This window comes from Pseudomonas sp. 9.2(2024), from assembly GCF_039695385.1.
GTDB lineage: Bacteria > Pseudomonadota > Gammaproteobacteria > Pseudomonadales > Pseudomonadaceae > Aquipseudomonas > Aquipseudomonas paraglycinae.
Genome location: NZ_CP155585.1, coordinates 2170542 through 2285884, shown reverse-complemented (window position 1 = coordinate 2285884; position 115343 = coordinate 2170542). Strand labels below are relative to the sequence as shown.

Here is a 115343-nt window from a genome sequence, read left to right as displayed (position 1 = left end):
CGATCCAGTCGTTCGCGCAGGCTGTCGCGCTGGGCCAGCAGCAATTCGCGCTGCTCGGTGTCGAGGGCCATGGCGTCGAGGGCGTCCTGCAACTGGATCCGCGCTTCGCCGATGTTTTCGTGTTCCAGCTCGCGCTGCTCGGCGAGCTCGACCAGTTCTTCGTCGAGGCGGGTGCGACGCAGGTTCAACTGCTCGGCCTTGGCTTTGCCGGCGGACAGCTGAGCTTTCAACTCGCCTTGCTGACGGGCTTCGTCTTGCAGCAAGCGACGTAGGTGTTCGCGACCGTTTTCCTGCTGACGCTGTTGCGCGCGCAGGGTTTGCAGACGGGTTTCCATGGCCTCGACCGTGGCTTCACGCTCTTCGCGTTCGGCATGCAGCGATTCGATTTCCTGGCCGCGCGCGAGCATGCCGCTTTCGGCTTCGCTGGCGCGGCGCACCCGCAGGAAATGCCGGCCAACCCAGTAACCGTCGCGGCTGATCAGGCTTTGCCCGGCAGCCAGTTGGCCACGCATAGCCAGCGCCTGTTCAAGGCTATCGACCGGTTTGACCTGAGCGAGCCAGGGCGACAAATCGACCTGCGCCTCGACCTTGTCCAGCAGGCTGCCGGCCACGCGCACGCCGTCATTGCCGGGGCTGAGCAAACGCAGATCGCCCTGGGCAAAACCAGACAGATCGAAGCCGTCGAAATCATCCACCAGCACCGCTTGCAGGTCGGCGCCGAGCACGGTTTCCACCGCCAGCTCCCAACCGGCCTCGACCTTCAGGCCTTCGGCCAGACGCGGGCGCTCGGCGAGGTTGTGTTCCTTCAGCCATTCGGCAGTGCCGGTGCCCGGATCGAGCGCGGCCTGCTGCAAGGCTTCCAGCGATGCAAGGCGACCATTGAGGCGCTGCAAATCGCCCTGCGCCTGTTGCTGCGCGGTCAGCGCTTGCTGCAATTCCTGGCGCAGTTGCTCGAGTTTTTCGACCTGGGCTTCTTCGCTGGTCTGCAAATCTTCAAGGGTGGCTTCGGACTCGGCGAGCTGTTCGCTGAGTTCCATGATCGCCGCGTCTTCCGGATCGGCCGACAGCAGCGCGCGCTCTTCGCCCAGACGCTTTTGCCGATCGGCCAGGCGCTCCATGCTGGTTTCCAGCTGCTGGATGCGCGACTGCTGCACTTCGGCCTGACGACGGGGTTCGGCGGCGGTCAGATTGAAGGCGTCCCACTGCTCCTGCCAGCCGTGCATGACGGCTTCGGAATCTTCCAGCGCAGCGGCAGCTTCTTCGGCCGCGGCGTTGGTGATTTCCTGCTCGGGGGTCAGTTGATCGAGCTCTTCGCCGAGGGTCAGCAGCAAGGTGCGGTCGTGGCCCAGGTGCGATTCGGTTTCGAGGCGTGCGCGCTCGGCTTCTTTCAAATCGTCCTGCAATTGGCGCAAGCGCTGCTGGCCGTGCTGGATGCTCTGCTCGACCCGGGCGATGTCGCCGCCGACCGAATAGAAGCGCCCCTGCACCAGATTGAAGCGCTCGGACAGGTCATGGTGCCCGTCGCGCAGGCGTTCAATCGCCGCGTCGGCGTTGCGCTGTTCGGCGACCAGCGCTTCAAAGCTGATTTCCTGGTTGCCGATGATCGATTCGCGCTGACCGACCTGATCGTTCAGATCCTGCCAGCGCAGGGCCGACAGTTGCGCCTTGAGCTGGCGTTCTTCAGCCTTGTATTCCTGATACTTCTTGGCGGCCTCGGCCTGCCGGTGCAGGCGTTCGAGCTGGCGCTCGAGTTCTTCGCGCAGGTCAGTCAGACGGGCAAGGTTTTCGTGAGTGCGGCGGATGCGGTTTTCAGTCTCGCGCCGACGCTCCTTGTACTTGGAGATGCCGGCGGCTTCTTCGATGAAGTTACGCAGGTCTTCCGGCTTGGACTCGATCAGCTTGGAGATCATCCCCTGCTCGATGATCGAGTAGCTGCGCGGGCCGAGGCCGGTGCCGAGGAAAATGTCGGTGATGTCGCGACGACGGCATTTGGCGCCGTTGAGGTAATAAGTCGTCTGGCTGTCGCGGGTCACTTTGCGGCGAATCGAGATTTCCGCATACGCCGCCCACTCGCCCAGCAGCGTGCCGTCGGAGTTGTCGAACACCAGTTCGATGCTCGCCTGGCTCACCGGTTTGCGGCTGGTCGAGCCGTTGAAGATGACGTCGGTCATCGACTCGCCACGCAGGTTCTTGGCCGAGCTTTCGCCCATCACCCAGCGCACGGCGTCGATGATGTTCGACTTGCCGCAACCGTTCGGCCCGACGACCGCCGCCATGTTACTGGGGAAGTTCACCGTGGTCGGATCGACGAAGGATTTGAACCCCGCCAGCTTGATGCACTTGAGCCGCAAGGTCAGGCAACCGTCAGGGCGGACACCACCAGATCGCAGCTGCGCTGGGCGTAAGCCGTCAGCACGATGCGGATCTGCGGCAGGTCACGGGCGAGGACGGCGGCGAGCAGGCGTTCGAACAGTTCGAGGAACTCGCTCATCTCGGCCTTGCGCTGTTCCAGCGCTAGGAAGTACGCACGGCTCATGGCCGGTTGCAGGTTTTCCACCGTTTCCTGCAAGTACGGGTTGTTGGCGAACGGGTACGCCGCGCGCATCACGTTGAAGCTGTCGTCGACGAAGGTGCGGATGTCCTGACGCTCGTAGCTGGCGGTCAGGCGCTGCTGGATCTGCACGAACGGCGCCATGTCGGACTGGACTTGCCAGCCATTGGCCACTGCGTTGCCGAGCAGGATGTACAACTCGCTCATCAGCGTGCACAGGCTCTGCACCTTGTGCGCCGTCAGCTCAGTGACGTGGGCGCCACGGCGCGGCAGGATCGCGATCAGGTGACGGCGCTCGAGGATCAGCAAGGCTTCGCGGACCGAGCCGCGGCTGACGTTCAGCGCCAGCGTGACCTTCTGTTCCTGGATACGCTCTCCCGGCTTCATTTCGCCGCGAATGATCCGTTCGGCGAGGTGGTGAGCGATTTGCTCGGCGAGGCTGTCCGGCGCCTTGAACGTCATGGTTGTCCTTCAAACTCTTCGATCTGCACAAGCGGCGCAGTGTAGCGCAATGCGCGGTCATGGCGGAGTGCCCGCACAGCGGTTTTTGGCACGATTCCCGCAAAAAAGCGCTTGATCCAATGAGGGTCAATACTGAAGAGACACGTGGTTGAGCGACAAAACGGTTTTTCCTGACCTTTAAGTCAGAAAACCATTGACCGAAAAGTCAGACCTGCTAAATTCGGCTCAAGTCGCTCAACAACAATAATGAGTCTGCGAGGCCTTCCGTGATCCAGTTTTTACTTAACCAGGAACTCCGTAGCGAGCACGCCCTGGACCCGAACCTGACTGTGCTCAACTACCTGCGCGAACACGTGGGTAAATCCGGCACCAAAGAAGGCTGCGCCAGCGGTGACTGCGGCGCCTGTACGGTGGTGGTCGGCGAGTTGCAGACGGATGACGATGGCCGCGAGCACATTCGCTATCGCAGCCTCAACTCGTGCCTGACGTTCGTTTCGTCGCTGCACGGCAAGCAATTGATCAGCGTCGAAGACCTCAAGCACAAAGGCGAACTGCACAGCGTGCAGAAAGCCATGGTCGAGTGCCACGGTTCGCAGTGCGGTTTCTGCACCCCCGGATTCGTGATGTCGCTGTTCGCCCTGCAAAAGAACAGCGATGCACCGGATCAGGCCAAGGCCCACGAAGCGCTGGCGGGCAACCTCTGCCGCTGCACCGGCTACCGGCCGATCCTGGCCGCCGCCGAACAATCCTGCTGCGCCAAGCAACCGGATCAGTTCGACGCCCGTGAAGCCGAAACCATCTCCCGCCTCAAAGCCATTGCCCCGACGTCGATCGGCGAACTCAACAGCGGCGACAAACGCTGCCTGGTGCCGCTGACCGTGGCCGATCTGGCCGATCTCTACGACGCTTATCCACAGGCCCGCCTGCTGGCTGGCGGCACCGATCTGGCGCTGGAAGTCACTCAGTTCCACCGCACGTTGCCGGTGATGATCTACGTCGGCAACGTCGCCGAAATGAAGCGCATCGAGCACTTCGAGGATCGCATCGAAATCGGCGCCGCCACCGCCCTCTCCGACTGCTACGAAGCGCTGAACGCCGAGTACCCGGACTTCGGCGAACTGCTGCACCGCTTCGCCTCGCTGCAGATCCGCAACCAGGGCACCCTCGGCGGCAACATCGGCAACGCCTCGCCGATCGGTGACTCGCCACCGCTGCTGATTGCCCTCGGCGCGCAGATCGTGCTGTGCAAGGGCGAGACCCGCCGCACGCTGGCCCTCGAGGATTACTTCATCGATTACCGGGTTACCGCACGTCAGGAAAGCGAGTTCATCGAGAAGATCATCGTCCCACGCGCCACGGCCGAGCAGCGCTTCCGCGCCTACAAAGTCTCCAAGCGTCTGGACGACGACATCTCTGCCGTCTGCGCCGCGTTCAACCTGCGGGTCGAGAACGGCGTGATCACCGACGCCCGCGTCGCATTCGGTGGCATGGCCGCAATCCCGAAACGCGCCGCTCATTGCGAAGCCGTGCTGCTCGGTCAGCCGTTCAACAACGCTGTGGTCGAACGCGCCTGCACCGCGCTGGGCGAGGATTTCACCCCGCTCTCGGACTTCCGCGCCAGCAAGGAATACCGCCTGCTCAGCGCGCAGAACCTGCTGCGCAAATACTTCATCGAACTGCAAACACCGCACATCGAGACTCGGGTGACCGCTTATGTCTAACCATCACGGCGTAGAGAAAACTCAAGCTGAACTGGCTGAATTGTTCGCCAAGGACCTGACCACCGGCGTCGGCCGCAGCGTCAAGCACGACAGCGCCGCCAAGCATGTGTCCGGTGAAGCGCAGTACATCGACGACCGCCTGGAATTCCCAAACCAGTTGCACGTTTACGCACGGCTGTCGGATCGCGCCCACGCGAAAATCATCAGCATCGACACCAAGCCCTGCTACGCCTTCGAAGGCGTGCGCATCGCCATTACCCACGAAGACGTACCGGGCCTGAAAGACATCGGCCCGCTGCTGCCGGGTGATCCGCTGCTGGCCATCGATGACGTGCAGTTCGTCGGTCAACCGGTGCTGGCCGTTGCCGCGAAAGACCTCGAAACCGCACGCAAGGCCGCCATGGCCGCGATCATCGAATACGAAGATCTGGAGCCGGTGCTGGACGTGGTCGAAGCCCTGCGCAAGCGCCACTTCGTGCTCGACAGCCACACCCATCAGCGCGGCGATTCGACCACGGCGCTGGCCACGGCCGAACATCGTATTCAGGGCACGCTGCACATCGGCGGCCAGGAACACTTCTATCTGGAAACCCAGATCTCCTCGGTAATGCCGACCGAAGATGGCGGCATGATCGTTTACTGCTCGACCCAGAACCCCACCGAAGTGCAGAAACTGGTGGCCGAAGTTCTCGACGTGTCGATGAATAAAATCGTGGTCGACATGCGCCGCATGGGCGGTGGTTTCGGCGGCAAGGAAACCCAGGCCGCCAGCCCGGCGTGCCTGTGCGCCGTGATTGCGCACCTCACCGGCCAGCCGACCAAGATGCGCCTGCCACGGGTCGAAGACATGCTGATGACCGGCAAGCGTCACCCGTTCTACGTCGAGTACGACGTCGGCTTCGACAGCACCGGGCGCCTGCACGGCATCGCCATGGACCTGGCCGGTAACTGCGGCTGCTCGCCTGACCTATCGGCCTCGATCGTTGACCGGGCGATGTTCCACTCGGACAACTCGTACTACCTGGGCGATGCGACCATCAACGGTCACCGCTGCAAGACCAACACCGCGTCGAACACTGCCTACCGTGGTTTCGGCGGCCCGCAAGGAATGGTCGCGATCGAGGAAGTGATGGACGCCATCGCCCGTCACCTGAACCTCGATCCGCTGGCCGTGCGCAAGGCCAACTACTACGGCAAGACCGAGCGCAACGTCACCCACTACTACCAGACCGTCGAGCACAACATGCTCGAGGAGATGACCGCTGAACTGGAAGAAAGCAGCCAGTACGCCGAGCGTCGCGAAGCGATCCGTCGCTACAACGCCAACAGCCCGATCCTGAAAAAAGGCCTGGCGCTGACCCCGGTGAAATTCGGCATTTCCTTCACTGCCAGCTTCCTCAATCAGGCCGGTGCGCTGGTGCACGTCTACACCGACGGCAGCATCCACCTGAACCACGGCGGCACGGAAATGGGCCAGGGTCTGAACACCAAAGTCGCGCAGGTCGTGGCCGAAGTGTTCCAGGTGGAAATGGACCGTGTGCAGATCACCGCGACCAACACCGACAAAGTGCCGAACACCTCGCCGACCGCGGCCTCCAGCGGCGCCGACCTCAACGGCAAAGCGGCGCAGAACGCTGCCGAGACAATCAAGCGGCGTCTGGTCGAATTCGCCGCGCGGCACTACAAGGTCAGCGAAGAAGACGTGGAATTCCACAACGGCCACGTACGGGTGCGTGACCACATCCTGACCTTCGAAGCGCTGATCCAGCTGGCGTATTTCAATCAGGTGTCGCTGTCGAGCACCGGGTTCTACAAGACTCCGAAAATCTACTACGACCGCAGCCAGGCCCGTGGTCGGCCGTTCTACTACTTCGCCTTCGGCGCGGCGTGCTGCGAAGTGATCGTCGACACCCTGACCGGCGAGTACAAAATGCTGCGTACCGACATCCTCCACGACGTCGGCGCCTCGCTGAACCCGGCCATCGACATCGGCCAGGTCGAGGGCGGTTTCGTTCAGGGCATGGGCTGGCTGACCATGGAAGAACTGGTGTGGAACAACAAGGGCAAGCTGATGACCAACGGCCCGGCCAGCTACAAGATCCCGGCCGTGGCGGACATGCCGCTGGACCTGAGGGTGAAACTGGTGGAAAACCGCAAGAACCCGGAAGACACGGTGTTCCACTCCAAGGCTGTGGGTGAGCCGCCTTTCATGCTCGGCATCGCCGCGTGGTGCGCGATCAAGGATGCGGTGGCCAGCCTCGGCGACTACAAGCATCAACCGAAGATCGACGCGCCGGCGACCCCGGAGCGGGTGTTGTGGGGTTGCGAGCAGATGCGCCAGCTCAAGGCGGTGAAAGCCGTCGAAGCTGAAACCGAGGTCGTTTGATGATCGTTCCCACGCTCTGCGTGGGAATGCAGCCGGCGACGCTCTGCGTCGCATCCTGAACAGCGGACGCGGAGCGTCCAGTGATGCATTCCCACGCGACGGTTCGACGTGGGAACGATCTGAGAGGTGAGATATGTACAACTGGATCGACGCCCTCGCCGACCTGCAGAACCAGGGCGAACCCTGTGTTCTGGTGACGATCATCGAAGAGCTCGGCTCGACGCCGCGCAATGCCGGCTCGAAAATGGTCGTCAGCGCCCGCCAGACCTTCGACACCATCGGTGGCGGGCACCTGGAATACAAAGCCATGCAGATCGCCCGCGACATGCTCGCCAGCGGCAAGCAGGACACCCATCTGGAGCGCTTCAGCCTCGGCGCCAGCCTCGGCCAGTGCTGCGGCGGCGCCACGGTGCTGCTGTTCGAACCGATGGGCCAGATGCAGGCGCAGATCGCCGTGTTCGGCGCCGGTCATGTCGGTCGCGCGCTGGTACCCTTGCTCGCCAGCCTGCCCTGCCGGGTGCGTTGGATCGATTCCCGGGAAGAGGAATTCCCCGAGCAGATTCCCCACGGCGTGCGCAAAATCGTCGCCGAGGAGCCTGTGGATGAAATCGACGACCTGCCCGCCGGCAGCTACTGCATCGTCATGACCCACAACCATCAGCTGGATCTGGAACTCACCGCCGCGATCCTCAAGCGCAACGACTTTACCTGGTTCGGCCTGATCGGTTCGAAAACCAAACGGGCCAAGTTCGAACATCGCCTGCGTGACCGTGGCTTCGACGCCAGCGTCGTGCAACGCATGCGCTGCCCGATGGGCATCGGCGAAGTCAAAGGCAAGTTGCCTGTGGAAATCGCCATCTCCATCGCCGGCGAAATCATCGCCACCTATAACGCCAATTTCGGCCAGCACACCGCCAGCGCCGAACCGATTGCCAAACTGCTGCCGGTTTCGCGCCGCAGTCAGGCCGCCACACTCAAAGCCTCAAACTGATTAGAGAACCCTCATGCCTCTGACTCGCAAAGCCTACCGCGCCGCCATCCTGCACAGCATCGCCGACCCTGCCGAGGTCGGCATCGAAGCCTCCTACGAGTATTTCGAGGACGGCCTGCTGGTGGTCGATGACGGCAAGATCAGCGCCCTCGGCCACGCCAGCGAACTGCTGCCGACCCTGCCGGCGGACATCGAGATCACGCATCACAAGGATGCGCTGATCACCCCGGGCTTCATCGACACCCACATCCACCTGCCGCAGACCGGCATGGTCGGCGCCTATGGCGAGCAACTGCTGGACTGGCTGAACACCTACACCTTCCCGTGCGAAAGCCAGTTCGCCGACAAGGCCCACGCCGATGAAGTGGCGGACATTTTCATCAAGGAACTGCTGCGCAACGGCACCACCACCGCGCTGGTGTTCGGCAGCGTGCATCCGCAATCGGTGAACTCGTTCTTCGAAGCGGCCGAGAAGCTGGATCTGCGGATGATCGCCGGCAAGGTGATGATGGACCGCAACGCGCCGGACTACCTGACCGACACCCCGGAATCGAGCTACGTCGACAGCAAGGCGCTGATCGAGCGCTGGCACGGCAAGGGTCGTCTGCACTATGCCGTCACCCCGCGTTTCGCCCCGACCAGCACCCCGGAACAGCTGACCCTCGCCGGCCAGTTGCTCAGCGAATACCCGGATCTGTACATGCAGACCCACATCAGCGAAAACCTCAAGGAAGTCGAGTGGGTCAAGGCGCTGTTCCCTGAGCGCAAGGGCTATCTGGACGTCTACGACCACTACCAATTGCTCGGCGAGCGCTCGGTGTTCGCCCACGGCGTGCACCTGTGCGACGACGAATGTGCGCGTCTGGCGGAGACCGGTTCGGCGGTTGCGTTCTGCCCGACCTCGAACTTCTTCCTCGGCAGCGGCCTGTTCAACCTGCCGATGGCCGAGAAGCACAAACTGAACGTCGGCCTCGGGACTGACGTCGGCGGCGGCACCAGTTTCTCGCTGCTGCAAACCCTGAACGAAGCCTACAAGGTGATGCAACTGCAAGGCGCACGCCTGAGCCCGTTCAAATCGCTATACCTCGCTACCCTCGGCGGCGCGCGGGCACTGCGTCTGGAAGACAGGATCGGCAACCTGCAACCAGGCTCCGACGCCGACTTCCTGGTGCTGGACTACAACGCCACGCCGCTGCTGAGCTACCGCTTGAAGCAGGCCAACAACATTGCCGAAACGCTGTTCGTGCTGATGACCCTGGGCGATGACCGCACTGTGGCTCAGACCTATGCGGCGGGCGCGCTGGTGCACCAGCGCTAACTGATCGCTTGATCGTTCCCACGCTCCGCGTGGGAATGCAGCCCGTGACGCTCCGCGTCACTGGACGCGGAGCGTCCCCAGAGGCATTCCCACGCAGAGCGTGGGAACGATCAGACGGACAAAAAAAATCCCCCGGTACTTTGCAGTCCGGGGGATTTTTATTGCCTGTCGATTCGCCTCAGAGCTTGACCGCCGGACGCCCTGGCTTCTTGGTCTGCAACAGGTGCGAGAACACTGCATGCAGATCGTCCGAAGCACTTTCCTCGTCGAGGTTGAGCTTGCTGTCGATGTGATCCATGTGATGCATCATCAGGTCCACCGCCAGCTCGCCATTGCGCGCTTCGATGGCATCGATCAACTGGGTGTGCTCGTCGTAGGAACAGTGCGAGCGGTTGCCGCTTTCATATTGGGCAATGATCAGCGACGTCTGCGAAACCAGGCTGCGCTGGAAGCTGATCAACGGCGCGTTCTTCGCCGCTTCGGCCAGTTTCAGGTGGAATTCACCCGAGAGACGGATGCCGGCACCGCGATCGCCACGGGAGAAGCTGTCGCGCTCGTCGTTGACCATCTGGCGCAGTTCGGCGATCTGCTCGGCGGTGGCGTGTTGCACCGCCAGCTCGGTGATCGCGCGTTCCACCAGACGTCGGGCGAGGAACACCTGACGCGCCTCTTCAACGCTCGGGCTGGCAACGACTGCGCCACGGTTCGGCCGCAAAAGCACCACGCCTTCATGGGCCAGACGCGAGAGCGCGCGGCGAATGATGGTGCGGCTGACCCCGAAAATTTCCCCCAGCGCTTCTTCGCTCAACTTTGTGCCGGGCGCCAGGCGCTGTTCGAGGATGGCCTCGAAGATATGCGCATAGACAATATCGTCCTGGGTTCCGCTGCGGCCGGCTTTGCCTGCTCGCGGTTGTTTCTTGAGGGGTTGCAACTGTTCGTTCATGGGCACTCGAGTCGGGAAGAACGGCGGCGAATTGACCGTGACTGTAATACGGCACAGTGGGTCGCTGGCAAGTATCGCGTAAAAAACAGCGCGATTGTACACAATGGAAGGTGGCAACACGACTGTACGGCTGTTTGTGGCTTCGGCTGTATTGCAACGCTCCGTTACGTTTGAGTTTAGGCTTAAACCCGAAATCCGTGGTTTGAACAAGGAACGCCGCTGTCATGAACGAAATTACCCACACCCGACTGCGCCCGCTGGCGGACACATCGCCCTCCGCCATCGTCGCCGGGTTCATCGCGATGATGACCGGCTACACCAGTTCGCTGGTGCTGATGTTCCAGGCAGGGCAAGCGGCGGGCCTGACCAGCGGGCAGATTTCGTCGTGGATCTGGGCGATCTCCATCGGCATGGCGGTGTGTTCGATCGGCCTGTCGCTGCGCTATCGCACGCCAATCACGATTGCCTGGTCGACGCCCGGCGCGGCGCTGCTGATCACCAGTCTTGGCGGCGTGAGCTACGGCGAAGCCATCGGTGCCTACATTACCTGCGCGGTGCTGGTGACGATTTGCGGCCTGACCGGCAGCTTCGAACGGCTGGTGAAAAAGATCCCGGCCTCCCTCGCCGCCGCGCTGCTGGCGGGGATTCTGTTCAAGATTGGCAGCGAAATCTTCGTCGCCGCGCAACACCGCACCGGTCTGGTGCTGGGGATGTTCTTCACTTATCTCATCGTCAAACGCCTGTCGCCACGCTATGCGGTGCTTGCCGCGCTGCTGATCGGCACCGCGCTGTCGGGTTTCATGGGTTTGCTGGACTTCAGCGGCTTTCATCTGGAAGTGGCGACACCGGTCTGGACCACGCCGCACTTTTCCCTGGCCGCGACCATCAGCATCGGCATTCCGCTGTTTGTCGTAGCGATGACCTCGCAAAACATGCCCGGCATCGCCGTGCTGCGGGCCGACGGCTACAACGTCCCGGCCTCGCCGCTGATCACCTCCACCGGCATCGCGTCCCTGCTGCTGGCGCCGTTTGGTTCCCACGGCATCAACCTCGCAGCGATCAGCGCGGCGATCTGCACCGGGCCGCATGCCCATGAGGATCGCAACAAACGTTACACCGCTGCGGTGTGGTGCGGGATTTTCTACGGGATTGCCGGGGTGTTCGGCGCCACGCTGGCGGCGCTGTTCGCCGCGCTGCCGAAGGAATTGGTGCTGTCGATTGCCGCACTGGCGCTTTTCGGCTCGATCATCAACGGCTTGAGCATCGCCATGACCGAGGTGAAGGAACGGGAAGCGGCGCTGATCACTTTCATGGTCACGGCGTCGGGGCTGACGCTGTTTTCCATCGGTTCGGCGTTCTGGGGGATTGTCGCGGGGGTGTTGACCTTGCTGATCCTCAACTGGCGCAAGGCTTGAGGCCTCGTTAAAAAGCAGGCATAAAAAAACGGCGACCCTCAGGTCGCCGTTTTTTTCAGTATCACTTAGCCGGGTTGATCGGCTTTTCCGGATACCAAACGTCCAGCAGCGGGCTGATTTCAGTAGAAGTCAGCTCGGAGCGGGTTTTCAGCCAGGCTTCAACAGCAGCGCGCTGCTCTTCGGAGACCGAACCACGCTTCTGCAGGCAAACCAGACCGAAGTCGTCGCCGCCGACATAGCCCAGACCGTTGGCTTCCATGGCTTCTTTGATGAATGCTTCGAGGAAAGCGTCAATGGCTTCTTCGGACAGGTCTTCTTTGAAGCCCAGGTTCAGTTCGAAACCCAGCTCTTGAAATTCATCGACGCACAGTTTTTTGCGCAGACGCTGGGAACGGTTAGTCGCCATTGGAACAATCCTCTTAAGTAATAACGGCCGGCACTTTACCAGTTTAAGCCGGCGATTGCCCGACTCTCTGGGACGTGCGTGCGACCGCCTGTAAAAAAATAACGAATTGGCGCCCTTGCGAAAGGCACAAGCTGTTACACCTTGGGGCATAATGCCGACACTTTCATGACCACTGAGGGCCTTTTCATCCATGTCCTCGTCTTTTTTCCCCTCGGCTGTAGGGTTTTATTTCATATGATCAAATCGTTGCGTCCTCTGCTCCTGGCCGGTCTTCTTCTGCCGCTGGCCCTGCCCGTCTCCGCTGCCACCATCAACACCGCCCTGACCCCCAACGTCGAAAAAGCCCTCAAGGCCAGCAAGCTGCAGCCCACCGCCCTGTCGCTGGTGATGGTGCCGCTGGACGGCCCGGGCACGCCGACCGTGTACAACGCCGACGTCTCGGTCAACCCGGCCTCGACCATGAAGCTGGTCACCACGTACGCGGCGCTGGAAATGCTCGGCCCCAACCATCAGTGGAAAACCGAGTTCTACACCGACGGCGACCTGAACGGCGGGATCCTCAACGGCAACCTCTACCTCAAGGGTGGCGGCGATCCGAAGCTGAACATGGAAAAACTCTGGCTGCTGATGCGCGACCTGCGTGCCAACGGCGTAACCCAGGTCACCGGTGATCTGGTATTGGATCGCAGCTTCTTCGTGCAGCCGCAACTGCCGGAATTCAACGATGACGGCAACGACGAGAACAAGCCGTTCCTGGTCAAGCCGGACTCACTGCTGGTCAACCTCAAGGCCCTGCGTTTCGTGGCCCGCAACGACAATGGTCGGGTGTTGATCTCGGTTGAACCGCCGATTGCCAGCATCAACATCGAAAACACCGTCAAAGCGCTCAACTCCAAACAATGCACCGGCGGCGTGCGCTACAACCCGGTGCCGCAAGCCGATGGCAGCGTGACCGTGACCGTGGCCGGCCAGTTGGGCGAAGGCTGCAGCTCGCAGACTTATCTGTCGCTGCTCGACCACGCGACCTACACCGCCGGCGCCGTGCGGGCGATCTGGAAGGAACTGGGCGGCAGCATCCAGGGCAAGGATCGTCTGGCCCCGACCCCGAGCAGCGCCAAAGTGCTGGCCCGCGCGTTTTCGCCGGATCTGGCGGAAATCATCCGCGACATCAACAAGTACAGTAACAACACCATGGCTCAGCAGCTGTTCCTGAGCCTGGGCCAGAAATTCCGCAACGACGCCGACGGCGATGACGCCAAGGCCGCGCAACGCGTGGTGCGTCAGTGGCTGGCGAAGAAAGGCATCACCGCGCCGCACCTGGTGATGGAGAACGGCTCCGGTCTGTCGCGCTCCGAGCGAGTCAGTGCCCGTGAAATGGCCAGCATGCTGCAAGCGGCCTGGCACAGCCCGTACGCCGCCGAGTACATCAGCTCGCTGCCGATTGCCGGCACCGACGGCACCATGCGCAAACGCCTGAAGACCACCGCGATGCGCGGCGAAGCCCACGTCAAGACCGGCACCCTGAACACCGTACGGGCGATTGCCGGCTTCAGCCGCGACGTCAACGGCAACACCTGGGCGGTGGTGGCGATCCTCAACGACAAGGCCCCGTTCGGCGCGTCGTCGGTGCTGGATCAGGTGCTGCTGGATCTCTACAAACAGCCGCGGACGCCGCAGACTGCTTCGGTTCTGTAATCCCCCGTACATGATTGTTCCCACGCTCTGCGTGCGAATACAGCCCGTGACGCTCTGCGTCACTGGACGCGGAGCGTCCCCGGAGGCATTCCCACGCAGAGCGTGGGAACGATCAGGTGGCAGAGGGGCTCAGTTCATCTGCCGCTCAACCCGATCCCGTCCGCCCTGCTTCGCCGCATAGACCCCGGAATCCGCCCGCAGCAACAGCGCGTCCGCGCCCTCTCCCGGTCGCCAGCTGGCAATCCCGAAACTGGCCGTCACCACCCCCACCACGTCGATCGGCGCACTGCGCAGGCTGTGCCATAACTCCTCGGCCAGCATGTGGGCGTGATCGCCGTCGATGTCCGGGCACAGCACCATGAACTCTTCGCCGCCCAACCGGCAGAACACGTCGGTACGCCGCAGACGATGGCCGATGCGCTCGCAGACCGCCTGCAATACGCGGTCGCCCACCGCGTGACCGTACTGATCGTTGATCCGCTTGAAGTGGTCGATGTCGAGCATGATCACCGACAACTCGCCGCCCCCACGCTCGACTCGGGCCATTTCGGTGGTCAAGCGCTCCTGGAAATAGCGCCGATTGTGAATGCCTGTCAGGGAATCGGTCACAGACAGTGCGCGCAGTTCTTCTTCGACGCGCTTCAGGTCGGAAATGTCGGAGATATAACCGTGCCACAGCACGCCGCCGCCCGGCAATTCCTCCGGGGTCGCCTCACCGCGAACCCAGCGCAGACCGCGCCCGGGTAACTGCACGCGGTATTCCTCGCGCCACGGGCTGAGGTTGTCCGCCGAGGCACGGATCGACTTGCGCACGCGGCTGACGTCCTGCGGGTGGATGCGGGTGAAGATCGCTTCGGCGTTGAGCAGCAGCACGTCCGGCTCCAGCTCGTAGATCTCACGGATGCCGTCGCTGGCGTAGATCACGCTGAAGCGACCGTCGAACTCCATTTTGAATTGATAGATCCCACCGGGCACGTGGGCGCTGAGTTTCTTCAACAGCACGTCCCGTGCGGCCAGCGCTTCGTGCACGCGCTTGCGCTCGGTGATGTCGATGCAGATCGCCAGATGGCCGACCCACAGCCCCTGCTCGTCCAGCACCGGCGTGGCCAGCATGTTCACTGGAATGTGGCTGCCGTCCTTGCGCACCAGCGTCCACTCGCGCGCCTCGTGCCCGCCCACTTCCCCGCCCTCCACCAGCATCGCCTGACAGGTCGGAATGGTCTTGCCATAACGGGCGCTGAGCTCCGCCGCGCGGGCCACCAGTTCCCGGGGAAAGTGCAGATTTTCCAGGGTCATGTGGCCGACCACTTCGCTGCTGAGATAACCGAGCATCTGCTCGGCGCCGGGGTTGAAGGTGTTGATCACCCCGCGCAGGTCAGTGGCGATGATTGCCACCTGGGTCGCCGCGTTGAGCACCCCGCGCAACTGACCGTGGGTGCCGCGCAGTTCCTGTTCGCGCTCATGCAGTTCCTGGGTGCGCAATTCGACCATGCGCAACGCGCGCTGGCGCTGACTGACCAGCACATAAAGCAGCGCGCTCAGCAGCAGACTGAGCAGTCCGCCCAGCACCACCACGCTGCCAACCGACGAATGGTTGGCCTGCATGAACGCTTCGCTCGGCAGGATATCCACCTGATAGTCGTGATCGGCCATGCGCACCAGCCGGGTAGCGGACAGATCGCTCGGCGCCGGTTCATTGGTCGATTCGAACAGCACTTCATGCTGATCGTTGGTAGACAGATCGAGAATGCGCACCGACAGATAGTCATGAAATGCATCCGGCAAGCCGTCTGCCAGCAGCTGACGCATGCTGATCACAGCCATCACATAGCCGTATGATCTGGGCTCGCCTTCGCGCAACACCGGTGCCACCAGCAATACGCCGCGGGCGTAAGCCGGCTCGATACCGACCAGATGCATCGGCTGCGACACTGCCAGACTGCGAAGCTGGTCGGCGCGCTCCAGTGTCGTGCGGCGCAACGGTTGTGCAAGCAGGTCGTACCCCAACGGTGAGCCGAGCCGGCTCTGGGTCTGGCTGTACAACACCACCACGTATTCATCGCGGGCGGAGGCCAGTTGCAGTTCGCCGCGCGCATTGAGTTCGCGCACGCTGAAGGTGCTCAGGCCCTCATCTCGCACGCGCTGCTCGAAGGCGGCACGTTCGGCACCGCTCACCCGCAAGGCAAACGAATAAGCCTGGGTGCGCAGCAATAGAGGATGGGTGTAACCGTCGAATTCGGCGCGAGACACCGATTCGGAGTTGGCGAAGAACCGGCGCAGGCCGTCGAGGCGTTGCTCCTGATCCTGAAAACGTTCTTCGATGCGGCTATAGCGTTCGTTGGCCAGCAGCTGAAAGCGTTGGCGCAACTGGCTGTGAAACTGATTGAGGGTGCCCCAGGCGAGCAGCCCCGTGAGAATTCCGCCGGCGAGCAATACCAGCACCCCGACCAGCCAGGCCGAGACGTCTTCGCTGATAAAACCCAATATCTTCGGGCGCACGGGGTGCAACGACATAAAAGCCACTCACTACGTCAGCATCTGCGGGAAAAACCCCATCGGCCGTGTGTGAGTTATAGCTATTAGCCACTAATTTGGCTAGCTCTGAACGGATCCAAGAGCCTTTAAAAATCAAGGCTCTGTGGATCCAATTTTGCAGAGCGTCAACGAGCCGTGATTTTCCAGGCGCGGTGGATCTTGCCGTTACGGGCGAAATCCGGGTCGATGGTGCTGGCGGTGATTTCCTCGACCGCGTAACGCTCGGCCAGGTTGTCTTCGAGCTGGAACTTGCGGAAGTTGTTGGAGAAGTACAACACCCCACCGCTCGCCAGTCGGGCCATGGCCAGGTCGATCAACTGCACCTGGTCACGCTGCACGTCGAAGATGCCTTCCATGCGCTTGGAGTTGGAGAACGTCGGCGGATCGATGAAGATCAGGTCGTATTCGTCGCGGGAATTCTCCAGCCACGCCATTACATCGCCCTGCTCCAGACGGTTCTTGTCGGAGAAACCGTTGAGCGACAGGTTGCGGCGCGCCCAGTCGAGGTAGGTTTTCGACAGGTCGACGCTGGTGGTGCTGCGCGCGCCGCCCTTGGCTGCGTGCACGCTGGCGGTTGCGGTGTAGCAGAACAGGTTGAGGAAGCGCTTGCCGGCGGCCTCTTTCTGGATCCGCATGCGCATTGGCCGGTGGTCGAGGAACAGCCCGGTGTCGAGGTAGTCGGTGAGGTTGACCAGCAACTTCACGCCGCCCTCGGTCACTTCATTGAACTTGCCCTGAGCCGCCTGACGCTCGTACTGCTTGGTGCCGCTCTGACGCTCGCGGCGTTTGACCACCACGCGGCTCTTGTCGATGTTCAGCGCCTGCGGGATGGCCGCCAGCGCATCGAACATGCGGATCGAGGCCTTTTCCGGGTCGATCGACTTCGGCGCGGCGTATTCCTGAACGTGCACCCAGTCGTGGTACAGGTCGATGGCCATGGCGTATTCCGGCATGTCCGCATCGTAGACGCGGTAGCAATCGATGCCTTCGCGCTTGACCCACTTGCTCATGGCCTTGAGGTTCTTTTGCAGGCGGTTGGCAAACATCTGCCCGCCTTCGCTCAGGCGCGGTTGCTCAATCACTGGCGCCGGGGCCGGCGTCGGTTTGATCGGGTTGCCGTTCTTGTTGAACTTGCGCTCTTGCGGCTCGTTCGGCGTCTGATCGTAAGCAGCCTGCTCGCGTTCGGCCTGACGCTGCTCCGGGGTACGACGCTCGCCAGTGACGAACTGATCCGGCAGGACTTTGATCAACAACAGCTTGCACGGCAGCGCGCCGTTCCAGAACGAATACTGTTTGTGGCTGCGGATGCCCATGCGCTTGCCCAGGTCCGGCGCGCCGGTGAACACCGCCGCTTCCCAGTTCAGGCAGGCCTGACGCAGACGCTCGCCAAGATTCTGGTAGAGGTACAACAGGCTGGCTTCATCACCCAGACGCTCGCCGTACGGCGGGTTGCAGATGACCAGGCCTTTCTGGTTCTGGTCCGGACGCGGCTCGAAGGTCGCCACTTCGCCCTGATAGATCTTGATCCACTCGCTCAGGCCGGCGCGTTCGACGTTGTTGCGGCCCGGCTGAATCAGGCGTGGGTCGGCTTCATAACCACGAATCCACAGCGGCGGCTTGGCCAGACCGGCAGCAGCACGCTCGACCGCTTCTTCATGCAGCTTTTTCCACAGCGCCGGCACGTGGCCGAGCCAGGCGGTGAAGCCCCACTGCTCGCGACGCAGGTTCGGCGCCATGTCCGCGGCGATCATGCCGGCTTCGACCAGGAACGTGCCGACACCGCACATCGGGTCAGCCAGCGCGCCACCTTCGGCGGCGATGCGCGGCCAGCCGGACCGGATCAGGATCGCGGCCGCGAGGTTTTCCTTCAGCGGCGCGGCGCCCTGCTGCAAGCGATAGCCGCGCTGGTGCAGGCTGTGGCCGGAAAGGTCGAGGGACAGAATCGCTTCGCCGCGATCCAGGCGCAGGTGAATGCGCAGATCCGGGTTGAGCTTGTCGATGCTTGGGCGGTCGCCCTGCGGGGTGCGCAGTTTGTCGACGATGGCGTCCTTGACCTTCAGGGCGCCGAAGTGGGTGTTGTCGATGCCCGAACCGTGGCCGCTGAATTCCACGGCCAGGGTGCCATCGGCCAGCATGTGATCCTGCCAGTCGACGTCGAGTACACCGTGGTACAGGTCTTCCGCGTTTTTCATCGGGAAACGCTTGAGCACCAGCAGCACCCGGTTGGCCAGACGCGACCAGAGGCACAGGCGATAAGCGGTTTCCATGGTCGCCATACCACGCACGGCGGAGGTGTGTTCGCGGGCCTCTTCAAGGCCAAGCCCGACGGCTTCCTCGATGAGCAGGCCTTCAAGGCCTTTGGGGCAAGTGAGGAAGAGTTCGAAACGGTCGGACATGGTTTTTCCAGAGCCTTTGGCTAATGAACCGGCAACGCATTGCCGATCCGGTTTTCAATCAGGCGCTTTTCTACAAGAGCGCCCGCGTGGCACGAAGGTGTGCCGTTCCATCCCCGCTGCTCGGGTTAAAAGAGCTTAGATGCCGGGACAGATAAAAAAGTTGAAGCAACAAAATGACTCAAAGCAACCCTTCGTCGAATAGTACCCCAGCGTAAACGTGGGTCATTCTCACTAAAGGATTAACCTCATCATCCAGCGCGGGGCCGATCATACCGGGGTTTGGCCAATAGACGCTGGATAAATACGCGGTTACTTATGGCCATAGCATCTTTTTCGTTACGTCCTTATGACAAAACGGTCATTCCATCGATGTGACTCATTGGTTAGAACTGGACACAGGTTGACGTCGCAACGGCGTCAACACCTTGGCTCGCCACGCCGGCAGCGAGCCGCCAACGGCAGAGTTTTTCTGCCAGACCTCAATTGAGGTCGACGCGACAAAAACAGTCAACAAGTGAGGGAAACACCCTATGAGAAGACTTAAGCGTGATCCGTTGGAAAGAGCATTTTTGCGCGGATATCAATATGGCGTTGGTGGCAAATCCCGTGAGCTTTGCCCATTTACTCTACCGTCGGTACGTCAAGCCTGGATCAACGGCTGGCGAGAAGGACGCGGCGACAACTGGGACGGTATGACCGGCACTGCGGGAATCCACAGACTCAACGAACTTCACGCCGTCGGCTGACACAGGGCACTTATTCCGACACGACAATCTGATTTCGTAACAACCTGATCACCATGCACGTCCTTCCCGGACGGCGGGCTACGGCCCAGGGGCTCCTTCGAGGAGCCCTTTTTTATGCCTGCCTTTTATTTCCGTCGATCAGCGCTTGGCGGCGATCGCGTCCACGGACTCGCGGATCAGCGCCGGGCCCTTATAGATGAAGCCGGAGTAGATCTGCACCAGGCTCGCGCCGGCAGCGATCTTCTCCGCCGCATGCTTGCCTTCGGTGATACCGCCCGCCGCGATGATCGGCAGCTTGCCGCCCAGCTCGGACGCCAGCACTTTCACGGTGTGAGTGCTCTTCTCACGCACCGGCGCGCCGGACAGACCGCCCGCCTCGTCACCATGTTCCATGCCTTCGACGCCCACGCGGCTGAGGGTGGTGTTGGTGGCAATCACCGCGTCCATCCCGGTTTCGATCAGTGCTTGCGCAACCTGCGCGGTTTCTTCGTCGGTCATGTCCGGCGCGATCTTGATCGCCAGCGGTACATGTTTGCCATGGCGCAGGGCCAGTTCAGCGCGGCGCGTGGCCAGATCCGCCAACAATTGCTTGAGTGAGTCGCCAAATTGCAGGCTGCGCAGGCCCGGGGTGTTCGGCGAACTGACGTTGACCGTGACGTAGCTGGCGTGGGCGTAGACCTTGTCCAGGCAGATCAGGTAGTCGTCTACCGCGCGCTCGACCGGGGTGTCGAAGTTCTTGCCGATGTTGATCCCCAGCACGCCCTTGTATTTGGCCGCCGCCACCCGCGCCAGCAGGTTATCCACACCGAGGTTGTTGAAACCCATGCGGTTGATGATCGCCTCGGCTTCCGGCAGACGGAAAATCCGTGGTTTCGGGTTGCCCGGCTGCGGGCGCGGGGTCACGGTGCCGATTTCGACAAAACCGAACCCCAGCTGCGCGAAGCCGTCGATGGCCGCGCCGTTCTTGTCCAGACCGGCCGCCAGACCGACAGGGTTCGGGAACTCCAGGCCCATGACGGTCACCGGCAGCGACGCCGGGGCCTTGCACAGCAAGCCGTTGATGCCCAAACGCCCGCCCGCGCCGATCAGATCCAGCGACAGATCGTGGGAGGTTTCCGGGGAAAGTTTGAACAACAGCTGACGGGCCAGGGTGTACATGGGCGGCTATGACTCGGGCGGCGAAAAGAGGCGGCGATTATAGCCGGGCATCGCCCCGCCGCGCGAGGCGCACGGGTAAATCCGTGCGCATGGCATATGCCTTGCACCTTCCTCGGCATCAGCCCGCAGGCCAATGGTGGCGTGCAGGCAAGGACAATGGCGTCGTCTCTCGGTTTTGCGCGGGCAAAGCCTGGGACGACGTTTTTTTTGAGGGTGGCTTTCATGACTCAAACCTCCGCCGGGCCGCTGGCCTGGGTCAACGGCAGCGATGCCCCGGAAAAAAGCGCGATCAACCTCGGCTTCATGGCCCTGAGCGACTGCGCCTCGCTGGTGGTCGCGGCTACTCAGGGCTTTGCCCAGCCTTACGGCCTGACCCTGAACCTCAAGCGCCAGAGTTCCTGGGCCAACCTGCGGGACAATCTGGTCAGTGGCGAACTCGATGCCGCCCACAGCCTTTACGGTCTGATCTACGCGGTGCACTTGGGCATCGGCGGTGTCGCGCCGACCGACATGGCGGTGCTGATGGGCCTGAACCAGAACGGTCAGAGCCTCAACCTGTCCCACGGTTTGCAGGGCCTGGGCGTGACCGGTCCTGAAGCGCTGCACCACCATGTGCACCAAACCCGCGCAAAACTGACCTTCGCCCAGACCTTTCCGACCGGCACCCATGCCATGTGGCTGTATTACTGGCTGGCGAGCCAGGGCATTCATCCGTTGCAGGATGTCGACAGCGTGGTGGTGCCGCCACCGCAAATGGTCGCGCACCTGCAGGCCGGGCGTATTGATGGCCTCTGCGTTGGCGAGCCGTGGGCGGCCAGCGCCGTGCAGCAGGATCTCGGTTTCACGCTGGCGACCAGCCAGACCATCTGGCCCGATCACCCGGAAAAAGTCCTCGGCTGCACCCGCGCCTTCGTCGAGCAATACCCCAACACCGCCCGCGCGCTGGTGATGGCGGTCCTCGAAGCCAGCCGTTTTATCGAAGAAAGCCCGGAAAACCGCCGCAGCACCGCGCAACTTCTCAGCGCCAGCGAGTACCTCGACGCCCCGGTGTCCTGCATCGAACCGCGCTTTTTCGGCAACTACGACGATGGCCTCGGCAATCGCTGGCAGGATCCGCACGCCCTGCGCTTTCACGGCGATGGCGCGGTGAATCTGCCGTACCTGTCGGATGGCATGTGGTTCATGACCCAGTTCCGCCGTTGGGGTTTGCTGCGCGATGACCCGGATTACCTCGCCGTCGCCCGTCAGGTGCAGCAACTGGAGATCTATCGCGACGCGGCGACTGCTGTGGGCGTCGCAGCCTGGGGCAAGGACATGCGCAGCAGCCAGTTGATCGACGGCAAAATCTGGGACGGCAGCGACCCGGCCGCCTACGCCCGAAGCTTCAAGCTCCACGCGCTGAGCGACAGCGCGCCCCTTTTCGCCCAACGCTGACAGGAGACCGCGAACATGCTGCGCATTCTGCTGATCAACGACACCGCGAAAAAAGTCGGACGCCTGAAAGCCGCGCTGACCGAGGCCGGTTTCGAGGTGATCGACGAGTCGGGTCTGACCATCGACCTGCCGGCGCGCGTCGAAACGGTGCGTCCGGACGTGATCCTGATCGATACCGAGTCACCGAGCCGCGATGTGATGGAGCAAGTGGTGCTGGTCAGCCGCGACCAGCCACGGCCGATCGTGATGTTCACCGACGAACATGACCCCGGCGTGATGCGTCAGGCGATCAAGTCCGGGGTCAGTGCCTACATCGTCGAAGGCATTCACGCACAACGCCTGCAGCCGATTCTCGACGTGGCCATGGCCCGCTTCGAGAGCGATCAGGCCTTGCGCGCCCAGCTTCAGGCCCGCGACCAGCAACTGGCCGAGCGCAAACGAATCGAACTGGCCAAGGGCCTGTTGATGGAAATGAAGGACTGCAACGAAGAAGAGGCCTACACCCTGATGCGCCGCCAGGCCATGAGCCGCCAGCAGAAACTGATTCAGGTGGCGGAGCAGATCATTGCCATGAGCGAGTTGCTCGGCTGAAAAGCCCCTCACCCTAACCCTCCCGAAACGTCGGACCGCCCGGAGGGAGAGGGAACCGACCGCAGTGTCTTGCGTCATACATCGACCTGAAAAACCCAGTCGATTATGGATTCAAAGCCGATCGTTCACGTCGGCGTATCTCTCGAATATCCCCCGATCAGTCCCCTCTCCCTCCGGGAGAGGGCTAGGGTGAGGGGCTTTTGATTTTGACTTGGCACAAATCTCGCTAAGCAATCCCTACAGGTAACCAACGGCGGTTGCCCCACCTACGACAAAGACGTCGCTCACCTTCTTCGCCCCTTTCGGCGATCCGGGTAGCGGCGTTTTTGCGTTTTGGCCCCACAGCCCGGGGCCGGTGGTGCGGCCGTGGCGGCGCTCCACTTGCTGGCTTGTGACTCCTTCTCGAGATTCTTAACAGCTGAGGTGCGCGATGAATAAAAGCTTCTGGAAATCCGGCCACACCCCGACCCTGTTCGCGGCCTTCTTGTATTTCGACCTGAGCTTCATGGTCTGGTACCTGCTCGGCCCGCTGGCGGTGCAGATTGCCGCCGACCTGCACCTGACCACCCAACAGCGCGGCCTCGTGGTGGCCACGCCGATTCTGGCCGGCGCGGTGCTGCGCTTTGCGATGGGCATGCTCGCCGATCGCCTGTCGCCGAAAACCGCCGGGCTGATCGGCCAGGTGATCGTGATCTGCGCACTGTTCGGCGCCTGGAAGCTTGGCATCCACAGTTACGAACAGGCCCTGCTGCTCGGTTTGTTCCTCGGCATGGCCGGCGCCTCGTTCGCCGTGGCCCTGCCGCTGGCCTCGCAGTGGTATCCGCCAGAGCATCAGGGCAAGGCGATGGGCATCGCCGGGGCCGGCAATTCCGGGACTGTGTTCGCGGCACTGATCGCCCCGGTGCTGGCGGCGGCGTTCGGCTGGAGCAATGTGTTCGGTTTCGCCCTGATTCCGCTGATCCTGACCCTGGTGCTGTTCGCCTGGCTGGCGAAAAACGCGCCGGAGCGGCCGAAAGCCAAGTCCATGGCCGACTACTTCAAGGCCCTGGGCGATCGCGACAGCTGGTGGTTCATGTTTTTCTACAGCGTCACCTTCGGCGGCTTCATCGGCCTGGCCAGCGCCCTGCCCGGCTACTTCAACGATCAATACGGTTTGAGCCCGGTGACCGCCGGTTACTACACCGCGGCCTGCGTGTTCGGTGGCAGCCTGATGCGTCCGCTGGGTGGCGCGCTGGCGGACCGGTTCGGCGGTATCCGCACCCTGCTGGCGATGTACACGGTAGCCGCCGTCTGCATCGCGGCGGTCGGCTTCAACCTGCCAAGTTCCTACGCGGCGCTGGCACTTTTCGTCTGCACCATGCTCGGTCTCGGCGCGGGTAATGGCGCGGTGTTCCAACTGGTACCGCAACGTTTCCGTCGCGAAATCGGCGTGATGACCGGGCTGATCGGCATGGCCGGCGGCATTGGCGGTTTTGCCCTGGCGGCAGGCATGGGCGCGATCAAACAGAGCACCGGCAGCTATCAGCTGGCGCTGTGGTTGTTCGCCAGCCTTGGCGTGCTGGCGTGGTTCGGCCTGCACGGGGTCAAACGTCGCTGGAGAACCACTTGGGGTTCGGCGGCCGTGACCGCTGCCCGGGTCTGAAGCCCGAATGGCTCTGCAACTGAGCTTTGCCGAAGCCAGCGCCACCGGCCCCCGCGCGGAAAATCAGGACGCTTTGCGCCTGGTGACCCCCGCCCCGGCGCTGGCTGCCAGCAAGGGTTTCCTGTTCGCCATCGCCGACGGCGTCAGCCAGTGCGCCGATGGCGGGCTGGCCGCGCGTTCGACCTTGCAGGCGCTGGCGCTGGACTACTACGCTACCCCGGAAACCTGGAGCGTGGCCCAGGCCCTCGATCGTCTGCTGCTCGCACAAAACCGCTGGTTGCAGGCCAACGGTGGCGGACAGCCGTTGCTCACCACGGTCAGTGCGCTGGTACTGCGCGGCCGGCGATTTACCTTGGCCCACGTAGGCGATTGCCGGGTCTATCGCTGGCACGCCGAGACCTTGCAGCGGATCAGCGAAGATCACGTCTGGGATCAACCGGGCATGCAGCATGTGCTCAAGCGGGCACTGGGACTGGATCAGCATCTGGTGCTGGATTTTCTCGATGGCGAACTGCGTGACGGCGAATGTTTCGTGCTGCTCAGTGATGGCGTGTGGGCGGCGCTCGGCGATACCGCCATCGCCGGAATCCTGCGCGATCAACCGGATCTGAACAGTGCCGCGCTAACGTTGGTCAACGCCGCGCATCTGGCCGGCAGTCAGGACAACGCCAGCGCGCTGTTGGTGCGAGTGGATGCCGTCGGCGAGGCCAGCCTCGGCGACGCGCTGATCCATTTGCAGCAGTGGCCGCTGCCCCCGCCGCTGAAACCGGGTCAGGACTTTGAAGGCTGGCGGGTTCAAGAGGTTATAAGCCGGAGCCAGCAATCGTTGCTGTATCGCGTGCTCGATGGTCAGGGCCAGGCGTGGCTGTTGAAGACGTTGCCTGCACAACTGGCAGACGATGCTCAGGCCGGTCAGGCCTTGCTGGCGGAGGAATGGTTTCTCAAACGCGTCGCCGGGCGGCACTTTCCTGAAGTCCATAGCGCCGGCCAGCGTCAGCATTTGTACTACGTGATGCGTGAATATTCAGGGACGACCCTGGCGCAGTTGTTCGCACAAAGCGGCCCGCTGCCACTGGCTCAGTGGCAGGATCTGGCCGAACGCCTGCTGCGGGCTGTCGGCCTGTTGCATCGACGGCAGATCCTGCACCGCGACATCAAACCGGAAAACCTGCACCTGGGGGACGACGGCGAGTTGCGCCTGCTGGATTTCGGTCTGGCGTATTGTCCCGGTCTGTCGCAGGACGCACCGTCGACCTTGCCCGGAACCCCGAGCTACATCGCACCGGAAGCCTTTCAAAGCGCAGTACCCAGCGCACAACAGGATCTGTATGCGGTGGGCGTGACCTTGTATTTCTTGCTCACCGGGCATTTTCCCTACGGCGAGATCGAAGCGTTCCAGCGCCCGCGTTTCGGGGTGCCGGTGAGTGCCGGGCGTTATCGCCCGGATCTGCCGGAGTGGCTGGCGCAGTGTCTGGAACACGGTGTGGCGGCCGATCCTTTGCAACGCTATGAAACCGCCGAGGAATGGCTGCTGATTCTGGAGCAAGGTGAGCGCCGCAGCCTGAGTGTGCGCCCTCGTCCCTTGCTGGAACGTGAGCCGTTGAAGGTCTGGCGGACACTGGCGTTACTGGCACTGCTGGGCAATCTGGTCCTGCTGTTCCTGTTGTTTCATGGCTGATGTGGCGCTCCATTAACGGGCGTGCCGCTTCCATTCAGTGCAAAAACCACATCGAACATCTGGCCATTTCCAGCATTACCCCAGTGAAATCGCGGCTCAGCGCAACTTGGCACAACCACTGCATTAACGTTTCCAACTGACATAAAGCCCGACCTTCAACGACGAAGGCCAGGCTTCCCGAGAGAACGGGACAAGGACAAAGGCGTCCTCGCTAGGTAACTGGCGGGACGCCTTTTTTGTTTGCGCCATTTTTGTCGAGCAAGGCCTGACTGCCCACAAGAGGCAAGCCCGATGCTCCCGGAGAACCTGATGAAAAAACTCAAACTGGTGATGATCGGCAATGGCATGGCCGGGGTCCGCACCCTGGAAGAACTGCTCAAGCTGAGCAACGAGCTGTACGACATCACGGTCTTCGGCGCCGAACCGCACACCAACTACAACCGCATCCTGTTGTCGCCGGTACTGGCCGGCGAACAAACCTTCGAAGAAATCGTGCTCAACGACCTCGACTGGTACCTGGAAAACAACATCAAACTGCTGCTCAACCGCAAAGTGGTGGAGATCGACCGGGTCAAACGCCGGGTGATCGCCGAGGACGGCACCGAGGCCGAGTACGACCGCTTGCTGATCGCCACCGGCTCGACCCCGTTCATCCTGCCGATCCCCGGCAACACCTTGCAGGGTGTGATCGGCTACCGCGACATCGCCGACACCCAGGCCATGATCGACACCGCAAAAACTCACAAGCACGCCGTGGTGATCGGCGGCGGCCTGCTCGGCCTCGAGGCCGCCAACGGCCTGATGCTGCGCGGCATGCACGTCACCGTGGTGCACCTCGGTGAGTGGCTGCTGGAGCGGCAACTGGACAAGACCAGCGGCCAACTCCTGCAAACCGCCCTCGAATCCCGTGGCCTGCACTTTCGCCTGTGCGAACAGACCCAGGCCCTGCATGACGCCGGCAATGGTCGCGTCGGCTCGGTGCAATTCAGGAACGGCGACATCATCCCCGCCGATCTGGTGGTCATGGCCGCCGGGATCCGCCCCAACACTGAACTGGCAGAAAAGGCCGGTATCCCGTGCAATCGCGGGATCCTGGTCAACGACACCCTGCAAACCTACGACCCGCGCATCTATGCCATCGGTGAGTGCGCCAGCCATCGTGGCATCGCCTACGGCCTGGTGGCGCCGCTGTTCGAACAGGCCAAGGTCTGCGCCAACCACCTGGCGCAACTGGGCTTCGCCCGTTATCAGGGCTCGGTGACGTCGACCAAATTGAAAGTCACCGGCATTGATCTGTTTTCCGCTGGCGACTTCATGGGCGGCGAAGGCACCGAAACCATCACCCTCTCCGACCCGATCGGCGGTGTGTACAAAAAACTGGTGATCAAGGATGACGTGCTGGTCGGCGCCTGTCTGTACGGCGATACGGCAGATGGCGGTTGGTATTTCCGGCAGATTCGTGAGAATCACGCCATCGGCGAGATCCGCGATCACCTGATGTTTGGAGAAAATGCACTTGGCGATGTAGGACATCAGGGCCAGGACAAAGCCATGAGCATGGCCGACAACGCCGAAGTCTGCGGCTGCAACGGCGTGTGCAAGGGCACCATCGTCAAGGCCATTCAGGAACATGGCCTGTTCAGCGTCGACGAAGTGAAGAAACACACCAAGGCTGCCAGCTCCTGCGGCTCCTGCGCCGGGCTGGTCGAGCAGATCCTGATCAACACCGTCGGCGGCGCGGCGGACGTCAAACCGAAAAGCGAAAAAGCCATCTGCGGTTGCAGCGACCTCAACCACGGCCAGATTCGCCAGGCGATTCGCGAACAGCATTTGCTGACCATCGCCGGCACCATGAGCTACCTCAACTGGCGCACCCCGAACGGCTGCGCTACCTGCCGCCCGGCCCTCAACTATTACCTGATTTCCACCTGGCCCGGCGAAGCCAAGGACGATCCGCAGTCGCGCCTGATCAACGAACGGGCCCACGCCAACATTCAGAAGGACGGCACTTATTCGGTGGTGCCACGGATGTGGGGCGGCGTGACCAACCCGTCGGAACTGCGGCGTATCGCCGACGTGGCGGACAAATATCAGGTGCCGATGGTCAAGGTCACCGGCGGCCAGCGCATCGACCTGCTGGGGATCAAGAAACAGGATCTGCCCGGTGTGTGGAAAGACCTCGACATGCCGTCCGGCCACGCCTACGGCAAATCGATCCGCACCGTGAAAACCTGCGTCGGCAGCGAGTTCTGCCGCTTCGGCACGCAGAATTCGACCCAGTTGGGCATCGACCTCGAGCACGATCTGTTCAACATGTGGTCGCCGCACAAAGTGAAACTGGCGGTCTCCGGATGCCCACGCAACTGTTCGGAAGCGGGGATCAAGGACGTAGGAATCATCGGCGTCGATTCCGGCTGGGAGATGTACATCGGCGGCAACGGCGGGATCAAGACCGAAGTCGCCGAGTTCTTCGTCAAGCTCAAGACCGCCGAGGAGGTGCGCGAGTACAACGGCGCGTTCCTGCAGTTGTACCGTGAGGAAGCCTTCTACCTCGAACGTACCGTGCACTACCTGCAACGGGTCGGCATGGAGCACATCAAAAAAGCCGTGCTGGAAGATCCCGAGCGCCGCAAGGCCCTGAACGAGCGCCTGCAATTCTCCCTGTCGTTCGAACAGGATCCGTGGAAAGAGCGCCTCGCCCAGCCACAACTGAAGAAAGAATTCGACGTGATCCCCGTTAAAAACCTGGAGGTGCCGGCATGAACTGGCTCGATATCTGTGCCCTGGAAGAGATCAATGCCCTCGGTTCGCGGATCATTGCCGGGCCCAAAGGTGACATTGCGATCTTTCGCACAAGCGACGACGAAGTTTTCGCACTCGATGACCGCTGCCCGCACAAGGGCGGCCCATTGTCCCAAGGCCTGATCTACGGCAAACGTGTCGCCTGCCCGCTGCACAACTGGCAGATCGACCTGCAATCCGGCGAAGCCCAGGCACCGGACGTCGGTTGCGCTCACCATCACCCGGCCCGGGTCGAGAACGGCCGTGTGCAACTGGCCCTGCGGGACGCCGTCTGATGAACCGCCAGACGACCGCCTCGACCTGCTGCTACTGCGGGGTCGGCTGCGGCGTGCTGATCGAGCATGACGGCGAGCGCATCCTCGGCGTCAGCGGCGATCCGGCGCATCCGGCCAACTTCGGCAAACTGTGCAGCAAAGGCTCGACCCTGCACCTGACTGGCGACCTGGCGGCCCGGGCGTTGTATCCGGAATTGCGCTTGGGCAAAGGCCTGGCGCGCAGTCGTTGCGACTGGGACACCGCGCTGGATCACGCCACCAACGTGTTCGCCGACACCATCGCCGAACACGGCCCGGACAGCGTGGCGTTCTACATCTCCGGGCAGTTGCTGACCGAGGATTACTACGCCTTCAACAAACTGGCACGGGCGCTGGTCGGCACCAACAACATCGACAGCAATTCGCGGCTGTGCATGTCTTCGGCGGTGGTCGGCTACAAACGCAGCCTCGGCGCCGACGCACCGCCGTGCAGCTACGAAGACCTGGAGTTGAGCGATTGCGTGGTGATCGTCGGCAGTAACATGGCCTACGCCCACCCGGTACTTTTTCGCCGCCTCGAAGAAGCCAAATCCCACCGCCCGCAGATGAAAGTCGTCGTTATTGATCCACGGCGCACCGACACCTGCGATCTGGCGGACCTGCATCTGGCGATTCTGCCGGGCACCGATGTCGCGTTGTTCCATGGGATTTTGCATCTGCTGTTGTGGGAAGACTGGATCGACCGCGACTTCATCAAGGCGCACACCGACGGGCTCGCCGAGCTGAAAAGCCTGGTACGCGATTACACGCCGGCCATGGTGTCGCAGTTGTGCGGAATCAGCGTCGAGCAGTTGCAGCAATGTGCGGAATGGATCGGCACCGCGCCGAGTTTTCTGTCGCTGTGGTGCATGGGCCTGAACCAGTCCACCGCTGGCAGCGCGAAGAACAGTGCGCTGATCAATCTGCACCTGGCCACCGGGCAAATCGGCCGGCCGGGTGCAGGACCTTTCTCTTTGACCGGTCAGCCAAATGCCATGGGCGGGCGCGAAACCGGCAGCCTTTCCAATCTGTTGCCCGGTCACCGTGAAGTCGCCAATCCAGAGCATCGCGCCGAAGTGGCGGCGTATTGGGGTGTGGATAAGCTGCCGGAGAATACCGGTCTCAGCGCCATCGAACTGTTTGAACAGGTGCGCAACGGCAAGATCAAGGCGTTGTGGATTGCCTGTACCAACCCCGCACAATCGATGCCGGATCAGAACGCCGTGCGCGCCGCGCTGGAGACTTGTCCGTTCGTGGTGTTGCAGGAGGCGTTTCGCACCACCGAAACCGCGGCGTTTGCCGATCTGCTGTTGCCGGCGGCCAGTTGGGGCGAGAAGGAAGGCTCGGTAACCAACTCCGAACGGCGGATTTCCCACGTCCGCCAGGCCATTGCCGCACCGGGTGAAGCACGACCGGACTGGGCGATCACCGTAGATTTCGCACAACGCCTGGAGAAACGTCTGCGCCCGCAGCAGTCTGGCCTGTTTGCCTTCGAGCAACCGACACAGTTGTTTGATGAGTACAAACAACTGACCCGGGGTCGCGATCTGGATTTGTCCGGGATCAGCCATGGGTTGATTGATGAACTGGGGCCACAGCAATGGCCCTTTCCCGCTGGCGCTCGCCAAGGTACAGCCCGGCTGTATGGCGACGGAATCTTTCCTACGCCGAACGGGCGCGCGCAGTTCGTTGCCGATCCCTATCGCGCCGCCAAGGAACAACGCGACGCGCGCTTTCCACTGACCCTGATCACCGGCCGCCTGCGTGATCAATGGCACGGTATGAGCCGCACCGGTACCGCAGCGCAGCTATTCGGTCATGTCAGCGAAGCAGTGTTGAGCCTGCACCCGGACGAGGTGCGCCGCCACCGCTTGCAGCCGGGGGATCTGGTGAATCTGAAAAGTCGTCGGGGCGCAGTGATTGTGGCGGTCGCCAGCGATGACAGCGTGCGTCCGGGCCAGGCGTTCCTGCCGATGCACTGGGGCGATCGTTTCCTCAAGGGCGGCGTGAATAGCTTGACCCTGCCCGCCTTCGATCCTTTGTCGAAACAGCCGGAACTCAAGCACAGCGGTGTACGGCTGGAACCGGTGAATTTGCCCTGGCAACTGTTCGCACTGATCGAGGGCGATGTTCAACGGCATTTCGAGGCGCTTCGACCGCTCTGTGAGGCGTTTTCCTACGCAAGTCTCAGCCTTGTCGGACGTGAACGGCCTGCGCTGCTGATACGCGCAGCCAGCGCCGTGGCGCCGGAGCCGCAATTGCTGCGTGAAATCGACCAGTGCCTGGCCCTGATCGACGGGCCGGTGCTGGCCTATGACGATCCTCGCCGCGCCATCGGCAAACGGGTACGGATTGAAAACGGACGAATCACCGCGATCCGTCTGGCCGGTGAAACCCTTGCCCAACACTGGTTGCAAGGCCTGTGGCTGGAGGGTCGTGCCGACGAACAACTGCGGCGCTGGCTGCTGGCACCGATGAGTGCGCCGCCGGGCAATACCGGCGCGCAGGTTGTGGCGGACAAAACCTTGTGCAACTGCAAGAACGTCAGCCACAGCGCGGTCTGCGCCGGTATCCGTGAAGGTCTGGATCTGCAGGGTTTGAAAAACAAGTTGGGGTGCGGGACGCAATGCGGCTCCTGCGTCCCGGAAATCAAGCGTTTGCTGGCCGCCGAAGTGCGTCCGGTCGCCGTCATCTGAAGAGGAAAACACCATGAACGCGAAAGTCTGGCTGGTGGGCGCGGGCCCCGGTGATCCTGAACTGCTGACGCTCAAAGCAGTGCGTGCCTTGCGCGAAGCCGAGGTGGTGCTGATCGACGATCTGGTCAATGAGGCGGTACTTGAGCACTGCCCTGCTGCGCGGATTATCGCGGTCGGCAAACGCGGCGGCTGCCGCTCGACGCCCCAGGCGTTCATCCATCGGCTGATGCTGCGTTATGCGCGTCAGGGCAAATGCGTAGTGCGGCTCAAGGGCGGCGATCCGTGCATTTTCGGGCGTGGGGGTGAGGAAGCTCAGTGGTTGCGCGAGCGCGGGGTCGATGTGGAGCTGGTCAATGGCATCACCGCCGGACTGGCCGGCGCGACCCAGTGTGATATTCCGCTGACGTTACGCGGCGTGGCCCGGGGCGTGACGCTGGTCACGGCTCATACCCAGGACGACAGTCAGTTGAACTGGCGGGCGCTGGCGCAAGGCGGGACGACGCTGGTGATTTACATGGGAGTGGCGAAGCTCGGCGAGATTCGCGAGCAACTGCTGGCGGGCGGTATGGCAGCGGATACGCCGGTGGCGATGATCGAGAATGCCTCGTTGCCAGAGCAGCGCGAATGTCGCAGCAAGCTGACAGCCATGGAAGACGATGCCCTTGGTTTCCAGCTCAAGAGTCCTGCGATTCTGGTCATAGGTGCCGTCGCCGCGGCTGTGACCCAGTTCGACTCGATTAGCTGGCCAGCTGATCGCCTGGCCTGACAATCCCGGTTTCACCAAATCGCAGGCAAAGAAAAGCCCGGCCTAAGCCGGGCTTTTCTCGGAGCGGCAGCTAATTACTTAGCTTGAGCTTCAACCTGCGCTTCTACGCGACGGTTAACAGCACGGCCAGCTTCAGTTTTGTTGTCAGCAACTGGACGGGTTTCGCCGTAGCCAACAGAGTCAACGCGGGACGATTCAACACCGTACTGGTTGGTCAGAACTTGCTTAACGGCGTTTGCACGACGCTCGGACAGTTTCTGGTTGTAAGCGTCAGGACCGACGGAGTCAGTGTGACCTTCAACAGTGGTGCGAGTCGATGGGTACTGCTTCATGAAGTCAGCCAGGTTTTTGATGTCGCCGTAGCTGTTTGGCTTAACAACCGACTTGTCGAAGTCAAACTTCACGTCCAGCTCAACACGAACAACTTCAGCAACTGCTGGGCAGCCATCAGCGTCAACAGTTACGTTGGCTGGGGTGTCCGGGCACTTGTCAACGTTGTCGCAAACGCCGTCGTTGTCGCTGTCGGAGCAGACTTCAGCCGGAGCTGGAACTGGAGCAGCAGCTGGCTTGGAGCCGCCACCGAAGTTCACACCGATACCGACGCTAGGAGCCCACTCGGTGTCGCCCTGGTCGATGTTGTATTGAGCTTCAACGCCAGCACGGGCGTAGAAGTTCTCGGTGAAGTACAGCTTGGCACCGCCGCCAACGTTGGCGAAGGTAGAGCGGTTACGACCGCCAGTGCCGTTCTGACCGATGCTCTGATCGGAGAAACCAGCCGAGACGTATGGACGCAGCATGTCGCCTGGGTTGTTGAAGTGGTACAGAGCATCCAGAGCGGTGTTGGCGCCCTTGATGTTACGACCGTCGTCGGAACGCACGTTGTGCACTTCGTCGTAGCCCAGACGCAGTTCAACGTCGTCGGTCAGGAAGTAACCGACCGAGCCGCCGAACAGGTTGCCGTTGTTCTTGAAGTTACGAGCGCTGTCGAATTGTTCTTTCTTTGCGAAGCCTTCGATTTCAACTGCGCCTTGGCCTTGTGCCAGAGCGCCGAAAGAAGTGGCGGCAATCAAAGAACCAATGGCCAAGCCCAAGGTGTTTTTCAGTTTCATCCGTTAAATCCCCATCTGGTGATTGTGAAGCAGTCCCGCAAACCGGGGGACAACTCGGCGGCAAGTCTATCAGAACTTGCCTACACGTAAGAGATATTTGCGCCGAACTAAGTTTCAGCAATGCCTGCAAATTTCTCACGCAATTTATCAAGAGCGCGTTTGTAACGCATTTTTGTCGCACTCAAACCCATGTGCATGATGTCTGCGATCTCCTGGAACTCCAGCTCTGCGACAAATCGTAGCACCAGAATTTCCCGGTCAATCGGGTTCACATACACCAGCCAGCGATCCAGTCCGCCCTTCTCCTCGGGTTTCGGCGCCTTTTCTTCGGACGCTTCCTCGAGGGGGTCAAGACTCAGTGCGTCCATCAAGCGACGCTTTCGCCGTTCCTTCCGATACTGTGTGATGCATTCGTTGTACGTGATGCTATATAGCCATGTCTTGAACTTCGATTTCCCCTCGAAGTTCTTCAGGCCGTACAGCACCTTCAACATCACCTCCTGACAGACATCGTCCGCGTCGCGATCGTTCCCGAGATATCGCGCACAAACGTTAAATAATGTCCGCTGGTAACGCCGCATCAATTCTTCATACGCGCGCGTCACGTGAAAAAGCTCGGTATGCGAGCGCGCGACCAACTCCTCATCAGAGAGCTCGCGGGGGTCGTAGCGCGTGGATAGCGTTTGGGCTTTATTCAAAACAAGTCGTGCCGACAGTCAGGTCAATGTCCACCGCAGCCAGCGACAGCTGGCATTTTGCGGCGGCATACATTAGCAGGGTTTGCCGGGTTAGCGGCTACTCACATGCTGCTCCAGCAGGATCCGATTGGAGAGAGAGACTAGCTCACCCTCATCGGTCAGCAATGTGGTCTTAACCGTGCCGATCTCTTCGATCTGGCCTTCGACCTCGCCAATACGCACTTGTTGCCCAACCTGATACAACTCACGCACATAGATTCCCGCAAGAATCTGACCGGCAATTTCCCGGCTTCCCAAACCCATGGCCAGCGCAACCGCCAGACCAACGGTAATCAATACGATAACGATCACATGGTTCAGCAGGTCGGTCTTGACCTCCAGCTGACTGATCGCGACCGAAATGCTGATGATGATCACCAGGCCCTGGGCAATTCGCCCAAGTCCTGAAGCGTAGTCCAGGCCTACGCCTTCTGCCGCCCCGCGAACCAGGCCATTGGCCAGTTGCGCAAGAAGGACACCCACCAGCAACACCAGCGCCGCGCCGAACACTTTTGGCAAATACAGCGCGAGCATGTCAAGCGTAGCTGAAACTCGCTCAAGTCCAAGGGATTCTGCTGCCGAAACAAGAAAAATCAGCAGAACGAACCAATACACGATTTTGCCGATCAACGTCGAGATCGGCACTTGCAGCCCCGCACGGGACATCAATTTGGTCAGGCCGGTGCCGCCCATCAGGCGATCGAGGCCCAGTTTGGCCAGCAATTTGGACAGCAAGGTGTCCAGCAGCTTGGCGACGACAAAACCCAACAGCAGCACAACCAGTGCGCCGAACAGGTTCGGAATGAAGTTAGCGACTTTGGTCCACAACGCAGTCATTGCAGTGACGAGGCTCTGAGTCCAGAGATCAAGTTCCATATTCAATCAGCCTTATCAGCAGTGCGAGCGGTAGGTTTACGGAGACGGGAGACCGGCGCGACATGGGCCGAGCCGTTATTCAGGGCGATCATCAGCGCGGGCAGCCAGCGGCCCAGCAGGCTGAACAGATCGCCGGCGCCAACCTGGCGGTTGGCGGTTTTGAGTACGCGGCCCAGGCAGGCATCGTCGTCGCGACCGGACGGCGAGGCGTTGAGCATGTCGCGCAAAGACTGTTCAAACGGATCGTGCATACGCACCTCTCGTGATGTCTGTGAAAGACGCGGGCAAATTTGGTCGGGTCACATGGCGCATCTTCATACCCAGCGCAAACGGCGAAACAACCACCATTGTCCGAACGCCAGGGCGAGCACCGTCAGACAGGCGATCAGGAAACCATAAGGGCTGCTCGAGAACGGAATGCCGCCGACATTGATGCCCAGCAGACCGGTAATAAAACTCATCGGCAAAAAGATGCAGGTGATGATCCCGAAGCGGTACATCGTGCGATTCATGTGCACGCTCAAGCGCCGGTCTTCAGCCTCCAGCACAAGCCCCACGCGCTCTCGGGTCAATTCGAGCTCTTCGAGATAACGGGTCAGGCTGTTGTTCAATTCGTTCCAGTAGTCGGCATCGTCATCGACGAACCACGGCAGTTTTATCCGCGTCAGCTGTCCGAAAATATCCCGCTGCGGTGCCAGAAAACGCTTCAGCCCGGCAGCCCGGCGACGGATGTGCAAAATGGCACCATGCTCGGGGGTATACCGTTCGTCGGCATCCAGTTTTTCTTCCTCTTCATCGACCACTTCGGAGAGGCAAGTCACCAGATCCTGCACCTTGTTGGTGAGGAATTGCGCCAGATAGAGCATCAGTTCGGACGAGGTTTTCGGCCCCTTGCCCTCGCCCAGCATCACCAGCAACTCATCGGTGGCGCGCAATGGACGCAAACGCAGGGAAATCACCCGCTGGGCCGAAGCGAAAATCCGCACCGACACCATGTCTTCCGGCTCGGCACCCGGGTTGAGGTTGACCCCGCGCAAAAACAACAGCAGCTCGGAATCCGGCAGCGGCAACAGGCGTGGTCGGGTGTTTTCTTCCAGCAGCAGATCGCAGGTGAACTCGTTGAGCCCACTGGATTTGCGCAGCCAGGTCTGGGTCTGCGGGTGACTGCGATCCCAATGCAGCCACAAGCTTTCATGAGCCTGCAGCTGCAGATCGTCGAGATCAGTTCGGGCTATCGAACGCGCACCGCCTTTACCGTCCAGCACCAGGGCATGCACCAGCCCCCATTGCGCGTTTTCTTCCTCGAACATCCTCACCCCTGTGGTTACCGCGATTTATTCAGGCATTTTCAGCGGACTTGGCGAGATGATCACGCCATTGTTGTCCGCATAGATGTACTGGCCGGGATGGAAAGTGACACCCGCAAACGTCACCGGCACGTTGAGGTCGCCGATACCGCGCTTGTCGGTTTTCATCGGGTGGCTGGCCAGGGCCTGCACGCCAAGATCGGTCTGGGCGATGACGTCCACATCACGAATGCAGCCGTAGATGACCAGCCCTTCCCAACCGTTTTTCGAGGCTTTCTCGGCGAGCATGTCGCCCAGCAGCGCACGGCGCAGGGAACCGCCACCGTCCACCACCAGCACCTTGCCATTACCCTTGAGCTCGACCTGTTCCTTGACCAGCGAGTTGTCTTCGAAGCACTTGATGGTCACGATCTCGCCGCCGAACGAATCACGGCCGCCGAAATTGCTGAACATCGGGTCCAGCACCTGAACCAGCTCCGGATAGGCGTCGCACAGGTCAGGCGTAAGGTAATGGTTCATCGAATAACTCCTGTAACAAGGAAGACGATCAAGGATGTCGCACTCTTTTGAAACGAGTCCCGGCGGTCGTTGTTTACCTTAGCCCATGTCATGGTCGCTGAACGAACCTGAACACAAGCTGAAACGTAATAGCGAAACAGTCACTAAATATGACCAGAACCGTCCAATGCGTCATATCTTAGCCGCAAGCCGACTCGAACGAAATGCCCTTTTCAGGGCGCCGCGTTCAGACCGCTGCCGCCAGATCCGGCTTCTCGCCAAGCAATGGCGTGTGCTGATCCGCCAGCCAACGCGCCACCAGCGGCCAGACCTCAGCCTGCGCTGCCTTGCTGACCAGCATCTCGACATGCCCGAACTGATCGTTGAAACCCTGTTCACGGCCCAGGTTGATGAACTGCTTGTGCTCGGAGCCGATCTGTTCGAACAGTTTCTGGCACGCCCAGGCCGGATCCTGATGATCGCCCGCCGCGCTCACTGCCAGCACCGGCACCTGCACATCGGCAAGGCCCGCCCACCAATCCTTGTCCTTGTCGCCGAAACGGCCGAACAGTCCATACCAGCGCATGCTTTCCAGCGCCAGGCCGATCGGCTCGTCCTCGGGGCCGCGCTTGAGCCGCGAACCAGACAATTGGGCAAAACGCTTGAGAATGAAGCGCCCGCTCCACTCCACCGGCGGAATTTTCAGCGGCCAGTACGTGCGGCTGACCTGGGTGCCGAAAAACGCCGCCGAGGCCACCGCCGGCTCACCTAGGTATTCGCCGCCCAGCGCGGCCGCCAACGTGATGCCACCCAGCGAGTGGCCGATCCAGTGCGGAATCTGCCCGCTCTGCTCCCGGACGAACGCGGCGATGGCCGGCAGATCGTAACGGGCATAGTCGGCGACGCGGTTGCGGCGGTAGTCCTCGTTGCGCTGGGACAGACCGTGACCGCGCATTTCCGGGATCCACACATCGAAGCCCAGCCGCGTCAAATACGCGCCCAGGCCCAGGCCCTTCGGCGAAAACCAGAAGCGCCGGTTGGAGAAACTGCCGTGCAGCAAGATCACCGGCACGCCGCGCGACGCCGGCTCATCCGCCATGCCGAGACGGGTCACCGCGATTTCCACGGACCAGTCAGGGCTGTTGCCCGGTTTCAAACGGTAAACGTCTTCGCTCAGATCACCGCGTCGTTCGGCGCTGATCAGGGCGACAGGAAATAGGTTGCTGCTGCTTTGCATAATGCTCTTGCACAAAAAAGGGCGGCATCCGGAGAGCTCGCCCTACTTCAATCTTAAAGCCCCGACCCGGTTCAACGGGCCGGAGCTTCATTCACGGCTTATTCCGCCGCCTGGCCTTCGGCAAGGAAGAACCAGGTTTCCAGCACGGTGTCCGGGTTCAGCGACACGCTTTCGATGCCCTGCTCCATCAGCCACTTGGCCAGGTCAGGGTGGTCCGAAGGACCCTGACCGCAGATGCCGATGTACTTGCCGGCCTTGTTGCACGCAGCAATCGCGTTGGCCAACAGCTTCTTGACCGCCGGATTACGCTCGTCGAACAGGTGCGCAATGATCCCGGAGTCACGGTCCAGACCCAGTGTCAGCTGAGTCAGGTCGTTGGAGCCGATCGAGAAACCGTCGAAGAATTCGAGGAACTCTTCAGCCAGGATCGCGTTGGATGGCAGTTCGCACATCATGATCACGCGCAGACCGTTTTCGCCACGCTTGAGGCCATTCTCGGCCAGCAGATCCACAACCTGGCTGGCTTCGCCGAGGGTACGGACGAACGGCACCATGATTTCGACGTTGGTCAGGCCCATCTCGTTGCGTACGCGTTTCAGCGCACGGCACTCGAGTTCGAAGCAGTCACGGAACGATTCGCTGATGTAACGCGACGCGCCACGGAAGCCCAGCATCGGGTTTTCTTCTTCCGGCTCGTAGAGTTTGCCGCCGATCAGGTTGGCGTACTCGTTGGACTTGAAGTCCGACAGACGCACGATGACCTTCTTCGGTGCGAACGCAGCGGCCAGGGTGCTGATGCCTTCAACCAGCTTCTCGACATAGAAGCCGACCGGATCGTCGTAACCGGCGATGCGCTTGTCGACGCTTTCCTTGATGTCCTGTGGCAGGCCGTCGTAGTTCAACAGCGCTTTCGGGTGAACACCGATCATGCGGTTGATGATGAATTCCAGACGGGCCAGGCCCACACCGGCGTTCGGCAGTTGCGCGAAGTCGAAGGCGCGGTCCGGGTTGCCGACGTTCATCATGATCTTGAACGGCAGCTCCGGCATGGCGTCGACGGAGTTCTTCTTGATGTCGAAACCCAGTTCGCCTTCGAAGATGTAACCGGTGTCGCCTTCGGCACAGGACACGGTCACGCCCTGGCCATCCTTCAGCAGTTGGGTGGCGTTGCCGCAACCGACAACAGCAGGAATACCCAGCTCACGAGCAATGATCGCCGCGTGGCAGGTACGGCCGCCACGGTTGGTGACGATGGCGCTGGCGCGCTTCATGACCGGTTCCCAGTCCGGGTCGGTCATGTCGGAGACCAGTACGTCGCCCGGCTGAACCTTGTCCATCTCGGAGACGTCCTTGATGATCCGCACCTTGCCGGCGCCGATGCGCTGGCCAATGGCACGGCCTTCCACCAGCACGGTGCCGGTTTCTTTCAACAGGTAACGTTCCATGACGTTGGCCTGGGTGCGGCTCTTCACGGTTTCCGGACGGGCCTGCACGATGTACAGCTTGCCGTCGTCACCGTCTTTGGCCCACTCGATGTCCATCGGGCAGCCATAGTGCTTCTCGATGATCATCGCCTGCTTGGCCAGCTCGCTGACTTCAGCGTCGGTCAGGCAGAAACGCGCGCGTTCGGCCTTGTCGACATCAACGGTTTTCACGGAACGACCGGCCTTGGCCTCGTCGCCGTAGATCATCTTGATGGCCTTGCTGCCCAGGTTGCGACGCAGGATCGCCGGGCGACCGGCTGCCAGCGTGCCCTTGTGGACATAGAATTCGTCCGGGTTCACCGCGCCTTGTACGACGGTTTCGCCCAGGCCGTAGGCGCCGGTGATGAACACCACGTCACGGAAGCCGGATTCGGTATCGAGGGTGAACATCACGCCGGCAGTACCGGTTTCCGAACGCACCATGCGCTGCACGCCAGCGGACAGGGCGACCAGTTTGTGGTCGAAGCCCTGGTGCACGCGGTAGGAAATGGCACGGTCGTTGAACAGGGAAGCGAACACTTCCTTGGCCGCGCGGATGACGTTTTCCACGCCACGGATGTTCAGGAAGGTTTCCTGCTGACCGGCGAACGAAGCGTCCGGCAAGTCTTCGGCGGTGGCGGAGGAACGCACGGCCACGGCGACGTCAGGATTGCCGGCCGACAGCGCGGCGAACGCGGTGCGGATCTCGGTGTTCAGTTTTTCAGGGAATTCGGCTTCCATGATCCATTGGCGGATCTGGGCGCCGGTCTTGGCCAAGGCATTGACGTCATCGACGTCCAGCGCATCGAGGGCCTTGTGGATCTGATCGTTCAGACCGCTCAGTTCCAGGAAGTCGCGATAGGCTTGCGCCGTGGTGGCGAAGCCGCCGGGGACCGAAACACCGGCACCGGCCAGGTTACTGATCATCTCGCCCAGGGATGCGTTCTTGCCCCCCACATGCTCAACATCGTGTTTGCCGAGCTTATCGAGGGAAACTACGTACTCTACCAAGGTGATCTCTCCACTAACTGTGTTGGAAAAGCTCAGAAACCGGCGGCTCGGGGGAGCGTTGGCCGGCTGTATGGCCTGGACCTGGAAAATAAGTGAGAATGCGGGCCAATGGCGGCCGGCAAATCGCGCCTATCATATCCAGAAATACTCATTAGCTTAAGGCCCAAGGTGCAAATGAAACGATCTGCTTTCTTTATCTCCGATGGCACCGGCATCACCGCCGAAACCCTGGGTCAAAGCCTTCTGGCGCAGTTCGAAAACATTACCTTCAGCAAATTCACGCGGCCGTACATCGACAGCGTTGAAAAAGCGCGGGCCATGGTACAACAAATCAACAAAGCCGCTGAAACCGACGGTTTCCGGCCGATCATCTTCGACACCATCGTCAATCAGGACATTCGTGAGATTCTCGCAACCTCCAATGGTTTCATGATCGACATCTTCTCGACGTTCCTCGCCCCGCTCGAGCAGGAACTGACCGAGCATTCCTCCTACACCGTCGGCAAGTCCCACTCCATCGGTCACAACTCCAATTACATGGAGCGGATCGAGGCGGTGAACTTCGCCCTCGACAACGACGATGGCGCCCGCACCCACTATTACGACAAGGCCGACCTGATACTAGTGGGCGTGTCGCGTTGTGGTAAGACGCCGACGTGCCTGTACATGGCGATGCAGTTCGGCATCCGCGCGGCCAACTACCCGCTGACCGAAGACGACATGGAACGCCTGCAACTGCCGGCCGCCCTGCGCGCCCACCAGCACAAGCTGTTCGGCCTGACCATCGACCCGGACCGCCTCACCGCGATCCGCAACGAACGCAAGCCCAACAGCCGCTATTCGAGCTACGCCCAGTGCGAGTTCGAAGTGCGCGAGGTGGAAAACCTGTTCCGCCGCGAGAACATCCCGAACATCAACTCCACGCATTTCTCGGTAGAAGAAATTTCCGCGAAGATCCTCGTGGAAAAAGGCGTGGAGCGGCGCTTCAAATAACAAACAAATCGACAAACCGGTTCACCGGCGTGGTTTCAAGCCGCGTCTGATCCTTGCACAGCGCAAGAATCTCCCCGCTGCGCTGCCCGGTGAAACGGGTGGCCAGATTTGCCCTGAACTTGTCCTCCAGCAATGGAATGCCCTCGGCGCGACGCCGGCGATGGCCAATCGGGTATTCCACCACCACGTTCTCCGTGCTCGAACCGTCCTTGAAAAACACCTGCACCGCGTTGGCAATCGAGCGTTTGTCGGCCTCCAGGTATTCACGGGTGAAGCGCGGGTCCTCGACGATGACCATTTTCTCGCGCAGCACATCGATGACCGGATGGGCCTTGTGGAAATCGTCTTCGTACTGCTCGGCCACCAGATTGCCGAACGCCAGCGGCACGGCGGTCATGTACTGGAGGCAGTGATCACGGTCGGCGGCGTTGGCCAGCGGCCCGACCTTGGAAATGATGCGGATCGCCGATTCGTGGGTGGTGATGACGATCCGGTCGATTTCATGCAGACGATTGCGCACTTGCGGGTGCAGGGTCACGGCGGCTTCGCAGGCGGTTTGCGCGTGGAATTCGGCGGGAAAGCTGATTTTGAACAGCACGTTTTCCATCACGTAACTGCCGAACGGTCGGGAAAAACTGAAGGCGCGCTTGTCTTCGGGCTTGAGCGCCAGATCGTTGTTGGTGTGGCTGAACAAAACGTCGTAAAAGCCCCATTGTTTGGCACTCAAGACGCCGGGAATTCCCATTTCGCCGCGCATCGCGATATCCGCCAGCCGCACGCCCCGGCTCGATGCATCCCCCGCCGCCCAGGATTTGCGTGAACCGGTGTTCGGCGCATGGCGGTACGTGCGCAATGCCTGGCCGTCGGCGAACGCGTGGGACAACGCCGATAACAGCTGCTCACGGTTGGCGCCCATCAGTTTGGCGGTCACGGCAGTCGAGGCCACCTTCACCAGAATGACGTGGTCGAGACCTACGCGATTGAACGAGTTTTCCAGCGCGATCACGCCCTGGATTTCGTGGGCCATGATCATCGCTTCGAGTACATCGCGCACCGTCAGCGGCGTTTCACCATTTGCCAGACGCTTTTGCGACAGGTGATCGGCCACCGCGAGAATCCCGCCGAGGTTGTCCGACGGATGCCCCCATTCGGCGGCGAGCCAAGTGTCGTTGTAATCGAGCCAGCGCACGATGCAGCCGATGTCCCACGCGGCTTTGATTGGGTCGAGGCGATAGGACGTGCCTGGAACTCGGGCGCCGAATGGGACGACGGTGCCTTCGACGATTGGGCCAAGGTGTTTGGTGCACTCGGGGAAACGCAGAGCCAGCAGGCCGCAGCCGAGGGTGTCCATCAGGCAGTTGCGGGCGGTGTCGAGGGCTTCGGCGGATGTGATTTTGTAGCTGAGGACGTAATCGGCGATGTCCTGCAGGACACGGTCGTAGTCGGGGCGGTTGTTCAGGTCGACGTTGGCGCTCATTGCGGTTCTCCTGGGTGGGGAATGATGAGTGGTGGGGTCTTCCTCAGGGGGCTGGTTGGTTTTTTTGTTTAGAGCAGATCGTGGGTGTCTGCTTTGGGGTGTTTCTTCAGTTGGATTGTTGCCCTCACCCTAGCCCTCTCCCGGAGGGAGAGGGGACCGAATGGGGGATATTCAAGCGTTACGCCGACCTGAACGTCTTTCTGTGAATCCATAATCGCCAAGATGCTTCAGGTCGCAGGACATCTAATTACAACTCGGTCAGCCCCCTCTCCCTCCGGGAGAGGGCTGGGGTGAGGGTAGGCTCTTGATCTTAAAAAGAGTCGCCAGGAACGCGCACGTAACCTTCCATCAGGACGCGTGCACTACGGCTCATGATCGCTTTCTTCACGATCCACTCACCGTTTTCCAGACTCGCTTCAGCCCCGACACGCAACGTCCCGGACGGATGCCCGAACCGCACCGCATTGCGCTCCACACCACCAGCCGCCAGATTCACCAAAGTGCCGGAAATCGCCGCCGCCGTACCAATCGCCACCGCCGCCGTCCCCATCATCGCGTGGTGCAGCTTGCCCATCGACAACGCCCGCACCAGCAAATCCACATCCCCAGCGCCAATGGCTTTGCCACTGGATGCCACGTAATCCGCAGGTTTGGCAACGAACGCCACTTTCGGCGTGTGCTGACGCTTGGCCGCTTCATCCAGACTGGAAATCAGCCCCATGCGCAAAGCACCGTAGGCACGAATGGTCTCAAACATCTGCAACGCTTTCGGATCGCTGTTGATCGCGCTCTGCAGCTCGGTGCCGGTGTAACCGATGTCTTCGGCGTTAACGAAGATCGTCGGGATACCCGCGTTGATCATGGTCGCCTTGAACGTGCCGACGCCCGGCACTTCCAGCTCGTCGATCAGGTTGCCGGTGGGGAACATCGAACCGCCGCCGCCCTCTTCTTCCGCCGCCGGGTCCATGAATTCGACCTGTACTTCGGCGGCCGGAAAGGTCACGCCGTCGAGTTCGAAATCACCGGTTTCCTGGACTTCGCCGTTGGTGATCGGCACGTGGGCAATGATCGTTTTACCGATATTGGCCTGCCACACGCGAACCACCGCCACACCGTTGTGCGGAATGCGGCTGGCGTCCACCAGACCGTTGCTGATGGCGAACGAACCGACTGCCGCCGACAGGTTGCCGCAGTTGCCGCTCCAGTCCACGAACGGCTTGTCGATCGACACCTGACCGAACAGGTAATCGACGTCGTGATCGGCCTTGATGCTTTTCGACAGGATCACGGTTTTGCTGGTGCTCGAGGTGGCGCCGCCCATGCCGTCGATCTGCTTGTCGTACGGATCGGGGCTGCCGATGACCCGCAGCAACAGCGCATCACGGGCCGGGCCGGGAATCTGCGCCGCTTCGGGCAGATCCTTGAGGCTGAAAAACACGCCTTTGCTGGTGCCGCCACGCATGTAGGTAGCGGGGATTTTGATCTGCGGTGCGAAATTAGCTGCGTGAGCCATGGTGCTCCTTAACGAAGGCATGGGACTTGAAGTCCCATGCCCACATCAGTTGATTTAAACGGCAACCGCCGACTCTTCGAGGAAGTCCTGAGCGAAGCGCTGCAACACGCCGCCGGCCTCGTAGATCGACACTTCTTCAGCGGTGTCGAGGCGGCAGGTCACCGGCACCTCGACGCGTTCGCCGTTCTTGCGATGGATTACCAGCGTCAGGTCGGCGCGCGGCGTGCGCTCACCGATCACGTCATAGGTTTCGCTGCCGTCGATGCCCAGGGTCTTGCGGTCGGTGCCCGGTTTGAATTCCAGCGGCAACACGCCCATGCCCACCAGGTTGGTGCGGTGGATACGTTCGAAACCTTCAGCGGCGATCGCTTCCACACCCGCCAGCCGCACGCCTTTGGCCGCCCAGTCGCGGGATGAACCCTGACCGTAGTCGGCACCGGCGATAATGATCAGCGGCTGCTTGCGCTCCATGTAGGTCTCGATGGCTTCCCACATGCGCATCACTTGGCCTTCCGGCTCGACACGGGCCAGCGAACCCTGCTTGACCTTGCCGTTTTCCACGACCATTTCGTTGAACAGTTTCGGGTTGGCAAACGTTGCGCGCTGCGCGGTCAAGTGGTCGCCCCGGTGAGTCGCGTAGGAGTTGAAGTCCTCTTCCGGCAGGCCCATTTTCGCCAGGTATTCGCCGGCGGCGCTGTCGAGCATGATCGCGTTCGACGGCGACAGGTGATCAGTGGTGATGTTGTCCGGCAGCACCGCCAGCGGGCGCATGCCCTTGAGCGGTCGCGCCCCGGCCAGCGCGCCTTCCCAGTACGGCGGACGGCGGATGTAGGTGCTCATCTCGCGCCAGTCGTACAGCGGCGTGACTTTCGGGCCGGTGTCTTCATGGATGGCGAACATCGGGATGTAGACCTGACGGAACTGCTCGGGCTTGACCGAGGATTTCACCACCGCGTCGATTTCTTCGTCGCTCGGCCAGATGTCTTTCAGGCGAACTTCCTTGCCGTCGACCACGCCCAGCACGTCTTTTTCAATGTCGAAACGAATAGTTCCGGCAATCGCGTAGGCCACCACCAGCGGCGGCGAAGCGAGGAACGCCTGCTTGGCGTACGGGTGAATCCGGCCGTCGAAGTTGCGGTTGCCGGACAGCACAGCGGTGGCGTACAGGTCGCGGTCGATGATCTCTTGCTGGATCACCGGATCCAGCGCGCCGGACATGCCGTTGCAGGTGGTGCAGGCAAACGCGACGACGCCGAAACCGAGCTGCTCCAGCTCCGTGGTCAGCCCCGCTTCATCGAGGTACAGCGCCACGGTTTTCGAACCCGGCGCCAGCGACGACTTGACCCACGGCTTGCGGGTCAGCCCGAGCTTGTTGGCGTTGCGCGCCAGCAGGCCGGCGGCGATCACGTTGCGCGGGTTGCTGGTGTTTGTGCAGCTGGTGATGGCCGCGATGATCACCGCGCCGTCAGGCATTTGCCCCGGCACGTCTTCCCACTGGCCGACGATGCCTTTGGCCGCCAGATCCGACACCGCCACACGAGCGTGCGGGTTGCTCGGGCCGGCCATGTTGCGCACCACCGAAGACAGATCGAAGGTCAGGCCACGCTCGTATTGCGCGCCTTTCAGGCTGTCGGCCCACAGGCCGATCTGCTTGGCGTATTGCTCGACCAGTTGCACTTGCTGGTCTTCGCGACCAGTGAGCTTCAGATAATCGATGGTCTGCTGGTCGATGTAGAACATCGCCGCCGTGGCGCCGTATTCCGGGGCCATGTTGGAGATGGTCGCGCGGTCGCCGAGGGTCAGCGCGGAAGCACCTTCACCGAAGAACTCCAGCCACGCGCCGACCACTTTCTGTTTGCGCAGGTATTCGGTCAGCGCCAGCACCATGTCGGTGGCGGTAATGCCCGGTTGCAGCTTGCCGGTCAGTTCGACGCCGACGCTTTCCGGCAGGCGCATCCACGACGCGCGGCCGAGCATCACGCTCTCGGCTTCCAGACCACCGACGCCGATGGCGATCACGCCCAGCGCATCGACGTGCGGGGTGTGGCTGTCGGTGCCGACGCAGGTATCCGGGAATGCCACGCCGTCGCGCACCTGGATCACCGGAGACATTTTCTCCAGGTTGATCTGGTGCATGATGCCGTTGCCCGGCGGGATCACGTCGACGTTCTTGAACGCCTTTTTGGTCCAGTTGATGAAGTGGAAACGGTCTTCGTTGCGACGGTCTTCGATGGCGCGGTTCTTCTCGAACGCCTGGGCGTCAAAACCGCCCGCTTCAACCGCCAGCGAGTGGTCGACGATCAGTTGCGTCGGCACCACCGGGTTGACCTGCGCCGGGTCGCCGCCCTGCTGGGCAATCGCGTCGCGCAGGCCGGCCAGATCCACCAGCGCGGTCTGGCCGAGAATGTCGTGGCACACCACGCGAGCCGGGAACCACGGGAAGTCGAGGTCGCGTTTGCGCTCGATCAGTTGTTTCAGGGAATCGGTGAGCGTGGCCGGGTCGCAGCGACGCACGAGGTTTTCCGCCAGCACGCGAGAGGTGTACGGCAGGGTGTCGTAGCTGCCGGGCTGGATCGCATCGACAGCCGCGCGGACGTCGAAAAAGTCCAGCGGCGTGCCGGGCAGGTTCTTGCGAAATTCTGTGTTCATCGGTCAGGACTCGGTCACGGTAGTTTCAAAGAGGGGGCGCCTGTGCCGGCGCCCTCCCCGGTCAGCGCTGTTCGATGGGCACGAACTTGCGCTGTTCGACGCCGGTGTACTCGGCGCTTGGACGGATGATGCGGTTGTTGGCGCGCTGTTCGAACACGTGCGCTGCCCAGCCGGTCAGGCGCGAGCAGACGAAGATCGGGGTGAACAGCTTGGTCGGGATGCCCATGAAGTGGTACGCCGAGGCATGGTAGAAGTCGGCGTTGGGGAACAGTTTCTTTTGCTCCCACATGGTCTTGTCGATGGCTTCCGAAACCGCGAACAGCACCTTGTCGCCCACTTCGTCGGCGAGTTTTTTCGACCAGCCCTTGATCACCTCGTTGCGCGGATCGCTGTCCTTATAGATCGCGTGGCCGAAGCCCATGATCTTGTCCTTGCGTTCGAGCATGCCGAGGGTGCCTTTGATCGCCTCTTCCGGCGACGAGAAGCGCTCGATCATTTCCATCGCCGCTTCGTTGGCGCCACCGTGCAGTGGGCCGCGCAACGAGCCGATGGCCGCCGTGACGCAGGAATACAGATCTGACAGGGTCGAAGCACACACCCGAGCGGTAAAGGTCGAGGCGTTGAATTCGTGCTCGGCGTAGAGGATCAGCGACACGTTCATCACTTTGACGTGCAGTTCGCTCGGCTTCTTGTCGTGCAGCAGGTGCAGGAAGTGGCCGCCGATGGACTGCTCGTCCGTTACGCAATTAATGCGTTTGCCGTCGTGGCTGAAGCGATACCAGTAGCACATGATCGCCGGGAACGCGGCCAGCAGGCGGTCGGTCTTGTCGCGTTGCTCGGAGAAATCTTTCTCCGGCTCGATGTTGCCCAGGAACGAGCAACCGGTGCGCATCACGTCCATCGGGTGGGCGTCGGCGGGGATGCGTTCCAGCACTTCTTTCAGCGCTTGCGGCAGGTCGCGCAGCTTGCCGAGTTTGTTCTGGTAGTCGGCGAGCTGTGCCTTGGTCGGCAGTTCTCCGTAGAGCAGCAAGTACGCCACTTCTTCAAATTGTGCGTCTGCCGCCAGTTCGCGCACGTCGTAGCCGCGATAGGTCAGCCCGGCACCGGCCTGGCCCACGGTGGACAGTGCGGTTTGCCCGGCAACCTGGCCCCGGAGCCCGGCGCCACTGAGTACTTTTGCTTCGGCCATTGTTGTCTCCAATCTTGAATTTATTAGGGAGTACGGTTGCGGCTTACTTCTTCGCCGCAAACAACGCGTCGAGCTTCTGCTCGAAGGTGTGGTAATCGATGCGATCGTAGAGCTCCATGCGAGTCTGCATGGTGTCGATGACATTCTGCTGAGTGCCGTCGCGGCGGATCGCGGTGTAGACGTTTTCCGCAGCCTTGTTCATCGCGCGGAACGCCGACAGCGGGTACAGCACCAGCGACACATCGGCGCCGGCCAGTTGCTCGGTGGTGTACAGCGGCGTCGAGCCGAATTCGGTGATGTTGGCCAGGATCGGCGCTTTCACACGGCTGGCGAACAACTTGTACATCTCGAGTTCAGTGATGGCTTCCGGGAAGATCATGTCGGCGCCGGCCTCGATGCACGCAGCGGCGCGATCCAGTGCCGATTCCAGACCTTCAACGGCCAGGGCGTCGGTGCGGGCCATGATCACGAAACTGTCGTCGGTGCGGGCATCGACGGCAGCCTTGATGCGGTCGACCATTTCCTGCTGGGTCACGATTTCTTTATTAGGGCGGTGACCGCAGCGTTTGGCGCCGACCTGGTCTTCGATGTGAATCGCCGCCGCGCCGAACTTGATCATCGACTTGACGGTGCGGGCCACGTTGAACGCCGAAGCGCCGAAACCGGTGTCCACGTCCACCAGCAGCGGCAGGTCGCAGACGTCGGTGATGCGGCGCACGTCGGTCAGCACGTCATCCAGGCCGGTGATGCCCAGGTCCGGCACGCCGAGGGAGCCGGCAGCCACCCCGCCACCCGACAGGTAGATCGCCTTGAAACCGGCGCGCTTGGCCAGCAGCGCGTGGTTGGCGTTGATCGCCCCGACCACTTGCAGCGGATGTTCGCTGGCGACCGCATCGCGGAAACGCTGGCCTGGAGTGCTCTTGTTGGAACTCATGACTCACCTCGTTCAGTGGCTGTCTTATTGTCGGCGCCGTCCTGGTAGTGACGGGCGATGTTGCGTTTCGAGGCGCCGATGTGACGGCGCATCAACAATTCCGCGAGCTCGCCGTCACGGTCGGCGATGGCATCGAGAATCCGGTGGTGTTCGGCAAAGGCCTGGCGCGGGCGGTTGGGCGTGGTGGAAAACTGGATGCGGTACATGCGCACCAGTTGATAGAGCTCGCCGCAGAGCATTTGCGTGAGGGTGCGGTTGCCGCTGCCCTGGATGATCCGGTAGTGAAAGTCGAAATCGCCTTCCTGCTGGTAGTAGCCGACACCGGCCTGGAAGGCTGCATCGCGTTCATGGGTTTCCAGCACCCGGCGCAGTTCGTCGATTTCTTCGACGCTCATGCGTTCGGCCGCCAGACGGCAGGCCATGCCTTCGAGGGATTCACGGATTTCGTAGAGTTCGAGCAATTCGGCGTGGCTCAGCGACACCACCCGCGCACCGACGTGCGGTACGCGCACCAGCAGGCGCTGGCCTTCCAGCCGGTGGATCGCCTCGCGCAGCGGCCCGCGGCTGATGCCGTAGGTGCGCGCCAGTTCCGGCTCGGAGATCTTGCTGCCCGGGGCGATCTCGCCTTTGACGATAGCCGCCTGGATGCGCCGGAAGACGTTTTCCGAGAGCGTCTCGGAATCGTCGCCGTTGATCACCGGGGGATCGAGTTGATCCAGCATATTGTCGACACCTTCAAATCCAATGCGGCAAAAACTAGCGAATCAGCCCGCACCAGTCAAAGGATAAATACAGATTGTCGACAATCGTCTAATAAGCCTCCGTATCAGCCCCAAGGGTTATAGACCGGTCCCGGCGCTGGCGCCATAAAACCACCGTGCTAGAATGCCGCCCGCATTTGCGAGTCATTTGCACGGCTTGTCATAAAAAGCTGATAGGCACACGAAGGCGCATGGGCAGACAGGATTTCCTGATGCCATGGCCCTGAACCGAGAACGGAACGCTGCTCGCCAGGATTTATGAGACTCAAGCCCTTCCCCACATTCTTTGCACTGTTTTGCCTGCCCGGCCTCGCCGCGGCGGGGGAAAAGACCGTGTACGGCCTCAACGAATACGCTGCCCTCGACGGGATCAACCTGGAAGTGGCGGCGAAACTCGACACCGGGGCGAAAACCGCCTCCCTGAGCGCCCGCGACATCAAACGTTTCAAACGCAACGGCGAGTCCTGGGTACGTTTCTACCTGGCCATCGACGCCGCGCATTCGCACCCGATCGAACGGCCGCTGGCCCGGGTCAGCAAGATCAAGCGCCGCGCCGGCGACTACGACCCTGAAGAAGGCAAGAAGTACACCGCGCGCCCGGTGATCGAGCTGGACATCTGCATGGGTTCGGCAATGCGCAGCATCGAAGTGAACCTGACCGACCGTAGTGCGTTCCAATACCCGCTTTTGATCGGCTCCGAGGCGCTGAAACGCTTCGATGCGCTGGTCGATCCCAGTCTTAAATACGCTGCCGGCAAACCCGCCTGCGCCATCGCCGCTCATACCGCCGAGTAATTTCCATGCGTTCTCTAACCTTCCACCTGAAAGTCCTGATCACCATCCTGGTGTTGCTGGGCGTTTCGGTTACGGCCTATCAGATTTTCGTGCTCGGCATTCCAGTGACCGAAGACGCCACCGACGACCTGTGGAACATCGACGCCAAGGTCGAGTTCGTCGCCAGCACCAAGGATCCGGTGAAGATCCAGATGTTCGTGCCGCCCTTGAGCCGCGATTACGTCAGCCTCAATGAGAGCTTCATCTCCAACAACTACGGCGTGGCGGTCAACCGTGTCGACGGCAACCGCAAGGTCACCTGGTCGGCACGCCGGGCCAAGGGCAACCAGACCCTTTATTACCGCCTGGTGCTGACCAAGCGTTACACCGCCGAGAAAACCAAGATCAAAGGCCCGACCTTCCGCGACAGCATGGCCATCGAAGGCCCGGAAAAGATCGCCGCCGAAGCCCTGCTCGCCCCGATCCGCCAGCACTCGGCCGACGTCGAGACCTTCATTGGCGAAGCGATCAAACGCGTCAACAACGTCAACGACGACAACGTGAAACTGCTGCTGGCCGGCGATCCGTCGACGCCGCACAAAGCCAAAATCGTCGAGCTGCTGCTGTCCATCGCCCACGTGCCGGTGGAGAAAGTCCACACCATCCGCCTCGTCGCCGATCAGCCGCAAACTCCGGAACTGTGGCTGCGCAGCTTCAACGGCACCGACTGGCTGTATTTCAACCCGGAAACCGGTGAACAAGGCCTGCCGACCGACCGCCTGCTGTGGTGGAGCGGTGATGAAAACCTGATCACTGTCGACGGCGGCAAGAAGGCCAACGTGACCTTCAGCCTGAACAACAGCGAGATGAACGCGATTCGTCTGGCCAAGCTGACCGACGAAAACACCGACGCCAATTTCCTCGAATACTCGCTGTACGGCCTGCCGCTGCAAACCCAGCAGACGTTCATGATCATGGTGATGATCCCGATCGGCGTGCTGGTGATCCTGATCCTGCGCAACCTGATCGGCCTGCAGACCCTCGGCACGTTCACACCGGTGCTGATCGCCCTGGCCTTCCGCGAGACACAACTGGGCTTCGGCATCCTGCTGTTTACCGTGATCACCGCGCTTGGGCTGTCGCTGCGTTCGTACCTGGAACACTTGAAGTTGCAAATGCTGCCGCGCTTGTCGGTGGTGCTGACCTTCGTGGTGGTGCTGATTGCGGCGATCAGTCTGTTCAGTCACAAGCTCGGTCTTGAGCGCGGCCTGTCGGTGGCGCTGTTCCCGATGGTGATTCTGACCATGACCATCGAACGCCTGTCGATCACCTGGGAAGAACGCGGCGCCAGCCATGCCATGAAAGTGGCGATCGGCACGCTGTTCGCAGCGTCCCTGGCGCACTTGATCATGACCGTTCCTGAGCTGGTGTACTTCGTGTTCACCTTCCCGGCGATCCTGCTGATCCTGGTGGGCTTCATGCTGGCCATGGGTCGTTATCGCGGTTATCGCCTGACTGAACTCGTACGTTTCAAGGCTTTCCTGAAGAAGGCTGACGCCTGATGTTCGGTTTCTGGAAGACCTGGAAGGCCCTGGAAGCCCGGGGCATCATGGGCATCAATCGGCGTAACGCCGACTACGTGCTCAAGTACAACAAGCGCAGCCTGTACCCGATCGTCGATGACAAGATCATCACCAAGGAACGCGCGATCAAGGCCGGCATTCACGTGCCGGAACTGTATGGCGTGATTTCCACGGAGAAGGAAATCGACAAGCTCGGCGAGATCATCGGCGGGCGCAACGACTTCGTGATCAAGCCGGCCCAGGGCGCCGGCGGTGACGGCATCATCGTCATCGCCGACCGTTTCGAGGGCCGCTATCGCACGGTGTCGGGCAAGATCATTGCCCACGAAGAGCTGGAGCATCATATCTCCAGCATCCTCACCGGCCTGTATTCGCTGGGCGGTCACCGCGACCGGGCGCTGATCGAATACCGGGTGACCCCGGACCAGATCTTCAAAAGCATCAGCTACGAAGGCGTACCGGACATCCGCATCATCGTGCTGATGGGCTACCCGGTGATGGCTATGTTGCGCCTGCCGACCCGTCAATCCGGCGGCAAGGCCAACCTGCACCAGGGCGCCATCGGCGTCGGTGTCGACCTGGCCACCGGCCTGACCCTGCGCGGCACCTGGCTGAACAACATCATCACCAAACACCCGGACACCACCAACGCGGTGGACGGTGTGCAATTGCCCTACTGGGACGGATTCATGAAGCTCGCCGCCGGTTGCTATGAGCTGTGTGGCCTGGGGTACATCGGCGTGGACATGGTGCTGGACCAGGAGAAAGGCCCGCTGATTCTGGAGCTGAATGCGCGGCCGGGGCTGAATATCCAGATTGCCAACGATTGCGGACTGACGTTGCGTACCCATGCGGTGGAAGCGCATCTGGAAGAGCTCAAGGCGCGCGGCGTGACGGAGTCGGTTGAAGAGCGGGTGGCGTTTGCTCAGGAATTGTTTGGGCATATTCCGGCGGTCGAGGGCTGAAGCTCAGAAGCAAAAGCACCCTCACCCCAGCCCTCTCCCGGAGGGAGAGGGAGCCGACGGTGTTGAACATTCGAGTTACATCGACCTGAATGACCGAGTCGAACTCAGGCTTTGAAAAGCATGAAGATCTGCTCCCTTCCCCCTCTCCCCCTTTGGGGAGAGGGCTGGGGTGAGGGGGTAGGCTTTTGACTTTGATCTGGCATCGGAGAGGACTACAATCCCCACCCCGCCTCGATGGCCGATCTGCCCCGCCCATGTTGACCTGTTCCGTACACCCGCTGCCCTACCGCGCCAACCCTGCCGACTATTTCGCGGCCGTCCGCCATGCGCCCGGCGCCGTGCTGCTCGACAGTGGCCGGCCGAGTGCCGACCGTGGCCGTTATGACCTGCTCAGCGCCTGGCCGCTGGAACAACTGGCGGTGTTGCCGGACGAGCGCGGCGACGATTTCCTGCAACGTCTGCGGGACAATCTGACCCGCTTGGGCGACGCGCAATTGCCCGATGGGTACGAATTGCCCTTCGCCGGCGGCCTGATCGGTTACCTGAGCTACGACTTCGGCCGGCATCTGGAAAACCTGCCGAGCCAGGCCCGGGATGACCTGCAATTGCCCGATGCGCGTTTTGGGCTGTACGACTGGGCCTTGATCAGTGATCACCAATCGGCAACCAGCCAGTTGGTATTTCACCCTTCGGTCAGCGCCAGCGAGAAACAACGGCTGATCGATGTATTCAGCCAACCGGTGGGCGCCGAACTGACTCCGTTCAAGCTGAGCAGCCCGATGGCGGCAGATCTCTCAGCCGACGAGTACCGTCAGGCGTTCGAGCGTATCCAGCATTACATCCAGGCCGGCGACTGCTATCAGGTCAACTTCGCCCAGCGCTTCCGCGCGCCGTGCCAGGGCGATCCATGGCTGGCCTACTGCAAACTGCGTGAGGCCTGCCCGACGCCGTTTTCCGGTTTCCAGAGCCTGCCCGACGGCAACGCAGTGTTGAGCCTGTCGCCCGAGCGTTTCGTCAAAGTCAGCCAGCGTCAGGTGGAAACCCGCCCGATCAAGGGCACCCGCCCCCGTGGCGCGACCCAGGCCGAAGACGCGGCCAACGCCGCCGAACTGCTGGCCAGCCCCAAGGATCGCGCGGAAAACCTGATGATCGTCGACCTGCTGCGCAACGACCTGGGCCGCACCTGCCGCATCGGCTCGGTGCGGGTGCCGGAGTTGTTCAGTCTGGAAAGTTATCCGAACGTGCATCACCTGGTCAGCAGCGTGACCGGTGAACTGGCGGAAGATCGCGACGCTCTGGACCTGATCGCCGGCAGCTTCCCTGGCGGTTCGATCACCGGCGCGCCGAAGATTCGTGCGATGCAGATCATCGACGAACTGGAACCGACCCGACGTGGGTTGTATTGCGGTTCTTTGCTGTATCTGGACGTGCGTGGCGAGATGGACAGCTCCATCGCCATTCGCAGTCTGCTGGTGAAGGATGGACAGGTGTGCTGCTGGGGCGGTGGCGGGATCGTCGCCGATTCGGACTGGCAGGCGGAGTATCAGGAATCGATTACCAAGGTCAGAGTTTTGCTCGAAACCCTGCAAACCCTTTAACTAGAAGCGCCCCACGTTGATCGTTCCCACGTCGAGGCGTCGAACCGTCCGCGTGGGAATGCATCCCGTGACGCTCCGCGTCCCAGTGGACGCGGAGCATGGGAACGATCAAGGAATGTGATTACAGGGACAGGTCGCGGTTCGAAGCCTTGAGAAACTCCTGCTTCAAATCGGAAAACGTATGCACCGCCGGAAACTGCGGAAACTCGCGAATCACGTTATCCGGCGCATGGAACAGAATCCCCGCATCCGCTTCGCCCAGCATGCTGGTGTCGTTGTAGGAATCCCCCGCCGCAATCACCCGGTAATACAAGCCCTTGAAAGCCAGAACCGACTGACGTTTCGGATCTTTCTGACGCAACTGGTAACTGGTCACCCGCCCGGTGTCATCCGTAATCAGTCGGTGGCAGAGCAAGGTCGGAAAGCCCAACTGACGCATCAGCGGCTGGGAAAACTCGTAGAACGTGTCCGACAGAATCACCACCTGAAACCGCTCGCGCAGCCAGTTGACGAACTCCACCGCGCCGTCCAGCGGCTTGAGGGTGGCGATCACTTCCTGGATGTCCGAAAGCTTCAGGCCATGCTCGTCGAGGATGCGCAGGCGCTGCTTCATCAGCACGTCGTAGTCGGGAATGTCCCGGGTGGTGGCCTTGAGCGATTCGATTCCGGTTTTTTCGGCGAAGGCGATCCAGATTTCCGGCACCAGCACCCCTTCAAGATCAAGACAGGCGATTTCCACAAGACACTCCCGTTTGTAATGTTTATTGAGTCGAGCGAGCCCGAACTCTAGCGGCTCGACCTGGAGCGCGCAACGCAGAGGCCGCCCCGGCGGGCGTTGCTTTTTGTTAACATCGCCGCCATATAGAGCGCCCAGCGCCACCGACCTGTAGGAAGCCGCCCTGATGAGCCCAACGTTCGACGTCGTGGAACTCGCCACGACCTATGCCAACAAATCCGCCCAGGACATCCTCAAACTCGCGTTCGCCGAGTTCGGCGATGACCTGTGGATATCTTTCAGCGGCGCCGAGGATGTGGTGCTGGTGGACATGGCCTGGAAGCTGAACAAGAACGTCAAGGTGTTCAGTCTCGACACCGGCCGCCTGCATCCGGAAACCTACCGCTTCATCGATCAGGTGCGCGAGCATTACAAGATCGACATCGAACTGGTCTCGCCGGACTACACGAAACTTGAACCGTTCGTGAAGGAAAAAGGCCTGTTCAGCTTCTACAAGGACGGCCATGGCGAATGCTGCGGCATCCGCAAGATCGAGCCGTTGCGCCGTAAACTGTCCGGCGTCAAAGCCTGGGCCACCGGCCAGCGCCGCGACCAGAGCCCCGGCACCCGCAGCGCCGTGGCGGTGATGGAAATCGATACAGCGTTCTCCACCCCGGAGCGCACCCTGTACAAATTCAACCCGCTGGCGCAGATGACCAGCGAGGAAATCTGGGGCTACATCCGCATGCTGGAGCTGCCGTACAACAGCCTGCATGAGCGCGGTTTCATCAGCATCGGCTGCGAACCGTGCACCCGCCCTGTCCTGCCGAACCAGCACGAGCGCGAAGGTCGCTGGTGGTGGGAAGAAGCGACCCAGAAAGAATGCGGGTTGCATGCCGGGAACATCATCAGCAAGGCGTAAATTCCCAGCCCCGATGATGCGACTGTGGGAGCAAATCAGCTCCCACAGTGTTCTCTACCCGCTTTGAAAAATGTGTACACACGAATGTCACCATCGGTGCCATTTATGTGTGCACTTTTCGTTTCTGCGCCCTGAAAAGTTACATCACGCTACAGAAACACTCTTTCCCCGCGCCCGCCAGAATCCCTCCCGAAAAATAAATACCTGTTCGAACGGTCAATTTATATCGTCCGTATTTCAGCGACTTAGCGCTCTTCAATAACTTTTCGAAATCAGCGGTGATTTTCATAGATCGCCGGCTGGCACAGATCTGGCTTTAGTGCATACATGTTTTGTATACAAAACCGCAAAACATGAACCCACACTTTCGATCCGCAAGCCTGAAGCGCCCTATCCCGTACAGGCTGCAGATGCCCCGTAACCAGTGATGTTTTCACCGCCGCGACGAAGATCTGCCGAGCCCGAGTGCTCATGCACAGTCATCGTGGCCCGAACATCAGGAGCCTGCCGGAATGCGTACGAGTCTCTCCAATAACAACATCGCGCTGAATCTGCCCGCCTCTTCACCCCTCGACCACAGCGTGCGCGGTGATGGCATCGCCGAACCGCTGCAACTGAGCCCGCGTCTGCACAACAGTGACCTCGCGCCGACCAAGGTCGAAGGACGGCGTTGGGGCAAATACAGCATCTTTGCCCTGTGGACCAACGATGTGCACAACATCGCCAACTACTCGTTTGCCATCGGTCTGTACGCCCTGGGCCTGGGTGGCTGGCAGATTCTGCTGTCGCTGGGGATCGGCGCGGCGCTGGTGTACTTCTTCATGAACCTGTCCGGCTACATGGGGCAGAAAACCGGGGTGCCGTTTCCGGTGATCAGCCGGATCAGTTTCGGCATTCACGGGGCACAGATTCCTGCATTGATCCGGGCGGTGATCGCCATCGCCTGGTTCGGGATTCAGACGTACCTGGCGTCGGTGGTGTTTCGCGTGTTGCTCACGGCAATCCATCCCGGTTTCGCCGACTACGACCACAACTCGATCCTCGGCCTGTCGAGCCTGGGCTGGGTGTGTTTCGTGGCGATCTGGTTCGTGCAGTTGGCGATCCTCGCCTACGGCATGGAAATGGTCCGCCGCTACGAAGCCTTTGCCGGGCCGGTGATTCTGCTGACCGTCGCCTGCCTCGCCGCGTGGATGTACACCCAGGCCAACGCGACCATCGCCTGGTCGATCCGCGAACCACTGACCGGCGGCGAGATGTGGCGCAACATCTTTGCCGGCGGCGCTTTGTGGCTGGCGATCTACGGGACGCTGATCCTCAACTTCTGCGACTTCGCCCGCTCTTCGCCGTGCCGCAAGACGATCAAGATCGGAAATTTCTGGGGCCTGCCGGTCAATATTCTGGTGTTCGCCGGGATCACCGTCCTGCTGTGCGGCGCGCAATTTCAGATCAACGGCCGGATCATCGAAAGCCCGACCGAGATCATTGCGTCGATTCCCAACACGTTCTTTCTGGTACTCGGATGCCTGGCGTTCCTGATCGTCACCGTGGCGGTGAACATCATGGCCAACTTCGTCGCCCCGGCCTTCGTGCTCAGCAATCTGGCGCCGAAATACCTGACCTTCCGCCGCGCCGGGCTGATCAGCGCGACGATTGCGGTGCTGATCCTGCCGTGGAATCTCTACAACAGCCCGCTGGTGATCGTGTATTTCCTGTCCGGCCTCGGCGCCCTGCTCGGCCCGTTGTACGGCGTGATCATGGTCGACTACTGGCTGATCCGCAAAGGCCGGATCCACGTACCGCAGCTGTACAGCGAAAACCCGAACGGCGCGTATTACTACAGCCGCGGGATCAACCTGCGGGCTGTGGCGGCGTTCATTCCAGCCGCGCTGATCGCCATCGTCCTGGCTCTGGTGCCGGGCTTCCACCTCGTTTCGCCCTTCTCCTGGCTGATCGGCGCCGGCATTGCCGGGATGCTTTACCTGATCATCGCCAAACGCCAGCCGCACTACGCCGACGTCGACGGTGAAGCCATCGCCGTCGACAACGTCAGCCACTGAATCTTTTGGCGGCCCTTCGCGGGGCCGCAGAACCAACCGTAATAAGGACTTCCCATGCGAATTCTCGTGGTCAACGTCAACACCACCGAATCCATCACCCAGGCCATCGCCCGTTCGGCGCAGGCTGTCGCTTCCCCCGGCACCGAGATTGTCGGCCTGACGCCGTACTTCGGCGCCGATTCAGTCGAAGGCAATTTCGAAAGTTACCTGGCCGCCATCGCCGTGATGGACCGGGTGATGTCCTACGACCAGCCGTTCGACGCGGTGATCCAGGCCGGCTACGGCGAACACGGTCGCGAAGGCTTGCAGGAATTACTCAACGTGCCGGTGGTGGACATCACCGATGCGGCGGCCAGCACCGCGATGTTTCTTGGCCACGCCTATTCGGTGGTCACCACCCTTGATCGCACCGTGCCGCTGATCGAGGATCGGCTGAAACTGTCCGGCCTGTGGGATCGCTGCGCCTCGGTGCGCGCCAGTGGTCTTGCGGTTCTGGAGCTGGAACATGAACCGCAGCGGGCGCTGGAAGCCATCGTGCATCAGGCGGAACTGGCGGTGACTCAGGATAAAGCCGAAGTGATCTGCCTCGGTTGCGGCGGCATGGCCGGGCTCGACGAGAAGATCCGTCAGCGCACTGGCGTGCCGGTGGTGGACGGTGTCACAGCGGCCGTGACCATCGCCGAATCGCTGGTGCGACTGGGCCTGTCGACGTCCAAGGTGCGAACCTATGCGACGCCTCGACCGAAAACCATCATCGGCTGGCCAGCACGTTTTGCGCGTTGAATCGCTCGGCGAGGCCCAGGGTTGAAAACTGCTCGATGACAAAATCGACGAACGCCCGGGTCTTGCCCGGCAGCAATCTGTGTTCGGCGTAATAGATGGAGATGTTGCCGTCGTCGACGTACCAGTCGGGCAAGACTCGCTGCAACGTCCCCGCCTCAAGATAGCCGACCGCAAACGGCATGCTCACCAACGCAATCCCCAACCCCTGCGCCGCCGTGGCGCAGGCGGCTTCTGAATCGCTCATGGTCATTCGTGCCTTGAGGGTTAGCGGGCTGTGTTGCCGGGTGCGATGCGTCAACTGCCAGGAGCGCACGCGACCGGTCTGCGGTGAGCGGATCAGGATGCCGTCGTGCAGCTTGAGGTCGTCCGGCTCGCTGATCGGCGCGTATCGATCCAGATAATCCTTGGAAGCCACCAACACCCGATGCGCCGGTGTGAGCCTGCGCGCCACCACGCCTTGGGGCAGTTCGAAGCCACCGCCAATCGCCGCATCGAAACGCTGGCCGATCAGATCGACCTGGCGGTTATCGAAATGCCAGTCCGGGTTGATCGCCGGAAATCTTTTCAGAAACTCCCCCAGCAACGGCACGATGTACAAGCGGCCGAACACCGTGCCCATGCTGACTTTCAGCGTGCCCGCCGGTTGACCGCCGGCGCTGGCCAGATTGTTCACTGCATTCTGGATGGTGGTGAGACTGCCGCTGACCTCACTCAGAAACAGTTGCCCCGCTTCCGTCAGGGTCAATCTTCGGGTGCTACGCTGGAACAGCCTCACGCCGAGGCGCGCTTCCAGTTTCGCCACGCTTTTACCCACGGCGGCCGGTGTCAGGCTCAGGCGGCGCGCGGCCTCGGCAAAGCTGCCGACTTCGGCGCTGCGCACGAAGCATTCGATACTGCTGAAGGTTTCCATGGCCGCCACTCTAAACTTTTGGTTTACACAGACTATAGCAACCACGGTCTACCCGCCTATTGGCGAGGGGCAGATACTCGACACCACACCAAGGCAGCCTGCCTTGAAACTTCTGGAGATCGAACATGACCACTCAACACCTCAGCGGTAAAGTCGCTCTGATTCAAGGCGGCTCTCGCGGCATCGGTGCCGCCATCGTCAAACGCCTGGCCGCTGAAGGCGCCGCGGTTGCCTTTACCTACGTCAGCTCCGCCGCCAAGGCTGAAGAACTGCAAAACAGCATCACCGCTACCGGCGGCAAAGCCCTGGCGATCAAGGCCGACAGCGCCGACGCCGGTGCCATTCGCCACGCGGTAAGCGCCACTGTCGAAACCTTTGGCCGCCTCGACATCCTGGTCAACAACGCCGGTGTACTGGCCGTCGCCCCGCTGGAAGACTTCAAACTGGAAGACTTCGACCAGACCCTGGCAATCAACGTGCGCAGCGTGTTCATCGCCAGCCAGGAAGCCGCCAAACACATGGGCGAAGGCTCGCGCATCATCAACATCGGCAGCACCAACGCCGACCGCATGCCCTTCGCCGGTGGCGGCGTGTATGCGATGAGTAAATCCGCACTGGTGGGCCTGACCAAAGGCCTGGCCCGCGACCTCGGCCCACGCGGCATCACCATCAACAACGTGCAGCCTGGCCCGGTCGACACCGACATGAACCCGGCCCACGGCGAGTTCGCCGACAGCCTGATCCCGCTGATGGCGGTGGGTCGCTACGGTAAGGCAGAGGAAATCGCCAGCTTCGTCGCCTATCTCGCAGGCCCGGAGGCCGGCTATATCACCGGTGCCAGCCTGACCATCGACGGTGGTTTCGGCGCCTGATTGATCAGATAGTCGATAACGAAAAACGCCGCCCCTCCTTTGACAGAGGGGCGGCGTTTTTTGTCTGCGGTTTGATCAGGCCCAGTTGAGCGCTGGCAATCCGCACGCACTCGGCGTGAACGCCTTCAACGTACGAAGAATTCCGTCGGCGTGTGCGTATTTTTCATCGGCCATGGCGGCATCGGGAATGGCGATGGCGGTCATGCCGGCTGCTTTCGCTGCCGTCACGCCGAATGGCGAATCTTCGAACACCAGGCAATCTTCCGGCGCTACACCCAGGCGGCGCGCGGCGGTGAGGAAGATGTCCGGCGCCGGTTTGGCCGCGCCGACTTCCGGGTCGTCAGCGGTGACGATGAAGTCGAACAACGCGAACCAGTCGCGGTGCAAGGTGGTTTTCTGACCGAAAGACTGGCGCGACGAACTGGTGCCGACGGCAATCGGAATGTTGTGCGCCTTGAGGTGGCGGATCAGTTCCTCGGCGCCCGGCATCGCTTGCGCGGTGGGAAAACGCTCGCGCATCAGCGGCTCGCGGATCACCAGAAACTCTTCGGCGGTGATCGGCAGGTCCAGCGCCTCGACCACATAACGGGCCAGATCGCCGGCGCCACGCCCGATGATGTTCTGCTTGATGCTCCAGTCGAAAGTGCGCCCGTACCGCTCGGCAATCAGCGAGGTAACCTCGGTGTAGATGCCCTCGGTGTCCAGCAGCAAACCGTCCATATCGAAAATCACGGCCTTGATCGGGCCGAACGCCTTCAGCGGTGCATTCATCATCGGATCCGTTATCAAAGACATCCCGGGCGGCGTGGATAGCGCCGCTGCTCGGATCTGATTAAAGGGTTCAGCAGCATAACGAGCCCGGCCAAGGTTGAGCAACGGGCAATGTCGGTTGTCCGCCGAACGCCCTCTCGCACATTTAGAGAATCGCCCTACAGACATCGCCTACTCGGCTGACTTCTTTCCTGTTTGATCCCCCGCAAAGTTTCGCGCCATTCCCCTGATGCGCGCGAGTGACTGCGAATGCTTCCATCTGACCAACTCCTGAAACTGAACAACAGCATTGGTTTGCTGGTGGTCGCTGCGCTGAACCCTGATCAGCCCGACGTCGAAAAGCTGTTTCAGGAGTTTCGCCTTTGCCTCAACAACTATGACGCCTGGGCCGAGCAGTTCTGGACGGGCACCGCGCTGGGTGTCGAGCAAGTGTTCCAGGTCGGCAACGATGTCCGGCTCAGTGCACCGGTTGCCAGCCGCAAACCCATCAGTTCCTCCGTGGCCATGTGTTCCGCCAGCGGCTCCCTGACGCTGGTGCACATGTTCGAAGCCGCGCGGTTTGTGCCGATCGGCGATACGCCGGTGACCCTTGAACCGGTCATTTCCGATGTCGACGGTGTTCTGGGTTTCGGCGATCCACTGCATTACACCATCGGCCCCAGTGGCATTCTCAAGGTCGACGACTGCGACCGGGGCCAGCGTTATCGCATCACCTTCTTTCCCGATGTTTCCACTGCGCATATCCGGACGTTATACGCCTCGTATCAAGGCCTCATCGATGGTCTGGAAGGCTGGTTACGTGAGGAATGGAAAGGGTTTCAACCGCAGTGGACGGCGTTTTCCAGCGCCGGTTTCACCGAGCGTTACGGGCAGTTGCAACAGGCTGACTGGCACGGTTTTGAATCCGCCCTGAATGGCGTCTGGGACGACGTGAAGCAGCTGTTTGCCCTGCTTGCAGACTTGCAGGCCAACAGCGAAAAGCTTCTGCAGTACCTGTCCAGCGCTGAACTGGATGCCTTGCTTGCGGCGTCCTCCGAGGCCATCGCCAATGGCCTGCTGATGCTCGGCGATGAGCCGTTGCTGTTCATTTATCTGGCGGCCTTTACCAGTTGGCTGAAGATGCTGCCGCCGCAGTATCTGGCCGAGGTGGTGGCCGAAGTTCGCGCTGAGCTGCTGGTCAGTTTTCTTCTGATGTGTGTGTCGGGTGGCATGGGTGTGCCGCTGCGGTTGAGCACCAAAGTAATGGGCAAGATCAAGTCACCGCGTGCGCGGGAATGGCTGGCGGCTTCGGCGTTGCGGCTGGCGGAGCTGACCTCCGCGCCTGATCTGACCCGGCATGCGAGCGCGTTGAAACCGCTGATGGTCAATGCGGGTCCGGCACCGTTGCGGCCGACACCGGCTATTCCGCTGGAGGTTCGCACGGCGGATGCGCTGGTGCTGAAGGTGCCCAATCCGGCGGCCATTGCCCGCGACAAGTCCCATGGCATGACGCGAATGGAGCGGCATGAGCCTCGCGATGATGCTTCGGATCAGGCGAAAAATCCCAACGGTGACAGTGCCGATTGTGCGCCGCGGACCTGCACCAATGGCTGTCCGGTGTCGATGGTCACCGGCGAAGAGTTGTTGACCCTCACCGATGGTGTGCTCGATGGGCTGTTGCCGTTCGAGTTCAGCCGCTTGTACCGCAGCAGCGCGGCCGAGATTGATGTCGGGCTAGGGTTTGGCTGGAGTCACTCGCTGGCGCATCGGCTGGAGGTCGAGGGCGCTTCGGTGTTCTGGGTGGACCACGAGAACCGGCGCACGCGGTTTCCGTTGCCGAGTGTCGAGCGGCCGGCGATACACAACAGCCTGTCGCGGGCGGCGATCTTTCTCGGGGATGAGCCGGAGGAGTTGATTGTTGCGCTGGCGGGGGACGCGGCGCGGTTTTATCACTTTCGGGCTGGGGGTCTGACGGCGGTCAGCGATGCGTACGGCAACCGCTTGCGTATTACGCGGGACCGTCTGGATCGCGTTGAGCGCCTCGACAACGGCGCTGGTCGCTCCTTGTTGCTGCGCTATGAGCGGGCGCATCTGGTCGCGGTCGATTATCAGGTTTTTCGGGATTCGACCTGGCGCACCGAGCAGACGCTGGCCAGCTACCGCTTTGATGCCCGCCATCGGTTGATCGAGGCGGCGAACGCGGTCGGCGAAAGCGAGCGTTACGACTACGACGACCAGCACGCCATCCTGCAACGGCAACTGGCCGGCGGTGCGAGTTTCTTCTGGGAATGGGAACGTGCCGGCAAGGCGGCGCGCTGTGTGCGGCACTGGGCGTCGTTTTCGCAGATGGACACGCTTTACGTCTGGGATGACGCTGGCCGGGTCACCGTGCAGTACGTCGATGGGACTGAGGAAACTTACGTCCACGACGACACCGCGCGGTTGGTGCGTCAGGTCGCCGCCGATGGTGGCGAACAGCTCAAGGCATACGATTCCGCGGGTCGGTTGGTCGCCGAGCAGGATGCGCTGGGCGCGGTCACCGAGTACCGCTATGACGACGCCGGGCGGTTGATCGCGCTGATTCCGCCGGACGATGCGCCGACGTCCTACGAGTACCGCAACGGTTTCCTGCACAGCCGCTCACGTGGCGATGCGGTGTGGACGTACCGGCGCAATGCCCAGGGTGACATCACCGAAGCGGTCGATCCCGATGGCCATGTCACCCATTACCACTACGACGCGCAGGGGCGGTTGCTGTCGATCCGTTATCCGGATTCCGGTCGCCATGTGTTCGTGTGGAACGACCTCGGGCAACTGGTCGAGGAAAGCCTGCCGGACGGTGGGGTTCGGAAGTTTTCCTACGACCTGCAGGGACGACGGATTACTGCGCAGGATGAGCATGGTGCGGTCACCTACCACGCGTGGGATGCCGTTGGCCGGCTGATCCAGACCACCTCGCCGAATGGCGCCACTCGAGCCTTCAGTTATAGCGCTTACGGCCAGATCACCGCCGAACGCGATGAACTGGGGCGGATCACCCGCTACGAGTATGACGACGACCTGCATTTGGTCAGCCGACGGATCAACCCCGACGGCACACGAGTCCAGTACCGCTACGACCATGCGCAGCTGCTGCTGACGGAAATCGAGAACGAGTCCGGCGAAAAGTATCGGCTGGACTACACGCCCACCGGACTGATCCGACAGGAAACCGGCTTCGATGGTCGGCGCACGGCGTATGCCTACGACCGCAACGGTCATCTGCTGGAGAAGACCGAGTTCGGCGACGACGGCACCACGCTGGTCACCACTTACCAGCGCGACAGCGCCGGGCGATTGCTGCTCAAGACCCTGCCGGACGGGGTCGAGGTCAGCTACCGCTATGACCGTCTCGGCCGGCTGGTCGGCGTGGATGACGGCCAGGATCACCCGCTGGCCTTCGAATACGACCTGCAGGACCGGCTGGTGCGCGAGCATCAGGGCTGGGGCACCCTGCGTTACGCCTACGACGCCTGCGGCCAGCTCACCCGCCTGCGTCTGCCGGACAACAGCAAACTCGATTACCACTACGCCAAGGGCGGGGCGCTGACGGCGATCGACCTCAACGGTGCCTTGCTGACCCGCCACGTCTACCAGAACGGCCGCGAACAGCAGCGCCAGCAGGGCCTGCTGCTCAGCGAATACACCTACGACGAACAGGGCCGCTTGAAGTCCCACGCCGTAGGCCATCAACGCAGCGCGCTGTACCGCCGCGACTTTGCCTACAGCGCCAAGGGCAATCTCGAACACATCGCCGACACCCGCCACGGCCAGCGCAGCTACACCTACGACGCCCTCGACCGGCTGATCCGTGTACGCCATACCCGCGACGACCTGCCGGAAACCTTCGCCCACGACCCGGCCGGCAACCTGCTGATGCAGGATCGCCCCGGTCCGACACAGATCAAAGGCAATCGCCTGCTGATGCAGGGCGATCGTCATTACGACTACGACGCCTTCGGCAACCTGATCCGCGAACGCCGCGGCCGCGCGCAAACCCTTGTCACCGAATACCGCTACGACAGCCAGCACCGCCTGATCGGCCTGACCCGCCCCGACGGCAAAACCGCGACCTACCAATACGACGCCTTCGGCCGGCGCATCCGCAAAACCGTCGACGGCCAGACCACCGAGTTCTTCTGGCAAGGCGACCACCTGATCGCCGAAAGCAGCAAGGAACAGCACCGCAGCTTCATCTACGAACCCGGCACCTTCCGCCCATTGGCCATGCTCGACGGCAAAGGCCCGAAACGCGCCTGCCCGTTCTACTACCAGCTCGACCACCTCGGCACCCCGCAGGAACTGACCGACTACAGCGGCGAGATCGTCTGGTCAGCCAAATACAGCGCCTACGGCAAGGTCACCTCGCTGGAACTGGCGACCGAGGACTACCTGAACCAGCCGCTGCGCTTTCAGGGGCAATATTTCGATGACGAAAGCGGGCTGCATTACAACCGGCACCGGTACTACGACCCGGACGTGGGACGGTATCTGACGCCGGATCCGGTGAAGCTGGCGGGTGGGCTGAATCAGTACCGGTACGTGCCGAATCCGACGGGGTGGGTGGATCCGTTAGGGTTGACGTCCAACTGTCCGCCGCCGAACAAGCCGGGTTGTTCGGTGCCGGATGGGGTGGGTGGCTCGGTTGTTGACGAAGGTGAGCCGCTGATTCCAAAGCCAAAATCTCGACCCGAAAATTTTGGGAGTGATGAAAAGCTTACCGGGCATTTTGAAAAGCATGGCGCCGAATTCAAAGCGATGAGCAACGAAGAGTACTTACTCACCGCGCGAGGCGTTGTGAATCAAGGCACGCGTGTGGAGTACTTATACAAGGGAGAGCTGCGAGCAGGGTATATCCAGTTGATGGGGACTAACCGAAAAGGTGAAGCGAAATTCGCTTTCGTTGGCACCAACACCAATGATGAAATTACGACTCTACACACCAAAAGTGGGAAAGAGTTTTGGCGGACAATCAATGGTAATGCACGAGATAAAACAGTGAGACCCGCTCATGACTAAGACGTACAAAGCACTGGTTGTCGAAATAGACCCGTATGTAGAAGAAGCTATTTTGCTGGTCGTGGAGGGCACAGCGGTCAGATGTTTCGTAAGCTACAGCCCTTCAGAAATTGAGGTGGGAAAAACTTACGAAGTTGAGTTCGAAATGGTGTTATCTGATGAAGAATGTGTATCACCTTCAGAATGCGAAAAAACGCAGATCAAGATGCTCGGTAGCGGATTCCCCTGTGAGATTTATGGCTACCTGGATGGCGAAGTTTTCCGGTCTTTAGTTGATTTTACTGATCAGGATATCCACTACGAATTTCCACATCTAAATGGGCAATTTGTCAAAATTAACGCGGACAGGATTGATGTTTCGTTTGTTCGATAGCGAATGGCAGGGATTAGACCGCTGCTCCACAAGCATTGGTGCGGACAGGGAAGTCAGCGTTGACCAATTGGCCGCGGCGCATTGAGGTCCGGGAGGATAAGGCTGTCGAGTAGGCGCACACCAAGTTCAACAAGGCGAGTACCCTATCACTCATCATCATCAAAATCCTCATACTCAAGCTCGTCCTCACCCTCCAAAAGCGGAACCGTCGCATCATCCATCAACGACCCCGGATCTTCATTCCCCGGATCATTGATAAACGGCAATCCGCTCGGGCCTTTCTCTTCCTTGCCTTCGGTTTCCGGAGTCATGGCGCACCTCGTCAATCGCGTTCGTATAGGACGTTCGAAAAGTATGGTCGCCATTCGTTCCTGCGCATGACGCGCAGGCGCAAAAAACCCGGCATAAAGCCGGGTTTCCGTAGAACCGGTCACTCAACGATGACGGTTCTTGTGTTTGTTCTTGTGCTTGTGGCCGCCCCCAGAGTGCGACTTGCCACCATCGTCACCCAGGTTGTTGCCGACCGCACCACCCGCTGCGCCGCCCAACCCTGCGCCAATGGTCGAACCGGTGGAGCCGCCGAGGCTGTTGCCGACCACTGAACCGCCTGCGGCGCCGAGGCCACCGCCAATGGCGGCTTCCGTGCGATTGCGTTTGTTCGCTCCGACGGCACTACCGGCCGCACCGCCAACGCCGGCACCCACCGCAGCACCGGTGCTGCCGCCGAGCTGTCCGCCGACCACATTGCCCAGTACACCGCCCAGCCCACCACCGACAGCCGCGGAACCATCGCCGGCAGCCATGGCGCCTTGAGCCACGAGCAGTCCTATAACCAACGCAGTTGCAGTTAAAGTCGAGCGCATACAGACCTCACAGGTCCCGGATCGGGACGGTTCGCCCGCGGAGGGGGCTATGTGGCATTGGAGGCGAATTCGAGAAAAACGTTCAGCAACGAAAAGGCCCGGCATAAAGCCGGGCCTTTTCAGACATGCATTCGCAATCAGTGACGCTTGTGACCCTTGGACAAGTTGCTGCCCACTGCGCCGCCAGCAGCACCGCCCAAGCCGGCACCGATAGTCGCACCGTTCTTGCCACCCAGGCTGTTGCCGATGATCGAACCACCCGCTGCACCGACACCACCGCCAATAGCCGCCTTTGTGCGGGCTCCCTTCTTCGCTGCCAACGCACCGCCAGCCGCGCCGGCCAGGCCAGCGCCAATGGCCGCGCCGTTGCTGCCGCCCATTTTCTGGCCAACCACGTTACCCAGCGCGCCGCCCAGACCGCCACCCAGTGCGGCGGTACCGTCGCCAGCCATTGCACCTTGAGCAACCAGAAGCCCCAGAACCAGAGCAGGCAGAGTTAAACGCATGACGAGAACCTCAACAGAAGGAATAAAAAAGGGCGCAGATTGAATGCTGTTGCCGCGGCAATGTCCAGCGTCGCCGCGTACTTGGCGCCGATTGGACAGCGATTATGGAAAAGGTTTTATGGCAGGCAAAAAAAAGCCCGCTGGGGAGACGGGCTGGAGACTTGCTTTCTAACGGATGGCTTCACCCTACTCAGCCGGGTGTGAAAAGTTTGTGAAAGAAACCAAACGAATTTGCAATTTCTGTAGGGCATTTCTCAAATAAAAGAAACAAAAAACCCCGCTCAATGGCGGGGCCGTGTGGCATCCGGATTACTTCCTGGAACGTGCCGTCACCTTGGGCAGAAATTTTGCTTTAGGCCCCTTGGGTGCCGTGGACTTGATCTTGCCGGTCTGCACCGGATCCTCACCGAATCCGGCCTGATACTCCGTCTGGCCGCAGCGCACGCAATTGTTGAATGAAAACTCAGCCCCGTCGTCTTCGATGTACGGATCAGTCATCTCTTCACCCCTTTCCAAATGCGGGCCGACACCGGCAAACCCTTTTGCCTGAAAAAATATCGACCTCCAAGGCTTTTGAGACTAGCCGGTCATTCCTGGACTTGTGATTCAGATCACCCGAAGCCCGACGAATGGCCTAAGGAAATTAAACACATTGAGGAACCGTTGGTCCCACGCGGCTAAAGATTTGCGGCGACCGGCCGCTGCCCTTTTTCGTACGCAATGAATCTCAAGGAGAGAACATGGAAATCAAAGGATTCCCCACACTGCCCGTTGTAAAGCTCACGGATGAACAGATCGCCGCCGGCAAAGCCGGGGCGGAGAAACTCAAGGAAAAGATCGCTTCAGGTGAAATTGTCATCAAGCAGCCGACCGGACCGAGTCCGTTGCAGCCTGGCGTCATCTACCACCCGGACCCGGTTCAGCCAGTTCAACCAGGCGATACCCCGCCTCTCGTTGCGATCGATACACCGCTGACCTATGACTCGAAAGGCACTATCCTGCTCAAACCACAGGGCTGATTGTCAGCAAAGAGCCCATTCCGTTGAATGGGCTCACAAGCGGAAACAAATGCTCAGCGCAACTTGACCGCCGTACCGGTCGCAAACACCACAACCATGCCCCCCTTCCCTGCCGGCATGCTGATCTCGAAATCCACCCCGACCACCGCATCCGCCTGCAAGGCCCGCGCACGCTCCCTGATCTCGTCAGTCGCCTGAACACGCGCCTCCTTCAATGCCCGCTCCAGCGTCTGCGAACGCCCGCCGAAAAAGTCCCGCATGCCCGCGAACATATCGCGAATCACATTCACGCCCTGCACCGACTCGGCACTGACGATGTCCAGATACGCCGTAATCTGCCGGCCTTCGATGGAGTGGGTGGTGGAAATGATCATGGAGGTCGTCCTTTTACTTGCCGGATAAAGCCGCGATTGTAATGCCCTGGCAAAGGGAAGCCGAACCGATCTCTGTGACCAAAAAAATCCGGACGCCAGAATGCACAAAACCCCTGGCTTCTTTCGAAACCAGGGGTTTTGTTTACATCGAATTTGGCGGTGAAGGAGAGATTCGAATTTATAGTGCTTCCCGCCCTTTAAGGCCCGTAACTCAAGGGTTTTGGCGTAGCGAGTAGTACAACTGAGTAGTACACTCGACTGTATCACCCCCCTTCCCACGGCGCACCTATGGCTGACAATCTGATACAGAAGAAAGGCGAATCTACTTGGTATGTCCGGCTGGCCGTCCCTGCTGATGTACGTGCAGCTATGGGTGGGAAGACTGTGCTTATCCGCTCCTTGCAAACAGGGTTACGCAGCGAAGCGATGGAGCGACGGCTTGCGATTTTAGCGAAGTGGAAAGCAGCAATTGCACAAGCAAGAGGAAAGCGAGCAGAGAGGGGTGACGCTTGGAAAGATCCGGTAGCGACAGCGGCTCAAGATCTCGCACAAAAAGTACGCGAGATGAAAACAGCAATAGCTTTAGGTGAAGAAGATCTGAGCAAACCAGCCCCTTTCGATTTAAAGAGCGAGTTCTCATCCTTTAGTCGCATCCCAGAGCTGGACTCACGTAAGGAGCAAGCTGAGAGGGTATATGCCAAAACGGGAATAGACGGTCAGTTCTCTAAGATAGATTTTGCGGGTGAAATAGCTTCAGCGATCATGGTTAGGCGCTTCGGAAAAATGCACGACCTCTCTCCGGCGGAGCAGTTAGAAGCGCAACTGATACTCAATGATCCCAAAGCACACAAACCTAAATCTCCTATCACAACGAGTCGGCTGAAAACCTATCGTGAATTCAGAGAGAGCCGTGGCGGTGCCCCTAAGCATGTCGATCAGCAAGTGGGCAAAATGGAACGGTTGTCTGCCTTCCTGAAGCGTGAGGAGCTACCTCTCAATTTCGACACGGTGGACAAGTGGCTTAACTCTTTGGATCGATCGCCTGCAACTTTAGGGCAGTACCTCATGGCAGGCACTGCGTTCTGGAAATGGGCGATGAAATACGATGCAGTGTGGCGAGAAGAGTACAAGGACAAGGTGAACCCATTTCTAGGTCACGACATACCGCAAGGCGGAGGGTCAAAACTCGCTGGGCAAGATCGAGAAATCTACACACGCGAGGATGCACTTAAGCTACATCAGGCTGCGTTAGAAAACGGTGATAACGCGCTAGCTGATCTCATCGAGTTAGGCTGGTACACCGGGGCGAGGATCGAGGAGCTTTGCCAACTAAAAAAAGACACCGTAATTACAGTGGATGGCATCCGGTGCTTTGATTTCCCGAAGACCAAAAGTAAGGCGAGCAAGCGAGTAGTACCAATTCACCCAAGCCTGCTATCCACGGTTAACCGGCTGACTAAGGACAGCACCGACACCTTCCTTATTCCCACTTCCTCACACGACCACTACGGCAAACGGTCTCACGCAATCTCGAAAGCATTTGGCAGGTTACGTACAGCAGCAGGGTTCAGCAGACTTCATGTCTTTCACAGTTTCCGGCACACAGTTGTGACCGAGCTAATCAGGGCAGACGTGCCAGACGCTTTGGCGAAAGAGTTGGTGGGGCATGAGACGGGATCAGTTACCCATGATGTTTATTCAAAGGGCGCCTCGACCAAACAGAAGCTTGACGCCATATCGAAGCTTCCAAACCTCCGCACAGACTGACGCGTAGGATCTCGCGTAGTGCCTGCAAGGAGGTATCAGGGATCTGTTGCTTCGCCTATGTATGTTGCGACGCTATTCCAGAAAAGAATTATGGTGCAAATTTCGAGATGGAAACAGAATAAATCATTTCTTGAACCAGTAACCCAGGATCAGACCAATTACGCCAAAAGCCCATTTCTGCTGAGCCTCACCGTAGTAGCCGGGTAGCAGGATTACAACCAATGCCGCACCCGTAATAAACAAGGACAAGATGATCGGCATCCAGATCTCTGACCCATGCGATTTTTGTGGAGCATGTAGAACGGTCGGATCTTTAAGATCTTTTGTGTTTACGTGTAGCTCCCTTCTGCCCGGGTGCTGGGAGTACGCAATGTGCGTGTGAGTGTGAGTGTGGTTGTCGCTGTACGTTGCCTCATCTGCAACATTTCCACGCTGACGGACTTGGCGCGTCACAAACAGCAGAAACAGACCAAATGCCATCACCACCCAAGGTAAATACTCCATAGCCACCGCCATCCTTATCGTTATTCAGGCGGATGCTATCAGTTAACACGTGTGATGGCACGGTGCCCACCGACCGAAAAGACATGAGCATTTCCGCCCACTGAAACGAGCACTGATCGCGTCCTCTATATAGAAGGATTTTTGTGAAAGGGTTCGCTTGCGCAAAAAAGACGTATGCCCAGAAATAAGTGACGAAGGCTCAACGCCAGCGGATTGACTGCTTTCTCACTTTCGTTACACAGGGTTATCCACAGGCAGTACGTTGCAACACCCGCCTAAAACGCATTATCTTGTGGTCGCCTCCCTACGAAACCCTACATGTTGGGGTTTAAGCCTCCTCGGACTCTCATTTCGTGAGAAAGCTCTTTTATCGGAGGGAAGGAGTTCGCCTCGAAATACCCTTTTGAGGGCCTCTTCAGGGCCTCTTGAGGGGCTATAGGAGCGTTTTTGACGTCAAAGGCGAATGACGAGGCGGTCAGGCACAGAAAATTGCTCTAAATGCACTAGAGGGGCTTGCAGCCTTTTTTTGAAATCGATTATGATGCAGCCAGACGCACAAAACCGCCCAACGGGGCGGTTCTGTTGAAAGATGTCTGCGAGTAGCCGCGTTTCAGTCCGCAAAAACGATACGTGACCACTCGCATCCCCTTCGACATGCGTTTGCACGGCTAAAGAGAAGGTCGCTATTTAATCTAATTGACGCCACTGCGTCAATTAGTGATTGATCAGTGGTCGCCTCTGGATACGTGCGCTGTACCTAACATCTCACGTAAATTAGAGGCTAATGCCATGCAAAATCCAAACAGCTACACCCGCAGTGTAACGCGTGAAAAGACCGTGCACGTCCGTCAATACCAACGTTTCCGCAATGGGGCGTGGGAAGATGTGTGCCAACACCTTCGTAGCCTACCTCGGTAAGCTCTAGCGACAAGCCACCAAGCTTGCGCTGATTTGGTGGTTCTCCCCGCAATATCTCCCAAACCTGGCCCCCGCCAAAATTCACTGAGCACTGTTGATCAGCTTTCGCGTTTCCGTCTGAAAAATAAGATTGGCTCGGTCTTGCCTGCGCTGTTGAACGGTGTGCGATAGGGGCTTATCCAAACACTGGAATAGTAGAAATAACCTGACACCCTGTATCGCCCTCAGACGCTGTCAGAGGTGAGCAATATCAGAGACTATCCACAACTGGAGAATCAACGAAGCCCGCTCAAGGCGGGCTGTTAGGCTGTCTCAGCAAGGTTAGTTCTTCATGGCACGTTGCACGGTGCTCAGACTAACACCAAGAGCCTTTGCCACCTTACGGAACGATGCGCCCTCTTCTGCCATTGCCTTGCGAATGGCCTCGTCATCCACCGTCTTCACACGTCCTTTATAGACGCCTGCTGCCTTGGCCTTCTGGATTCCTTCTGCTTGGCGCTCACGGATCAATGCACGCTCAAACTGAGCAACACTACCCAGTAAGCCCAACATGAGTTCCTGCATTGGGTTGGCTTCGCCAGTGAAGTGGAGACCTTCCTTGTGAAACTGCACCGCCACACCTTTGGCAATCATCCCTTTGACGAGTGAGAGCAGGTCTTCCAGTGATCGAGCCAGACGGTCGATGCTGTGGACGTGGACAACATCCCCCTTGCGGATATGACGAAGCATCGCCTGCAACTCAGGCCGATCTGTTGTTGCACCAGACACTTTGTCTGTGAACACCTCATCCACCACCACACCATCCAACTGGCGCCCAGTGTTTTGATCAACAGATGAGACCCTGATGTATCCGATGCTTGCCATAACCCACACCTCTGTATTCATTTGCCTCTAGAGGTTAGGAGTATGAATGTATTCATTGTCTTTTTACAACCCTATTGAATACAAATGTCGTATTCACCGACAAGCGTTCAACAGGGTGTACTCATATGAATACATCAAATGTTTCGCACTGTGTTGATGGCATCGATCAGCGCCTGACTGTGCAAGTCCAAATCAGCAAGCGCAGATAACGAGTTTTCGGCAGCAATGCTGCCCCCTTGGCTCGCAACCCATTTGGCGAGTTCTTCAACAGCAGCGGCAATGCCGTGTTGCTGATGGAGCAGCAGGGTTAACGCGTCGGCCATCGCTACAGCCTGATTTTGTGAGGTCATGGGGTCATCCTTGATGGGGCGGTGTGAGGGGGCCTAGCGACACCCTCACCGTGACTCTTTCTACTTCTTGGGCTTGGTCGGCTTCTTCGGCGGCGGGATTGTTTCCACCGTAGATGTTCCCGGATTTTTCTTGGCCTTATCAATAGGGATGAACTGCCCGTTCCCAGAGTCTCGACCACGTTTGTTGACCATATCCAACTCCTTGATAGCCTATCGCCACGTTAGCGACACCATCAAAGCTAGTCGATGAAGGTCTTTGTGCAAGGAGGCCTAGGGGGAGTGTGATTTTGCAGAAAATGATGATTCCGGCTCAAAACTGCCGGTTTGGCGTAGAAACCTCGGATTGAAGCGTTCTCACCGAATCGAGCTTATCTCTGAAAAACGGAGAACCCCGGAAATGCTGGCTTAGAGGACAGCCACCTAAGAACTGACGTTCTTCTAACCTACTTTGCCAGCATAGTTTTCGTAAGTTTTAAGAGGCTTTCTCAGAGTTTTTTATAACGGGCTTAACGCAAATTTTTCCAAACTGTTTTCCCATTGTGGTCGTCTTAACAAGCCCATGCTTGAAGTAGCACGTGTGACTAAGACTTTCTATATGGGCCTTCAATGAGGCAGCCTCACTAGATTTTTCGAGCGCCTCATAAACATCCTTGTCTGTATAACTTTGACCATCAGGAATTTCGATCAAGCCGAGTCGGCATAAATTATCGAGATAGGTGGGCGTTAGATGCCGATGCTCCAAGTTGGCTTCATTCCCAAGCAGAGAGAGGTTTACTAACGCATCCTTTGAACCGCCCTCTGCCCTCCGGGCTTGCACAGTCATCACAGGAAATAGCCCACCCCCTAATAACAAGGCCATCAGTTTTGCCTCGTCTGGAGTCATTTGCTTGATGATTTCCACAAAAGCCGGGTGTGCGCCGCTTGCCGTCTTCTTATCCATAGCAGCAGCAAGAAGGTTGGCGTACATATCACTCAGAGACTCTTCGTGACCTGTGTATCGCAGAGCCTCGATTGCAGGGCCAGCCACATTTGGCTTTGGAGTAATGATGTCTTCAGGCGGGACATCCTTTAGGCGATCAGCCACCGTGGTCGATATGAACTCTTGGCACTTTTCATAGCCCCAAACCAACGCACCAACAGGAGCAAGGGCGACGTTAATCGCCTTACCGACCGTCTCCAAGGATTTACCGAGCTGCTTTGCCACGGGCTGAAGAGCGTCCTGATAAATTGGAACAGCCTTGACCAAGCCCGTCACAGCATCGATTGTTTCCTTAACTTTGTTGTCGCCGCCTGATTCTTCGCCCATTGCCTGCTCCTGATCCATGAATACCCCTACAAAGCAGAATGCCATGTCCTGAGAGTATCAGACAGTAGGTGCGGTGAAATTCAGCACAGGGATCACCTCAGGCGTCATCAAGTGGACTTCCAGCTCATCAGCGAACCTGCCAGCGAGGACGCTAACAGGGCTTTGCACCGTCGCCACTACACTTACTGGGCGCTGCATTCTGAACACGATTGGTGCGTATGGCGGGATACGCTCTACAGCTCCGCTGTGACGCTCTACGAAGGCTTCCAGCACTGGGAAAATGGCATTTACATCTTTCCCGTGAAGCACATCGAATATAGCTTGTAGCAGCTCTGGTGCGGACAAGAGATCATGCAAAGATGGCTGTCTGCTCAGGGACTCGACCATCCCAATCAAAGTCCAATAAGGCACCCACTCATCGTCAAAGCGGTCGCTGATTAGAGGACTAAGAGCGGCGTAGATGGCGTCATGCACCTTAACCAATTCAGGGCGGTATTGAATTTGTTGCTCCAGTCCCAGGAGCAGCACCTCAAGCTGCGTGTAGGATCGGGTGGTGATCTTGAAATCACTTCCCGACTTTCCCTGCACAGATGCCTTCAATGCTGTCAGCGCCTTTGTCTGCATTGTGTCGAGATTGTCCAGCCAGTCACGATGCTGTGGGTTGCGTGGGTTCAAATGCTCATGGAGCCAGCTCAGCGTGGCAATACGTCTGCAAGGTTGAATACCTGCAAGCTTCGCCGCTTCAGCAACAGTTTCGGTGCCGATGAACTGGACAATTCCCTTGATGACGTCAGCCTGTGGCGTGCCCTTCTTAATCATGTAGCGTGGGTTCAGCTTGTTGCGATCAAGGCTCAGACCGTGGCCGTAGTGGCGGTTACCATGAGCGCGGTTCATTGCCTTGGGTGCGACGATCAGGTTTTGTGGGTGGTATAGCCCAACGATCTCGCGTCCTTGTGATGGAGCAATGTGCGATAGCTCGAAATCCTTGGCGTCACCAAAACGGTTTGCACGCTGCTTGAGAACGTATAGGCCATGTAGCTCGGCCAGTGACTCAGGGGTGTGGCCGGTGAAGATCTCGTATGTACCGGCACGGGAGGCCTCAAAGGCCAGTGTTCGCATGAACGCACTATCGGTTGCCTTGGCAACATACTTAACCCGTTTCTTCGCTGAGGCTGCTTTGTCTTTGCATGTACGGGTGCAGTAGATGGCTTTAGCGCTGGTGGTTCGGAAACGCTTCTTGCAGTGTGGGCAAGTTGGCTGGCGTGTAGCCTTAGTCTTTTTCGGTGTTGCTGTTGTCATTAATGACTCCTACTTGGATCGTCTGTTTACGGGCTTGCATTAACTTGTATGTGGTACGGCATGAGCCACAGCAGAATGGCATTGGCTTCGCCACAGTGAATTCACGTCCGCAATAGCGGCAGTTGCATACTTTCATTGGAATTACCTACTTAAGAGGAAAATGTATGTGCTCACGCACATGATTCATGCACACTAAAAAGTGGCTCAAACCCTTACAGGGCGTGACTTTCAGCGATGTATTGAGGCGTAGCTCAATAGCATAGGGTGTGGTTAGTTCTTCGTGGGTATCGCTAGTCCGTGCTGACCAAAGATTGCAATGTGTGCCAATCCTTCGGGCATACCGAAGAGGACGCAATCCCACAGAGTCTCAATTACAGAGGGAAGCTGAAGCGCTACAGATACTCCGTAACGCTCATCGATGTACTCACGGCATGCTTGAGTGTGATTGGCTTCGCTAGCAATATCTTCGTATCTCATTGCTTGATCGCCCGTAAGGCTTGAGACACCTTTAAATCAATACGACGATCAACCCAATTCTTCATATCCTCACGCTCCCTGCTCTGTTCAAGCTGGAGGCGATTGTATTGATCATGTATAACCTCAGTCATACTTTGCTTAGCCATATCCGTGTAAGCGTTAGCCTTACGCTCAGCCATCTGAGCATATTGCAAAGCCATATCGCTTGCATGATTGAACAAATAAACGGTGAGACCAGTTCCCACCGCTATCTGCAACAACGCACCAAGCATGATTGCCTTGATGATAGACAGCACCCTCATTGCACCTCTTGTTGGTTGATGCCAGTTTCACGCAACATCTTCCCAACTTCCTCACGAACAGCCTTACCAATCTCGGGAGCATCCGCACCAGCAGGAGCAGTTATATTGACTGTGATCTCGTTACGCACTTCGTTATTGTTGTTATTTGTAACATGCTCATTTGTCGTTGTGATTTGCTGCACTGGGTACTGCACAGAAGAACCAGAAGCCCTCATTAGCTCTCTTGAGGTAATCGGCTGTATTGAGTCCTCGCGAAAGCGTGTGTACTCCCCAACTCGCTCAGCAAGATCAGCAAATTTCTCTTCAAAAGCTGGCAAATTCAGCCTCAAAGAGAAAACGTCAAAATTTCCTGTCTCGACGGGGTTGATTTTGAATTTACCGCCCCCCCAACGCTCTCTATTTTCTTGAGCCGCCGCTTGATCATCCTCAATAGATACACCCGTGAATAGACGGCGTAGGCCATTCAATAGTCCGGGCTTAGCACGATCATCCAAAGTTGCTTGCTCATCTGGCGATTCTGGCTTCAATCTTGGGCCAAGTGCTGCACCAACTGTACCCGGTAGACCATTCGGATCTTTCTGCATTGCATTTGGTACAGCATTACCATCTGCATCGTGTCCGATTAGCATACGGATCAACGACGTATTGAATTTTGTCAGTCCTTGGTCGAAATCGCGGAGTGAGTTCATCAATGGCTGCAACGCAGTGTTGAGTTCATTCTCTGCCTTGATCCGATCAAGAATTACTGCTTTCAATTCAGCATTAGTGTTGACTGTGTTGTCGTTCAGATACGCTTGGTTTTCTGTACGCTGTTGATTCGCCGCAATAGAGTTCATCTGCCTTTCCAACAGATCTCTATTACCGTTCAGGAAATTGGTCATGCCCTGATCAAAGTCTTTAGCTAAGATTAGGCCGTCAGTTACCGACTTCTTAAACCAAGAAACCTGCTCCTCTGCCTTACCTTTGAATCCCAGACGGGTTGCAGCAGCCTGCCTGATTGCGGCCATCACTGGGGCTCCCAGCGCATCTCCGAGATCGTTTACGTCGCTTCCCTCAGGCTTCCCCTTTGCCCTGATCTGATTCAACTGATAAGCAGCTCGCTTCTGAGCCTCTTTATCTAGGGCAGCAGCGCGGAATGTCGCAGACTGATCCTCGAACATCTTGGTAGCTTGGGCGAGTGTCTTACCGAGTGCCAATTGACCTTGGATGAATAGAGCAAAGGACTTTGCCGTCTCTACCGATACTTCCTGACCATACTTGTTCGAGATATCTACAAACTGATCACGAGCAAATTTCTGGTTTGCTGGGTTCTTGCCTCCGGCTGACTGGAGTGCTGAGTTAAAGCTTTCTGCCGTACTCGCACTCTCCTGACGCTGTTGAATCCTTTCGTTCAGGTATCCGATTCCTTTCACAAGGCTGTACACCGCTGCTGAGGCTGCTGAGAAGCCAACGGCGAGACCGCCGAAATCCATTTCTTTTGGTGCCTCCTGACGGGCCTTCCAAGCCGCGTGACGCTCAGCCGCAAAGGTGAAACGCTGGGTCGCTTGATCTTGCCGTACCGCCGCACGAGCCTCACGTACAGCCGCTGCCACCTTAGAGGCCTCGTATCGCTCGGCCTGACGAATGCCACTAGCACGAGCGTTGTTCAGCGCTGCCTCAGCTCTCTGAAACTTGTTTTGAGCCAACACGGCTTGCTGTTGAAGCTGCACTGTTCTGGCTTGTCTCTTTTGCAGAATGTCAGCCAATCGCGCTTGGCGAAGTGCCGACTGTTCGGCAGCACCTTGTAGCTTGGCCTCGCCCAACTTGGTTTTGAGCGTCTCTTGCTGCACCTTCTGCAATTTCGCAGCAACGACTGCACGCTGAATTTGATCTTTAAGCGCTGCACTCTGCATCCAGCTCTCTTGACGTGTGCCTGCTGCAATCAAACGTTGCTGAGCCAGGCCCTCAGCAAACTGGTGACGGCGAAGCTTGGAAAGCTTGGTTTCGATGGCAAGTTCTCTGTCCAACGACCTACGAATTTCGGCATTGAGCTTCACCCGTTCCGCACTCATGCCTTTACCGGTGACATTAAATGCTTTGTTCAACTTAGCTTGTAGCTGTTGGGCTTCTTTTCCAACACGAGCCATAGCCGTTTCGGCAGTCTTGAGCATTCCGAGAAACCTTGTCAGCGGAGCGCTTGAAACGTCAAAGACTAGCTTGCCGGTTAGGCGTGCAATTTCTTCGTTAACACTCATCGACTAGCCCCTTCACGAAGGCTTAGGCGGCGGGCATAAAGATCATCTGCAATGGCTTTGAATGTTTTAAAACCCCACCCGTGGTAGATCACTTGAACATCACAGACATAGCGTGTGTGAGTGTTGATGTATTCACCAAGGAAACTCAGGGCATTACGGCTACCCTGTACGGTGATGATGGTTGTATCTCCATCCAAAGCGAACCAGTGGTGGGCAAAATCTATCGTGCTTCCGCTACGACGCTGGACATATGCATGGGCAAGACCCAAAAAGACGGAAACACTTGCGGGATTTGAAACTCTATATACAGCGTAGTATTGTTGCGGAGATTTTTTCAGCTCCTGAATCGGTGTAGCAATTTTTGTCATTTATTCCCTTTGTTCTTTTGGGCTTGCCTTGCAAGCTCTAGTAATTTCTGATTACGCAACTCCACCTGAACCATCTCTGCAAGCTCTTCTACACTCATACCAGACGCTTTAAGCACTTCTTGATGCGCTGGTAGCGCATCATTCATTACAAGGCCTTGCGGGGCCTCTGGAGAGCTTGCAGCAAGTGTCTCTGGACAATGTTTCTGACGTAGTAGAAGTTCTGTCCCATTCAATGATGCTGGATCAATTAGCTTGGTATCAGCCATTACTTACCTCCAAGCGCTGCTAGCACTTCAGCCTCTACCCTTGCGTATTCTTCTGCCTCTTGTGCTGCCTTAGCATCCAACTCAGCTTGCTGACGCTTACGGCGCTCACTGGCCAAAAGTGATTCCACTTCTTTAGCCACACAGGCTGCTTTTTCAGCCTCTAGACGAGCAAGGTAATCAGATTCCACTTGAGCCTTGATCTGTGCAATTTCTTGTTCAACTTGCGACTCTGGCTTACGCAAAGACAGATTCACCCAGTCAACCAATGGCCCGGCTACCATTTTAGGTAGATGCTCGATCTCCGCTGACGGTGTGTAACCTTCGCTGATCAACTCAGCATACTTGTCCAAGGCTTGTTGTAGCCCTTGAATCTCGAAAGACTCCATCATTCCAAGTTGCTCACGCCCTTGGATATTGCATTGGGTACGGTTTTTGTAGAAATCGACTTCTATGTCTTGTAAACGTTTTAGATGCGCTGCATCTGGCTGGAACAATTGACTCATGGTTTTGTTTCCCTCTGCTTTTGTAGTAGGTTGTGTTGCATGTTGGCGCTGCTTGGCGCGGTAATGGGCTTTCGTGCAGCGCTCGCTACATGTCTGCTTAGTTGATCGCTGGGTGTTCATTGGTGCGCTACAGACCACGCACGGTCTTACTGCGGTTACTGCCATATGGCCTCCGGAAAGTTGACTTGGTATGTTTGAATTGTCCGCGTAACCCTGCACCAACCAAAAGAAAGCCGGAACGACGTCCGGCTACCGATTGAACTAGTCATTCGAAGTTACGTGAGTTTGAAACGAATTCGAGCGTCTATCGGTGAAAGCAGGCACCGGGAAACTATCGTAGACGGCGATAGCGACGGGGTCACAAGTCCCGCCTCCAAGTTTGGCCACACCCTTGGAAGTGCTGGATACAGACAGGCCACAAAACACCGAGCACAGCGGCAACTACGTCTCGGTGCAAATATTTAATAAATTATAGGTCTATGCCTAGAGGCTATCGCCGTAGACGCGACGCGGCAGCTCGCAACCGCCTCTCTGAAATTGGCCCACCGGTCAGAGACGGTGAAGGAATCTGCAATTACAGACGGCCAAAAGCACCACTCGGCTTAGTCGCCGGTTAGTGAAAGTTTGAATGGTTTTAGAACTAGACGGTACAACACCAATAAAACTTCCTTATTGGTACACCATTATACCACGAGAATCTTAAAATTGCAATCACATACTCAACAAAAAAGCAAATCATTTCTAAAAATTCCGACAAGTGGAGAAATGGTTTAGAAGTGTTTGATTCGGAGAGAATGGTGAAATGACACGAAATGGATGAGAGAGTACTTGGGGCCGAAATGACGATTCTCACCAAGCACATTCTGATAGGCGGGAGTAATACAATTTAGTAGTACAAACGAAAAACCCCGCGAACTCTAAGTAACTGAATTCACGGGGTTTTCTAAATTTGGCGGTGAAGGAGAGATTCGAACTCTCGATACAGTTTCCTGTATACACACTTTCCAGGCGTGCTCCTTAAGCCACTCGGACACTTCACCGTATCTCTTCAAACATGTTCTGTCTGTCGAGGCGCGCTAATGTAGTCGAAAGCTTTTCTGATGGCAAACTTTTTTTCAGAATTTTCATGCGGTTAAGAGAAAAAGTCGCTTCCACCTTCTAGGGGCCATGGCAATCCGGCCAATCTCGGGTGGGCGCAGCCCTTCTATATAGGTGCGCAGGCGTCAGGCGCGGGGCGTGTTGCAGCGCATCGGCCGGTAAACGGTGACTGGCGGGTCAGTCACAGTGCTTTACCTGACCGGCGACGGTGGGTAACGTCTGCCCATCTTTCTTATAAGGAATTGCGCCATGAGCGACCTGATTGCCTACCACCTCGAAGACGGTATCGCGACCCTGACCCTGAGCAACGGCAAGGTCAACGCCATTTCCCCGGACGTGATCGCGGCCTTCAACGCGGCGCTGGATCAGGCGGTGGCGGATCGTGCCATTGTGATCATCACCGGTCAGCCGGGCATTCTCTCTGGCGGCTACGACCTGAAAGTGATGACTGCCGGCCCTAAAGAAGCCGTGTCGCTGGTGACCGCCGGCTCGACCCTGGCCCGCCGCCTGTTGTCGCACCCGTTCCCGGTGATTGTTGCTTGCCCGGGGCATGCCGTAGCCAAAGGCGCATTCATTCTGTTGTCCGCCGATTACCGGATCGGTGTCGACGGCCCGTTCAGCATTGGTCTGAACGAAGTGCAGATCGGCATGACCATGCACCACGCCGGCATCGAGCTGGCCCGTGATCGCCTGCGTCGCTCGGCCTTCCACCGCTCGGTCATCAATGGCGAGATGTTCGATCCGCAAAGCGCAGTGGATGCCGGCTTCCTCGACAAAGTGGTCGCGGCCGAAGAACTGCAAGGCGCCGCCCTCGCCGCCGCGCGTCAGTTGAAAAAGATCAACATGACCGCACACAAGAACACCAAGTTGAAAGTGCGCAAGGCGCTGCTGGAAACCCTGGACAACGCGATCATCCAGGATCAGGAGCATCTGGGGTGACACCCGGCTCATACCGATTCAGAAAAGCCCCACCGTCGTGTCGGGCTTTTTCTTACGCGGCTTGTTGAAAACTCCGCGGCAGCTCTAGGACGCCTCTGACCAACAAGTCGGAAACATGCGCTTAAACATCGCCCATCTCCGGACTCTATAGCGGCAATTGCCGAAAACAGTGCACATCCGTACACTGCGCCACCTTTTGTCCCGATGGGCCTGAAAATGCTGTTTGTGTTTCGTATGTTATTGATGGGCCTGCACTTTATTCTGGCGGGGATACTCGGAGTGATCCTCGGGCTGTGCCGGCCATTCAATCCGGACAACAGTCGCCTGTGCGCCCGCCTCTATGCACTGCCGGCCATGTGCATTTTGCGTCTGCGAGTGAAGGCCGAAGTCGGCCCGTTGATGAACAAACCCGACAGCTGCGTGATCATCGCCAATCATCAGTCCAACTATGACCTGTTCGTGTTCGGCAACGTGGTGCCGCGTCGGACGGTGTGCATCGGCAAAAAGAGCCTGAAGTGGGTGCCGCTGTTCGGGCAGCTGTTCTGGCTGGCGGGCAATGTGTTGATCGATCGTGGGAACGCGCACAAGGCGCGCCAGTCGATGCTGACCACCACCGACACCTTGCAGCACAAAGACACCTCAATCTGGGTGTTCCCGGAAGGCACGCGCAACCTGGGTGAGGAACTGCTGCCATTCAAGAAAGGCGCGTTCCAGATGGCCATCGCCGCCGGGGTGCCGATCGTTCCGGTGTGTGTCAGCAGCTACATCAAGCACATGCGTCTGAACCGCTGGCACAGCGGGAAAGTTCTCATACGCTCGCTGCCGGCAATTCCTACCGTCGGCCTGACCATGGATGACATGCCCATGCTGATCAACCAGTGCCGCGAACAGATGCGCGAATGCATCGATGCGATGGACCGGCAGCTGCAAGCTGCGTGAAAAAGAAGCCCGCCCTGTGCGGGTTTTCTTTTGCCCGGTGAACTGTGCAGATTTCACTGACTCTCAAGCAGCGACACGGCTAAGCTGAAGCCATGTCTCCCCTGCCATCTGCCAAGAAGAAGTGAATCACCACCATGGGTCGAGTTGTTGCTGCTGCGGTTTACAGCGCTGGTAAGAAAGTCACCAATATTTCCCTCGACGAAGGCGCGGCCTGGGCCGCCAAGACCGGCCACTTCGTCTGGATCGGCCTCGAAGAGCCGAGCGCCCAGGAACTGTCCAACCTGCAACGTCAGTTCAACCTGCACGAACTGGCCATCGAAGACGCCCTGGAAAAGCACAGCCGGCCGAAGCTGGAAACCTTTGGCGACGCGCTGTTCATCGTCACCTACTCGCCGGTGCGCGAACACGGGATTCTGCAGTTCATCGAAACCCACATCTTCGCCGGCAAGGGCTACATCATCACTGCCCGCAATGGCCACTCGGCGTCCTACGCCCACGTCCGTCAACGCTGTGAGGCGCGGCCACTGTTGCTGGAGCACGGGGAAGATTTCGTACTGTATGCGCTGCTGGATTTCGTGATCGAAAACTATCAGCCGGTGGGCGAAGCGATCCACGCCGAGATCGATGAGCTGGAACGCAACGTGTTGTGCAGCGCATTGAATGAATACGACATCCAGAAACTGCACGGCCTGCGTCGCGACGTCCTGCGCCTGCGCCGTTACGCCGCGCCGATGGTGGAAATCGGCGAGGAGCTGCAGAAGCTGAGCTTTCCCTTCATCGACAAGAACATGCGCCCTTACTTTCGCGACGTGCAGATCCACGTGAATCGGCAGATGGAAGATCTGACCACCCTGGCCGATATCGCCAGCCAGACCATCGAAATCGGCGTGTTGCTAGAGGCGTCACGCCAGAGCGTGGTGCAACGCAAATTCGCGGCATGGGCGGCGATTCTGGCGTTCCCGACAGCGGTGGCGGGGATCTACGGGATGAACTTCCAGAACATGCCGGAGCTGAGCTGGCACTACGGCTATTTCGGCGTGCTGGGCTTTATCACGGTCGGCTGCGTGAGCCTGTGGGCGAGCTTCAAGAAATCCGGCTGGCTATAAGAAAAAACGCCCCCGTGTAAAACAAGGGGGCGTCTGGATTCAAGCAGCGGTCGGCTTGTGCGCCACGAAACGCATCATCCATTCCGCCACGGTGGTGCCGTGGTGCTGATGTTCCAGGCTGGCCACGCCCTTGCTGTACACCTGCTCGCCCAGCGCTTCCTGACGCAGATCCAGCAGCGCTCGCGAATAGTCGTGAATGAATTCCGGATGACCCTGGAAGCACAGCACCTGATCGTTGATGTGGTACGCGGCAAACGGGCAGAAATCGCTCGATGCAATCACCGTCGCGTTTTCCGGCAACGCCGTCACCTGATCCTGGTGGCTGATCAACAGCGTCAGCTCTTCACGCACCGGGCTCATCCACGGAGCCTTGGCCGCCAGTTTGTAGTTGTGGATGCCGACACCCCAGCCTTGCGTGGCGCGCTCGCTCTTGCCACCCAGCAGCAGCGCCAGCAGTTGATGGCCGAAGCACACGCCGAGCAGTTTGTCGCCGCGCTCATAGCGGGTCAGCAGGTATTGCTTGAGGGTCTGGATCCACGGATCGGTACCGAACGAGTCGGCCTTGCTGCCGGTAACCAGATACGCATCGAAGGTCAGGTCATCACTCGGATAATCGCCCTGCATCACGTTGTACACCGTAAACTCGGCGGCGATCGGCTGTTGCGAGAACAGGCGCTGGAACATCTGCCCGTAACCCTGATATTCATCGACCAGTTCCGGACGCAGGATGTCGGTTTCCAGAATGCAGATGCGTAGCGACATAAAAAATACCTGACACGTGATGGGAATAATGCACACCCCAGAGCCTGCCTTGAAACCACCCGGCAAGGCAAGCCCCGAAATGCGTCCCCTCCCCGTTAGAACAACTCGCCCTTGGCAGCTTTTTCCAGCAGCAGCGCGGGCGGTGCGAAACGCTCTCCGTACTGCTCCGCCAGATACTGCGCCCGGGCGACAAAGTCCTTCACGCCATATTGGTTGATGAACTGCAGCGCACCGCCCGTCCATGCCGCGAAACCGATGCCGAAGATCGAGCCGACGTTGGCGTCCGCCGTCGACGTCAGCACGCCTTCCTCCACACAGCGCACGGTTTCGATGGCCTGCACGAACAGCAGTCGATCACGCACATCCTTCGGCGATATCTGCCCGTCGGCTTTCTCGAAACGGGTTCTCAGCTCGGGCCACAGATGTTTCTGCCCACCCGCCGGGTACTCATAAAAACCGCCTCCCGCTGCCTTGCCCGGCCGCTTGTATTCGTTGAGCAGCAAGTCAATCACGGCGAACGCCGGGTGCTCAATCAGCGGTTTCCCTTCTGCTTGAAGGTCTTTGGCCGTTTGCTGACGGATATGGCTCATCAGGCTGAGGGAAACTTCGTCAGAGATCGCCAGCGGTCCTACAGGCATGCCGGCCTTGCGCGCTTCGGTCTCGATCATCGGCGCGCTGACGCCCTCACCCAGCATCGCAATGCCTTCATTGGTGAAAGTGCCGAATACTCGCGACGTGAAGAATCCGCGACTGTCGTTGACCACAATCGGGGTTTTCTTGATTTGCAGTACGAAATCGAACCCGCGTGCGAGGGTTTCGTCGCTGGTTTGCGCGCCCTTGATGATTTCCACCAGCGGCATCTTTTCCACCGGGCTGAAGAAGTGCAGGCCGATGAACTTGCTTTGATCCGGTACTGCGGTCGCCAAGCCAGTGATGGGCAAGGTCGATGTGTTGGAAGCAATCACAGCGTCGGCGCCAACCATCTGTTGCGCTGCTGCCGAGACCTTGGCCTTGAGTTGACGATCCTCGAACACCGCCTCGATGATCAGATCGCAACCCGCCAGATCGGCATCGCTTTCGGTCGGCTGGATACGCGCCAGCACCGCTTCACGCTGCTGCGCAGACATTTGCCCACGAGCGACTTTTTTATCCAGCAGCGCCGCCGAATGCGCCTTGCCCTTTTCGGCAGCAGCAAGGTTGATGTCCTTGAGCACCACATCGATTCCGGCCACAGCGCTGACGTACGCGATTCCCGCCCCCATCATTCCGGCGCCAAGCACGCCCACACGCTTCGTCACATAAGGCGCAAAACCCTGCGGCCGCGAACCGCCGGCATTGATTTCATTGAGCTGAAACCAGAAGGTGCCGATCAGGTTTTTCGAGATCTGGCCGGTGGTCAGTTCGGTGAAGTAGCGGGTTTCGATCAGGTGCGCCGTGTCGAAATCCACCTGCGCGCCTTCCACCGCCGCGCACAGAATCTTCTCCGGCGCCGGCAACGTGCCCTGGGTTTTGGTGCGCAGGATCGACGGCGCAATCGCCAGCATCTGAGCAACTTTCGGGTTCGACGGAGTGCCGCCGGGAATCTGATAACCCTTCACATCCCAACGCTGCACGGCCGCAGGATTGGCCAGAATCCAGGCCCGGGCCTTGGCCAGCAGCTCATCGCGATCCGCCGCCAGCTCATCGATCAATCCGGCCTGCAACGCCTGCTGCGGACGGACTTTCTTGCCTTCAAGCAAATACGGCAAAGCCTTTTCGATGCCCAGCATCCGCACCATCCGCACCACGCCACCGCCGCCCGGCAACAGGCCGAGGGTCACTTCCGGCAAACCGAGTTGCACCGATGCATCGTCCAACGCAACGCGGTGGTGGCAGGCCAGGCAGATTTCCCAGCCGCCGCCGAGCGCCGCGCCGTTGATCGCCGCGACCACCGGTTTGCCGAGGGTTTCCAGAGTGCGCAACTGGCCCTTGAGGGTCAGCACCATGTCGTAGAACGCCTTGGCTTCGGGCTTACCGACCTTGATCAATTCATTCAGGTCGCCGCCGGCGAAGAAGGTTTTCTTGGCCGAAGTGATGATCACCCCGGCGATGTCATCTTTTTCCGCCTGCAGTCGGGCGACGCTGTCGGCCATGGCCTCGCGGTACACCGCGTTCATGGTGTTGGCGCTCTGGCCCGGCATGTCGATGGTCAGGAGAACGATACCGTCCTGGCCTTTTTCGTAACGAATGGCTTGGGTCATGACAGGATTCCTTGGGGTCAGAGGCGTTCGATGATGGTGGCGATGCCCATGCCGCCGCCGACGCACAGCGTCGCGAGGCCGTAGCGCAGGCGCCGGGCTTCCAGTTCATCGAGCAAGGTGCCGAGGATCGCGCAACCGGTGGCGCCCAGCGGATGGCCCATGGCGATCGAGCCGCCATTGACGTTGACCTTGTCCGGGTCGACAGCCATGTCCTTGATGAATTTGAGCACCACCGAGGCGAACGCCTCGTTGACTTCAAACAGGTCGATGTCCTCCACCCGCAGCCCGGCCTTGGCCAATGCCTTGCGAGTGGCCGGCGCCGGGCCGGTGAGCATGATCGTCGGATCGGTGCTGGTGACCGCCGTGGCGACGATCCGCGCCCGGGGTTGCAGGCCCAACGCACGCCCCTTGGCTTCGGAGCCGATCAACATCAGCGCCGCGCCATCGACGATCCCCGAGCTGTTGCCCGGCGTGTGCACATGGTTGATCCGCTCGACATGGCTGTAGACCCGCAATGCCGTGGCGTCGAAGCGCATCTGGCCGATCATTTCGAAACTCGGCTTGAGCTTGCCCAGGCCTTCAAGGGTCGACTCGGCGCGAATGAATTCATCGTGATCGAGCAGGATGATGCCGTTCTGGTCCTGCACCGGCACCAGCGACTTGCTGAACGAACCGTCGGCCCGGGCGCGGGCAGCTTTCTGCTGCGAGTGCAGCGCGTAGGCATCGACGTCCTGCCGGCTGAAGCCTGCAAGTGTGGCGATCAGGTCGGCGCCGACGCCTTGTGGTGTGAAGTGGCTGTGCAGGTTGGTTTGCGGGTCCAGCGCCCAGGCGCCACCGTCGCTGCCCATCGGCACTCGGGACATGGATTCGACGCCACCAACTACCACCAGGTCTTCGAATCCAGAGCGCACTTTCATCGCCCCCAGGTTCACCGCTTCCAGCCCCGAAGCGCAGAAGCGGTTGATCTGCACGCCCGCGACGCTGACGTCCCAATCAGCCACCTGCACGGCGGTCTTGGCGATGTCCGAGCCCTGATCGCCAATCGGCGTGACGCAACCGAGCACCACGTCATCGATCTGGCTGGTGTCCAGCGCCGTACGTGCCTGCAAAGCGGTCAGCAGCCCGGCCACCAGGTTCACCGGTTTGACGCTGTGCAGCGATCCGTCGGCCTTGCCCTTGCCACGGGGCGTGCGTAACGCGTCGAAAATCAAAGCTTGGGTCATGACGTCCTCGAACCTGTGCGGTGAGTGAAATTCGTACTGTCACTGTTGTCTTCGCAGGCCATCGATTCAATGACCACAGCGCTCAATGACGTTGACGCGCACGCTCAGACGGACGGTCATCCGTGGCTTGATTAACCGGTTCAGGTGCGCGAGCTGTCTAGCAAACGGGCGGCAAAGAAGCTGGCAATGGGCCTCATGCCTTTTTAATCGCGACAGGTAGCAAATACATACGAAATGGATCTAAGCGAAGCGTGACGCGGGCCCTAAGGTGAAGATGTACGTCGTTGTCGTCGGGTTTTGCCGAGACAGGCGTTCGCTACAGGAAGTGCAGCGCTTGCCGTCATGGATATGCAGGCAGGCATCAGGAAATAACAAAAAAGGCGGTCAAGCCATGTTCAAACAACCGAAAGTACGGCAAGCAGGGCTCATTCTTTTCGCCACGACGCTGTTGTTGATTCTGCCGAACCTGACCAAGGTCATCGGCTGATTCAAGCGGCAGGTATTGTTTATCGCCACTGAAAATGTGACTGGCCCGCTACCCGGGCCAGCGTGGCTGTGCCAACCTTTGCGCACTTCCACGACACGGACGGCGATCACTTGAAAACGCTCATTCTGTTCGGGGCCATGCTGCTGAGCATGCCCCTGTCTGCCGCGCAGCTGAACCTGGAGCTGGGCGCGAACAGCCGCACCTGGCAGACCGAGGAATTGCTCAAGCATCCTCAGGTACAAACCCTCACGGTCAAGAATGATGTGTCCTACAAGAAGGACATGACTTATCGCGCCGTGCCGATCGCCGCGCTGCTGACCGGCATCAAACCGGACGATCACCTGCAAGCCGTAGCGCTGGACGGTTTTGCCGCCGAACTGTCCGCCGCGCCGCTACTGAACAACAAAGGCTCACGCGCCTGGCTCGCCATCGAAGATCCGGCGCAGCCCTGGCCGCCGCTGTCGGAAGGCAAGCACAGCGCCGGGCCGTTCTATCTGGTGTGGACCGATCCGCAGGCCGGCAATATCAGCCCGGAACAATGGCCGTTCGAAGTGGCGAGCATCAAGCGCATGGCGCCGGTGGCCGAGCGCTTCCCTGCCCTGCTGCCGGATCCTGCGTTGAAGGCCGATGACCCGGTGAATCAGGGTTTTGCGCTGTTCCAGAAGAACTGCCTGGCCTGCCATCGCCTGAATGGCGCGGGCGATGCGCAGTTCGGGCCGGACCTGAATATTCCGTACAACCCGACCGAGTACTTCGGCGCGGACTTCCTCAAGCGCTACATTCGCGACCCACAGAGTCTGCGTCAGTGGCCGCAAGCGAAGATGCCAGGGTTTTCTGCCGAGGTGTTGCCGGATGCGGATCTGCAGAAGCTGATCGGGTATTTGCAGCACATGGCCGGGCGCAAGGTTGCGCCGGCCAAGTAAGCCAACTACGTCGTTTACTGTTGTTGCACCGAGATGATTGGCGCTGGTGTCGGCGACACCAGCACTTTCGCGTGCATCTGCTCTGACCCGCCGCCCCGGCGCATGCCGCGCACCGGACAGGCATCCAGATAATCCAGACCCACCGCCAGTTTCAGGTGCCGCTCCGGCCGCGCCAGTTCATTGGTCACGTCAAAGCTGTACCAGGCGTCATCGATCCAGGCTTCGGCCCAGGCGTGACTGGCCAGATGCTCGCAATCCTCGCTGTACAGATAGCCCGACACATAACGTGACGGCACTCCGAGGCTGCGCGCGCAGGCGAGAAACGCGTGGGCGTGATCCTGGCAAACACCCGCCCGGCCGGCAAACGCCTCGGCGGCGCTGGTGTCGACTTCGGTGGCGCCCGGTTTGTAGGTCATGTGCTGGTTAAGCCCATGCATCAGGTCGATCAGTGCATTGCGGTCGCGTCGTTGCTTGCAGGACTTCTCGGCAAACGCCCGCAGCGCCTCGTCAGCCTCGGTGAGCCGGGTGAAACGCAGGAACGGCAGCGCCGACTGACTCTCGTGCTCCGCTTCGCGCAACTCGTCGATATCGACCTGCCCCCGGGCGCCGATGATGATCGCTTCGTGGGGTTCGTCCATGGTCAGCACGTGCAGGATGTTGCCGAACGGATCGAGCTGTGCGCGCACCGGGCGCGGCAGGTCGAGCTGCCAGCTCAGCACGTGCTGACGCTCGCTGTCGTGGGGCGTCAGGCGCAGGTACTGGATGCTCGCGCGCACCTGATCTTCGTAGTGATAGGTGGTCTCGTGGCTGATGGAAAGTCTCATGCGGCCTCCAGGTAGGAACTGTGAATGGCGTTGCCCAACTGGCGCACCAGCGGGATGAATTCGGTGAGCCAGGCGTGCAGCCCTTCCTCAAGGATTTCTTGAATACCGGTGTAGCGCAGACGCGCGTCCATTTCCGCCGCCAGCCGTTGCGCGGGACGACCGTTGGCCCCCGGCAGTTGCGCGAGAATCTGGTCGATCTCTTCCGTGCAGGCCCGCAGCGAACGCGGCACGTCGGCGCGCAACAACAGCAGCTCGGCCACATGCCGGGCGCCGGGCGCATCGCGATAGATCTCGGTGTACGCCTCGAACGACGACAGCGCCCGCAACAGCGCACTCCACTGGTAATAGGCGTGGGCCGTGCCGTCGCTGACCGCTTCGGCCTGATCGCCGGCCATTTCGTAGCGGGCATCGAGCAGGCGCAACGTGTTGTCCGCCCGCTCGATGAACGTGCCCAGGCGAATGAAACGAAACGCGTCGTTGCGCATGATGGTGCCGTAGGACGCGCCCCGAAACAGGTGCGAACGTTCCTTGATCCACTCGCAGAAACGGCTCATGCCGTAGCGGCTGAGGCCCTGATTGGCGATCCCACGGATCTCCAGCCAGGTGGCGTTGATGTTCTCCCACATGTCGGCAGTGATTCGCCCGCGCACCGCATGGGCGCTGGCTCGCGCCGCGCCGAGGCAGCTGTAGATGCTCGCCGGATTCGCCGCGTCGAGGGCGAAGAAGTGCAGCAAGCGCTCGGCATGCAGCTCTCCGTGACGTTCCAGGTAATCGTCCAGCGTGCCGGTGATCAGCAGAGGCATCGCCAGTTCGTGCAGGCCGTCGCCACGGCCGTCCTGCGGCATCAGCGACAGCGAATAGCTGACATCGAGCATCCGTGCGAGGTTTTCCGCCCGCTCCAGGTAACGCGACATCCAGTACAGATCCGAGGCAGTTCTACTTAACATGGCAGGCTTCCTTCAATCCTCGACCACCCAGGTGTCCTTGGTTCCGCCGCCCTGGGATGAGTTCACCACCAGAGAGCCTTCACGCAGGGCGACACGGGTCAAACCGCCGGGCACGACCCGGGTTTCGCGGCCGGACAATACGAACGGACGCAGGTCGATATGGCGCGGCGCAATGCCGTTTTCGACAAAGGTCGGACAGGTCGACAGCGACAGCGTCGGTTGCGCGATGTACGCGTGAGGCTTGGCCTTGATCCGCTCGCGGAACGCATCGATTTCCGCGGTCGTCGCCGCCGGCCCCACAAGCATTCCGTAACCGCCGGAGCCCTGGGTTTCCTTGACCACCAGTTCCGGAAGATTGGCCAGTACATGGGAAAGTTCAGACGGATTGCGGCATTGCCAGGTCGGCACATTCTTCAGGATCGGTTCTTCGTCGAGGTAGAAACGGATCATCTCGGTGACAAACGGGTACACCGATTTGTCGTCCGCCACGCCGGTGCCGATGGCATTGGCCAGCACCACGTTGCCCGAGCGATAGGACGACAGCAGCCCCGGCACGCCGAGCATCGAATCCGGGCGGAACGCCAGCGGATCGAGGAACGCGTCGTCGAGCCGGCGGTAGATCACGTCCACGGCTTTCGGGCCGTCGGTGGTGCGCATGAAGACTTTGTCGTCGCGCACGAACAAGTCCGCACCCTCCACCAGCTCCACGCCCATTTCCCGGGCCAGGAACGCATGCTCGAAAAACGCGCTGTTGAAGCGTCCCGGTGTCAGCACCACCACACTCGGGTCGTCGATCGGGCTTGAGCTTTTCAGGGTGTCGAGCAGCAGATTCGGGTAATGGTCGATCGGGGCGATGCGCTGGGCCGCGAACAGTTCCGGGAACAGGCGCATCATCATCTTGCGGTCTTCGAGCATGTAGCTCACGCCGCTCGGCGTGCGCAGGTTGTCCTCGAGCACGTAGTACGTGCCGTCGCCGTCGCGCACCAGATCGACGCCGGAGATGTGCGAATAGATATCGCGGTGCAGATCCAGTCCCTGCATCGCCAACTGATATTGCTCGTTGGCCAGCACCTGTTCGGCGGGAATGATCCCGGCCTTGATGATGCGCTGCTCGTGGTAAAGGTCGGCGAGGAACATGTTCAACGCCTTGACCCGCTGAATACAGCCGCGCTCGACGATCCGCCACTCGCTGGCGGGAATGCTGCGCGGAATGGTGTCGAAGGGAATCAGGCGTTCTGTCCCTTGCTCGTCCCCGTAGAGCGTGAAAGTGATCCCGGCACGATGGAACAGCAGATCGGCCTCGCGCCGCCGCTGGGCCAGCAGTTCGTCAGGCGTTTCGGCCAGCCAGCGGGCAAACTCCCGGTAATGCGGGCGGATCTGGCCGCCGGCATCGTACATTTCATCAAAATAGGTGCGGATCATGCCGTACTCCTTGTCACTCCGGACATACAGGCCTTCGCAAGGCCCGTGCCATCGGCATAAACGCTTTGATTTCAATCGGTTGGATCTTCACGTCACATGCACCGCACCATTCCTGTGCGGCAAATGCCCCAACCTGATCGCCCCCGCTTCATTGCGACGCAGTCCCGTCGCCTATCACCAGCATAGTCAGAGTTGATTTCACTGCTCGGTGCCGGCTGCGGATAATCCGCGCATCCGCTGCAAAAACGTCGCTGACGAAGTACGCAGCCCCACTGATCCGGCTTGCCTCGGCAGCCATCCCGGCCGTAACCCTGAGCGGTTTCCTCTCCTTCCGGTCTTCCCTTTCAGCCACCTTTTCAGGTGGCTTTTTTTTGCGCCGGTTTCTTGTTTCAGGGTTTTGCCATGGGGTGTTCAGGGGGGCAGAAACGACAACGGCCGACCCGAAGGTCAGCCGTAGCTCGACGTGTTGCGAGAGTGATCAGTTCAAACGGTGCCGGTTGCGGATCTCCTGTTTCACGCCCCAGCCTTCGATGATGCCGCCCAAGGGCTCGACCACCGCCGAAAAGCCCTGCTCGAAATCGCCAATGTCGTCGTAGGTTGCGTACATCACCTTGCTCAATTCCAGAGACCAGCCGCCGTCGTCGCGCGCACTGACCTGGGCATTGATGGATTCACCGCGAAATTTGCCTGCCGCCCTGCGCGCCCGCTCCTCGTCCGGGAAAATGGCGTAGAACTCGATGGGATGGAATCGGGAAAAATCGAAACCGCCTTCTTTCATGCGGCGCAGCACACTGCTGCTGATGTCTTCTTGATAGGCTGTGCTCATGAATCGTCCCCCTCGCATAGATGGATAGACTTTCCGTATTCCCTGCACTGGCCCAACGGGCCCGGGTGCTTACGGCAACCGCGTTGCCGGCGGGAAACAAGCATGTAGCTGACAAGACCAGACCTTAGCGATCCGTTCGCTGATCTCGCTTGCAGAGTAGCCCCAAGATAGAGCCGCTGCCAAGGCCTGGTACATGAAGAAAATGAAGATTCAGATTGGGGTGATGCTGCGGATTTCGATGCTGTTCTGGGTTTTCAGGCTTTTCACGCCGGCATCGGCGGTGCGCCCTTCCAGATCGTTCAGGTCAAGCTCGGCGGCGACCGGCAACAACCGCTCCTTGATGAGGCGAGCTGCCCGTTCATGGCTGGGGCATTCCTCGCACTCGAAGACTTCGTCGATCGTTTCACCATGATCGTCCACGAAAGTGACTTTCCACTTTGACATCGGAGCCTCCTCGATCAAACCCGCAAATGGGCTTACACCTATCTCGACTTTTGTCAGGATTGATCGTTCAAAAGGTTTACACCGATGCAACATGAAAAAAGCCGAGGCCGGCGTGTTTTCGCACACCGGCCTCGGCTTTTTCTGACCCGCGAACGATCAGTCGTTGCTTGGCTTGTTCACTGCCTGCAGCACGTATTGCGGCAAGGCGAAGGCGCCGATGTGGATTTCCGGGTTGTAGTAGCGGGTGACGATGCCGCTGCCGATGAAACGCTGTTGCAGCACTTCGCGGCTCAGCTTGCGGTACGCAGGGTTGGTCGAACCCCAGGCGAAGGTCATCGAACCGCCGATATAGGTCGGCACGGCCGCCTGATAGAAGTGCCAGTCCGGGAACAGGCTGCGCAGGCGGCCGGCGGTGGTTTTCACTTCTTCGATCTGCATGAACGGCGTGCCGTTCTGGGTCACGAGGATGCCGCCCTCGTTCAGGCAGCGGTGGCAGGCCTGGTAGAAGTTTTCCGAGAACAGCACTTCGCCCGGGCCGATCGGGTCGGTGGAGTCGGAAATGATCACGTCGAACTTTTCGGTGGTGGTCGCGACGAAACGCATGCCGTCGTCGATTACCAGGTTCAGGCGTGGATCGTCGTAGGCGCCCTTGGAGTGGTTCGGCAGGAATTCCTTGCACATGTCGACCACGGTGCCGTCGATCTCGACCATGGTGATGTGCTCGACGCTGGCGTGTTTGGTCACTTCGCGCAGCATGCCGCCGTCGCCGCCGCCGATGATCAGCACGCGCTTGGCGGTGCCGTGGGCGAGGATCGGCACGTGGGTGAGCATTTCGTGGTAGATGAATTCATCGGCTTCGGTGGTTTGGATCACGCCGTCCAGCGCCATCACCCGGCCCATGCGCGGGTTCTGGAAAATCACCAGGTGCTGGTGTTCGGTGCGCACTTCGTGCAGCAGTTTTTCCATGCGAAAACGCTGGCCGTAGCCTTCGTAGAGGGTTTCCAGGTATTCGCTGGTCTTGGTGACGGTCATGGTGAAGTGCTCCGATGAATGCGCGGGCGCCAATCGTCAGGTTCGATTGCCCGGGAAAGGCGCGCATTCTACGTTGCCGAAGATGACAGGTCGAACCTCAGTTCATCGGTCCGACCCAATCACGGTGCGAACGGTCAGATCCGCACATTGCCCCGCGGCCCGGCAATCGCCCAGATGATCAGGCCCAGCACCGGCAGGAGGATGATCAACAGCACCCAGAGGATCTTCATCCCGGTCTCGGCGCCGCTTTTCAGCACATTGATGATCGCCCAGATGTCGAGCGCAAGAATGATCAGGCCGACCAGGCCATTGAACGTGGAACCCATGGTGTCGCTCCAGAATAGTGGCATGCACTTTTAGGATAGACGGTCGCGCTCAGGGTTCCCTTTTATTGCGTTCAGACGTGAACGGCGACCTTCAAGGCTTCCAGCGACGGCGCGGCGGCAATGCCGACTTCGGCGCACAGTTCCAGCACGCGCGGCACGTCGTTGCCGTAGACCAGCACCACTTGCAGCTCGTCGTCGAGCAGCTGGCTGAAGTTCATCAGCGTGTAACCACCGTTTTCCTTGTTCAGGCTGCTCATCTGCACCTGGATGCGGTTGAGCGCGGTCAGCGCCTCGGTCTTGGCCAGTTGCTTGGGCTTGAGGTTGAACTCGACACCCGGGCCGAACGAGGCAACGATCTGCGCGAACAGGTCGGCGTAGGTGTCGGCCTGGAACAGCACGGTCTCCGGCAGGCTGCCGACCACGACCCACTCGCCCAGCGGAATCGGGAAAGTGTCGTCGTAGTTGATGTCCGGGTTGGCGGTCAGAAATGCGTCGGCATCGGCGTAGGCCTGTGCCGCTTCGTCAGCGACTTTCTGAATCTCGTCGTCGCCCATGCAGCCGGAGCTGATTTTGCTGATGAGTTCGGCGAGTGCGGCTTTCATGGGAGCGGATCCTGTGGCGAAGGGAATTTTGAGGGCGCGAAGGATAGCGCATTCTCGCCTTCGCCACAGAGCGGGTTCCGGCCAGCGGCGTTAGCCCAGCAGTTTTTCCAGCTGCGCAGTGGTGTCCACGGCGCCCATGGTGCGGGCCGCGTCCAGCGCGGTGATGCCGTTGGCATCCTTGGCTTTCGGGTCGGCGCCCTGGTCGATCAGGAAGTCGACGATTTCAACGCGGTTGAACATCGCCGCCATCATCAACGCCGTGCGGCCGTCGAAGGAGGCGCCTTCGATCTGCGCCCCACCGGCGACCAATGCCTTGACCACGGCCAGGTCACCCTTGAACGCGGCGCCGGCAATCGGGCTCTGGCCGTTGCCGTTGCGTTGTTCCGGATCGGCCTTGTGCTTGAGCAGCACTTGTACCGCGTCCACGTGACCGTAATAACTGGCGAGCATCAGCAGGGTGTCGCCCTTGCTGTTGGTCAGGTTCACCGGCAGACCGGCAGTGATCAGGCGATCGAGCATCACCGCATCGCCCTCGCGCGCCTTGTTGAATACCTGCTCGGTGAATTCGGCAGCTTCTTCGGGGGTCATCTGGCGGCTTTGGTCGGACATGGGGCAACTCCACTTTCGGTCAATCGGAAAGCCGATAGTTTCCCGAGCGCAGCGATAGCTGTCATCCCCTTTTTTCCAAGACTGCCGATAGCCAATATCAATAGCGGTACTTGCCTGCCCGGATGTCGGCAAGAGTTTCATCCGTGACCTGCACGTAGGTTTCGGTCCCCGGCAGCCAGGCATAAATCGGGTCATCCCCCGTCAGGCCGGGGTCGAAGCCTTCGTTTTTCAGGCGGGTCTTCTGATATTTGAAAGTGCCGGTGGTTTCCATTTTCACCTTGACCCGCAAGAACAGCGGCACCGCATAGGCCGGCATGCGTTGGCGGGCGAAAGCCAGCAGCTCGGCGAAATCCAGGGTCGCCAGAGACTCGGCCGGGGTGATCGCCGCCATCCCGGCGCGGCCATTGGTGTTGGGGATTTCCACGCCATAGGCCACCGCTTCGGAAATATGCGGATGCTGGAGCAGCAGGTTTTCGACCTCGGTGGTCGAGACGTTCTCGCCCTTCCAGCGATAGGTGTCGCCGAGACGGTCGACAAACTGTGCATGGCCGAAACCGATGTTGCGCAACAGATCGCCGGTGTTGAAGAAGCGGTCGCCCTTGGTGAACACGTCCTGTAGCACGACTTTCGCGGTTTTTTGTGGGTCGGTGTAGCCGTCCAGCGGCGCCTTGTCGTCGATCCGCGCCAGCAGCAGGCCTCGCTCACCCCGACCGACCTTGCGCATGAATCCGTCATCGCCGCGAATCGGCTCGCCGCTGTCCTGGTCGTAGGCGACCAGTTCCCAGGCCATCAGCGAGAAACCGATGGTGTTGTCGAAATTGAGGATGTTGGTGAAGCCGATATTGCCGTCGCTGGCGGCGTAAAGCTCACAGATGTGATCCACGCCGAAGCGGGTCTTGAACTCGGCCCACGCACCGGGCCGCAGGCCGTTGCCGATCATCTTGCGCACGTCGTGACGGCTGTCGTCGGCGCTGAGCGGCTGATCCACCAGATACCGGCACAACTCGCCGACGTAACCGATGGTGGTTGCGCGATAGCGACGCACATCGCTCCAGAACTGCCGGGCGCTGAACTTGCGGCGAATCGCGAAACCCGACGCGCCATTGACCGCCGAACCCCAGCACACGCAAAGCCCGGTGGCGTGGTACAGCGGCAAGGTGCAATAGACGATGTCGTCCGGGCGCATGTCGAGGGCGATCATGCCGAAGCTCGCCGAACTGCGCATCCAGCGGCCGTGCTTGAACACCCCGGCCTTGGGCAAACCGGTGGTGCCGGAGGTGTAGATGTAGAAGCACGGGTCGTCGAAGAAAATCTGCCGGCTGCTGGCCGGGTTGTCGCCCGAGGCGTCGGCACTGGCGCTGATCAGGTTGATGTAGCCCTCGGGCGCGATGCCCGGATGGCTGAAGGTATCCTGATCGGCGACGAACCAGGCGCGCGCTGCCGGGATCGCTACTTGCTCGCGTACCGCCGCAAATGCCGGCAGCAACTCTTCACCGACAACAATCGCCGCCGGGGTCACCAGATTGATGCTGTGGATCAGCGTATCGCGGGTCTGCGAGGTATTGAGCAGCGCGCTGACGGCGCCGACTTTGGCCAGCGCCAGAATCGTCACCAGCAGTTCCGGACGGTTCTCGATGAACACCGCCACCACATCGCCCTTGCCGATGCCCTGCCCGATCAGATAATGGGCGATGCGGTTGGCCCACTGGTTGACCTGTGAATAACTCAGCACCACCTCGCCCGACAGCAGCGCGGGGCCCTCGGGATTGCGCAGCGTCGCTTGCTCGAATGTCCAGCCCAGGCCACAGGTTTGGGTCGGATCCGTGACGTTGGCCACCTTCATGCCTTTCACCACCCGTGGAATGGCTTTGGCAATCATCGGCAGTTTGCGGAGCATCATGCCCCAGGTAATCGTGTCGCTCGGCGCTTGGTGCATGGCAGCTCCCGTTCGACCTTGACGTGCAGGCCGGATTTTTATTGTCGGGCAATCGGGTGAGACAACCGGCGCTTCTCGAGCGAGGGTCGAGGCCGAAAATACGTCAGGGCTTCGCGGGCTGTACACGCGGTTTTTGCAATGTTTTGTATCCGCCCCGGCACTACTAAACGCCGCATGATTACAGCCAAGGGTATTGGTTCAATCGAATCGACAATGATCCCGCAAAATGCAGGATGCACGATGGCCATTCATGCAGATTGCACGACAGCCAAAACCAGTAGATTTTATAAATTACTGATTTATAAGGATTTTTAAAAACTCAAATACTGGCACAATCGCTGCAACTCCCTATACATGCTTGCCATTCAAGTGCATACGGAGCTGAAAGACATGAACCTGATCCAAGAAAAATTTACCTCCCTGTTTTCCAACTTCGCCGTCACCACCCAGCCCCGTCCCGATGGCGGGATCCTGCTGACGCTGAAGAGTGCCGACGGCAAAGTGTTCAAACGTGCGCTCACGTATCAGCAACTGCATACCGGTGATCAACTGTCGTGGGCAATCAGCGCGATCCGTCGTGATCTGGCGGAACAGGCCAGCGAGCTGCCGCAGATCGGCATGCTGCAAAGCCAGCAGCGTTTTGCCCTGCCGACCTATCACTCGATGTAATTCGAACACCGTATAAACAGACAGGCCGTGGAGCTTTCGCTTCACGGCCTGTTTTTTTTGCGCGTCGATTGGGTGAACTCAGAACGCTTCCGGCTCAATCCCGGTGAAGCTGTCGACGGTCACATGCCCTGCCAACTCCCCGCCTTCACGGGCCAGGCCGCAGGTTTGCAGGCCAGCAGCCTGGGCGGCATCGAGTTCTTGCACGATGTCGGACAGGAACAGAATCTCCTCTGGTTCGACCCCGATGGCCTGCTGGATGTTGCTGTACGACTGCGCCTCGCGCTTGGGGCCCGACGTGGTGTCGAAGTAGCCGCTGAACAGCGGCGTCAGATCCCCTGCTTCCGAGCAGCCGAAAATCAGCTTCTGCGCCTGGATCGAACCGGACGAATAAACAAACAGTTGATAACCGGCCTGATGCCAGCGCTGGAGCGCTTCAACGGCGTCCGGGTAAACATGGCCTTTCAACTGCCCGGCCTGATAACCCTGCTCCCAGACCATGCCCTGCAACGCTTTGAGCGGCGTGGCTTTGCGGTCTTCGGCGATCCAGGCCAGCAGAATGTCCACGACTCGCTCGACATCAGCCTGCGGTTCGTTGCTGTCGCGGCGCACGGCGTCCAGTTGCTCGGCAACGTCGGCACGCTGGGCGTTCTGGCGAACGAAGTCTGGCAGGTGCTTCGCCGCATACGGGAACAGCACGTCGAACACAAAACTCACTGCGCTGGTGGTGCCTTCGATGTCGGTGAGAATGACCTTGATCGACATCGGCTCAGTCCTCCAGACGCGGGAAGCGGCCGGCGATGTCTTCGCCGGTGAAGTTGGCGACCCAGCCTTCAGGGTTGTTGAACAGGCGGATCGCCACGAAATGCGGGTTCTCGCCCATGTCGAACCAGTGCTTGGTGCCGGCCGGCACCGAAATCAGGTCGTTCTTCTCGCACAGTACGGCGTAGACGTAATCGTCGATGTGCAAGGTAAACAGGCCACGACCGGCGACGAAGAAACGCACTTCGTCTTCACCATGGCGATGTTCTTCGAGGAACTTGGCGCGCAATTCGGCTTTTTGCGGGTGATCGCTGTTGAGGCTGATCACATCGACCGTGATGTAACCGCGCTCGGTCATCAGTTTATCGATCTGTTCTTTATAGGCACCGATCACTTCTTCCTGGCTGGCGCCGGGCTGGATCTTCGCGGCGGCTTGCCAACGGTCGAAGCGCACGCCCTGCTCGGCCAGGGTCGAAGCGATGTCTTCGAAATGGGTCAGCACCTTGTTCGGAATCTCGGGGCTGGAAACGTGATAGACGGACAGGCTGCTCATGGGGCATTCCTCGGTATCGGCCTTGCCGTCCGGTTCTTCGAGACCGGTCGGGCACTGCATTCATCAGGCAAAGGGGCTGGTTCTGGTGAAGTCAGCCTTGGCGGTTCATGACGCTGCGGGTCTTCAACTCGCATTCAAACAGGAATTCAAAGGCCTCGATCTGACGCAACGCGTCGCTCATCTGCGCGCCCCAGGTGTAGAGGCCGTGGCCGCGAATCAGATAACCGACGCAATCGGGATGGGCGTCGAGCCAAGGCTGCACCTTGGCGGCGAGGCGCGCAATGTCCTGATCGTTGTCGAAGATCGGCACGCGCACCCGGGATTCGTGGGTCGAGATGCCGCTGAAAGCTTTTTGCAGTTCGTAGTCTTCGAACTCGATGAAGTCTTGCGGCGTCAGTCGCGACAGCACCGTGGCGTTCACCGAGTGAGTGTGCAACACCGCGCCGATCTCCGGGCGCCAGCTGTAGAGCTGGGTATGCAACAAGGTTTCGGCGGACGGCTTTTTGCCGGGCTCAAGACTGTTGCCGGACAGGTCGGTGGCGAGCACGTCGTCCAGGCCCAACTGGCCCTTGTGCTTGCCGGACACGGTCAGCAGCGCTTCGCTCGGCGACAGGCGCGTCGAGTAATTGCTGCTGGTGGCCGGCGACCAGCCGCGACCATAAAGAAAACGCCCGGCGTCGACAATTTGCTGGGCAAGCTGTTCACGGGTAAGGCTCATGGCCTGTCCTCTTGCATTCGAATGGCAATGATAACGGCAGCGGCGAGCGCTGCGAGACTGGCAATACTAAAGGTCAATGTCGCGCCGAGGGCATTCCAGCTGTAGCCGGAATACAACGCGCCGAGCGCGCCACCGGTGCCGGCCAGCGCTGCATACAGCGCCTGGCCCTGTCCTTGCTGGCGCGCGCCGAAGCTACGTTGCACGAACGCGATGGCAGCCGCATGAAAGCTGCCGAAGGTCGCCGCGTGCAGCACCTGGGCAAACAGCAAGACCCAGAGGAACTCGGCGAACGAACCTAGCAGCAACCAGCGCAACGCCGCCAGCAGAAAACTCGCCATTAGCACCCGCCGCAGGGAAAAACGCGCGAGGATCCGGCTCATGGCCATGAACATCAGCACTTCCGCCACCACGCCGACCGCCCAGAGCATGCCGATCACGCCACGGCTGTAACCCAGTCGCTCAAGGTGCAGAGTCAAAAACGTGTAATACGGCCCGTGGCTCATCTGCATCAGCGCCACGCAACCGTAGAATGCCAGCACCCCGGGATTGCGCAATTGCTTGAGAAAGCCCTCGCCTGTCGGCCGGTTGCCCTGAGGCGGCTGAGCGTTCGGCACCCACAGACTGCTGAGCACGATGCCAGCCATGATCAGCACCAGCGCCGCCGGGTAGATGTCGAGGCTGAGCCATTCGAACAGGCGACCGAGGGCGACCACGGTGATGATGAAACCGATCGAGCCCCAGAGGCGGATCTGGCTGTAGCGAGACGTCTGGCCCTGCAAATGCGCGAGGGTGATGACTTCGAACTGCGGCAGCACCGCGTGCCAGAAGAAGGCGTGCAAGGCCATGACCATCGCCAGCCAGGCGTAGGTCTTGCTGACGAAAATCAGCGAGAAAGTCAGCAGCGTACACACCGCGCCAAAGCGCACGATGGCCAGGCGCCTGCCGGTGTAATCGCCGAGCCAGCCCCAGATGTTCGGCGCCACGCAGCGCATCAGCATCGGGATCGCCACCAGCTCGCCGATGCGCGCGGCGCTGAATCCGAGGTGATCGAAGTACAGCGCCAGAAACGGCGCCGTCGAACCGAGCAAGGCGAAATAGAACAGATAGAAACTGGACAGCCGCCAGTACGGGAGCGCCGCCACGGTCAGACCGCGGCGGCTTTGAGATCACCCATCAAAGCTGACCCAGCACCGGGGTGCTCACGCGCACATCGGCGTTCTGGCCACGGTGACGCAGCAGGTGATCCATCAGCACGATGGCCATCATCGCCTCGGCAATCGGCGTAGCGCGGATACCGACACATGGGTCGTGACGGCCCTTGGTAATGACATCGACAGGGTTGCCGTCAATGTCGATCGAACGGCCCGGGGTGGTGATGCTCGAGGTCGGCTTCAACGCCAGGTGCGCGACGATCGGCTGACCCGAAGAGATCCCGCCGAGAATGCCGCCGGCGTTGTTGCTGAGGAAACCTTCCGGAGTCAGCTCATCACGGTGTTCGGTGCCGCGCTGGGCAACGCAGGCGAAACCGGCGCCGATTTCCACGCCTTTGACCGCGTTGATGCTCATCAGTGCGTGGGCCAGTTCGGCGTCGAGACGGTCGAAGATCGGCTCGCCCAGGCCCGGCATCACACCTTCGGCAACCACGGTGATCTTCGCCCCGACGGAATCCTGATCGCGACGCAGCTGGTCCATGTAGGCTTCCAGCTCCGGCACCTTGTCCGGGTCCGGGCTGAAGAAGGCGTTCTGCTCGACCGATTCCCAGGTCTTGAACGGGATCTCGATCGGGCCGAGCTGGCTCATGTAGCCGCGAATGACAATGCCCTGGCTGGCCAGGTATTTCTTGGCGATGGCGCCGGCCGCGACGCGCATGGCGGTTTCCCGCGCCGAGCTGCGACCGCCGCCGCGATAATCGCGCTCGCCGTATTTGTGGTGGTAGGTGTAGTCGGCGTGGGCCGGGCGGAACAGGTCCTTGATCGCCGAGTAGTCCTTGGACTTCTGGTCGGTGTTGCGGATCAGCAGGCCGATGGAGCAGCCGGTGGTGCGGCCCTCGAACACGCCGGAAAGGATTTCGACTTCGTCGGCTTCCTGGCGCTGGGTGGTGTGGCGGCTGGTGCCCGGCTTGCGGCGATCGAGGTCGCGTTGCAGGTCCTCAAGGGAAATCTCCAGGCCCGGCGGGCAGCCGTCGACAATGGCGACCAACGCCGGACCATGGCTTTCGCCCGCGGTGGTGACAGTGAACAGCTTGCCGTAGGTATTGCCGGACATGCAGGACGCTCCGTGAAATCGAACCCAAATTCGTGATGCGCGCCAGTATACGCAGGCTAACCGAGTAGTTCATCCTCGAACCTTAGCGGTGTGGGTGAGTCCAACCGGCACCTTGGCAAATGATGGCGTGATGATGCTGCGAGTTTTGATCTTGAGCCTTTCCCTGTTTACCGGCTTCGTCCAGGCAACTGTCCTGCAACGACCGGTCACGTTGACTACCGACAATGGCGAACTTTTCGGCTCGCTGTTGCTGCCAAAATCCGACAGCCCCGTGCCGGTTGTCCTGATCCTTTCCGGCTCGGGTCCTACCGATCGTGACGGAAACAACCCCGATGGCGGGCGCAATGACAGCCTCAAGCGACTGGCCTGGGTGCTGGCCAAACACAATGTCGCCAGCGTGCGTTTCGACAAGCGCGGGGTGGCGGCCAGCCTTGCGGCTACCCCGGACGAGCGAAACCTGTCGGTGGAAGCCTATGTGGCGGACGCCGTGGCCTGGGGTCAGAAGCTTAAAGCCGATCCGCGCTTCGGCCCGTTGATCCTGCTCGGCCACAGCGAAGGCGCGCTGATTGCCAGCCTGGCGGCGCCAAAGGTCGACGCGGCGGCGGTCATCTCGCTCTCCGGCACGGCCCGACCGATCGATCAGGTGCTGCGTCGGCAACTGGCCCGCAGCCTCCCTCCCCCGCTAATGCTGCGCAGCAACGAACTGCTCGACAGCCTCAAGGCCGGGCGCACCGACGACAATGTGCCGGCGCCGTTGCAGGTGATCTTCCGTCCGAGTGTACAGCCGTACCTGATTTCGCTGTTCCGTCAGGATCCGGCGGCGGCCTTCGCCCAGCTGAAAATGCCGGCGCTGATCGTGCAAGGCAGCAACGACATTCAGGTTCAGGTCGATGATGCGAAATTGCTCAAGGCCGCCAAACCGGACGCGCAACTGGCGCTGATCGAAGGCATGAACCACGTGTTGCGCATCGTGCCCAACGACGTGAAGCGGCAACTGGCCTCCTACAAGGACCCGAATTTGCCGCTGGCGGCGGAACTGGGGACACGCGTCCTTGAATTTATTGACGGACTTCGCACCCGTTAAGCTCTTTTACCCTCTAGGACTTTGAAAAACGGCCGATAAGCCTTTGTCGCCAGCGTACTGGCTGGCGGCAAGCAGCTTGGACAGGATCTCGCCGTTATGACTGATACCCAGACTTCACCCGACACCACCGCTGAAAAAGACGCACCGCCAGCGGTCGAGCTGCCATGGGCGGATGTCCACGTCGAGCACCACAAGATGCTCCGCCTGGCGCCGTTGCAGACCGACCGCAACACCGGCGGGCGGCCGCTGCGCTTCGTTGAATTCGGTTACGCCGAGCGCAACGGCAAAGAACACAGTCTGATGCGCATGGCGATCAAGTTGCCCGCTCAGCGCGTGCGCAAAGAGCAGAATCACCTGGACGTGTGGGTCGACCATACGACCAAACGCGTGCATTTCGGCCCGGACAGCGGTTTGCAGATCGAACCGATGAACCGTGGCATCGGCCGTTTCATGGCTGCCCAGGGCATCAACTGGGCAAAAAAACGCTGGCCCACCTACACCGTCGACGGCATGGACTTGAACAACAAGGACGCGCTGAACGAGGACACTCGCCTGCGCCGCGATCACTTTTTGCGGGTGCACGGCTTTGATGTGGTTTACGCCGACGCCCAGCATTTGAAGGGTAGCGTCAAAGAAGTGAAGGTCGGCGACCTGCTGGGTGACTGGAACAGCGAAAAGCTGCAGATCGTCGAAATTCTTGAAGCTGCGCAGATGTTGCAGCAGGCCGAGCAGAATCTGGCCGAACAGGAAGTGAAGCTGAAGAAGCAGGAAGACAAGGTCAGCAAGTTCAAGCGTGAAGACGCCGGTTTGCGTTTCACCATTACTTGCCTGGTGGCGTTTGCGGTGTTTCAGGCCGGGTTGCTGATCTGGATTGCAACGCACCGCTGACTGATCTTTCCTACACTCCGCGTTTGACTCGGATGGGACGCGGAGCGTCCCGGGCTGCATTCCCACGCAGACGGTTCGACGCCTCGACGTGGGAACGATCGACGTCAGTCAGACGCGGGAAGCGAACAGTGCCTGATGGGCGCGGCACTGTTCGGCGGTCAGCATGAACACGCCATGCCCGCCGCGCTCGAACTCCAGCCAGGCGAAATCGACTTCCGGGTACAGCGCCTCGACGTGGACCTGGCTGTTGCCCACCTCGACAATCAGCAAACCCTTCTCGGTCAGATGATCCGCCGCTTCGGCGAGCATCCGGCGCACCAGGTTCAAACCGTCATCGCCGCAGGCCAGGCCCAGTTCCGGCTCGTGCTGGTATTCGTCCGGCATGTCGGCGAAATCTTCCGCATCGACGTAGGGCGGGTTCGACACGATCAGGTCGAAACGTTGACCCGGCAGGCCGTCGAAACCATCGCCCTGCACGGTGAACACACGCTCATCGACGCCATGACGCTCGATGTTCTGGTTCGCCACTTCCAGCGCTTCGAACGACAGATCCGCCAGCACCACTTCGGCGTTCTGGAACTCGTAGGCGCAGGCGATGCCGATGCAGCCGGAGCCGGTGCACAGATCGAGAATGCGCGCGGGTTCGTCGCCGATCCATGGGGCAAAACGGTTTTCGATCAGCTCGCCAATCGGCGAACGCGGGATCAGCACGCGCTCATCGACGATGAACGACATGCCGCAGAACCATGCCTCGCCCAGCAGGTAAGCGGTCGGAATGCGCTCTTCGATGCGGCGTTTGAGCAGGCGCTGAAGATTGACCAGCTCATCGTCCTCCAGCGCGCAATCCAGATAGCTGTCGGCGATTTCCCATGGCAGGTGCAAGGCACCGAGCACTAGCTGCCGGGCTTCGTCCCAGGCATTGTCGGTGCCATGGCCGAAAAACAGATCCTCCCCATGGAAGCGGCTGACGGCCCAACGGATGTGGTCGCGCAGGGTACGAAGTCGGGAAGTGATCACGGGGCAGAACTCCAGAAAAAACGACTGGCGATTCTAGCAGCCAAAACGCGCCGCGACGACGCAGGAAAGATTCCGGGGCGACGGTAGGACGCTTCCGATTTTCCCCTCGACTATTGAACAGATCGTGTAACTTGACAAGGCTGCAGGCCAGCAACGACGGTGTCTACGATGGTAGCGATTCACAGAACCGCTCAGCCAGAGGACAATGTCGCAAAAGCCCCACCCGAAGGAGCCCCAGAATGTCCGTTCCAAAAACGATGTTTCAACTCAGCGGTCGCGGTTACGCAGCGGCCACGTTGAGCCATGCCACCGTGGTCATCATCGATGCCCAGAAAGAGTACCTCAGCGGCCCGCTGGCCCTGAGCGGCATGGACGCGGCTGTCGCGAACATCAAACAACTGGTTGCCGCCGCCCGCGCAGCCGGCCGACCGATCGTGCATGTGCGCCACCTCGGCACCGTCGGCGGTCTGTTCGACCCGCAGGGCGAACGCGGCGAGTTCATCCCCGGCCTGGAACCCCAGGGCGATGAAACCATCATCGGCAAACTGCTGCCGAGCGCCTTCCACGGCACCGAACTCTACGATCGTCTGCAAACCATCGGCTCGCTGGACCTGATCGTCTGCGGTTTCATGAGCCACTCCAGCGTCAGTACCACCGTGCGCGCGGCGAAGAACCTGGGTTTCCGCTGCACCCTGGTCGAAGACGCCTGCGCCACCCGCGATCTGCCGTTCAAGGGCCGCGTACTCAGCGCCGAACAGGTACAGGAAGCGGAAATGGCGATCATGGCCGACAACTTCGCCACCCTCGCGCTGACTCAGGACCTGATCTGATCGACCGTAAATGAGCGGCTCAGCCCGCCGCTCATCTGCAAAAACCTCGCATTTGCTTCAATTACCCTAGCCTCAGGAACAACCCGGTCAACTCCCGGTCGAAGGGCCGATACCCATTGAGGAAGGTCGGAATGAAGTTATCCGATGGATTTGACGCACGCCGCTTGCGGCCCAAAGGCCAAAGCAACTGGCGATTTCGATTCGGCGCGGCGATCGCGGCCATTCTGGCCACGTTCGGCGTGCTGCTGGCGATGGCCGGGGCCGCCAGCCTGCTGGGGCGCCCGCCGGCGCTCGGCGATCTGAATGCAACACCGCTCGGCTCGGCGATCATTCTCGCGGTCGGCCTGCTGTTCCTGTATTTCGGTGTGGCCCTGTGGCGTCGTTGCCGGCGTCGCGCACGGCAATCGCGGGAATTGAACATGTCCCCGCACCTGATGAAAAAACACGATTGATCGACGGCCTGGCTTTTTGCCGGGCCGTTTTGTGTCTGTTTGGGTAAACTGGCCGCCCTTCGCGGAGGCTGACATGCAAGACGACGATTTTTCCCTGTTCAAAAGTGCGATCCAAGGCGTCAAGCCGATCAAGCACGACCGCGCCGACACCGGCAAACCCAAGGCAGACCGTGACCGGATCGCCAAGCTGCGCCAGTCCGCCACCGTGCGCACCGACACCCCTACCGTTGACGGACTGTCCGATCAGTTCGTGATCGACGTCGGTCCCGAAGACGAGCTGATGTGGGCCCGCGACGGGGTGCAGGAAAGCCAGATGCGCAAGCTCAAGATCGGGCAGATCCCGTTTGAAGGCAGCCTCGACCTGCACGGCATGAGCGTCGAAAAGGCCCGCGAAACCCTTTGGGCCTTTCTCGCCGAAGCGACCAGATTCGAAATCCGCTGCGTGCGCGTCACCCACGGCAAGGCCGTGCGTCTGGACGGCAAGCGGCCGATGATCAAAAGCCACGTCAACACCTGGCTGCGCCAGCATGCGCAAGTACTCGGTTTCTGCTCGTGCCAGGCGAAACATGGCGGTGCCGGCGCCGTGTATGTGATGCTCAAACGCACCATGATGGAAGGCCGCGACGAATAATCCCGTCACACCGAACTTGCAGGGTCGTGTCCGCCACCGTACCCTTGCCCTTTGCGAAAATCCCCACAGGTAGTTTCATGTCCCTGGAACAGAATTACACCGCGATTCTCGGCCAATTGGGCGAGGACGTCTCCCGCGAGGGCCTGCTCGACACGCCAAAGCGTGCCGCCAAAGCCATGCAGTACCTCTGCCGCGGTTATGAACAGACGCTCGAAGAGGTCACCAACGGTGCCCTGTTCAGCTCCGACAACAGCGAAATGGTGCTGGTCAAGGACATCGAGCTCTACTCGTTGTGCGAACACCACCTGCTGCCGTTCATCGGCAAGGCCCACGTCGCGTACATCCCGAGCGGCAAAGTGCTGGGCCTGTCGAAGGTCGCGCGGATCGTCGACATGTACGCCCGCCGCCTGCAGATCCAGGAAAACCTCAGCCGCCAGATCGCCGATGCGGTCCAGCAGGTCACCGGCGCGCTGGGCGTTGCCGTGGTGATCGAGGCCAAGCACATGTGCATGATGATGCGCGGTGTCGAGAAACAGAATTCGTCGATGATCACTTCGGTGATGCTCGGTGAGTTCCGCGAAAACGCGGCGACCCGCAGCGAGTTTCTCAGCCTGATCAAGTAATGCGTGACACAAAAAAACCGGCGTTGATCGCCGGTTTTTTTCGTCCGTGAAAAATCGGGTAAGCTGCGCGCCTTCTTCAATGTCCCTGTGAGGCTTGTAACGTGTTCGTCAAAGCGCTTCGTGTCGGCCTCGGCCAACTGATCATCTTCGTTGATTTCCTCACCCGCCCGGGCAAGAAACAGCGCCCCGCCGCTGCCCAGGCTCAGGTTGATGCCGCCGCAAAGGACCTGACCCTGTATCAGTTCCACGCCTGCCCGTTCTGCGTGAAGACCCGCCGCAGCCTGCGCCGCCTGAACGTTCCGGTGGCCCTGAAGGATGCGAAAAACAACGAGCAGGATCGCCAGACCCTGCTGGAACAGGGCGGCAAGATCAAGGTGCCGTGCCTGCGCATCGAAGAGAACGGCCAGACCACCTGGATGTATGAGTCCAACACGATCATCGAATATCTGAACAAGCGGTTCGCCGCAGTCTGATCCAAAAAAACCGGCATGATGGCCGGTTTTTTCATGCCGCCTGCGCGGCCTGTGCCTGGCGCACCACCGCCGCCAGACGCTTGAGCCCTTCATCGAGTCGTGCCGGATCGATGTGGCTGAAGTTCAGGCGAAGATGGCCGGGGTTGCGATCCGGCTCGGGGAAGAACGGTTCGCCCGGCATGAACGCCACATCATTGGCCAGCGCGGTGTTCAGCAAGGTGCGGGTGTCCAGCGGTTGCTTCAGGGTCAGCCAGAAAAACAGCCCGCCCTGGGGTGTGTTCCAGTCCGCCAGATCGCCGAAGTGAGTTTCCAGCGCTGATTGAAATGCATCGCGACGCTGACGGTAGAAGCCACGCAATTCACTCAAGTGCTGCTGATATTTCTCACTGCCGATCCACTGCAACGCCTGCCACTGACCAATGCGGTTGGTGTGCAGATCCGCCGATTGTTTGAGCTTGAGCAGATGCGGAAACAGATCCGGGCTGGCGATCAGATAGCCGACGCGCAGACCTGGCAGCAGGGTTTTCGACACGGTGCCGGTGTAGATCCAGCTGGATTTTTTCAGGCGTCCGGCAATCGGCTGGGCACTGCCGCCGTCGAAGGTCAGCTCGCGATAAGGCTCATCTTCGATCAGGGTCACGCCGAATTCGTCGAGCAATGCCGCAACGGCTTCGCGCTTGGCTTCGCTGTAGCGCACGGCGGACGGGTTCTGGAAGGTCGGAATCAAATAGATGAACGCCGGACGATGCTGCTCCAGGCGCTGACGCAATTGCGCAAGGTTCGGACCGTCAGCCTCCAGCGGCACGGTCAGGCAATCGGCGCCGAACAGTTGGAAAATCTGCAAGGCCGCCAGATAGGTCGGCGCTTCGAGCAGGATTTCGGTGCCCTTGTCGATGTACAGCTTGGCCGCCAGATCGAGGGTTTGCTGGGAGCCACTGACCACCAGCACCTGACTCGCCTCACACGGCAAACCCAGCGCCCTCGCCTCTGCCGCCAGCGCTTCGCGCAGTGCCGGCTCGCCTTCACTCATGCCGTACTGGCCGAGAGACAGCGGCATCTCAGCCCATTCAACTTTCGGCAGCATCGCTTCGGCCGGTAAACCACCGGCGAATGACATGACCTCCGGGCGCTGAGCCGCGGCAAGGATTTCACGGATCAGAGAACTTTTGAGGCGCGAGACACGTTCGGAAAAAGCCATGGAAGTCACCGCTAGCGAGGCATGGGAAAAATGAGTCAAACTTGTTGACTGAAATTACGACACCCTCTCTGGAAACGTCAATATGCTTGACCTTAAAAACTGCGCCAGCCAGCAACAAGCCATGGAAGCGTTTTTCTTCGGTTACCAGGCGTTCACCGCCAAGGCCGATGAAATGCTCGAGCGTCGCGGCTTGTCCCGCGTGCATCAACGCATCGTGTTTTTCATCGCCCGCTACCCGAACCTGAGCGTCAAGGAATTGCTCGCGCTGCTCGGCGTCAGCAAGCAAGCGCTGAACATGCCGTTGCGGCAATTGCAGGAAATGCATCTCGTGGACAGCGTGGCGTCCGAGACTGACAAGCGTAAACGCCTGCTGGAGCTGACTGCTGAAGGCGCGAAATTTGAACAGGCTCTGCGTCGGGAACAGGTGAAATTGCTTGAACGCGTCTTTGCCGAAGCCGGCGAAACGGCGGTCAACGGCTGGCTGGCGGTGAATCTGGCGCTGGGAACCAACCGCCCAACCGAGTGATATAGCTCGATCACCAGTCTTTTCGTCTACAAAACCAAAAACAATATTTGCTTTATTTGTACACAAAAGCATAATCCACAGCGTGCGAGTTCCTGACCGCATGGTCAACAAATTCGCGTATGCCTCAAAGGGCCGCTGCCACCCCTCATGGGTCCGGTCCTGGAAATAACAATAAAACTCTTGAGGAGTACTCGCTGTGGAAAGCCGCAAATCCGAAGCATCGACGCTGGAACTCTCGCCGCCGTTACGCAATGGCCTGCTGGAGCGCATCTTCAAACTCAGCTTGCATGGCACCACGGTGAAGACCGAGCTGATTGCCGGTCTGACAACCTTCATCACCATGGCTTACATCATTTTCGTCAACCCGAACATCATGGCCGATGCCGGGATCGATCACGGTGCAGCCTTCGTTGCCACCTGTATCGCCGCCGCGCTGGGCTGCCTGCTGATGGGCCTCTACGCTAACTGGCCAGTGGGCCTGGCGCCGGGCATGGGCCTCAACGCGTTCTTCACCTACACCGTGGTCGGCACCATGGGCTACAACTGGGAAACCGCGCTCGGTGCGGTGTTCGTCTCGGGTGTGCTGTTCATGATCCTGACCTTTTCGCGGATTCGCGAATGGCTGCTCAACAGCATTCCGGTCAGCCTGCGCTATGCGATGGGCGCCGGCGTGGGTCTGTTCCTCGGGCTGATCGGCCTGAAAACCGCCGGCATCGTCGTCGATAGCCCGGCCACCCTGATCAAACTCGGCTCGCTGCGTGAACCCGGCCCACTGCTCGCCGCCATTTGCTTCCTGATGATCGCGATCCTCAGCTACCACAAAGTGTTCGGCGCGATCCTCATCAGCATCATCACCGTGACCCTGGCCGGCTGGGGCATTGGTCTGGTGCACTACGAGGGCATCATGTCCGCCCCGCCAAGCCTGGCGCCGACCTTCATGGCCATGAACGTCGCCGGCGTGTTCAACGTCAGCATGATCAGCGTGGTGCTGGCCTTCCTCTTCGTGCACATGTTCGACACCGCCGGCACCCTGATGGGCGTCGCCCAGCGCGCCAACCTGGTGAACGCTGACGGCCGCATCGAAAACCTGTCCCGCGCCATGAAAGCCGACTCCGCCTCCAGCGTTTTCGGCGCAGTAGTCGGCGTTCCACCGGTCACCAGTTACGTGGAAAGTGCCGCCGGTGTAGCGGCTGGTGGTCGGACTGGTCTTACCGCAGTCACCGTGGGTGTGCTATTTATAGCCGCGATGTTCTTTGCACCGCTGGCCGGCATGATTCCCGCCTATGCCACCGCCGGCGCGCTGATTTACGTAGCGATGCTGATGATGGGCGGCATGGCGCACATCGAATGGGACGAAGCGACCGACAGTATTCCGGCGATCGTCACCGCGATCATGATGCCGCTGACCTTCTCGGTCGCCGACGGTATCGCGCTGGGCTTCATTACCTATGTCGCGCTGAAGGCCGGCACCGGTAAATACAAAGAGATCTCTGTCAGCCTGTGGGTGCTCTGCGCGATCTTCATCGCCAAGTTCATCTTCCTGTAAGCGCTGCGCGGTTCACGCTTCAAAACAGCCTCACCCCACCGGGTGGGGCTTTTGCACATTCTTGATAACGATAAAAAGGAGCAAGTGATGAGTCTGGAAACCTGGCTGCTGTTCAGCGGCGCTGCGCTGGTGGTGATCCTGATTCCGGGGCCACTGTCGTTGCTGATGATCAGCAACAGTCTGAATTACGGTCTGCGTCGTTCGTACCCGGCGTTTCTCGGTGGTGTGTTCGCCTCGATCTGCCTGCTCAGTGCCTCGGCGCTGGGGCTGGGCGCCCTGCTGCTGGCGTCCGAAAAACTGTTCAGCGCCCTGAAGATCGTCGGCGCGATCTACCTGTTCTACCTCGCCTGGCAGAGCTGGCAGCAATCGCGCCAGCCGTCGGTGGGTGCCGAAGTACCTCAGGCTGCACCGGTTCCGAAGTTCCGTGCATTGTTCAGCCGGGCCTTCGTGCTGGGCGCAAGCAATCCGAAAGACATTTTGTTTTTCGCCGCGTTTCTGCCGCAGTTCCTCAGCGCCGAACAACCGTTCCTGCCGCAACTGCTGGTGATGATCGCCACCTGGACGCTGCTCGATCTGCTGTGCAAATTGACCTACGGCCTCGGTGCCCATGGTGCAGCGCGTTACCTGCGCAGCGGCAAGGGTCAGAGCTGGTTCAACCGCATCAGCGCCGGATTGTTCGGCGGTGCCGGTGCCGCATCGCTGCTCAGCGGGCACTGATACTTGCAGACAATGTTTTGAGTCTCAGATGATTTGAATCTGACTGCCAG

General features: G+C 59.9%; 104 protein-coding genes, 1 tRNA gene and 2 pseudogenes (1 of these 107 only partly in view). 46 read left to right on the top strand and 61 right to left on the bottom strand.

What is annotated here, in order from left to right:
- Both smc and ABFB52_RS10325 read right to left on the bottom strand, forming a co-directional pair.
- Positions 1-2351 carry the 5' portion of a chromosome segregation protein SMC gene (smc, locus tag ABFB52_RS10330; RefSeq protein WP_085747895.1) on the bottom strand. The gene continues 1138 nt to the left of window position 1, outside the view, so the window shows 2351 of its 3489 coding nt (coding positions 1-2351); its start codon is at positions 2349-2351; the stop codon falls past the left edge of the window.
- 2 nt (positions 2352-2353) lie between these two features.
- Positions 2354-3013, bottom strand: coding sequence for a GntR family transcriptional regulator (locus ABFB52_RS10325; protein WP_007952019.1), 660 nt, complete (start codon positions 3011-3013; stop codon positions 2354-2356).
- Between the two features lie 266 nt (positions 3014-3279).
- Between ABFB52_RS10325 and xdhA the strand changes: the two genes are divergently transcribed.
- From xdhA to guaD, 4 genes are all read left to right on the top strand, one after another.
- Positions 3280-4734 (top strand): xanthine dehydrogenase small subunit, encoded by a 1455-nt coding sequence (xdhA, locus tag ABFB52_RS10320; RefSeq protein ID WP_102717724.1) that lies wholly within the window; start codon positions 3280-3282, stop codon positions 4732-4734.
- The gene (gene xdhB / locus ABFB52_RS10315) at positions 4727-7120 is read left to right on the top strand and encodes a xanthine dehydrogenase molybdopterin binding subunit (protein WP_129973090.1); all 2394 of its coding nucleotides are present in this window, start codon (positions 4727-4729) and stop codon (positions 7118-7120) included. Before xdhA ends, xdhB begins: the two co-directional genes overlap by 8 nt.
- A gap of 133 nt (positions 7121-7253) precedes the next feature.
- On the top strand, positions 7254-8111 hold the full coding sequence (xdhC, locus tag ABFB52_RS10310) for a xanthine dehydrogenase accessory protein XdhC (protein ID WP_129973089.1): 858 nt from the start codon (positions 7254-7256) through the stop codon (positions 8109-8111).
- Positions 8112-8124: 13 nt separating this feature from the next.
- The gene (gene guaD / locus ABFB52_RS10305) at positions 8125-9429 is read left to right on the top strand and encodes a guanine deaminase (protein ID WP_085747899.1); all 1305 of its coding nucleotides are present in this window, start codon (positions 8125-8127) and stop codon (positions 9427-9429) included.
- Positions 9430-9607: 178 nt separating this feature from the next.
- On the opposite strand, the gene ABFB52_RS10300 is transcribed toward guaD, so the two are convergent.
- Positions 9608-10372, bottom strand: a complete 765-nt coding sequence (locus tag ABFB52_RS10300; RefSeq protein WP_007952027.1) for a GntR family transcriptional regulator — start codon at positions 10370-10372, stop codon at positions 9608-9610.
- A gap of 224 nt (positions 10373-10596) precedes the next feature.
- Here ABFB52_RS10300 and ABFB52_RS10295 point away from each other — a divergent pair, with 224 nt between their 5' ends.
- On the top strand, positions 10597-11787 hold the full coding sequence (locus ABFB52_RS10295; protein ID WP_085747900.1) for a benzoate/H(+) symporter BenE family transporter: 1191 nt from the start codon (positions 10597-10599) through the stop codon (positions 11785-11787).
- 61 nt (positions 11788-11848) lie between these two features.
- Here ABFB52_RS10295 and ABFB52_RS10290 read toward each other — a convergent pair whose 3' ends face one another.
- On the bottom strand, positions 11849-12193 hold the full coding sequence (locus tag ABFB52_RS10290; protein ID WP_085747901.1) for a YggL family protein: 345 nt from the start codon (positions 12191-12193) through the stop codon (positions 11849-11851).
- A gap of 234 nt (positions 12194-12427) precedes the next feature.
- Between ABFB52_RS10290 and dacB the strand changes: the two genes are divergently transcribed.
- Entirely contained in the window at positions 12428-13888 is a 1461-nt protein-coding gene (gene dacB, locus ABFB52_RS10285; RefSeq protein WP_007952030.1) for a D-alanyl-D-alanine carboxypeptidase/D-alanyl-D-alanine-endopeptidase, read from the top strand.
- A 129-nt stretch (positions 13889-14017) separates the two neighbouring features.
- Here dacB and ABFB52_RS10280 read toward each other — a convergent pair whose 3' ends face one another.
- Together ABFB52_RS10280 and rlmKL are read right to left on the bottom strand one after the other, a co-directional pair.
- Positions 14018-16402, bottom strand: a complete 2385-nt coding sequence (locus ABFB52_RS10280; protein ID WP_085747902.1) for a diguanylate cyclase — start codon at positions 16400-16402, stop codon at positions 14018-14020.
- A 146-nt stretch (positions 16403-16548) separates the two neighbouring features.
- The gene (gene rlmKL, locus ABFB52_RS10275) at positions 16549-18819 is read right to left on the bottom strand and encodes a bifunctional 23S rRNA (guanine(2069)-N(7))-methyltransferase RlmK/23S rRNA (guanine(2445)-N(2))-methyltransferase RlmL (protein WP_085747903.1); all 2271 of its coding nucleotides are present in this window, start codon (positions 18817-18819) and stop codon (positions 16549-16551) included.
- A 530-nt stretch (positions 18820-19349) separates the two neighbouring features.
- On the opposite strand from rlmKL, the gene ABFB52_RS10270 reads away from it, so the two are divergent.
- Positions 19350-19565 (top strand): ribosome modulation factor, encoded by a 216-nt coding sequence (locus tag ABFB52_RS10270; protein ID WP_003223300.1) that lies wholly within the window; start codon positions 19350-19352, stop codon positions 19563-19565.
- Positions 19566-19703: 138 nt separating this feature from the next.
- Here ABFB52_RS10270 and ABFB52_RS10265 read toward each other — a convergent pair whose 3' ends face one another.
- On the bottom strand, positions 19704-20723 hold the full coding sequence (locus tag ABFB52_RS10265; RefSeq protein WP_129974343.1) for a quinone-dependent dihydroorotate dehydrogenase: 1020 nt from the start codon (positions 20721-20723) through the stop codon (positions 19704-19706).
- Positions 20724-20945: 222 nt separating this feature from the next.
- On the opposite strand from ABFB52_RS10265, the gene ABFB52_RS10260 reads away from it, so the two are divergent.
- The 8 genes from ABFB52_RS10260 (at position 20946) to cobA (ending at position 32625) form a co-directional block, all read left to right on the top strand.
- Positions 20946-22157: a CmpA/NrtA family ABC transporter substrate-binding protein gene (locus ABFB52_RS10260; RefSeq protein WP_129974344.1), complete on the top strand. Its 1212-nt coding sequence runs from the start codon at positions 20946-20948 to the stop codon at positions 22155-22157.
- Between the two features lie 15 nt (positions 22158-22172).
- A complete protein-coding gene (locus ABFB52_RS10255; protein WP_129974345.1) occupies positions 22173-22748 on the top strand; it encodes an ANTAR domain-containing protein in 576 nt (191 codons plus the stop codon).
- A gap of 430 nt (positions 22749-23178) precedes the next feature.
- A complete protein-coding gene (locus ABFB52_RS10250; protein ID WP_007952035.1) occupies positions 23179-24390 on the top strand; it encodes a nitrate/nitrite transporter in 1212 nt (403 codons plus the stop codon).
- A gap of 7 nt (positions 24391-24397) precedes the next feature.
- On the top strand, positions 24398-26068 hold the full coding sequence (locus tag ABFB52_RS10245) for a bifunctional protein-serine/threonine kinase/phosphatase (RefSeq protein WP_346836125.1): 1671 nt from the start codon (positions 24398-24400) through the stop codon (positions 26066-26068).
- Between the two features lie 309 nt (positions 26069-26377).
- Positions 26378-28831: a nitrite reductase large subunit NirB gene (gene nirB / locus ABFB52_RS10240; protein ID WP_129974112.1), complete on the top strand. Its 2454-nt coding sequence runs from the start codon at positions 26378-26380 to the stop codon at positions 28829-28831.
- A complete protein-coding gene (gene nirD, locus ABFB52_RS10235; protein ID WP_007951992.1) occupies positions 28828-29145 on the top strand; it encodes a nitrite reductase small subunit NirD in 318 nt (105 codons plus the stop codon). Before nirB ends, nirD begins: the two co-directional genes overlap by 4 nt.
- Entirely contained in the window at positions 29145-31859 is a 2715-nt protein-coding gene (locus ABFB52_RS10230) for a nitrate reductase (protein ID WP_129974111.1), read from the top strand. The genes nirD and ABFB52_RS10230 overlap by 1 nt, the downstream gene beginning before the upstream one ends.
- A gap of 13 nt (positions 31860-31872) precedes the next feature.
- The gene (cobA, locus tag ABFB52_RS10225; protein ID WP_129974110.1) at positions 31873-32625 is read left to right on the top strand and encodes a uroporphyrinogen-III C-methyltransferase; all 753 of its coding nucleotides are present in this window, start codon (positions 31873-31875) and stop codon (positions 32623-32625) included.
- A gap of 74 nt (positions 32626-32699) precedes the next feature.
- Here cobA and ABFB52_RS10220 read toward each other — a convergent pair whose 3' ends face one another.
- The 8 genes from ABFB52_RS10220 to ppsA all read right to left on the bottom strand — a co-directional run bounded on the left by ABFB52_RS10220 (position 32700) and on the right by ppsA (position 40863).
- Positions 32700-33734 (bottom strand): OmpA family protein, encoded by a 1035-nt coding sequence (locus ABFB52_RS10220; protein WP_085747909.1) that lies wholly within the window; start codon positions 33732-33734, stop codon positions 32700-32702.
- A 107-nt stretch (positions 33735-33841) separates the two neighbouring features.
- Positions 33842-34432, bottom strand: a complete 591-nt coding sequence (gene sigX / locus ABFB52_RS10215; RefSeq protein ID WP_011333251.1) for an RNA polymerase sigma factor SigX — start codon at positions 34430-34432, stop codon at positions 33842-33844.
- Positions 34433-34522: 90 nt separating this feature from the next.
- A complete protein-coding gene (locus tag ABFB52_RS10210; RefSeq protein WP_007951987.1) occupies positions 34523-35347 on the bottom strand; it encodes a mechanosensitive ion channel domain-containing protein in 825 nt (274 codons plus the stop codon).
- A gap of 2 nt (positions 35348-35349) precedes the next feature.
- The gene (locus ABFB52_RS10205; protein WP_085700244.1) at positions 35350-35598 is read right to left on the bottom strand and encodes a CrfX protein; all 249 of its coding nucleotides are present in this window, start codon (positions 35596-35598) and stop codon (positions 35350-35352) included.
- A gap of 63 nt (positions 35599-35661) precedes the next feature.
- Positions 35662-36657: a zinc transporter ZntB gene (locus ABFB52_RS10200; protein WP_011333249.1), complete on the bottom strand. Its 996-nt coding sequence runs from the start codon at positions 36655-36657 to the stop codon at positions 35662-35664.
- A gap of 24 nt (positions 36658-36681) precedes the next feature.
- Complete coding sequence (rraA, locus tag ABFB52_RS10195) at positions 36682-37173, bottom strand: ribonuclease E activity regulator RraA (protein ID WP_007951984.1); 492 nt, start codon at positions 37171-37173, stop codon at positions 36682-36684.
- 226 nt (positions 37174-37399) lie between these two features.
- Positions 37400-38389: an alpha/beta fold hydrolase gene (locus ABFB52_RS10190; RefSeq protein WP_007951983.1), complete on the bottom strand. Its 990-nt coding sequence runs from the start codon at positions 38387-38389 to the stop codon at positions 37400-37402.
- A 98-nt stretch (positions 38390-38487) separates the two neighbouring features.
- Entirely contained in the window at positions 38488-40863 is a 2376-nt protein-coding gene (ppsA, locus tag ABFB52_RS10185; RefSeq protein ID WP_085747910.1) for a phosphoenolpyruvate synthase, read from the bottom strand.
- 174 nt (positions 40864-41037) lie between these two features.
- On the opposite strand from ppsA, the gene ABFB52_RS10180 reads away from it, so the two are divergent.
- A complete protein-coding gene (locus ABFB52_RS10180; RefSeq protein ID WP_007951980.1) occupies positions 41038-41856 on the top strand; it encodes a pyruvate, water dikinase regulatory protein in 819 nt (272 codons plus the stop codon).
- Here ABFB52_RS10180 and prpD read toward each other — a convergent pair.
- The 6 genes from prpD to ABFB52_RS10150 all read right to left on the bottom strand — a co-directional run bounded on the left by prpD (position 41849) and on the right by ABFB52_RS10150 (position 50337).
- Positions 41849-43333: a 2-methylcitrate dehydratase gene (gene prpD, locus ABFB52_RS10175; protein WP_129974109.1), complete on the bottom strand. Its 1485-nt coding sequence runs from the start codon at positions 43331-43333 to the stop codon at positions 41849-41851. The two genes, ABFB52_RS10180 and prpD, sit on opposite strands and share 8 nt — an antisense overlap.
- A 310-nt stretch (positions 43334-43643) precedes the next feature.
- Positions 43644-44846, bottom strand: coding sequence for a 2-methylaconitate cis-trans isomerase PrpF (gene prpF, locus ABFB52_RS10170; RefSeq protein ID WP_129974108.1), 1203 nt, complete (start codon positions 44844-44846; stop codon positions 43644-43646).
- Positions 44847-44900: 54 nt separating this feature from the next.
- Complete coding sequence (gene acnD / locus ABFB52_RS10165; protein WP_129974107.1) at positions 44901-47495, bottom strand: Fe/S-dependent 2-methylisocitrate dehydratase AcnD; 2595 nt, start codon at positions 47493-47495, stop codon at positions 44901-44903.
- Between the two features lie 61 nt (positions 47496-47556).
- A complete protein-coding gene (gene prpC / locus ABFB52_RS10160; protein ID WP_129974106.1) occupies positions 47557-48684 on the bottom strand; it encodes a 2-methylcitrate synthase in 1128 nt (375 codons plus the stop codon).
- Positions 48685-48727: 43 nt separating this feature from the next.
- On the bottom strand, positions 48728-49618 hold the full coding sequence (gene prpB, locus ABFB52_RS10155) for a methylisocitrate lyase (RefSeq protein WP_007951973.1): 891 nt from the start codon (positions 49616-49618) through the stop codon (positions 48728-48730).
- Positions 49615-50337, bottom strand: coding sequence for a GntR family transcriptional regulator (locus tag ABFB52_RS10150; protein ID WP_173892848.1), 723 nt, complete (start codon positions 50335-50337; stop codon positions 49615-49617). The genes prpB and ABFB52_RS10150 overlap by 4 nt, the downstream gene beginning before the upstream one ends.
- A 300-nt stretch (positions 50338-50637) precedes the next feature.
- On the opposite strand from ABFB52_RS10150, the gene ABFB52_RS10145 reads away from it, so the two are divergent.
- The 4 genes from ABFB52_RS10145 (at position 50638) to pabB (ending at position 55299) form a co-directional block, all read left to right on the top strand.
- Positions 50638-51174: an ATP-dependent zinc protease gene (locus ABFB52_RS10145; RefSeq protein ID WP_011333239.1), complete on the top strand. Its 537-nt coding sequence runs from the start codon at positions 50638-50640 to the stop codon at positions 51172-51174.
- A 5-nt stretch (positions 51175-51179) separates the two neighbouring features.
- The gene (locus ABFB52_RS10140; RefSeq protein ID WP_007951967.1) at positions 51180-52715 is read left to right on the top strand and encodes an inactive transglutaminase family protein; all 1536 of its coding nucleotides are present in this window, start codon (positions 51180-51182) and stop codon (positions 52713-52715) included.
- Positions 52715-53701: an alpha-L-glutamate ligase-like protein gene (locus ABFB52_RS10135; protein ID WP_085747914.1), complete on the top strand. Its 987-nt coding sequence runs from the start codon at positions 52715-52717 to the stop codon at positions 53699-53701. The genes ABFB52_RS10140 and ABFB52_RS10135 overlap by 1 nt, the downstream gene beginning before the upstream one ends.
- Before the next feature lie 254 nt (positions 53702-53955).
- Positions 53956-55299, top strand: coding sequence for an aminodeoxychorismate synthase component I (pabB, locus tag ABFB52_RS10130; protein WP_129974337.1), 1344 nt, complete (start codon positions 53956-53958; stop codon positions 55297-55299).
- Between the two features lie 121 nt (positions 55300-55420).
- On the opposite strand, the gene thrH is transcribed toward pabB, so the two are convergent.
- Positions 55421-56038, bottom strand: coding sequence for a bifunctional phosphoserine phosphatase/homoserine phosphotransferase ThrH (thrH, locus tag ABFB52_RS10125; protein WP_129974338.1), 618 nt, complete (start codon positions 56036-56038; stop codon positions 55421-55423).
- A 163-nt stretch (positions 56039-56201) separates the two neighbouring features.
- Here thrH and ABFB52_RS10120 point away from each other — a divergent pair, with 163 nt between their 5' ends.
- From ABFB52_RS10120 to ABFB52_RS10110, 3 genes are all read left to right on the top strand, one after another.
- Positions 56202-56936, top strand: coding sequence for a phosphoadenylyl-sulfate reductase (locus tag ABFB52_RS10120; RefSeq protein ID WP_007960132.1), 735 nt, complete (start codon positions 56202-56204; stop codon positions 56934-56936).
- A gap of 512 nt (positions 56937-57448) precedes the next feature.
- A complete protein-coding gene (locus ABFB52_RS10115) occupies positions 57449-58993 on the top strand; it encodes an NCS1 family nucleobase:cation symporter-1 (RefSeq protein ID WP_129974339.1) in 1545 nt (514 codons plus the stop codon).
- A gap of 54 nt (positions 58994-59047) precedes the next feature.
- The gene (locus ABFB52_RS10110) at positions 59048-59776 is read left to right on the top strand and encodes an aspartate/glutamate racemase family protein (protein WP_064378736.1); all 729 of its coding nucleotides are present in this window, start codon (positions 59048-59050) and stop codon (positions 59774-59776) included.
- Here ABFB52_RS10110 and ABFB52_RS10105 read toward each other — a convergent pair.
- Positions 59745-60686, bottom strand: a complete 942-nt coding sequence (locus ABFB52_RS10105; RefSeq protein WP_129974340.1) for a LysR family transcriptional regulator — start codon at positions 60684-60686, stop codon at positions 59745-59747. The genes ABFB52_RS10110 and ABFB52_RS10105 overlap by 32 nt on opposite strands.
- Before the next feature lie 125 nt (positions 60687-60811).
- Here ABFB52_RS10105 and ABFB52_RS10100 point away from each other — a divergent pair, with 125 nt between their 5' ends.
- Positions 60812-61558, top strand: coding sequence for a 3-oxoacyl-ACP reductase family protein (locus ABFB52_RS10100; RefSeq protein WP_129974341.1), 747 nt, complete (start codon positions 60812-60814; stop codon positions 61556-61558).
- Between the two features lie 75 nt (positions 61559-61633).
- Here ABFB52_RS10100 and ABFB52_RS10095 read toward each other — a convergent pair whose 3' ends face one another.
- Positions 61634-62329 (bottom strand): HAD-IA family hydrolase, encoded by a 696-nt coding sequence (locus ABFB52_RS10095; RefSeq protein ID WP_085747921.1) that lies wholly within the window; start codon positions 62327-62329, stop codon positions 61634-61636.
- A gap of 249 nt (positions 62330-62578) precedes the next feature.
- On the opposite strand from ABFB52_RS10095, the pseudogene ABFB52_RS10090 reads away from it, so the two are divergent.
- The 5 genes and pseudogenes from ABFB52_RS10090 to ABFB52_RS10070 form a co-directional block, all read left to right on the top strand.
- Positions 62579-65158: pseudogene (locus ABFB52_RS10090) on the top strand (DUF6531 domain-containing protein); the annotation flags it as partial.
- Between the two features lie 71 nt (positions 65159-65229).
- Positions 65230-65298, top strand: coding sequence for a hypothetical protein (locus ABFB52_RS10085; protein WP_346836138.1), 69 nt, complete (start codon positions 65230-65232; stop codon positions 65296-65298).
- A pseudogene (locus ABFB52_RS10080) lies at positions 65291-65854 on the top strand (type IV secretion protein Rhs); the annotation flags it as partial. The gene ABFB52_RS10085 and the pseudogene ABFB52_RS10080, both read left to right, overlap by 8 nt.
- A gap of 369 nt (positions 65855-66223) precedes the next feature.
- Positions 66224-67366, top strand: coding sequence for an RHS repeat-associated core domain-containing protein (locus ABFB52_RS10075; RefSeq protein WP_346836137.1), 1143 nt, complete (start codon positions 66224-66226; stop codon positions 67364-67366).
- Positions 67359-67739 carry a hypothetical protein gene (locus ABFB52_RS10070; RefSeq protein ID WP_102688299.1) on the top strand — a complete coding sequence of 127 codons (381 nt, stop codon included), beginning with the start codon at positions 67359-67361 and terminating at the stop codon, positions 67737-67739. The genes ABFB52_RS10075 and ABFB52_RS10070 overlap by 8 nt, the downstream gene beginning before the upstream one ends.
- Before the next feature lie 146 nt (positions 67740-67885).
- Here ABFB52_RS10070 and ABFB52_RS10065 read toward each other — a convergent pair whose 3' ends face one another.
- The 4 genes from ABFB52_RS10065 to ABFB52_RS10050 all read right to left on the bottom strand — a co-directional run bounded on the left by ABFB52_RS10065 (position 67886) and on the right by ABFB52_RS10050 (position 69606).
- Complete coding sequence (locus ABFB52_RS10065; RefSeq protein ID WP_165369547.1) at positions 67886-68050, bottom strand: hypothetical protein; 165 nt, start codon at positions 68048-68050, stop codon at positions 67886-67888.
- A 123-nt stretch (positions 68051-68173) separates the two neighbouring features.
- Positions 68174-68602 carry a YMGG-like glycine zipper-containing protein gene (locus ABFB52_RS10060; protein WP_102718269.1) on the bottom strand — a complete coding sequence of 143 codons (429 nt, stop codon included), beginning with the start codon at positions 68600-68602 and terminating at the stop codon, positions 68174-68176.
- Between the two features lie 137 nt (positions 68603-68739).
- Positions 68740-69108, bottom strand: coding sequence for a hypothetical protein (locus ABFB52_RS10055; protein WP_011333227.1), 369 nt, complete (start codon positions 69106-69108; stop codon positions 68740-68742).
- A gap of 309 nt (positions 69109-69417) precedes the next feature.
- Entirely contained in the window at positions 69418-69606 is a 189-nt protein-coding gene (locus ABFB52_RS10050) for a hypothetical protein (protein WP_085748513.1), read from the bottom strand.
- 242 nt (positions 69607-69848) lie between these two features.
- Here ABFB52_RS10050 and ABFB52_RS10045 point away from each other — a divergent pair, with 242 nt between their 5' ends.
- Positions 69849-70127, top strand: coding sequence for a hypothetical protein (locus ABFB52_RS10045; protein ID WP_064594653.1), 279 nt, complete (start codon positions 69849-69851; stop codon positions 70125-70127).
- A 53-nt stretch (positions 70128-70180) separates the two neighbouring features.
- On the opposite strand, the gene ABFB52_RS10040 is transcribed toward ABFB52_RS10045, so the two are convergent.
- The gene (locus ABFB52_RS10040) at positions 70181-70501 is read right to left on the bottom strand and encodes a YbjQ family protein (RefSeq protein WP_085748512.1); all 321 of its coding nucleotides are present in this window, start codon (positions 70499-70501) and stop codon (positions 70181-70183) included.
- A gap of 288 nt (positions 70502-70789) precedes the next feature.
- Here ABFB52_RS10040 and ABFB52_RS10035 point away from each other — a divergent pair, with 288 nt between their 5' ends.
- The gene (locus ABFB52_RS10035) at positions 70790-72268 is read left to right on the top strand and encodes a site-specific integrase (protein ID WP_102688295.1); all 1479 of its coding nucleotides are present in this window, start codon (positions 70790-70792) and stop codon (positions 72266-72268) included.
- A 123-nt stretch (positions 72269-72391) separates the two neighbouring features.
- Here ABFB52_RS10035 and ABFB52_RS10030 read toward each other — a convergent pair whose 3' ends face one another.
- From ABFB52_RS10030 to ABFB52_RS09975, 12 genes are all read right to left on the bottom strand, one after another.
- A complete protein-coding gene (locus ABFB52_RS10030; RefSeq protein WP_129973361.1) occupies positions 72392-72772 on the bottom strand; it encodes a hypothetical protein in 381 nt (126 codons plus the stop codon).
- 1239 nt (positions 72773-74011) lie between these two features.
- Positions 74012-74554 (bottom strand): recombinase family protein, encoded by a 543-nt coding sequence (locus ABFB52_RS10025; protein WP_129973360.1) that lies wholly within the window; start codon positions 74552-74554, stop codon positions 74012-74014.
- A 134-nt stretch (positions 74555-74688) separates the two neighbouring features.
- Positions 74689-74904, bottom strand: coding sequence for a hypothetical protein (locus tag ABFB52_RS10020; RefSeq protein WP_129973359.1), 216 nt, complete (start codon positions 74902-74904; stop codon positions 74689-74691).
- A 60-nt stretch (positions 74905-74964) separates the two neighbouring features.
- Entirely contained in the window at positions 74965-75096 is a 132-nt protein-coding gene (locus ABFB52_RS10015; RefSeq protein ID WP_256578405.1) for a hypothetical protein, read from the bottom strand.
- A 280-nt stretch (positions 75097-75376) separates the two neighbouring features.
- The gene (locus tag ABFB52_RS10010; RefSeq protein ID WP_165369546.1) at positions 75377-76210 is read right to left on the bottom strand and encodes a DUF4393 domain-containing protein; all 834 of its coding nucleotides are present in this window, start codon (positions 76208-76210) and stop codon (positions 75377-75379) included.
- A gap of 57 nt (positions 76211-76267) precedes the next feature.
- Entirely contained in the window at positions 76268-77509 is a 1242-nt protein-coding gene (locus ABFB52_RS10005; protein ID WP_129973357.1) for a hypothetical protein, read from the bottom strand.
- Positions 77510-77982: 473 nt separating this feature from the next.
- A complete protein-coding gene (locus tag ABFB52_RS10000) occupies positions 77983-78288 on the bottom strand; it encodes a hypothetical protein (protein WP_129973356.1) in 306 nt (101 codons plus the stop codon).
- Positions 78285-80522 (bottom strand): hypothetical protein, encoded by a 2238-nt coding sequence (locus ABFB52_RS09995; protein WP_129973355.1) that lies wholly within the window; start codon positions 80520-80522, stop codon positions 78285-78287. Before ABFB52_RS09995 ends, ABFB52_RS10000 begins: the two co-directional genes overlap by 4 nt.
- Entirely contained in the window at positions 80519-80890 is a 372-nt protein-coding gene (locus tag ABFB52_RS09990) for a hypothetical protein (protein ID WP_129973354.1), read from the bottom strand. The genes ABFB52_RS09995 and ABFB52_RS09990 overlap by 4 nt, the downstream gene beginning before the upstream one ends.
- Positions 80887-81156 carry a hypothetical protein gene (locus ABFB52_RS09985; RefSeq protein ID WP_129973353.1) on the bottom strand — a complete coding sequence of 90 codons (270 nt, stop codon included), beginning with the start codon at positions 81154-81156 and terminating at the stop codon, positions 80887-80889. Before ABFB52_RS09985 ends, ABFB52_RS09990 begins: the two co-directional genes overlap by 4 nt.
- Positions 81156-81659, bottom strand: a complete 504-nt coding sequence (locus tag ABFB52_RS09980; RefSeq protein WP_129973352.1) for a hypothetical protein — start codon at positions 81657-81659, stop codon at positions 81156-81158. Before ABFB52_RS09980 ends, ABFB52_RS09985 begins: the two co-directional genes overlap by 1 nt.
- Positions 81660-82609: 950 nt before the next feature.
- Positions 82610-82699, bottom strand: a tRNA-Ser gene (locus ABFB52_RS09975).
- Between the two features lie 307 nt (positions 82700-83006).
- Here ABFB52_RS09975 and ABFB52_RS09970 point away from each other — a divergent pair.
- The 3 genes from ABFB52_RS09970 to ABFB52_RS09960 all read left to right on the top strand — a co-directional run bounded on the left by ABFB52_RS09970 (position 83007) and on the right by ABFB52_RS09960 (position 85741).
- Positions 83007-83696, top strand: coding sequence for a crotonase/enoyl-CoA hydratase family protein (locus tag ABFB52_RS09970; RefSeq protein ID WP_011333225.1), 690 nt, complete (start codon positions 83007-83009; stop codon positions 83694-83696).
- 216 nt (positions 83697-83912) lie between these two features.
- Entirely contained in the window at positions 83913-84635 is a 723-nt protein-coding gene (locus ABFB52_RS09965; RefSeq protein ID WP_085748519.1) for a 1-acylglycerol-3-phosphate O-acyltransferase, read from the top strand.
- 134 nt (positions 84636-84769) lie between these two features.
- Positions 84770-85741: a magnesium and cobalt transport protein CorA gene (locus ABFB52_RS09960; RefSeq protein ID WP_085748511.1), complete on the top strand. Its 972-nt coding sequence runs from the start codon at positions 84770-84772 to the stop codon at positions 85739-85741.
- 39 nt (positions 85742-85780) lie between these two features.
- Here the strand turns inward: ABFB52_RS09960 and ABFB52_RS09955 are convergent, their stop codons facing one another.
- From ABFB52_RS09955 to ABFB52_RS09945, 3 genes are all read right to left on the bottom strand, one after another.
- On the bottom strand, positions 85781-86503 hold the full coding sequence (locus ABFB52_RS09955) for an amidotransferase (protein ID WP_007959955.1): 723 nt from the start codon (positions 86501-86503) through the stop codon (positions 85781-85783).
- A 95-nt stretch (positions 86504-86598) separates the two neighbouring features.
- Positions 86599-88743 (bottom strand): 3-hydroxyacyl-CoA dehydrogenase NAD-binding domain-containing protein, encoded by a 2145-nt coding sequence (locus ABFB52_RS09950; protein ID WP_129973351.1) that lies wholly within the window; start codon positions 88741-88743, stop codon positions 86599-86601.
- 17 nt (positions 88744-88760) lie between these two features.
- Positions 88761-89966: an acetyl-CoA C-acetyltransferase gene (locus tag ABFB52_RS09945; RefSeq protein ID WP_129973350.1), complete on the bottom strand. Its 1206-nt coding sequence runs from the start codon at positions 89964-89966 to the stop codon at positions 88761-88763.
- A gap of 624 nt (positions 89967-90590) precedes the next feature.
- Between ABFB52_RS09945 and ABFB52_RS09940 the strand changes: the two genes are divergently transcribed.
- The gene (locus tag ABFB52_RS09940; RefSeq protein ID WP_129973362.1) at positions 90591-91376 is read left to right on the top strand and encodes a cytochrome c; all 786 of its coding nucleotides are present in this window, start codon (positions 90591-90593) and stop codon (positions 91374-91376) included.
- Between the two features lie 14 nt (positions 91377-91390).
- Here the strand turns inward: ABFB52_RS09940 and ABFB52_RS09935 are convergent, their stop codons facing one another.
- The 10 genes from ABFB52_RS09935 to ABFB52_RS09890 form a co-directional block, all read right to left on the bottom strand.
- Complete coding sequence (locus tag ABFB52_RS09935) at positions 91391-92200, bottom strand: transglutaminase family protein (RefSeq protein ID WP_007959971.1); 810 nt, start codon at positions 92198-92200, stop codon at positions 91391-91393.
- Entirely contained in the window at positions 92197-93147 is a 951-nt protein-coding gene (locus ABFB52_RS09930; protein ID WP_007959974.1) for an alpha-E domain-containing protein, read from the bottom strand. The genes ABFB52_RS09935 and ABFB52_RS09930 overlap by 4 nt, the downstream gene beginning before the upstream one ends.
- A 12-nt stretch (positions 93148-93159) precedes the next feature.
- Positions 93160-94569, bottom strand: a complete 1410-nt coding sequence (locus ABFB52_RS09925; protein ID WP_085748507.1) for a circularly permuted type 2 ATP-grasp protein — start codon at positions 94567-94569, stop codon at positions 93160-93162.
- A 478-nt stretch (positions 94570-95047) separates the two neighbouring features.
- Entirely contained in the window at positions 95048-95395 is a 348-nt protein-coding gene (locus ABFB52_RS09920; RefSeq protein WP_129973349.1) for a ribonuclease E inhibitor RraB, read from the bottom strand.
- 210 nt (positions 95396-95605) lie between these two features.
- Positions 95606-95839: a hypothetical protein gene (locus tag ABFB52_RS09915; protein WP_007959980.1), complete on the bottom strand. Its 234-nt coding sequence runs from the start codon at positions 95837-95839 to the stop codon at positions 95606-95608.
- A gap of 156 nt (positions 95840-95995) precedes the next feature.
- Positions 95996-96871, bottom strand: coding sequence for a polyamine aminopropyltransferase (gene speE / locus ABFB52_RS09910; protein WP_007959983.1), 876 nt, complete (start codon positions 96869-96871; stop codon positions 95996-95998).
- A gap of 134 nt (positions 96872-97005) precedes the next feature.
- Positions 97006-97197, bottom strand: a complete 192-nt coding sequence (locus tag ABFB52_RS09905) for a PLDc N-terminal domain-containing protein (RefSeq protein ID WP_007959984.1) — start codon at positions 97195-97197, stop codon at positions 97006-97008.
- A 71-nt stretch (positions 97198-97268) separates the two neighbouring features.
- Positions 97269-97799 carry a hypothetical protein gene (locus tag ABFB52_RS09900; protein WP_129973348.1) on the bottom strand — a complete coding sequence of 177 codons (531 nt, stop codon included), beginning with the start codon at positions 97797-97799 and terminating at the stop codon, positions 97269-97271.
- Between the two features lie 90 nt (positions 97800-97889).
- Positions 97890-98408, bottom strand: a complete 519-nt coding sequence (locus ABFB52_RS09895; RefSeq protein WP_085608799.1) for an ankyrin repeat domain-containing protein — start codon at positions 98406-98408, stop codon at positions 97890-97892.
- Between the two features lie 97 nt (positions 98409-98505).
- The gene (locus ABFB52_RS09890) at positions 98506-100344 is read right to left on the bottom strand and encodes a long-chain-acyl-CoA synthetase (RefSeq protein ID WP_129973347.1); all 1839 of its coding nucleotides are present in this window, start codon (positions 100342-100344) and stop codon (positions 98506-98508) included.
- A 390-nt stretch (positions 100345-100734) separates the two neighbouring features.
- Here ABFB52_RS09890 and ABFB52_RS09885 point away from each other — a divergent pair, with 390 nt between their 5' ends.
- The gene (locus ABFB52_RS09885; protein WP_039769924.1) at positions 100735-101013 is read left to right on the top strand and encodes a DUF3509 domain-containing protein; all 279 of its coding nucleotides are present in this window, start codon (positions 100735-100737) and stop codon (positions 101011-101013) included.
- A 78-nt stretch (positions 101014-101091) separates the two neighbouring features.
- On the opposite strand, the gene mtnC is transcribed toward ABFB52_RS09885, so the two are convergent.
- The 5 genes from mtnC to aroC form a co-directional block, all read right to left on the bottom strand.
- Positions 101092-101775, bottom strand: a complete 684-nt coding sequence (gene mtnC / locus ABFB52_RS09880; protein ID WP_129973346.1) for an acireductone synthase — start codon at positions 101773-101775, stop codon at positions 101092-101094.
- Positions 101776-101779: 4 nt separating this feature from the next.
- A complete protein-coding gene (locus ABFB52_RS09875; protein WP_039770173.1) occupies positions 101780-102325 on the bottom strand; it encodes an acireductone dioxygenase in 546 nt (181 codons plus the stop codon).
- Positions 102326-102416: 91 nt separating this feature from the next.
- Positions 102417-103043 (bottom strand): methylthioribulose 1-phosphate dehydratase, encoded by a 627-nt coding sequence (locus ABFB52_RS09870; RefSeq protein ID WP_007959997.1) that lies wholly within the window; start codon positions 103041-103043, stop codon positions 102417-102419.
- Complete coding sequence (locus ABFB52_RS09865) at positions 103040-104185, bottom strand: MFS transporter (RefSeq protein ID WP_011333208.1); 1146 nt, start codon at positions 104183-104185, stop codon at positions 103040-103042. Before ABFB52_RS09865 ends, ABFB52_RS09870 begins: the two co-directional genes overlap by 4 nt.
- A 31-nt stretch (positions 104186-104216) precedes the next feature.
- Positions 104217-105308 (bottom strand): chorismate synthase, encoded by a 1092-nt coding sequence (gene aroC, locus ABFB52_RS09860; RefSeq protein WP_011333207.1) that lies wholly within the window; start codon positions 105306-105308, stop codon positions 104217-104219.
- A gap of 130 nt (positions 105309-105438) precedes the next feature.
- On the opposite strand from aroC, the gene ABFB52_RS09855 reads away from it, so the two are divergent.
- Together ABFB52_RS09855 and ABFB52_RS09850 are read left to right on the top strand one after the other, a co-directional pair.
- The gene (locus ABFB52_RS09855) at positions 105439-106392 is read left to right on the top strand and encodes an alpha/beta fold hydrolase (protein WP_102688278.1); all 954 of its coding nucleotides are present in this window, start codon (positions 105439-105441) and stop codon (positions 106390-106392) included.
- Between the two features lie 96 nt (positions 106393-106488).
- Positions 106489-107280, top strand: a complete 792-nt coding sequence (locus tag ABFB52_RS09850) for a hypothetical protein (protein WP_085649374.1) — start codon at positions 106489-106491, stop codon at positions 107278-107280.
- Positions 107281-107388: 108 nt separating this feature from the next.
- Here ABFB52_RS09850 and prmB read toward each other — a convergent pair whose 3' ends face one another.
- Positions 107389-108297: a 50S ribosomal protein L3 N(5)-glutamine methyltransferase gene (gene prmB, locus ABFB52_RS09845; RefSeq protein WP_007960007.1), complete on the bottom strand. Its 909-nt coding sequence runs from the start codon at positions 108295-108297 to the stop codon at positions 107389-107391.
- Positions 108298-108536: 239 nt separating this feature from the next.
- On the opposite strand from prmB, the gene ABFB52_RS09840 reads away from it, so the two are divergent.
- The 5 genes from ABFB52_RS09840 (at position 108537) to ABFB52_RS09820 (ending at position 111306) form a co-directional block, all read left to right on the top strand.
- Entirely contained in the window at positions 108537-109127 is a 591-nt protein-coding gene (locus tag ABFB52_RS09840) for a cysteine hydrolase family protein (protein WP_011333204.1), read from the top strand.
- A 131-nt stretch (positions 109128-109258) separates the two neighbouring features.
- Positions 109259-109579: a hypothetical protein gene (locus tag ABFB52_RS09835; RefSeq protein WP_007960009.1), complete on the top strand. Its 321-nt coding sequence runs from the start codon at positions 109259-109261 to the stop codon at positions 109577-109579.
- A gap of 73 nt (positions 109580-109652) precedes the next feature.
- Positions 109653-110210: a Smr/MutS family protein gene (locus tag ABFB52_RS09830; protein ID WP_129973345.1), complete on the top strand. Its 558-nt coding sequence runs from the start codon at positions 109653-109655 to the stop codon at positions 110208-110210.
- Positions 110211-110287: 77 nt separating this feature from the next.
- Positions 110288-110833 (top strand): GTP cyclohydrolase I FolE, encoded by a 546-nt coding sequence (folE, locus tag ABFB52_RS09825; RefSeq protein ID WP_003204506.1) that lies wholly within the window; start codon positions 110288-110290, stop codon positions 110831-110833.
- A 101-nt stretch (positions 110834-110934) separates the two neighbouring features.
- Positions 110935-111306 (top strand): glutathione S-transferase N-terminal domain-containing protein, encoded by a 372-nt coding sequence (locus tag ABFB52_RS09820; protein ID WP_007960011.1) that lies wholly within the window; start codon positions 110935-110937, stop codon positions 111304-111306.
- Between the two features lie 31 nt (positions 111307-111337).
- Here the strand turns inward: ABFB52_RS09820 and ABFB52_RS09815 are convergent, their stop codons facing one another.
- The gene (locus ABFB52_RS09815; RefSeq protein WP_085748498.1) at positions 111338-112504 is read right to left on the bottom strand and encodes a PLP-dependent aminotransferase family protein; all 1167 of its coding nucleotides are present in this window, start codon (positions 112502-112504) and stop codon (positions 111338-111340) included.
- A gap of 82 nt (positions 112505-112586) precedes the next feature.
- On the opposite strand from ABFB52_RS09815, the gene ABFB52_RS09810 reads away from it, so the two are divergent.
- The 3 genes from ABFB52_RS09810 to ABFB52_RS09800 all read left to right on the top strand — a co-directional run bounded on the left by ABFB52_RS09810 (position 112587) and on the right by ABFB52_RS09800 (position 115293).
- Positions 112587-113030, top strand: a complete 444-nt coding sequence (locus ABFB52_RS09810; RefSeq protein ID WP_102688274.1) for a MarR family transcriptional regulator — start codon at positions 112587-112589, stop codon at positions 113028-113030.
- 196 nt (positions 113031-113226) lie between these two features.
- Entirely contained in the window at positions 113227-114576 is a 1350-nt protein-coding gene (locus tag ABFB52_RS09805; RefSeq protein WP_007960018.1) for an NCS2 family permease, read from the top strand.
- Between the two features lie 87 nt (positions 114577-114663).
- Positions 114664-115293 (top strand): LysE family translocator, encoded by a 630-nt coding sequence (locus ABFB52_RS09800; protein WP_007960020.1) that lies wholly within the window; start codon positions 114664-114666, stop codon positions 115291-115293.
- Positions 115294-115343: the final 50 nt, after the last annotated feature.

Bases quoted from the DNA above. Each gene is read 5' to 3' on its own strand.
- ABFB52_RS10325 (WP_007952019.1), bottom strand. From the start codon at position 3,013: ATGACGTTCAAGGCGCCGGACAGCCTCGCCGAGCAAATCGCTCACCAC.
- xdhB (WP_129973090.1), top strand. From the start codon at position 4,727: ATGTCTAACCATCACGGCGTAGAGAAAACTCAAGCTGAACTGGCTGAA.
- xdhC (WP_129973089.1), top strand. From the start codon at position 7,254: ATGTACAACTGGATCGACGCCCTCGCCGACCTGCAGAACCAGGGCGAA.
- guaD (WP_085747899.1), top strand. From the start codon at position 8,125: ATGCCTCTGACTCGCAAAGCCTACCGCGCCGCCATCCTGCACAGCATC.
- ABFB52_RS10300 (WP_007952027.1), bottom strand. From the start codon at position 10,372: ATGAACGAACAGTTGCAACCCCTCAAGAAACAACCGCGAGCAGGCAAA.
- ABFB52_RS10295 (WP_085747900.1), top strand. From the start codon at position 10,597: ATGAACGAAATTACCCACACCCGACTGCGCCCGCTGGCGGACACATCG.
- ABFB52_RS10290 (WP_085747901.1), bottom strand. From the start codon at position 12,193: ATGGCGACTAACCGTTCCCAGCGTCTGCGCAAAAAACTGTGCGTCGAT.
- dacB (WP_007952030.1), top strand. From the start codon at position 12,428: ATGATCAAATCGTTGCGTCCTCTGCTCCTGGCCGGTCTTCTTCTGCCG.
- ABFB52_RS10280 (WP_085747902.1), bottom strand. From the start codon at position 16,402: ATGTCGTTGCACCCCGTGCGCCCGAAGATATTGGGTTTTATCAGCGAA.
- rlmKL (WP_085747903.1), bottom strand. From the start codon at position 18,819: ATGTCCGACCGTTTCGAACTCTTCCTCACTTGCCCCAAAGGCCTTGAA.
- ABFB52_RS10270 (WP_003223300.1), top strand. From the start codon at position 19,350: ATGAGAAGACTTAAGCGTGATCCGTTGGAAAGAGCATTTTTGCGCGGA.
- ABFB52_RS10265 (WP_129974343.1), bottom strand. From the start codon at position 20,723: ATGTACACCCTGGCCCGTCAGCTGTTGTTCAAACTTTCCCCGGAAACC.
- ABFB52_RS10260 (WP_129974344.1), top strand. From the start codon at position 20,946: ATGACTCAAACCTCCGCCGGGCCGCTGGCCTGGGTCAACGGCAGCGAT.
- ABFB52_RS10255 (WP_129974345.1), top strand. From the start codon at position 22,173: ATGCTGCGCATTCTGCTGATCAACGACACCGCGAAAAAAGTCGGACGC.
- ABFB52_RS10250 (WP_007952035.1), top strand. From the start codon at position 23,179: ATGAATAAAAGCTTCTGGAAATCCGGCCACACCCCGACCCTGTTCGCG.
- ABFB52_RS10245 (WP_346836125.1), top strand. From the start codon at position 24,398: ATGGCTCTGCAACTGAGCTTTGCCGAAGCCAGCGCCACCGGCCCCCGC.
- nirB (WP_129974112.1), top strand. From the start codon at position 26,378: ATGAAAAAACTCAAACTGGTGATGATCGGCAATGGCATGGCCGGGGTC.
- nirD (WP_007951992.1), top strand. From the start codon at position 28,828: ATGAACTGGCTCGATATCTGTGCCCTGGAAGAGATCAATGCCCTCGGT.
- ABFB52_RS10230 (WP_129974111.1), top strand. From the start codon at position 29,145: ATGAACCGCCAGACGACCGCCTCGACCTGCTGCTACTGCGGGGTCGGC.
- cobA (WP_129974110.1), top strand. From the start codon at position 31,873: ATGAACGCGAAAGTCTGGCTGGTGGGCGCGGGCCCCGGTGATCCTGAA.
- ABFB52_RS10220 (WP_085747909.1), bottom strand. From the start codon at position 33,734: ATGAAACTGAAAAACACCTTGGGCTTGGCCATTGGTTCTTTGATTGCC.
- ABFB52_RS10210 (WP_007951987.1), bottom strand. From the start codon at position 35,347: ATGGAACTTGATCTCTGGACTCAGAGCCTCGTCACTGCAATGACTGCG.
- ABFB52_RS10205 (WP_085700244.1), bottom strand. From the start codon at position 35,598: ATGCACGATCCGTTTGAACAGTCTTTGCGCGACATGCTCAACGCCTCG.
- ABFB52_RS10200 (WP_011333249.1), bottom strand. From the start codon at position 36,657: ATGTTCGAGGAAGAAAACGCGCAATGGGGGCTGGTGCATGCCCTGGTG.
- rraA (WP_007951984.1), bottom strand. From the start codon at position 37,173: ATGAACCATTACCTTACGCCTGACCTGTGCGACGCCTATCCGGAGCTG.
- ABFB52_RS10190 (WP_007951983.1), bottom strand. From the start codon at position 38,389: ATGCAAAGCAGCAGCAACCTATTTCCTGTCGCCCTGATCAGCGCCGAA.
- ABFB52_RS10180 (WP_007951980.1), top strand. From the start codon at position 41,038: ATGAAACGATCTGCTTTCTTTATCTCCGATGGCACCGGCATCACCGCC.
- prpD (WP_129974109.1), bottom strand. From the start codon at position 43,333: ATGAGCGCCAACGTCGACCTGAACAACCGCCCCGACTACGACCGTGTC.
- prpF (WP_129974108.1), bottom strand. From the start codon at position 44,846: ATGGCTCACGCAGCTAATTTCGCACCGCAGATCAAAATCCCCGCTACC.
- acnD (WP_129974107.1), bottom strand. From the start codon at position 47,495: ATGAACACAGAATTTCGCAAGAACCTGCCCGGCACGCCGCTGGACTTT.
- prpC (WP_129974106.1), bottom strand. From the start codon at position 48,684: ATGGCCGAAGCAAAAGTACTCAGTGGCGCCGGGCTCCGGGGCCAGGTT.
- prpB (WP_007951973.1), bottom strand. From the start codon at position 49,618: ATGAGTTCCAACAAGAGCACTCCAGGCCAGCGTTTCCGCGATGCGGTC.
- ABFB52_RS10145 (WP_011333239.1), top strand. From the start codon at position 50,638: ATGAGACTCAAGCCCTTCCCCACATTCTTTGCACTGTTTTGCCTGCCC.
- ABFB52_RS10140 (WP_007951967.1), top strand. From the start codon at position 51,180: ATGCGTTCTCTAACCTTCCACCTGAAAGTCCTGATCACCATCCTGGTG.
- ABFB52_RS10135 (WP_085747914.1), top strand. From the start codon at position 52,715: ATGTTCGGTTTCTGGAAGACCTGGAAGGCCCTGGAAGCCCGGGGCATC.
- pabB (WP_129974337.1), top strand. From the start codon at position 53,956: ATGTTGACCTGTTCCGTACACCCGCTGCCCTACCGCGCCAACCCTGCC.
- ABFB52_RS10120 (WP_007960132.1), top strand. From the start codon at position 56,202: ATGAGCCCAACGTTCGACGTCGTGGAACTCGCCACGACCTATGCCAAC.
- ABFB52_RS10115 (WP_129974339.1), top strand. From the start codon at position 57,449: ATGCGTACGAGTCTCTCCAATAACAACATCGCGCTGAATCTGCCCGCC.
- ABFB52_RS10110 (WP_064378736.1), top strand. From the start codon at position 59,048: ATGCGAATTCTCGTGGTCAACGTCAACACCACCGAATCCATCACCCAG.
- ABFB52_RS10105 (WP_129974340.1), bottom strand. From the start codon at position 60,686: ATGGAAACCTTCAGCAGTATCGAATGCTTCGTGCGCAGCGCCGAAGTC.
- ABFB52_RS10100 (WP_129974341.1), top strand. From the start codon at position 60,812: ATGACCACTCAACACCTCAGCGGTAAAGTCGCTCTGATTCAAGGCGGC.
- ABFB52_RS10095 (WP_085747921.1), bottom strand. From the start codon at position 62,329: ATGAATGCACCGCTGAAGGCGTTCGGCCCGATCAAGGCCGTGATTTTC.
- ABFB52_RS10075 (WP_346836137.1), top strand. From the start codon at position 66,224: ATGCAGGATCGCCCCGGTCCGACACAGATCAAAGGCAATCGCCTGCTG.
- ABFB52_RS10070 (WP_102688299.1), top strand. From the start codon at position 67,359: ATGACTAAGACGTACAAAGCACTGGTTGTCGAAATAGACCCGTATGTA.
- ABFB52_RS10065 (WP_165369547.1), bottom strand. From the start codon at position 68,050: ATGACTCCGGAAACCGAAGGCAAGGAAGAGAAAGGCCCGAGCGGATTG.
- ABFB52_RS10060 (WP_102718269.1), bottom strand. From the start codon at position 68,602: ATGCGCTCGACTTTAACTGCAACTGCGTTGGTTATAGGACTGCTCGTG.
- ABFB52_RS10055 (WP_011333227.1), bottom strand. From the start codon at position 69,108: ATGCGTTTAACTCTGCCTGCTCTGGTTCTGGGGCTTCTGGTTGCTCAA.
- ABFB52_RS10050 (WP_085748513.1), bottom strand. From the start codon at position 69,606: ATGACTGATCCGTACATCGAAGACGACGGGGCTGAGTTTTCATTCAAC.
- ABFB52_RS10045 (WP_064594653.1), top strand. From the start codon at position 69,849: ATGGAAATCAAAGGATTCCCCACACTGCCCGTTGTAAAGCTCACGGAT.
- ABFB52_RS10040 (WP_085748512.1), bottom strand. From the start codon at position 70,501: ATGATCATTTCCACCACCCACTCCATCGAAGGCCGGCAGATTACGGCG.
- ABFB52_RS10035 (WP_102688295.1), top strand. From the start codon at position 70,790: ATGGCTGACAATCTGATACAGAAGAAAGGCGAATCTACTTGGTATGTC.
- ABFB52_RS10030 (WP_129973361.1), bottom strand. From the start codon at position 72,772: ATGGAGTATTTACCTTGGGTGGTGATGGCATTTGGTCTGTTTCTGCTG.
- ABFB52_RS10025 (WP_129973360.1), bottom strand. From the start codon at position 74,554: ATGGCAAGCATCGGATACATCAGGGTCTCATCTGTTGATCAAAACACT.
- ABFB52_RS10020 (WP_129973359.1), bottom strand. From the start codon at position 74,904: ATGACCTCACAAAATCAGGCTGTAGCGATGGCCGACGCGTTAACCCTG.
- ABFB52_RS10015 (WP_256578405.1), bottom strand. From the start codon at position 75,096: ATGGTCAACAAACGTGGTCGAGACTCTGGGAACGGGCAGTTCATCCCT.
- ABFB52_RS10010 (WP_165369546.1), bottom strand. From the start codon at position 76,210: ATGGGCGAAGAATCAGGCGGCGACAACAAAGTTAAGGAAACAATCGAT.
- ABFB52_RS10005 (WP_129973357.1), bottom strand. From the start codon at position 77,509: ATGACAACAGCAACACCGAAAAAGACTAAGGCTACACGCCAGCCAACT.
- ABFB52_RS10000 (WP_129973356.1), bottom strand. From the start codon at position 78,288: ATGAGGGTGCTGTCTATCATCAAGGCAATCATGCTTGGTGCGTTGTTG.
- ABFB52_RS09995 (WP_129973355.1), bottom strand. From the start codon at position 80,522: ATGAGTGTTAACGAAGAAATTGCACGCCTAACCGGCAAGCTAGTCTTT.
- ABFB52_RS09990 (WP_129973354.1), bottom strand. From the start codon at position 80,890: ATGACAAAAATTGCTACACCGATTCAGGAGCTGAAAAAATCTCCGCAA.
- ABFB52_RS09985 (WP_129973353.1), bottom strand. From the start codon at position 81,156: ATGGCTGATACCAAGCTAATTGATCCAGCATCATTGAATGGGACAGAA.
- ABFB52_RS09980 (WP_129973352.1), bottom strand. From the start codon at position 81,659: ATGAGTCAATTGTTCCAGCCAGATGCAGCGCATCTAAAACGTTTACAA.
- ABFB52_RS09970 (WP_011333225.1), top strand. From the start codon at position 83,007: ATGAGCGACCTGATTGCCTACCACCTCGAAGACGGTATCGCGACCCTG.
- ABFB52_RS09965 (WP_085748519.1), top strand. From the start codon at position 83,913: ATGCTGTTTGTGTTTCGTATGTTATTGATGGGCCTGCACTTTATTCTG.
- ABFB52_RS09960 (WP_085748511.1), top strand. From the start codon at position 84,770: ATGGGTCGAGTTGTTGCTGCTGCGGTTTACAGCGCTGGTAAGAAAGTC.
- ABFB52_RS09955 (WP_007959955.1), bottom strand. From the start codon at position 86,503: ATGTCGCTACGCATCTGCATTCTGGAAACCGACATCCTGCGTCCGGAA.
- ABFB52_RS09950 (WP_129973351.1), bottom strand. From the start codon at position 88,743: ATGACCCAAGCCATTCGTTACGAAAAAGGCCAGGACGGTATCGTTCTC.
- ABFB52_RS09945 (WP_129973350.1), bottom strand. From the start codon at position 89,966: ATGACCCAAGCTTTGATTTTCGACGCGTTACGCACGCCCCGTGGCAAG.
- ABFB52_RS09940 (WP_129973362.1), top strand. From the start codon at position 90,591: ATGCTGCTGAGCATGCCCCTGTCTGCCGCGCAGCTGAACCTGGAGCTG.
- ABFB52_RS09935 (WP_007959971.1), bottom strand. From the start codon at position 92,200: ATGAGACTTTCCATCAGCCACGAGACCACCTATCACTACGAAGATCAG.
- ABFB52_RS09930 (WP_007959974.1), bottom strand. From the start codon at position 93,147: ATGTTAAGTAGAACTGCCTCGGATCTGTACTGGATGTCGCGTTACCTG.
- ABFB52_RS09925 (WP_085748507.1), bottom strand. From the start codon at position 94,569: ATGATCCGCACCTATTTTGATGAAATGTACGATGCCGGCGGCCAGATC.
- ABFB52_RS09920 (WP_129973349.1), bottom strand. From the start codon at position 95,395: ATGAGCACAGCCTATCAAGAAGACATCAGCAGCAGTGTGCTGCGCCGC.
- ABFB52_RS09915 (WP_007959980.1), bottom strand. From the start codon at position 95,839: ATGTCAAAGTGGAAAGTCACTTTCGTGGACGATCATGGTGAAACGATC.
- speE (WP_007959983.1), bottom strand. From the start codon at position 96,871: ATGACCGTCACCAAGACCAGCGAATACCTGGAAACCCTCTACGAAGGC.
- ABFB52_RS09905 (WP_007959984.1), bottom strand. From the start codon at position 97,197: ATGGGTTCCACGTTCAATGGCCTGGTCGGCCTGATCATTCTTGCGCTC.
- ABFB52_RS09900 (WP_129973348.1), bottom strand. From the start codon at position 97,799: ATGAAAGCCGCACTCGCCGAACTCATCAGCAAAATCAGCTCCGGCTGC.
- ABFB52_RS09895 (WP_085608799.1), bottom strand. From the start codon at position 98,408: ATGTCCGACCAAAGCCGCCAGATGACCCCCGAAGAAGCTGCCGAATTC.
- ABFB52_RS09890 (WP_129973347.1), bottom strand. From the start codon at position 100,344: ATGCACCAAGCGCCGAGCGACACGATTACCTGGGGCATGATGCTCCGC.
- ABFB52_RS09885 (WP_039769924.1), top strand. From the start codon at position 100,735: ATGAACCTGATCCAAGAAAAATTTACCTCCCTGTTTTCCAACTTCGCC.
- mtnC (WP_129973346.1), bottom strand. From the start codon at position 101,775: ATGTCGATCAAGGTCATTCTCACCGACATCGAAGGCACCACCAGCGCA.
- ABFB52_RS09875 (WP_039770173.1), bottom strand. From the start codon at position 102,325: ATGAGCAGCCTGTCCGTCTATCACGTTTCCAGCCCCGAGATTCCGAAC.
- ABFB52_RS09870 (WP_007959997.1), bottom strand. From the start codon at position 103,043: ATGAGCCTTACCCGTGAACAGCTTGCCCAGCAAATTGTCGACGCCGGG.
- aroC (WP_011333207.1), bottom strand. From the start codon at position 105,308: ATGTCCGGCAATACCTACGGCAAGCTGTTCACTGTCACCACCGCGGGC.
- ABFB52_RS09855 (WP_102688278.1), top strand. From the start codon at position 105,439: ATGATGCTGCGAGTTTTGATCTTGAGCCTTTCCCTGTTTACCGGCTTC.
- ABFB52_RS09850 (WP_085649374.1), top strand. From the start codon at position 106,489: ATGACTGATACCCAGACTTCACCCGACACCACCGCTGAAAAAGACGCA.
- ABFB52_RS09840 (WP_011333204.1), top strand. From the start codon at position 108,537: ATGTCCGTTCCAAAAACGATGTTTCAACTCAGCGGTCGCGGTTACGCA.
- ABFB52_RS09835 (WP_007960009.1), top strand. From the start codon at position 109,259: ATGAAGTTATCCGATGGATTTGACGCACGCCGCTTGCGGCCCAAAGGC.
- ABFB52_RS09830 (WP_129973345.1), top strand. From the start codon at position 109,653: ATGCAAGACGACGATTTTTCCCTGTTCAAAAGTGCGATCCAAGGCGTC.
- folE (WP_003204506.1), top strand. From the start codon at position 110,288: ATGTCCCTGGAACAGAATTACACCGCGATTCTCGGCCAATTGGGCGAG.
- ABFB52_RS09815 (WP_085748498.1), bottom strand. From the start codon at position 112,504: ATGGCTTTTTCCGAACGTGTCTCGCGCCTCAAAAGTTCTCTGATCCGT.
- ABFB52_RS09810 (WP_102688274.1), top strand. From the start codon at position 112,587: ATGCTTGACCTTAAAAACTGCGCCAGCCAGCAACAAGCCATGGAAGCG.
- ABFB52_RS09800 (WP_007960020.1), top strand. From the start codon at position 114,664: ATGAGTCTGGAAACCTGGCTGCTGTTCAGCGGCGCTGCGCTGGTGGTG.